The sequence below is a fragment of the Pantoea sp. Mb-10 genome (genome assembly GCF_021272205.1).
Lineage (GTDB): Bacteria > Pseudomonadota > Gammaproteobacteria > Enterobacterales > Enterobacteriaceae > Pantoea.
Window position 1 is genome coordinate 162,768 of sequence record NZ_JAJSDX010000007.1, and the last position, 115,343, is coordinate 278,110.

A 115,343-nucleotide genomic window follows, 5' to 3' on the forward strand; every position below is an offset into this window, starting at 1 on the left:
TCACCCTGCGGGCCGCGCTGACGCGCGTTGTCTCACTGCGTTCGACTCGAACCTTCGGATCGACGCTTCTCATCCTTCTCACGGAGAAACATGCAGTAATGTGCGTGGCAATACGTCTGGAGAAAATGCGATGGTGGCGGGAGAAGGATGATTCGACGCGGCGCGTCTCACCCTGCGGGCCGCGCTGACGCGCGTTGTCTCACTGCGTTCGACTCGAACCTTCGGATCGACGCTTCTCATCCTTCTCACGGAGAAACATGCAGTAATGTGCGTGGCAATACGTCTGGAGAAAATGTGATGGTGGCGGGAGAAGGATGATTCGACGCGGGGCGTCTCACCCTGCGGGGCGCGCTGACGCGCGTTGTCTCACTGCGTTCGACTCGAACCTTCGGATCGACGCTTCTCATCCTTCTCACGGAGAAGCATGTGGCAGTGTGCGTCTGAATCAGCTTGGGAAAATATGATGGTGGCGGGAGAAGGATGATTCGACGCGGCGCGTCTCACCCTGCGGGCCGCGCTGACGCGCGTTGTCTCACTGCGTTCGACTCGAACCTTCGGATCGAAGCTTCTCATCCTTCTCACGGAGAAGCATGTGGCAGTGTGCGTCTGAATAAGCTTGGGAAAATATGATGGTGGCGGGAGAAGGATTCGAACCTTCGAAGTCGATGACGGCAGATTTACAGTCTGCTCCCTTTGGCCGCTCGGGAATCCCGCCTGGGATATAAAGCTCTTGACGATTCAGGTGTGGGGCTCATTCAGATGGTGGCGGGAGAAGGATTCGAACCTTCGAAGTCGATGACGGCAGATTTACAGTCTGCTCCCTTTGGCCGCTCGGGAATCCCGCCTCTGGCCTGAATGAATATGCCTGAAAGCGGGGCGCATCATACCAAATGGGCTCTGGCTGTAAAGCACTGAAAACAGGAAAAAGGTCTGTTTGCCCACTTTTTGCCCGCGACGCTGAAGAGTTGTCCACTTCAGCGTCGCATCTGGTCAAAGAATGATCGTGCGATTACCGTAAACAAAAACCCGTTGACCCAGCACTTTATACAGCGCACGGCTCAATACATTTTTCTCGACGTCGCGGCCGGCACGCATCATCTCTTCTGCGGTATAGCTGTGATCGACGTTGATCACATCCTGCATAATAATCGGACCTTCGTCCAAATTATCATTCACGTAATGCGCAGTTGCACCGATGATTTTCACCCCACGCTCATAGGCCTGATGGTAAGGACGTGCGCCAATGAAGGCGGGCAGGAAGGAGTGGTGAATATTGATAATCTGGTTTGGGTAGCGCTGCACAAATGCCGGCGTGAGAACGCGCATATATTTCGCCAGCACCACGTAGTCCGGCTGATAGCGGTCAATCTCATCCGCCATGCGGTTGTCGTGTTCTTCTCGCGTCAAACCTTCATGACTGACCAGAACAAACGGAATGTCAAAACGTTCAACCAGTGAGCGCAGCGTGTCGTGATTACCGATAACCGCGGCGATTTCCATGTCCAGGCCACCAAAGGCGCTTTTCATCAGAAGGTCGCCCAGACAATGTGCTTCTTTGGTCACGAGGATCACGACGCGGCGGCGGCCGGCACTGTGCAGTTCACGCACTGAACCGCTGGGCAGCGCACTGTCGAGATCGGCTAACAAAGTGTTGTCATTGAAAATCCCCTCCAGCTCCGTACGCATAAAAAAGCGGCCGGTACGGTGATCGACAAACTCGTTGTTCTGCACAATATTCAGCTCGTGCTTGTAGCAAATATTCGTGATTTTGGCGATCAGACCTTTAGCATCGGGGCAAATGGTCCGTAAAACTTTTCGTTGCATGGTTTGCGCTTGCATCTCGATCAGAGTCCTGTCAAAGCGATGAATGGTAGAGCTGTTGTGGAACGGTCCCGGTTAACCACAACATTTTTTGTATTTTTTGTCGGAGCCACAAGGACAGCGATCGTTGCGCCCGAGCGCGGGCGCGGTTCCGTCGACATAGTACCAGTGATGATCCTCGCGAAGAAAGCGAGAACGCTCATACAGCGCCTCATTACGCCCCTTTTCACGAGAGCGAGCAAAAAAAGTCACAAAGGCTTCATTCTCATGGCTGCCTTCATTACAACAGGTTACAGTCAAACCAAGCCAGTCGGTGGCGGTGAAACTTTCAGACAATAGCGTCTCAAGATCGGCCACACGTTTGCTGATGTGCCACGTGGAGGTCAAATATGACGCGTTTTTTTCAACATAGGCGGTATAGCGTGAGCGCATCAATTGTTCAGCCGTAGGTGGAATTTCGCGACCAAGCAAAAACGGCTGGCAACATACGCTATACTGCTTCCCGCTGCAGCAGGGGCACTTTTCAGACACTTCATCTCCTGAGAGTGATTAACGTTATTTAAAGTGTGCGCTATGGTATCTGACTGTTTGGCGGAATGTCATGTGCCAGAGTCAACACGAGGTGCGATGAGAAAAGTGAAAATAGGTCTGGCACTGGGCTCGGGCGCAGCGAAAGGATGGGCGCACATTGGCGTTATTCGCGCGCTAGAGCGCGCGGGCATTGATATCGACGTGGTTGCCGGGTGTTCGGTTGGCGCGCTGGTCGGTGCCGCCTATGTTAACGGGCGGCTGGATGTTATGGAGAAGTGGGTGACGGCGTTTCGCTATTGGGATGTCATTCGCCTGATGGATCTGTCATGGCAGCGGGGTGGTCTGCTGCGCGGCGATCGCGTCTTTAGTCATATTCGACAACTGATTCCCGCCGAGCTTATTGAAACCTGCGATAAACCTTTTGGCGCAGTGTCCACCAATCTGAGTACCGGACGTGAGCTGTGGCACACTGAGGGCGACTTGCACCAGGCGGTACGTGCCTCGTGCAGTATGCCAGGTTTGTTGCCGCCCGTTGACTACAATGGGTACTGGCTGGTGGACGGCGCGGTGGTGAATCCGGTGCCTATCTCGCTTACCCGCGCTTTGGGTGCGGATATCGTGATTGCCGTTGATCTCCAGCACGATGCACATTTAATGCAGCAGGAGTTACTCTCCGTCACGCCCCAAAGCACCGAAGAGGCGGCAGCAGACATTAGCTGGAGCCAGAAATTGCGCCAGCGTTTGCTGGGGACGACATCGCGGCGCGCGCATCCCACGCCGGGTGCGATGGAGATTATGTCGACATCAATTCAGGTGCTGGAAAATAGACTGAAACGCAACCGCATGGCGGGGGATCCGCCGGACGTGCTGATTCAACCGTTTTGCCCACAAATATCTACGTTGGATTTTCATCGTGCAGAAGAAGCCATTGCGGCAGGCAAGGCCGCCGTTGAGAAAAAAATGGATGAACTATTACCGCTGGTCCGTGGCAGATAATCTGGTCGTTCGTACATCAGTGTTGCGACTTACGTTAATTCTCACAGGCGCAACTGCGTTTTATGAACCACTATTGAAATATTTGGCACACAGGGGGAAAGAATGGAAAATCCACTGATCGGCAAAAAGATACTCATTGTCGAAGATGAGGTCATTTTCCGTTCGTTACTGAACACGATGTTGACTGGCTTAGGCGCCACTACCTTTGAAGCGACTGACGGTGTTGAGGGATTAAGCGTATTTTCATCGCAGGCGATGGACCTGGTGGTGTGCGATCTTGAAATGCCGCGCATGGGCGGTATTGCCTTTGTGGAACGTATCCGCAGCAGTGGAAGTGACGTGCCGATACTGATTGTTTCTGCCACGCAAAACATGTCCGATATCGCCCATGTATTACGACTTGGCGTGCAGGATGTCCTGCTCAAACCGCTTAAAAATCCTGAGCGCTTTCGCGAGGCCGTGTTTGAGTGTCTTTATCCCTCAATGTTTACCTCCAAAGTTGAAGAAGACGAGCAGCTCTTTCAGGACTGGGATGCGCTGGTGCGCGATCCTTCTGCAGCGGCCAAATTGCTTAAGGAATTACAGCCGCCCGTACAGCAAACCGTGGCGCACTGCCGGGTGAATTACCGTCAGCTTACAATGGCTGAACAACCGGGTTTGGTGCTGGATATCGCTGCGCTATCGGATAAAGACTTGGCGTTTTACTGTCTTGACGTGACGCGTGCCGGGGACAATGGCGTACTCGCTGCGCTGCTGTTGCGCGCGCTATTCAATGGTTTGCTGCAGGAACAACTGTCTGGACAACATCAACGACTGCCGGAACTAAACGGGCTTTTACGCCAGGTAAACTTGCTATTACGTCAGGCAAATCTCCATGGACAGTTCCCTCTATTGGTCGGGTATTATCACCGTGAACGGCATAACTTGATTCTGGTTTCGGCCGGTCTTAATGCCACGCTGCACAGTGAGTCACAACAAATCGCGCTTCACAACGGCGTGCCCTTGGGCACGATGGGCAGCACGCATTTGAACCAGATTAACCAGCAGACTAAGGCGTGGCAGTGTCACGTTTGGGGCGCAGGTGGGCGCTTGAGGTTGATGCTGTCGGCGGAAGAATCGCCAGACAGCCTATAATTCGCAGGGGCTGAAGACAGGTCCATAAGTAAGCTTTACACTTGGGTAAAAGTCTTAATTTCCGAGGATTAACTTCATCCAGGATAATTCCGCCCAACACTAACTGATATACTCATTTCGTTTTTTAAACCGACATATCAAGTATTAACTTGAACGGCCTATTAAGAGAGGTATTTAGATGTCTGCCTATAAGTCTAAAGTAAAAAAAGCGGTAATCCCGGTTGCAGGTTTGGGGACGCGTATGCTGCCTGCGACCAAAGCTATTCCAAAAGAGATGTTACCGCTGGTTGATAAGCCGCTCATTCAGTATGTCGTAAACGAGTGTATTGCTGCGGGCATCAATGAAATTGTGCTGGTTACCCACTCCTCTAAAAATGCGATTGAAAACCATTTTGATACCAGTTTTGAGCTGGAATCGATGCTGGAAAAACGCGTAAAACGCCAGCTGCTGGATGAAATTCAGTCAATATGCCCACCGCATGTCACCATCATGCAGGTGCGTCAGGGGATTGCTAAGGGTCTGGGCCACGCTGTGATGTGTGCACATCCGCTGGTAGGCAATGAGCCTGTCGCGGTGATCCTGCCGGACGTCATCATCGACGAATACGAATCCAACCCAACCAAAGATAACCTTGCTGAGATGATGGCCCGCTTTGATGAGAGTGGCCGCAGCCAGATCATGGTTGAGCCCGTTGCCGACGTGACCGCATACGGTGTGGTTGACTGCCAGGGTGCAGAACTGAATCCTGGCGACAGCGCGCCAATGGTGGGTGTGGTTGAGAAACCAAAAGCGGCTGAAGCACCGTCAAACCTGGCCGTGGTCGGCCGCTACGTACTTTCTGCCGATATCTGGCCTCTGCTGGCGAAAACCCCTCCGGGCGCAGGCGGCGAAGTGCAGCTGACGGACTCCATCGCGATGCTGATGGAAAAAGAGACGGTCGAAGCTTATCACCTGAAGGGCGTGAGCCACGACTGTGGTAACAAACTGGGCTATATGCAGGCTTTCGTTGAGTACGGTGTGCGTCACCCAGTGCTGGGTAAAGACTTCGCAGAATGGCTTGACGGCGCAGTAGGCAACAAAAAGTAATTTTTTAACACAGGATAATTCAATGAAAGTCACTGTATTTGGTATCGGCTATGTCGGTCTGGTTCAGGCTGCGGTGTTGGCCGAAGTCGGACATGACGTTCTCTGTATTGATGTTGATGAAAAGAAAGTCGAAAACCTCAAAAAAGGACAAATTCCGATTTTCGAGCCGGGCTTAACGCCGCTGGTGATGTCGAACTATGAAGCCGGTCGCCTGAAGTTCAGCACTGATGCAGCGGAAGGCGTGAACCATGGGGTGATGCAGTTCATCGCCGTGGGTACACCGCCGGATGAAGATGGCTCTGCCGATCTGAAATATGTCACGGCGGTAGCGAAAACCATCGCGACGCACATGAAAGAACATAAAGTGGTGATCGACAAGTCTACCGTGCCGGTGGGTACTGCTGACCGTGTGCGTGCGGTCATGACTCAAACGCTGCAGGAGCGCGATGCCAACGTCAGTTTTGATGTGGTGTCAAACCCTGAATTCCTCAAGGAAGGCGCGGCCGTGAGCGATTGCATGCGTCCTGAGCGCATCGTGGTGGGTACCGACAACGATGAAGTGGTCGAACTGCTGCGCGAGCTGTATGAGCCGTTCAACCGCAACCACGACCGCATGATCTTGATGGACATCCGCAGCGCAGAGCTGACCAAGTATGCGGCCAACTGCATGCTGGCCACCAAAATCAGCTTTATGAACGAAATTTCGAATCTGGCTGAGCGTTTGGGTGCGGATATCGAAAAAGTGCGTCAGGGTATTGGTTCTGATTCCCGCATCGGCTATCACTTTATCTATCCTGGCTGCGGTTACGGCGGTTCCTGCTTCCCGAAAGACGTGCAGGCCCTGATCCGTACGGCAGAATCCATCGGCTACACGCCACGCCTGCTGAAAGCCGTGGAAGATGTTAACGATACCCAGAAGAATAAGCTGCCAAGCTTCATCAAGCGCCATTTCGGTGACGATCTACGCGGCAAAACCTTTGCGCTGTGGGGATTGGCGTTCAAGCCGAATACCGACGATATGCGTGAAGCCTCAAGCCGCGTTCTAATGGAAGCGCTTTGGGAAGCAGGCGCCAGCGTACAGGCATTTGACCCAGAAGCGATGGAAGAAGCTCAGCGCATCTATGGTCATCGTGACGATTTGAAGCTCACCGGAACCAAAGAGGCGGCGCTGCAGGGTGCTGATGGCTTGGTGATCTGCACCGAATGGCAAAATTTCCGTGCGCCGGATTTTGATGTCATTAAGGCTGCCTTAAAAGAACCCGTGATTTTTGATGGTCGTAACCTGTATGATCCAGAGCGCTTAAACAAACGCGGCTTTGTCTACTACGCCATCGGCCGCGGAGCGTCTATTCAAATCGTATAATTAAATGAGGGATGTATGAAGTTTCTGGTTACTGGCGCTGCGGGTTTTATTGGTTTTCATGTGAGTCAACGTTTGTTGGCTGCCGGTCACCAGGTGACAGGAATAGATAACCTAAACGACTATTATGCCGTGAGCCTAAAACAGGCGCGTTTAGACCAGATCGTTCAACATCCCGAATTTACGTTTGAAAAAATGGACCTGGCGGATCGCCAGGCCATTTCTGACCTATTTAGCCGCCACGCTTTTGACCGCGTTATCCATCTCGGTGCGCAAGCGGGCGTACGGTATTCGATTGAAAATCCCCATGCTTATGCGGACGCCAATTTAATCGGCCACCTTAATATTTTGGAAGGCTGCCGACACCATAAAATTGGCCATTTATTATATGCGTCATCCAGCTCCGTTTATGGTTTAAACCGCAAGATGCCTTTCTCAACCGAAGACTCGGTTGATCATCCCGTTTCATTATATGCGGCGACAAAAAAAGCCAACGAATTGATGTCGCATACCTATTCCCATCTTTACCAGCTGCCCACTACCGGTCTGCGTTTCTTTACCGTATATGGCCCGTGGGGACGTCCGGACATGGCGTTATTTAAGTTCACGCGCGCAATGCTCGCAGGCGAACAAATTGACGTCTATAACAACGGCCAGATGACCCGGGATTTCACCTATATCGATGATATCGCCGAAGCCATTGTTCGCCTGCAAGAGGTTATTCCGCAAGCCGATACACAGTGGACGGTAGAGTCGGGATCGCCAGCAACGAGTTCCGCGCCATACCGAATCTATAATATCGGTAACAGTCAGCCGACCAGCTTGATGACCTACATTGAGGCGCTTGAAAGTGCATTAGGCTTTGAAGCAAAGAAAAACATGCTGCCGATGCAGCCGGGAGACGTGCTGGGAACCAGCGCCGATACGCAACCGCTTTATGACGCGATTGATTTTCGTCCTCAGACGCACGTCGCGGAGGGGGTGCGGAAATTCGTGGAGTGGTATCGGGCGTTTTACCCACAGTGATGCCGGGATAAAAAAGGGAGCCTTGGGCTCCCTTTTTTTATGCTGTTGGTCATAACACTCAGCCCCGGTGACGGCGCGTGCTACGCATTATTAGAGAAGAAAATCGTCCAGCTGTTTGCCGTTTTCTTCAATCGCTTTTTTAATAACGGCGGGGGTGCGTCCCTGACCGGTCCAGGTGCGGTTTTCGCCATTCTCATCAACGTAAGCATATTTTGCCGGACGCGAAGCGCGTTTGGCTTTACCCGCTGATTTAGGGACAGAGAGCGACTGCAACAATTCGGTCGGATCGATGCCGTCAGCGATTAACATTTCACGGTATTGTTCGAGTTTACGGATACGTTCGGCGTTTTCTGCTTGTGCGTGTGTCTCTTCTTCACGGCGCTCAGTTACGACGACATCCAGCTTCTCAAGCATCTCTTCTAAAACTTCCAGAGAACATTCACGAGCCTGGGCGCGCAATGTGCGGATATTATTAAGAAATTTAAGTGCTTCGCTCATTGTCTAATCTCAAAATATAATAATAGGGAACTGCATTGCCGAATCATAATAGTGGCGTTAAAAAATTACTGCAATACTTCTACCAAAGCCAAACGTAAATAAAGCTTGGGTGCGAAGACAGTAAAAAAATATATCTTTTATGCGCGTATTAACGTCTGCATCATAATTTCTCTTCACGTGATTTTAAAACATGCCAGACGTTAATTAATGGCGCGTGGTTAACGGAGTGAGGAAATGCCAATTCAGCGATGGTTCAACGATGAAATTAATAAGTAACCATTGCCATTAAAGTTGAGCAAATGGTCAAAGCAATGCTTTACGCCTTCCCCTAAGGATTATGCTAGACTTCGCGCCATCAGATTTTGCCCTAATGGGATCGGTGTATGGCTCAACTCTATTTTTATTACTCAGCAATGAATGCGGGAAAATCAACCGCGCTGCTGCAATCGTCCTATAACTATCAAGAGCGCGGCATGCGTACGCTGGTCTATACCGCGGAAATTGATAATCGTTTTGGCGCGGGGCGGGTAAGCTCGCGTATTGGTCTCTCTTCACCCGCGTTTTTGTATAACGCCCGCACGCAACTGGATGCAGAGATTGCCGTCGAACACCAAAAACAGGCGGTACACTGCGTGCTGGTGGATGAATGTCAGTTTCTCACCCGTGAACAGGTTAAAGCCCTGTCTGACGTGGTCGACAATCTGGACATTCCGGTGCTGTGTTACGGTTTACGCACCGATTTTCGCGGTGAGCTGTTTGTCGGTAGCGAATATTTACTCGCTTGGGCAGATAAGCTGGTGGAGTTAAAAACCATTTGCCACTGCGGGCGCAAAGCCAGCATGGTCTTGCGTCTTGATGCGCAAGGAAAGCCTTACAGTGAAGGTGAGCAGGTTGTTATTGGTGGCAATGAGCGCTATATCTCCGTGTGCCGTAAGCATTACAAACAGGCGATTGAAGCGGGATCCTTGCGCGCTATTTACGGTTCTCAAATGCCGAACGCGGAGTGACAGTAGACAAAAAACCCGCCAAAGCGGGTTTTTTTAATAAGTAAAACTTACGCTTTACGCAGCTTTCTCTCGGCTTTAATCGGGACAGGTTCAACCGCCGTCTCTGCATTTTCGCTGTATTCACGTCCGTAAAAAGTATCCAGCATAATCCGTTTCAGCTCGGCGATAAGCGGATAGCGCGGATTAGCCCCCGTGCACTGATCGTCAAAGGCATCCTCTGCCAGCTTGTCGACTTTCACGAGGAAATCGGCTTCTTGCACGCCTGCCTCACGCAGCGAGCTGGGAATACCCAGCTGCGTTTTCATTTCACCCAGCCACGCTAACAGCTTAGTAATTTTTTGCGCGGTACGATCGCCTTGTACGGTGAGTCCAAGGTGATCCGCGATCTCACCGTAGCGACGCCGCGCCTGTGGACGGTCATACTGGCTGAATGCCGTTTGCTTAGTGGGGTTGTCAGTGGCGTTATAGCGGATGACGTTGCAAATCAGCAGGGCGTTGGCCAAGCCGTGTGGAATATGAAATTCTGAACCCAGCTTATGGGCCATCGAGTGACATACGCCCAGGAAGGCGTTGGCAAACGCAATGCCCGCAATGGTCGCCGCGTTATGGACGCGTTCGCGCGCGACCGGGTTTTTTGCCCCATCGCGGTAGCTAGCCGGCAGGTTTTCCTGCAGTAATTTCAAGGCCTGCAAGGCCTGACCATCCGAATACTCATTGGCCAACACCGACACGTAGGCTTCCAGCGCGTGCGTTACGGCATCGAGGCCGCCAAAGGCGCAAAGCGACCGTGGCATTTCCATGACCAGATTGGCATCCACAATCGCCATATCCGGTGTGAGGGCATAATCGGCGAGCGGATATTTTTGTCCTGTGGCATCGTCGGTGACCACCGCGAAAGGCGTCACCTCCGATCCTGTGCCTGAGGTGGTTGTAATCGCCACCAGTCGCGCTTTAACGCCCATTTTAGGGAATTTGTAGATACGTTTACGGATATCCATAAAGCGCAGCGCCAGCTCTTCAAAATGGGTTTCCGGATGTTCATACATCACCCACATGATCTTCGCGGCATCCATGGGGGAGCCGCCGCCCAGCGCAATGATGACATCCGGTTTGAAGCTCTGCATCTGCTCGGCGCCCTTGCGCACGACGCTGAGCGTGGGATCCGCTTCGACGTCGTAAAACACCTCGGTTTCGATGCCGTGTGCTTTCAACACCAGCGTCACCCGATCGGCGTAGCCGTTATTGAACAGGAAGCGATCGGTGACCACAAACGCGCGTTTGGCGCCCTCCGCCGCCACTTCTTCCAGCGCGATAGGCAGCGCGCCACGGCGGAAATAAATAGCGCGGGGAAGTTTGTGCCATAGCATGTTTTCTGCTCGCATCGCGACGGTTTTTTTATTGATGAGGTGCTTGGGTCCGACGTTTTCTGAAATGGAGTTGCCTCCCCACGAACCGCAGCCCAGCGTCAGTGAGGGGGCAAGCTTAAAGTTATAGAGATCGCCAATGCCGCCCTGAGAGGCTGGGGTGTTAATGAGGATACGTGCAGTTTTCATTTTGTCGCCGAAGTCGTTGATGCGTGTTTGCTGATTATCTTGGTCGGTATACAAGCAGGAGGTATGGCCAATTCCCCCCATGGCCACCAGTTTCTCCGCTTTATCGAGGGCATCGTGAAAATCTTTTGCGCGGTACATCGCGAGGGTAGGTGACAGCTTCTCATGGGCAAACGGTTCCGACGCATCGACCCGTTCGACCTCACCGATCAGAATTTTGGTGGCTCCAGGCACCTGCAGGCCCGCCATGTTCGCAATGTCTACGGCGGACTGCCCCACAATTGCCGCGTTCAGCGCCCCGTTCTTCAATATGAGATCCTGCACGGCTTTGCGTTCCGCGCCCTGCAAAATATACCCCCCGTGGCTGGCAAAGCGGGCGCGTACGGCATCGTATACGGCATCCACCACCACAACCGACTGTTCAGAGGCGCAGATTACGCCATTGTCGAAGGTTTTTGACATTAAAATAGACGCCACCGCGCGTTTAATGTCTGCTGTTTCATCAATCACCACCGGGGTGTTACCGGCACCTACGCCAATGGCCGGTTTACCGGAGCTATAAGCTGCTTTCACCATACCGGGCCCACCGGTGGCGAGAATCAGGTTGATATCCGGATGATGCATTAACTGATTAGAGAGCTCCACCGACGGTGCATCGATCCAGCCGATGATGTCTTTAGGTGCGCCCGCAGCGATGGCGGCTTGCAGCACGATATCAGCGGCTTTATTGGTGGCGTCTTTGGCGCGAGGATGCGGCGAGAAGATAATCCCATTGCGTGTTTTCAGACTAATGAGCGCTTTGAAAATCGCCGTGGAAGTGGGGTTGGTGGTGGGAACAATGCCGCAAATTAAGCCAATCGGCTCGGCGATAGTGATGGTACCAAATGTCTCATCGCGGCTTAACACACCGCAGGTTTTTTCGTCTCTGTACGCGTTGTAGATATATTCGGACGCAAAATGGTTTTTAATCACCTTGTCTTCCACCACGCCCATACCTGATTCGGCAACGGCCATTTTTGCAAGCGGGATTCGCGCATCGGCGGCGGCAAGCGCGGCGGCGCGAAAAATGGCATCGACTTGTTCCTGGCTAAATTGGGCGTAAGCGCGCTGCGCTTTTTTTACCCGCTCGACCAAGGCGTTAAGTTCCGCAATATTAGTGACGGCCATACTCTTCTCCTGAGAAATTTAAACACTTTTTCTAAGCCGCCTGCTGTTCGTTTCCCGCAGGCGAGGCGAGCGCTGCGTGCCGAGCCGATGCTTAATAAAAGGGTTTGCTAGACTATTGCTGCTGCTCAGGGTGTCAGGTGGATGTATTAAGCGTAAACCTGAGCAGGGCGGTGAGAGTTGATACAGATCAACGCCGCGCGGGACTGAGCAGGTTCAGCGAGGTTTTTTTGTTATTTACGTCACCCGTACCCTGCACCATGAAAAGTGGGATGCGAAGACATGAAAAAGGGGTTGAGATAAAGGATTGGTCTAAAACACTGCATTTTAAACCTTAAAGCAGTGAAACTTTCTGTCATGGCGTCTGTCTTTAGCGCGCCATTTACACTACATTATGCGCGATTTTCCTATCCTCTCTGGAGCCTGCTGTGAACCCTGTGCTACTCGATCTTTCCGGCTACATAAAATTTTTTGTCGGCCTGTTTGCGCTGGTAAACCCCGTGGGGATTATCCCGGTCTTTATTAGCATGACGAGCTATCAGCCCCCGGCGGAGCGCAATAAAACCAACCTGACGGCGAACCTTGCCGTAGCGATTATCCTCTGGACCTCGCTGTTTTTAGGCGATGCCATCCTGCATTTGTTTGGCATTTCCATTGATTCATTTCGTATTGCAGGGGGCATTCTGGTAGTGACTATCGCGATGTCGATGATCAGCGGAAAGTTAGGTGAGGATAAACAAAACAAGCAGGAGAAGTCGGAAACGGCAATCCGCGAAAGCATTGGTGTGGTGCCGCTTGCGCTGCCACTGATGGCGGGGCCCGGTGCCATAAGCTCAACGATTGTCTGGAGCACCCGCTATCACAGCTGGCCCAATCTGCTCGGTTTCTCACTGGCGATAGCGCTGTTTGCCTTTTGCTGTTGGCTGCTATTCCGCGCGGCACCGCTGATGGTAAGAATATTGGGACAAACCGGTATCAACGTAGTCACGCGTATTATGGGGCTGCTGCTGATGGCGCTGGGCATTGAATTTGTGGTGACCGGTATCAAGGCCATTTTCCCGGGTTTATTAAATTAACCCGTCTTATTTCACGGCGCTAAATGTTGATTGAACCAAAATGGTGCATTGCCGTGGTGCAAGCGCACTGTTTTGGTGAAATTATTCGTGCAGCTTAATAGCCGCGCATCTTTATCACATTCACTACTTAATTCACGATAATCTGTAACGCACCTCGCTAAAATGTGATAATTGTCACAGTATTAATCTCTGCTTATACAGCCATCTTTAGCGCGATTCTGTGCTTGTTTGCGCCTAATCCTTTATTTATGTCTTTCTAAATGATTTTTCATGGCATTTTTTGCATAAAGTAACGCATGTTTAATCTAAATGATGCTTTCGTGCGCAAAATTTATGTTTTTTGCTTACATATCAAACGCTTTGTCTTTATTTTTGGCAAAAAATTAACGCTTTTACCCGCCGCTTTTACATGATAAAAGAGAAATAGGTAACATTTTGCTGTTTTATTTTGGCGCAGGCTCACGGCTTCTGATAATTTTCGCCACACCGTAAATTTTTCATCTGTTAGCGACAAATGTGTATGCATTTTGCTTATTGGCTACCAGGTAAATGGATAAGGTAAATAACTCTCGATGAAACACACGGTAGCCAAAGGTTTTACGTGCACTGCACTGGCGCTTTGCGTGCTCGGCAGTTTCTCTGCTGGCTCTGCGGCAGAGGTGCCAGCGGGAACGGTTCTGGCGGCATCACAGCGTATCGTCATCAATAACGGCAGTGAAGTGTCTTCGCTTGATCCTCAGAAAGTGGAAGGCGTGCCGGAGTCGAATGTCATTCGTAATCTTCTTGAAGGCTTGGTTGAGACTGACAACAAGGGTCAGCGCGTACCCGGCGTGGCGAGTTCGTGGCAAAACACCGACGGGCGGGTGTGGACATTTACTTTACGTGACGATGCCCGTTGGAGTAATGGCGATCCGGTAACCGCCCAGGATTTCGTTTACAGCTGGCAGCGCCTGGCCGATCCCAAAACCGCCTCGCCGTATGCGAGTTATTTGCAGGCTGCGCACCTCAGCAATATTGATGCCGTTTTGGCGGGCAAAGCGGCCCCTGATGCGCTAGGCGTAAAAGCGCTGGACGACCGCCATCTGCAGATCACACTCTCTGAACCGGTGCCCTATTTTATTGATATGTTGGCCCACACCTCCTTAAAGCCGGTGTATCGTCGCGCCGTGGAAAAATGGGGCGAACAATGGACCCAGCCGCAGCATTTTGTTGGCAACGGGGCCTACACGCTGAGCGACTGGGTGGTCAACGAAAAAATCGTTCTCAAGCGCAATCCGCATTATTGGGACAATGGGCACACGGTGATCGATGAGGCCGTCATACTGGCGCTGACCTCTGAAAACAGTGACGTAAATCGCTACCGCAGCGGCGGCACCGATATGACGAACAGCGTTGTGCCGCCAGATTTGTTTAAAAAGCTCCAGCAGGATCTGTGTGACCAAGTCAAAGTCAGCCCGCTGCTTTGCACCTTCTACTACGAAATCAACAACAAAAAAGCGCCCTTCAACGATGCGCGCGTGCGTGCGGCGCTAAAAATGAGCCTCGATCGCGACGTCATCGCGAACAAAATCATGGCGCAAGGGCAGATTCCCGCCTACAGCCTGACGCCACCGTTTACCCACGGCATTGTGCCGTCAGCGCCCGACTGGGCGGAACAAACGCAGGCGCAACGCAACACCGCGGCCCGTAAACTGCTGGCGGAGGCGGGATTTGATAGCGAGCATCCGCTGCGTTTCACGCTGCTCTATAACACCTCTGAACAGAATAAGCGTCAGGCGATTGCGGCCGCCTCAATGTGGCAGAAAAATCTGGGCGCCCAAGTGTCGCTGGAAAACCAGGAGTGGAAAACGCTGCTGGAAACGCGACGTCAAGCACAGTATGACGTCGTGCGCGCTACATGGTGCTCGGACTATAACGAACCCTCGACGTTCCTGAATATGCTGCTGAGTAACTCGTCAAGCAACACCGCGTTTTACAAGAGCGAGGCGTTTGACAAGCTTATGCGTGCCACGCTGACTACCTCCGATGAGCAGGAACGTGCCCGCTTATATCAGCAAGCAGAAGCGCAGTTGGATCGCGACTCTGCGATTATTCCGGTCTATTACCGCGTCAGCGTACGCTTAGTAAAACCGTGGGTAGGGGGCTTTACGGGTAAGGATCCACAGGATCTTATCGGATTGAAATATTATTACATAAAGAAACATTGAGTCATGGTGCGTACCGGCGCTACAGTCGGGCGGGCCACGACCATGGTAAACCCTGAAGGGTGATGGGATCTTCGAACAGACAGGCGGAGATCGCCCAAACAGGGTACGCCGGGCAGTCTACTGACCCGGTGACGATAATAAAACTGGAGCGTAATAATGAACAACATCACGAAAAAAAGCCTGATTGCCGCAGGCGTATTGGCAGCAATCGGCGCGCTGGCAGGGAACGCCGCGTTTGCAGCAACGGTACCGGCTGGCGTACAACTCGACGCGAAACAAGAGCTGGTGCGCGGTAACGGCGATGAAGTACAGTCCCTTGATCCCCACAAAATTGAAGGCGTACCGGAAGATAATATTGCCCGCGACCTGTATGAAGGGTTGATCGTCAGCGATGCCAGCGGCAAGCCGGTACCGGGCGTGGCGGAAAGCTGGGAAAACAAAGACTTTAAAGTCTGGACGTTCCACCTGCGTAAAAATGCCAAATGGTCGAACGGTGAGCCGGTGACCGCTCAAGACTTTGTTTACAGCTGGGAGCGTCTTGTCGATCCAAAAACCGCCTCGCCGTACGCCAGCTACCCGCAGTATGGCCACATTGAAAACGTTGATGACATTATTGCCGGCAAAAAGCCCACGTCCGAGCTGGGCGTGAAAGCGCTGGACGATCACACTTTTCAGGTCACCCTGAGTGAACCTGTGCCTTACTTTGATAAGTTGTTGATCAACGCCGTGATGTCGCCGGTCTACAAACCGGCCATTGAGAAATTTGGCGAGCAGTGGACTCAGCCGCAGAACTGGGTCGGAAACGGCGCCTTCAAGCTGGAATCGCACGTCATTAACGAGCGCGTCACGCTGGTGCGTAACCCGGAATATTGGGATAACGAGCATACGGTGCTGAATAAGGTGACGTTCCTGCCCATAAGCTCTGAAGTGAGCGACGTAAACCGTTATTTCTCGCAGAACGGCAGCGATATCACCTACAACAACATGCCAATCGAGCTGTTTAAGAAGCTGCAGCGTGACAACGGCAAAGAGCTGATGGTGAAGCCGTATCTCTGCACTTACTACTACGAAATCAACAACCAGAAAGCGCCGTTTACCGATGTGCGCGTGCGTACGGCGCTGAAGTTGGGCCTGGATCGCGACATCATGGTGAACAAAGTACTGGCGCAAGGTCAGCTACCGGCGTATAGCTATACTCCACCTGCCACCGACGGCATGGAGCTGCTGCCGCCAGACTGGTTCAAATGGGATCAGAACAAGCGCAATGCGGAAGCGAAAAAACTGCTGGCTGAAGCCGGTTACACCGCCGACAAGCCGCTGACGTTCAACTTGCTGTACAACACCTCCGATCTGCACAAGAAGCTGGCGATCGCTGCCGCGTCGATCTGGAAGAAAAACATCGGCGTGAACATCAAGCTGGAAAACCAGGAGTGGAAAACCTTCCTCGATACGCGTCATCAGGGCAATTTTGACGTGTCGCGCGCGGCATGGTGTGCAGACTATAACGAACCGACGTCGTTCCTGAATACGATGCTGACCAACAGCAGCAGTAACACCGCGCACTATAAGAGCGCCGATTTTGATCAAGTGATCAAAGACGCAATCAAAGCGGCGGATGATAAAGCCCGTGCGGCGGACTATAACAAAGCTGAGCAGATCCTGGATAAAGACAGCGCCATCGTGCCGGTTTATTACTACGTGAACGCGCGCCTGGTGAAACCTTACGTTGGCGGTTACACCGGTAATGATCCACTGGATAAAAGCCTCGATAAAAACCTGTATATCATTAAACACTAATAGCACTCAGGCTATCGACAGTGGCGGCGCTGCGGCGCCGCCTTTTTTGACTTTGTGAAGCAACAGCCTGATAGGTACGGCAATGTTAAAATTCATTCTGCGGCGGCTCCTGGAAGCCATCCCAACGCTCTTCATTTTGATCACCATTTCCTTCTTCATGATGCGTCTCGCGCCCGGTAGCCCGTTTACCGGCGAACGTACGCTGGCCCCGGAAGTCATGGCGAACATTGAAGCCAAATACCATTTAAACGATCCGATTGGTAAGCAGTACCTGAGCTATTTGGTGCAGCTGGCGCATGGCGATTTTGGCCCCTCGTTTAAGTACAAAGATTATTCGGTTAATTATCTGGTCGGCCATGCCTTTCCGGTCTCGGCCAAGCTGGGACTGGCGGCATTCTTTTTAGCGGTGGTGCTGGGCGTCACTGCGGGCGTCATCGCTGCCCTGAAACAGAACAGCTTATGGGATTATGCAGTGATGGGGGTGGCCATGACCGGGGTGGTTATTCCCAGCTTTGTGGTGGCTCCGCTGCTGGTGTTGCTCTTCGCCATCACGCTGCGTTGGCTACCCGGTGGCGGCTGGAACGGCGGCCAGTGGAACTACATGCTGCTGCCGATGGTGGCGCTGTCGCTGGCCTACATCGCCAGCATCGCGCGTATCACGCGCGGCTCAATGATTGAAGTGATGCACTCGAACTTTATTCGCACTGCGCGCGCCAAAGGATTACCGCTGCGCCGCATTGTGCTTCGTCATGCGCTCAAGCCCGCCATGCTGCCGGTGCTGTCCTACATGGGCCCGGCTTTCGTGGGCATCATCACCGGCTCTATGGTGATTGAATCCATTTATGGGCTGCCCGGCATCGGCCAACTGTTTGTGAACGGAGCCCTGAACCGTGACTATTCACTGGTCATGAGCCTCACCATTCTGGTGGGAGTACTCACCATTTTGTTCAATGCGATTGTTGATGTGCTGTATGCCGTTATCGATCCGAAAATCCGTTACTGATTGTGGAGCTCGCCCATGATGTTAAGTAAGAAAAACAGCGACGCTCTGGAAGCCTTCAGCGAAAAACTGGAAGTCGAAGGGCGCAGCCTGTGGCAGGATGCGCGCCGTCGCTTCATTCACAACCGCGCTGCGCTTATCAGCCTGCTGGTGCTGCTGCTGATCACCCTGTTTGTGTTATTTGCGCCGATGCTGGCGCAGTTCAAGTATGACGATACCGATTGGGCAATGATGTCCGCACCGCCGGATACCACCTCAGGCCACTGGTTCGGCACCGACTCCTCGGGACGCGATCTGCTGGTACGCGTGGCGATTGGGGGGCGTATTTCACTCATGGTTGGCGTTGCATCCGCACTCATTGCGGTGCTCTTGGGCACGCTTTACGGTTCACTGGCCGGCTATCTGGGCGGAAAAGTGGACTCGGTGATGATGCGCATCCTGGAGATCCTCAACTCGTTCCCGTTCATGTTCTTTGTGATTTTGCTGGTGACGTTTTTTGGGCGCAATATTCTGCTGATTTTCGTGGCCATCGGCATGGTGTCATGGCTGGATATGGCGCGTATTGTGCGTGGGCAGACGCTGGGACTCAAACGAAAAGAGTTCATTGAAGCGGCGCAGGTTGGCGGCGTGTCGACGCGCAACATCGTGCTGCGTCACATCGTCCCTAACGTGTTAGGGGTGGTGGTGGTGTACGCCTCACTGCTCGTGCCCAGCATGATCCTGTTTGAATCCTTCCTGAGCTTCCTCGGATTAGGAACCCAAGAGCCGCTGAGTAGCTGGGGCGCGCTGTTGAGCGATGGGGCAAATTCGATGGAAGTGTCACCGTGGCTGCTGATGTTCCCGGCAGGCTTCCTGGTGGTGACGCTGTTCTGTTTCAACTTTATCGGCGATGGCCTGCGTGACGCCCTCGACCCGAAAGACCGTTAAGGAGTTTCCCGATGACGATTCACGAATTTCAGCCTCACGCGGCTGCACCTGCGGGAAACAGCAACCTGCTTTTAGATGTCAAAGATTTGCGCGTCACGTTTAGCACCCACGACGGCGATGTCACGGCGGTTAACGATCTCAACTTCTCGCTGCATACCGGTCAAACCTTGGGGATTGTGGGCGAATCCGGTTCAGGTAAATCGCAGACCGCGTTTGCGCTGATGGGGCTGCTGGCCAAAAACGGGCGTATTGGCGGCTCGGCAAAATTCAACGGACAGGAGATCCTTAATCTGCCCGAGAATAAGCTCAACAAACTGCGTGCCGAGCAGATAGCCATGATTTTCCAGGACCCGATGACGTCGCTTAATCCCTATATGCGGGTGGGCGAACAGCTGATGGAAGTGCTTAAGCTGCACAAGGGCATGAACAGCGCGCAGGCATTTGAAGAGTCGGTGCGCATGCTGGATGCGGTGAAAATGCCAGAGGCGCGTAAGCGCATGAAGATGTTTCCCCATGAATTTTCTGGCGGTATGCGCCAGCGCGTAATGATCGCGATGGCGCTGCTGTGTCGGCCCAAGCTGTTGATTGCGGACGAACCGACTACCGCGCTGGATGTGACGGTACAGGCGCAGATCATGACGCTGCTGAACGAGCTCAAGCGCGAGTTCAACACCGCGATCATCATGATTACACACGATCTGGGCGTGGTTGCCGGTATCTGTGACAAAGTCCTGGTGATGTACGCCGGGCGCACCATGGAGTATGGCGGCGCGCGCGATGTGTTTTACCAGCCTGCGCATCCGTACTCCATCGGCTTGCTGAATGCCGTGCCGCGCCTGGATGCGGAAGGCGAATCGCTGACCACCATTCCTGGCAATCCGCCCAACCTGCTGCGGCTGCCACAGGGCTGTCCGTTCCAGCCGCGCTGCGCCTATGCCATGGATATTTGTGCAAAATCACCGCCGCTGGAGCCGTTTGCGGAAGGCCGCCTGCGCGCCTGCTTTAAGCCGGTGGAGGAACTCGTATGAGCACCGTAATTGAAGAGAAAAAAGTGCTGTTAGAGATTGCCGATCTCAAAGTGCATTTTGATATCAAAGACGGCAAACAGTGGTTTTGGCAGCCACCCAAAACCTTGAAAGCCGTGGACGGCGTAAGCCTGCGTCTCTATGAGGGCGAAACGCTCGGGGTGGTAGGCGAATCCGGGTGCGGTAAATCGACGCTGGCGCGCGCCATCATTGGCTTAGTAAAAGCCACCGAAGGCCGTGTCGCCTGGCTGGGACGCGACCTGTTAGGGCAAAGCGCGGAAGAGTGGCGCAAAGCGCGCAGCGACATTCAGATGATCTTTCAAGATCCGCTGGCCTCGCTGAACCCGCGCATGACCATTGGTGACATCATTGCCGAGCCGCTGCGCACCTACTATCCCAAAATGCCGCAGGGGGACGTCAAAGAGAAGGTGAAAGCCATGATGATGAAGGTCGGCTTACTGCCCAACCTCATCAACCGCTACCCGCACGAATTCTCGGGTGGCCAGTGCCAGCGTATTGGCATCGCGCGTGCGCTGATCCTTGAACCCAAGCTGATTATCTGTGATGAACCGGTCTCCGCGCTGGATGTCTCAATCCAGGCGCAGGTGGTAAACCTGCTACAAAAACTGCAGCGTGAAATGGGGCTGTCACTGATCTTTATCGCGCACGACTTGGCGGTGGTGAAGCATATCTCCGATCGCGTGCTGGTGATGTACCTTGGGCACGCCGTGGAGTTGGGCACCTACGATGCGGTGTATAACAACCCGCAGCATCCTTATACTCGCGCGCTGATGTCGGCCGTGCCGATTCCCGATCCGGATCTGGAAAAAAACAAACAGATTCAACTGTTGGAAGGGGAGTTACCGTCGCCGATCAACCCGCCGTCGGGCTGTGTATTCCGCACGCGCTGTCCGATTGCGGGGCCAGAGTGTGCCAAAACGCGCCCTCTGCTGGAGGGCAGCTTCCGCCACGCGGTTTCCTGCCTGAAGGTGGATCCGCTCTAAGCGCAAAATGACAACGCCGGGCAGAGGCCCGGCGTTTTTTTTCGCGTAGTGGTAGTGGTTTATTCACGCCACAGAATATGGCACAGCTTGTGGTCTTTCTCACGACACAGCAGCACGCGCGCGAACACATCGGTAATCGGTTCGCCATCAGCTTCACCTAAGCCAATTACCACTTCTGCAAAAAAGTCTGGGTTGATATCAAAGTCGACGTGTTCATTCCAGTCTTCTGAAGGATCGAACAGCTCTGCACCGCCGCGCTCTTCAAACTGTAAATTGAACAGAATGATGTCCGCCGGATCGAGATTATCCCCTGCCAGCTCAAGAAAAATATCGTAAGCCTGCTCCAGCGTTTCATCTTCTGTTAGGCGATTATTTAAATCCATGACGTTTCCCGTGTGCCTTGAGGCGCTAATATTTCCGCTCGTTTTACAGTAAAGGGCTAAAGAAGTAAAACAGTCGTTCGACGATGCGCTGCCACCAGGCACGTTTAGACCAGCGCGTTCCATCCAGCAGGCGCGAACGGGCGATATAGTCATCCTGTACCGTGGCCAGGTCACTGCCAAATCCATCATCGTCAACCACCAGCGTGATTTCAAAGTTGAGCCACAGACTGCGCATATCAAGGTTTACCGTGCCCACTAAACTGAGCTGACCGTCCACCAGCACGCTTTTCGTGTGAAGCAGGCCATCCTCGAACTGATAAATTTTCACGCCGGCCTCAAGCAGTTCGGTGAAAAATGCCCGACTGGCCCAGCGCACCAGGAGCGAGTCATTGTGGCGCGGCACGATAATACTGACTTCAACGCCGCGCAGCGCGGCGGTGCAGATAGCATGCAGAAGATCATCACTGGGTACGAAGTAGGGCGTGGTCATGATGAGCTGATGCCGCGCGGAGTAAACGGCGGTGAGCAACGCCTGATGGATCATATCTTCCGGGAAACCGGGGCCCGAGGCGATCACTTGAATGGTATGACCGCTCTCTTGCTCAAACGGCATGATGTTGGCGTCTGGCGCGGGCGGTAGTATCCGTTTTCCGGTTTCAATCTCCCAGTCGCAGGCGTAAACGATCCCCATGGTGGTGGCGACCGGTCCCTCCATGCGCGCCATCAAATCGACCCATTGCCCCACGCCCGCATCTTGTTTGAAGAAACGGGGATCCACCAGGTTCATGCTGCCGGTATAGGCGATGTAATTGTCAATCAGCACCACTTTGCGGTGCTGACGCAAATCCATGCGCCGCAGGAAAACGCGCAGCAGACTCACCTGCAGCGCTTCTACCACATCGATACCGGCATTGCGCATCATCGTGGGCCACTGGCTGCGAAAGAAGGTAACGCTGCCTGCCGAGTCAAGCATCAGGCGACAGTGCACACCGCGTCGCGAAGCGGCCATGAGTGACTCGGCAACGTCGTCTGCCAGGCCGCCTGGCTGCCAGATGTAAAACACCATCTCGATATTATGGCGAGCCAGCTGAATGTCGCGGATCAGCGCGTGCATGACATCGTCGGTGCTGGTCAGGAGCTGAAGCTGATTGCCTTTGACCCCCGCGATGCCCTGACGGTGCCGACAGAGGTCGAACAGCGAGCGGGCCACGTCGCTGTGTTCTGTGGCAAAAATGTGGCGACACTGGCGGAGTTCGCTCAGCCATTTCGCGGTGGAAGGCCACATGGTGCGGGCGCGCTCAGCGCGCCGTTTGCCGAGGTGCAGCTCCCCGAAAGAGAGATACGCGATGATGCCCACCAGCGGCAGAATATAGATGATCAGCAGCCAAGCCATGGCAGAGGTCACTGCGCGCCGTTTCATCAGGATACGCAGCGTCACGCCCGCAATCAGCAACCAGTAGCCGAAGAGCAGCAACCAGCTGATAAGCGTATAAAATGTGGTCATTCAGTGGACATCCTGTTCGCGCTTAGATGTGCGAAGTTTACGTGCTGGCGCAGGGTAGGGAAACCTTTTATCCCGCATCGCGCTTCGATGACGCTTTTCGATTGGGGATTTGCTAACAGATCTTTATAATGCCAGCCGAGTTTAGCCTGTTCAGGAGAGAGTGATGAGACGAAGCCGAAATGAAGTGGCGCGCTGGAGAATGTTACGTCAGGTGCACCGCCGGCGATCGCGCTGGTTAGAGGGGCAATCTCGACGATATAAGCGTATCCATGCCATTCGTCACCAAGTCGCGCAGCATCATCGTCGCTCAATTCTCTTTATTACGCAGAACCTGTAGCGCCGGGCAATCAATGGGGGCTGCGGAGCATCAGCACGATGTTGATGGTCTGCAGCGCGGCGGCCAGCACGATGAGCATAACCACGTGCTGGCGGCGAGCGCGCCAACCTTGCTGCCGCCATAGCCAAACTGCTCGGCCAATCAGCGCCAGCGCGGCGATCAGCAAGCAGAGCGACAGCCACATATCAAAATACGCGCTTGAACGGTTTTACCGAGACTTTCTCGTACACGCCAGCGGCGATGTAAGGGTCGTCATTGGCCCACGACTGGGCGGTCTCCAGTGACGTAAATTCCGCGATAATCACCGAACCGGTAAATCCCGCCGGGCCAGGATCGTTGCTGTCAACAGCCGGCAGTGGGCCTGCAGCAATCAAACGACCTTCGTCCTGCAGCAGTTGCAGACGGGCAAGATGCGCCGGGCGCACAGAATTGCGTTTTTCCAGAGAATCTGCGGTATCTTCCGCGTAGATAACATACAGCACGATGGGGGCACTCCCGTTTGACTTGCCGAAATTGCGGAACACGTTAAGGGATCGCCAATCAGAGTGCAAACGAAAGATAAGCGCGTATGAAGAAAGCGCAACTGCGGTTAAAGCGCCGCGTTAGCGGCCATTGCATCGTCAGTTGAAACTGATTGCTATTTGCATTTAAAATCGCGGCTTCACTCAATGAAAATGACTGATATGACGACGTTGACCACGCCATTTCCTGCTCGAACGCCTGTTTCAATGCTGCTTTCCGTCGCGCTTCACGGCGCGGTGATTGCAGGCATACTGTACGCTTCGTTTCATCAGACCATTGAGGTGCCTAACGCGTCGCAGCCTATTACGGTAACGATGGTTGCACCGGAGGTTCAGCCAGCGCCTGCGCCCGTTGCGCCCGCGCCGCAGCCAGAGCCGCAACCGCAGCCCGAACCCGAACCGCAGGTCACGCCTGAACCGCCTAAAGCGGAGCCGGTTCCTATACCTAAACCGGAACCCAAGCCGAAACCTAAACCCAAGCCCAAGCCCGAAAAGAAAGCGGAGCCAAAGCCACATAAAACGGTAAAGCCGCAGCCGCAGGCTAATCCGTTTAAACAGGATACGCCTGCACCGCAGTCGCGTCCTGCGACGGCGCCGAAAGCAACCCCGTCGCCAACGCCGACCCCAGCGGTATCAGAAGGGCCAAAAGCCATCGCGGTAAGTAAACCGGCTTATCCAGCGCGGGCGATGGCGCTGCGCATTGAAGGCAAGGTGCGGGTTAAGTTTGACGTTGACAGCGAAGGGCGCGTAGACAACATCGAGGTGCTCTCTGCTACGCCGCCGAATATGTTTGAGCGTGAGGTTAAAAGTGCCATGAAAAAGTGGCGCTATCAGTCGGGGCATCCGGGCAGCGGATTGACCATGAATATTGTTTTCCGCCTGAATGGCGGGGCGAATATCGAATAAGTTGACGTTAAAAAGCGGCCGATGGCCGCTTTTTTGCGAGATCTTAATGGGAAAGGTTGGCTTTACCGGCCGGTAAGGAACGTGATTTACCGGTATGGTCCACCGCGACATACACAAATACCGCCTCGGTGGCGCAATAGGTTTGTCCGATAGGCTCAGATGACACTTTCTTGATCCACACTTGCACATTAATGGTCATTGAGCTGTTACCGGTTTTCAGGCAGTGCGCATGGCAGCTCACCACATCTCCCACTGCCACCGGTTTCAGGAACGTCATGCCATCCACGCGCACGGTTACAACGCGTCCCTCGGCGATCTCCTTCGCCATAATCGCGCCGCCCATGTCCATTTGTGACATCAACCAGCCGCCAAAAATATCACCGTTGGCATTGGTATCGGCTGGCATCGCCAGCGTGCGTAAAACCATTTCGCCTTGCGGCAGCTTGTGTTTTTCGTCCATCGCTCAATTCTTTTGCAGGTGAGAAGAAACCCGAACGCGTCGGGCCGAAGCCTTATTTTTGTTCTTGCGGCGGCATGTTCCGCCAGATGTAAACGCCGCTGACCAGCGTAAACAGCAGCGTCAGACCGGTGAGACCAAACACTTTGAAGTTAACCCAGACATCCTGCGGCATCCAAAACGCCACGTAGATGTTCGCCAGGCCACAGACGAAAAAGAAGGCTGCCCACGCCACGTTAAGGCGACGCCACACGTGAGACGGCAACTGTAACTCTTTACCGAGCATGGTCTGGATCAGCGGCTGTTTCATAAACCATTGGCTGTAGAGCAGCGCCACTGCAAACAGCGAGTAGATCACCGTGACTTTCCACTTAATGAACTCTGCATTGCGTAACGCCCAAGTGAGCGTGCCAAACACGGCAACCAGCACAAAAGTGAAAATGGTCATTTTTTCTAACTTACGATACAGCAGCCAGCTCGCGATCAGCGCCAGACCTGTCGCTACTACCAGTGCACCGGAAGCAACATAGATGTCGTAAAGCTTGTAAAAAATGAAGAAAACCACCAAGGGAAGAAAATCAAGTAACTGCTTCATAGCATTTCCAGTCGGGACAGGAGCATTCAGTAAAGGCGCCCGGTTGAGCGCCTTAGCGATTAACGTACCAGCATATAGAGCCGGTACAAATAGATAATGAGCAGCGCGGAGATCAAATTCCCTACCGCGTTCATCACGACCGAGGCGATGTTGGCTGGCAGCACCGTGATGCTTGAAATCAGGAACAACAACGCGATTTTCGCCAGCAGCCATAGCACGATTGCTGGCGCAATCAGCTTCACGTTCTTCCACGCCAGCCCCATGCTGGCGCGCATTGCGCCAATCACGCCTTTTTTCTCACTTACCAGCATCACCGGCGCCAGCGACAGCAGAATCGCGAGGATCACGCCAGGCACCATCAGCACCATAAAGCCCAGCTGGACCAACAGCGTAATGAGGAACGTTTGCAGCAGCAGTTTCGGCAGCAGCGGGGCGGAAGCACCGATAGCGCGCAGCGCGCTGACGCGTTGACCGCTGGAGACCAAGGGGATCAGGCTGAGCATTCCACCCAGCAATAGCGTGTTGCCGATGAGCGCCGCCAGCGTGCCCGCCGCCGAGGCGCGTAACAGGACGCGCTGTTGTTCCGGCGTCATGCTCTGCACCAAATCAAACAGGGACGTCGCGCTATCGTCTGTCTGGCCAAGCAGCGAGAGCTGCTCCTGACCCGGCGTTAAGGCATGACCGACAATCACCGTGATGAATGATGTCAGAAGCGCCATCAGCACAAGGGTAACGAGCTGGTGGCGGAAGAAATTTCCTGTGTCACGGTATAACGAACTTGCCGTGATAGACATGTACTCTCCTTGAAGAAACCGGGTGAATTAACCCGGCGATTGTACATGGTCTACGGGCGAGCTGGCACCTGAAAAGCCATAACTTTCTGTCATCTCAGGTAAAGAAGGCGTAAAAAGCGGCGGCAGACCGTGACGGGCGCGGGCGCGGTCACAGGCATCGTTCGGCACGCCTTGCTCACCGGACATGGCAAACTCTCGGCACGGTGATGGGCGCTGGTCATAGACTCCGCACGAGACGCAGCCGCCGATTTCGCCCTGTAGCGCGACACAGCGTGGCTGACGGTCATTGGTCCCGCGCATGTTGCGCATCAGCAGGCTAAGCGGCTCGGTGAGATCCACCGGCACGCTGCCGCCCGCATCCTCGGCTTCGGCCCAGTAAAAAGAGACGCGAAAATGGGCGCAGCAGGCGCCACAGGTCATACAAGGGTTGGTTAATTCGCTCATCTGATTGCCTGCCACTCCTGGGGCATTGAACCAAAATCACCATCGGGAAAAGAAAAATAATCACGCCGTGTGATTTGCGCAAGGGAATTTTTAACGGCGCGGAGATAAGCAAAATTGATCTGTGTCAATGCATTGTTTTTTAAGGAGTTAATTTTATATTTGCCGCGTGATCTTTGCCAGTGAATGGCGTAAAACCTTTGCCGCAAACACCCTGCCACCTGAATGTTGCCAAAGGAGTAAGAATGAAACTGGGAAAAGCGGCGCTGTTGTTGGCCCTGACCATTCCGCAAGGGGTACTGGCCCACCAAGCGGGGGATGTTTTTATGCGTGCCGGCAGCGCCACGGTGCGCCCGACCGAAGGGTCTGACAATGTGCTGGGGATGGGCGGTTTTTCCGTGAGCAACGACACGCAACTCGGCCTGACGTTGACCTGGATGGCCACGGACAATGTGGGGGTCGAGTTGCTGGCGGCCACGCCGTTTCGGCACAAAGTGGGCCTTGGTCCTACCGGGAATTTGGCCACGGTACGTCAGCTACCGCCAACGCTGATGGCGCAATACTACTTTTTTGACAGCAACAGCGCGGTGCGTCCTTATGTGGGGGTCGGCCTTAACTACACCACATTTTATGATGCAACGTTTAATCAAACCGGCAAAGACGCGGGTTTAAGCGATTTGAGCGTAAAGGATTCCTGGGGAGCGGCGGGGCAGGTTGGATTAGATTATCAAATCAACCGCGACTGGATGCTGAATGCCTCGCTCTGGTACATGGATATCGATACTGACGTGAAATTCAAGGCGGGCGGTGAGCCGCAGACGATTCATACGCGCATTGACCCATGGGTGTTCTTCTTTGGCGTGGGCTATCGTTTCTGATGGCCACGCTCGTATCGGGGGCGCTGGGCCGCCCGATACGAGGCGTAACGGAGTTATTTGATTTGCATATTGTTAACAACGGCACGTACGCCCGGCACGCTGCGCGTCACGGCCACGGCGCGGTTAGCCATCTGCGGTGAACTCACGAAGCCGCTGAGCTGGACCTTGCCTTTGAAGGTTTCGACATTGATTTCAGTCGATTTCAACGACTCATCTTTTAATAGCTGTGCTTTAACTTTTGTGGTCACGACGGTGTCATCGATATAACCGCCTGTGCCTTCTTTGGTGGCCGTTGGTGCACATGCGCTCAAGGTTAGCGCCACCATTGCAGCCATTAAAAAACTTGCAACGACTTTGAAAAACTTCATTGGTTATCTCCCTGTCATAGATGATGTTTCACCGCAACGAGACGGTGCAATTAAGTGTGGGCGGTGTCGAGGAAATCAGCAAATGCGCAGAGGAAAAAATCATGAAGCGCGTGGGAATAACGGCCTCAACCATTGATTAAGAGGAGGCCGGGTGAACGTTAGCGCGTGGCGGCTTTGAGGTTGCTGACAAACTGTTTTAATTCACTCAGCAGGGCCGGGGTATCATTTTGATGGCGCTCAATGATGCGCACGATCGCCGAGCCCGAAATCGCGCCCGCCGCACCAGCCTCAATGGCCTCTTTGACTTGGCTGGGTTCCGAAATACCAAATCCTTGCAGCGGAGGCGCCGCATGGTATTCATGCAGTTTCGCGATCAGATGATGCAGCGGCTGACTGGCGCGATTTTCCGCCCCGGTTACGCCCGCGCGTGACAGCAGGTAAGTGTACCCACGCCCGTGAGAAGCGACTTCGCGCAGCAAATCGTCGTCGGCGTTTGGCGGACAAATAAAGATCGGGGCCACGTTATGACGCATAGCGGCCTGGCGGAACGGTGCGGACTCCTCAACCGGAACATCAGCTACCAGCACCGAATCCACGCCCACGGCTGCGCACTGCGCATAGAACGTATCCACACCTCGGCTGAACACTAAATTGGCATACATCAATAAGCCAATGGGCAGCGCCGGATATTTCTGACGCACCGCGGCCAGCATCTCAAAGCATTGCGCCACGGTAGTACCCGCCGCGAACGCACGCAGCGTGGCCCCCTGAATGGTGGGGCCGTCGGCCAGCGGATCGGAGAACGGAATGCCCAGTTCCAGCGCATCGGCGCCGCCTTCAACCAGGGCATCAATAATGCGCAGCGACAGCTCAGGAGAAGGATCGCCTAGCGTGACGAACGGCACAAATGCCCCCTCGTTTTTCTCCGCCAGGCGTGCAAACATCCGGTCGTAACGTTCCATCAGATCTCTCCTTTCGCTGTCAAAATATCGTGTACCGTAAAGATGTCTTTATCACCGCGCCCTGACAGGTTGACTACCAGCAGCTGTTCTTTATCTGGGTTGTCAGCAATCATTTTTAACGCATGCGCTAACGCATGTGATGACTCCAGCGCAGGAATAATTCCCTCTGCACGGCACAGCGCTTTGAAGGCACTGAGGGCTTCATCGTCGGTCACGGAGACATAGTCCGCGCGTCCGATGCTATTAAGATGCGCGTGCTGCGGGCCAACAGACGGGAAATCAAGGCCGGCGGAGATAGAATAAGACTCCTCGATTTGCCCCTCCTCGGTCTGCATCATCGGGGCTTTCATGCCAAAGTAGATACCCACGCGACCGTGCTTGAGCGGCGCGCCGTGCTCACCGGTTTCAATGCCGTGTCCGGCAGGTTCTACGCCGATTAATTTCACGCCGGTGTCGTCAATAAAATCGGCGAACATGCCAATCGCATTCGAGCCGCCGCCTACGCAGGCGAGGATGGCATCCGGCAGTCGCCCCTCTTTTTCCAAAATCTGCGCTTTGGTCTCTTCTCCGATCATGCGCTGGAATTCACGCACAATGGTGGGGAACGGGTGCGGGCCGGCCGCGGTGCCGAGCATATAGTGCGCGGTTTCGTAGCTGCCCGACCAGTCGCGCAGCGCTTCATTACACGCATCTTTGAGCGTGGCGGAGCCGCTGTGCACGGGAATGACTTCTGCGCCCATCAATCGCATGCGGAAAACGTTAGGCGACTGACGCTCAACGTCTTTCGCGCCCATGTAGATGCGGCACTTCATGCCCAGCAGCGCGCACGCCAGCGCTGACGCAACACCATGCTGCCCTGCGCCCGTTTCGGCAATGATTTCATTTTTACCCATGCGGCGGGCGAGCAGCGCCTGACCCAGAACCTGATTGGTCTTATGCGCACCACCGTGCAGCAGATCTTCGCGTTTAAGGTAAAGCCGCGTTTTTGTGCCTTTGGTCAGATTACTGCACAGCGTCAGCGCCGTGGGGCGGCCCGCATAATTCTTCAACAGGTCGGTAAATTCGGCCTGGAAAGTGGGATCGCGCTGGGCCTCCACAAAGGCGCTCTCCAGCTGGCGCAGCGCAGGCATCAAGATTTGTGGCACATACTGGCCGCCAAATTCACCAAAATAGGGATTCAATAACGTTGTCATTTCTGTCTTCCTTATCCTGCCCGCCACAGCATGCGGGCCGGCAAAATTAGTAGGCGCGCAGCGTGCGGAATACCGCCGCGACTTTACTGGCATCTTTGATGCCCGGGGCAGATTCCACCCCTGAATTGAAGTCCAGACCTGCGCAGCCCAGCTGTGCCGCCTGAACGCAGTTGTCCGCGCTCAAGCCACCTGCCAGTAGCACATCATTCAGCGCTTCGCCCTGGAGCAGTGACCAATCAAAATGCTGGCCGCTGCCACCTTTACCGTGGTCAAACACATAGCGATCAACGTGGGGCCAATCGCGGGCGGGCAGCCGATCCGTAATACTCATGGCCTTCCAGATGCGCACGTGAGCGGGTAAGGCAGCGCGCAACTGGGCCACAAACGCCCGATCTTCGTCACCGTGGAGCTGCACTGCAGCAAGCGAGAGTGAGGCGGCTAACGTGACAATGTCACCTATAGGCTGATCGCGAAAGACGCCGACGTATTTCAACGGCGCGCCAGCGGCAACCACTTGCGCCTGTGCGTGCGAAAGCTTGCGCGGCGAGCCGTCGGCAAAAATCAGTCCGCCGTAGCATGCACCTGCGTCATAGGCGGCGCGGGCATCTTCCGGGCGCGTAAGGCCACACACTTTATTATCGCCTAATAGCACCCGGCGTACGCCGGCGTCCAGATCCGCCTCTTCCATAAGCGCAGAGCCGATGAGGAAACCGTTGGCGAAGTGGCTGAGCTCACGCACTTGGGCGTAATTATTAATGCCGGATTCACTGATGACCGTCACCCCAGAACCCAACTGAGGCGCTAACTGGCGAGTGCGGTTAAGGTCGATTGACAAATCACGCAGGTCGCGGTTATTGATGCCAACCACTTTCGCCTCAAGGGCAATCGCGCGCGCCAGTTCTTCTTCGTTGCTCACTTCAGTCAGTACGCCCATTTTTAAGCTGTGCGCGACGGCGGCAAGCTGGCGATACTGATTGTCATCCAGCACCGACAGCATCAACAGAATGGCATCGGCTTGGTAATGGCGGGCAAGGTAAATTTGATAAGGGTCGATGATGAAGTCTTTGCACAACACCGGCTGTGTAATCGCTGCGCTGACAACCGGGAGAAACGCGAAATCGCCCTGAAAGTACTTTTCATCCGTGAGCACGGATACTGCCGCAGCGTATTCCCGGTAGATACCCGCGATGGTGGCGGGATCGAAATCTTCGCGAATTAATCCTTTAGAAGGCGAGGCCTTTTTACACTCAAGGATGAATACGGTCCGCGCACCACGCAGCGCATCGTAAAAGTGACGTGCCGCAGGCTGCAGCGCGTTTTGGAAGCTTGCTAAAGGCTGCTGCGCTTGTCGCGCCTCAACCCAGATCGCTTTATCTTGTACAATTTTCTCTAAAACGGTGCCCTTGATACTCATCTCATCCTCTCGTTGCCAGAGCCACAACGCGCTCATACGCCTGGCCACTGCGAATGGCTTCCATTGCGCGCTGGGCGTTGTCACGTAAATCTTCATTTCCGAATACTTTCAGCAACATTGCGACGTTGACCGCAACGGCCTGCTCGTGCGCGGGCTGGCCCTTACCCTGGAGTAAACGCGTGAGAATGTCACGATTTTCTTCCGGCGTGCCGCCGGCGAGCGCCTCTTTATCATGATAACCAAAGCCGAAGTCTTCTGGCGTCAACGAGTAACCGGTGATTTCTCCATCACGCAGTTCGGCCACATGGGTAGGGCTGTGCAGCGCAACCTCATCCATGCCACCGCCGTGTACAACGGCCGCACGCTGGTAGCCCAGCACTTTCAGGGTTTGTGCAATCGGCATAACCAGCTCTGGACTGTACACGCCAATCACCGCCAGCGGCGGGCGAGCCGGGTTAATCAGCGGCCCAAGCACGTTGAAAATCGTGCGGGTTTTTAACTGCTGACGCACCGGCATGGCATGGCGAAATCCTTGGTGATACTGGGGTGCAAACAGAAAGCATACGTTGAGATCGTCCAGCGCGCGTCGAGCGTTATCCGCTGACATGTCTAAATTAATGCCAAAGGCGGCCAGCAGATCGGACGAACCCGACTTACTGGAGACGCTGCGGTTGCCGTGCTTGGCCACTTTTACCCCGCACGTTGCCGCCACAAAAGCGCTGGCGGTGGAGATATTAATACTGTTGCTGCCGTCGCCGCCGGTGCCGACGATATCGGCAAAGGCGTAATCAGGGCGCGGAAAAGCACGCGCATCGGCCAGCAGGGCGCTGGCTGCCCCCGCGATCTCTTCGGGCCGCTCGCCGCGCACTTTCATGGCAATAAGCGCACCCGCGAGCTGCGTCGGCTCAAGCTGGCCTTTAATAATGGCGCTAAACAGCTGGTGGCTTTCAGTCTGGCTCAGCGTTTCCGCCTGAAACACTTTTTCCAAAATGGATTGCATAATGATCTCCCTATGACTTCGCCAGCGCCCAAGCCAAAGTTTGTTCAAGTAAATGAGCACCTTGGGTGGTCAGAATCGATTCGGGGTGGAATTGGAAGCCGCAGACCCGATCTGCGTCATGACGCACTGCCATCACCATGCCGTTGTAGCTGGCGTTGACAATTAATTCCTCGGGCGTGTTGCTCCCAACCAAGGAGTGATAGCGCGCCACAGGCAGCGGATTACTGAGTCCGTTAAACATAGCCTCACCGTCGTGGTGGATAGCGGATGCCTTACCGTGCAGAATTTCGCCCGCCTGACCCACATGACCGCCATAGGCTTCAATAATTGCCTGATGGCCAAGACAGATACCGATAATCGGTAAGCGACCACGCAGCGCCTGAAGCAAAGCCGGCATACAGCCCGCGTCTTTCGGCGCACCGGGGCCAGGTGAGAGCATCAGCACCGGATTGGCGAGCTGCTGGATGCGTTCAATCAGCAGCTCAGCGGGCACGTTATTGCGGTAAATCACCACGTTATGACCAAAAGTACGCAGCTGATCCACCAGGTTGTAAGTGAAGGAATCGATGTTATCCAGCAACAAAATATCGGCCATTAGAAAATCTCCTTGCAATGGTGCGCGGTCGCAATGGCACGCAGCACCGCGCGCGCTTTGTTGCGGCTTTCATCCGCTTCAGCCTGTGGCTGCGAATCCAGTACAACGCCTGCGCCAGCCTGGACGGTGGCTACGCCATCTTGTACCCAAGCCGAGCGGATCACGATACAGGTATCCAAATCACCTTGTGCTGTGAAGTAACCTACCGCACCGCCGTAGCTGCCGCGCCGCGTGCCCTCTTTTTCGGCAATCAGCTGCATCGCGCGGACTTTTGGCGCGCCGCTCAAGGTCCCCATGTTCATACAGGCACGGTAGGCGTGCAGCACGTCGAGATCGTTACGCAGCGTTCCCACCACGCGCGACACCAAGTGCATCACAAACGAATAGCGATCGACCTTGGTGAGGTCGGCGACATAACGGCTGCCGGGCACGCAGATACGCGCCAAGTCATTACGCGCCAGGTCCACCAGCATCAAGTGCTCGGCCAGCTCTTTATGGTCAGTGCGCATTTCCAGTTCGATACGGCTATCCAGATCGCGGTCTAACGAGCCATCGGCATGGCGACCGCGCGGGCGGGTACCCGCAATCGGGTAGATCTCAATTTGGCGTGTAAGCGCGTCATATTTCAGCGAGCTTTCTGGAGAGGCGCCGAACAGCGCGAAATCCTGGTCCTGCATGTAAAACATGTAAGGGCTTGGGTTGCTGCGCTTCAGGGTGTCGTAAGCCGCCAGCGGTGAAGGGCAGGGAAGTGAAAAGCGGCGTGAAGGCACCACCTGGAAAATTTCACCGATGCGAATCGCCTCCTGCAGATCGCGTACCACCTTGCAGTAATCTTCATCACTCTGGCTGACGCTCAGGGTCATCTGTTCAACGGGTTGTACCGGCAGCGCGGGAGCTGCCTGAGCCAGCTGACCGCGAAGTTGTTCAATCCGGCTCTGCAGACGCTGAAACTCGTGGGTTGATGGAGTAAACAAGCTGGCCTGCAGACGTGCGCTGCGTGACTGGTGATCGATCACCAGTAAGGTTTCTGCTAAGTAGAAGCAGTAGTCCGGGCAGCGCTGGTCATGGCGAAGCGCAGGCAGATCTTCAAAGCCAGCCACCAGGTCATACGCGAACAAGCCGCCAATAAACATCGCCTCACGCTCTTCTGCCGGACTATTGACCAGCTGCGGGATCAGGCGCAGTGCGTCAAACACGGACAGCGCCTTGAGCCTGACGTCTTCGTCGAGCAGGCCTTGCGGCTGAGGAAAATGGAGCTCACGGCCATCTGGTCGCGCTTCGATACGCACCTCGGATGGCAGAGCCTCATCCAGCAGCGGTAGCAGGGCGCGACCATTTTCAGACAGCGCCTGCAGCGTCACCGTGTGGCCCAGCGCGCTGATCCGCAGCGCGCTGTCGACGATCAGAAGGCTTTTGAGATTCTCTTTACTGTCGATATCTGCCGATTCGAGCAGCAGGGTTGCTGGGCGCGCGCCGCAAATTTGATGAAACACTGCGGCCGGATCTTCGCGGTAAGGCGCTTCACCGGTAATCAACTTCAATGTGGGTTTCGCATTAGCCATGTCGGAGTCTCTGAATTTTGCTCATAAAAAAGCCCGCTTAGTGGCGGGCTCAGGTATCTGCACAGCATTTACGCAAGATGTGCAAGACGATATTGCCCGTTGAGGGAAACGTCGCGCCACCAAAGAGTTGAATGCGTATTGTTGAGGGCCATGATTGACAACCTGTTACGTGTGAACTTGTGTACTAGTTAACTGGTTCGCGCAAAAAAAGTCAATACCCTTTTTCAGTCAGGGGCAAAATCGCTATCATGCCTGCCGGTTTGTGCAGTTGCTGGAGCAATCTTGTCTGAAATAGCGCGTTTTCCACTCTACGATTTACACAGTCATACGCAGGCGTCAGACGGCGTATTAAGTCCCACTGCGCTCGTACAGCGTGCGGCAGCAATGCAAGTGGGTGTCTTGGCCATTACCGATCACGACACCGTGGGCGGGGTGGAGGAAGCACAGCGCGCCGCCCACGGCTTGCCGCTTCGCGTACTGGCGGGAGTGGAAGCCTCGACGTTGTGGGAAAACCATGAAATACACATCGTGGGGCTCGATCTCGACTGCCAACATCCCGCGCTGAACCACTTTCTGGCGCAGCAGCATCAGTGTCGCATGACGCGCGCGCAGGCGATTGCTGAGCGGCTTGACCGTGCGCGCATTCCCAACGCGCTGGCGGGAGCAGAGCGGCTGGCACAAGGCGGGGTGATTACCCGCGGCCATTTTGCCCGCTATCTGGTTGAGATCGGTAAAGCAGACAATATGGCGAACGTGTTTAAGCATTATCTGGCGCGTGGCAAAACAGGCTATGTGCCGCCGCAATGGTGTACAATTAAACAAGCCATTGATGCTATTCATCATTCTGGTGGCGTTGCTGTCCTCGCGCATCCGGGCCGCTATGGCCTGTCGGCAAAATGGCTCAAGCGATTGATCGCCCACTTTGCCGAAGCGGGCGGTGATGCGATTGAAGTTGCGCAGTGCCAGCAGCCGCCAAACGAGCGAACGCAACTGGCCGGCTATGCGCGCGACAATGGCCTTGCCGGTTCGCAGGGATCGGATTTTCACCAACCCTGTCCGTGGATAGAGTTAGGCCGCAAACTGTGGCTGCCGGGTGGCGTTGAGCCCGTATGGGAACGCTTTCCCCAGCTTGCGCCGCTGGCTTCCGCTTGACAGGTTACATGAGGTTTTTATGAGTCAACTTTTTCACATCCATCCAGAAAATCCCCAGCCGCGTCTGGTGAACCAAGCGGTCGAGTATTTGAATAAAGGTGGCGTCATTGTCTATCCCACCGATTCAGGCTACGCACTCGGGTGCCGGCTGGAAGAAAAAAACGCCATGGAGCGCATCTGCCGCATTCGCCAGCTGGACGGAAACCACAACTTTACGCTGATGTGCCGTGATTTATCGGAACTCTCGACCTATTCGCAGGTTGATAACAGCGCCTTCCGCCTGCTGAAAAATAATACGCCAGGTAACTACACGTTTATTCTTAAAGCGACCAAAGAAGTCCCGCGCCGTTTAATGAATGAAAAGCGTAAAACCATCGGCCTACGCGTACCTTCAAACCCGGTTGCGCTGGCACTCCTGGAGCGTTTGAATGAGCCAATGATGTCCACGTCGTTGATGCTGCCGGGCAATGACTTCACCGAGTCCGATCCCGAAGAGATTCAGCACAGCATTGGTAAGCTGGTGGATCTGATCATCGATGGCGGCACGCTGGGACAGCAGCCGACAACAGTAATCGATCTCACCAGCGATGCGCCTCAGGTTATCCGTGAAGGCGTAGGCGATACGCGTCCCTTTTTATAATCAGGATGGGTTAGACGTGCTCGCTGACGTCTGACCCAGATTCTGCTGCAGCCAGTTTTTGAAATCGCCGTAGGGAATATAAAGCGACACATCTTTTAAGATGACCTTTTTGCTCCGTACGTTTGCGATTTCATGACTGTAACCCACGATAACGCCCGCCAGCGTTTGGTCGCTATTATAAACCGCACCTCCCGACATGCCCTGTACGACCCCGGCATTAGACGCCATTGCCATACACGGTTTTTTATTCCATCGATTGGTGATAGCGGTGCGGGCTAAATTAACGCCGCTTGATTCAACAGGCATGGCGGAAATAAAACTGTAGCCATACATTTTTATTGGATCACCCACTTTTCCGGTACGGAATTTTGCCAATGTCTCTGGGCTGTTTTTGTGGTAAATAATCGCGACATCGCAATAAGGGTGATAAGCCTTAACGCGCTGTACGGAGGTTTTAGCCACGTGCGCAGCGGTTAAGCTGTACTCTGGCGTAAGAGGAATGGTGGTTCCAAGGACGCCCAATCCCAGCACGGTCGGAATGCCCGTCACGCTCATATCAACGTGTTCAAGCGCCGTCCGGCTGTATTCGGTGTGTCCCACGGAACAACCGCTTAATGCCAGCGCCGTAAGGGCAGGCCAAAGCAGGGAAGTTCTCATGATTAGGTTCTTCAATGTGGCATGTCGTTAAAATCCCTGGTGAAGACTTCGTGACATGCTAATTAACGCATTCCATACCGTATTGACGCTGCAGGTCCTGCGCGCGTCGCTTTTTTATTTTCAAGTCGACATAAAGCGACTTGATGGATTTCTTTATAAGTTAAGCAAATGTGAATTTAAGGAGAAAGCCATTATTAAATGTTGGCTTTGCTCTACAGGTTAAATTTTACACGCTAATTCCATCAGAACAATTTATATAAACGCACGAAGTCTAAATACTCGCAAAACCCGCCACTTAATGCAACCTGTTGGTTTTTTGTTCTTTCATTAAGCCAGTTAGGTAGTGAGTTAGTCTGGTTTTTTGTCTTTTGGTGGTTGCTATCTCTTTATTAAAAAAAGCTTAAGGAAGTAAAATCTGGCCTAATGCCATAAGTAAATTATTTCATTCACCGAAACCTGAATAGTTATCCAGTGATAATGGATTAAATATGCGTTCAAATGAGGAAGCAAAAAAAAGCAAAAATAAGTGATGAAAATTTCAGGGTTTTATTTTTTTCGAGGGCCGTGCTAGAAGCAAAAATAAATTAGCGTGCTAAATGCATCGCGGCTTGCGCGAGCAAAGCGTAAAACAGCGGGGCACTATTATCGGCATCTAAGGAAAAGGTATTAACTCATCCCGCAGTAGTGTAAAATCGCGGGCCGTCTATGAACCCACTGCGTCATACGGCGGCAACAGATTCTGATACGGGAATTGGTAATCCCCGTATCGTACCTCTTCTTACCACGACGCCTGGGAAGGCGACAACGAGGTTGCTCCATGAGCGAAAAATTACAGAAAGTTTTAGCGCGCGCCGGTCACGGCTCGCGCCGTGAAATCGAAACGATGATTTCAGCCGGACGCGTTAGCGTGGATGGCAAAGTGGCGACGCTGGGCGATCGCATCGAGAATGACAAATCCCTGAAAATCCGCATTGACGGTCACTTGGTTTCCATTGCCGAATCCACCACCGAGGTGTGTCGCGTGCTGGCCTACTACAAACCTGAAGGTGAGCTCTGCACACGAAATGATCCCGAAGGGCGTCCTACCGTCTTCGATCGCCTACCGCGCCTGCGCGGTTCACGCTGGATTGCCGTTGGTCGTCTGGACGTTAACACCTGCGGCTTAATGCTTTTTACCACAGACGGTGAGCTGGCAAATCGCCTTATGCATCCCAGCCGTGAAGTTGAGCGTGAATACGCTGTTCGCGTGTTTGGTGAAGTCAATGATGAAAAGGTGCGTCAGCTGAGCAAGGGCGTACAGCTCGAGGATGGTCCTGCGGCATTTAAAACCATCAAGTTTGCTGGCGGGGAAGGCATCAACCAGTGGTACAACGTCACGCTCACTGAAGGGCGTAACCGTGAGGTGCGTCGCCTTTGGGAAGCGGTAGGCGTTCAGGTGAGCCGTTTGATGCGCGTACGTTATGGTGATATTCAATTACCCAAAGGCTTGCCGCGCGGCGGTTGGATGGAGATGGAGTTGCCGGCAGTTAACTATTTGCGCAAGCTGGTGGAACTGCCGGAAGAGACAGTGACCAAAGTCGCGCTGGAAAAAGATCGCCGTCGCACCAAAGCGAACCAGATCCGCCGTGCCGTTAAGCGTCACAGTGCCGTTAGCGCATCGCCACGTCGCAGCAGTAACAAACGCGGCGCATAGGCGTCAGTCTGATGCCGGATACGGCATCAGGCATTACCAGTCAATCCCCTGTTGCGCCTGAATACCGGCATCAAACGCATGCTTTACCGGGCGCATTTCTGTCACCGTATCTGCGATGTCTACCAAACGACGATGACAGCCGCGTCCGGTGATAATCACGCTCTGATGCACGGGGCGTTGCTGCAGTGCCTGCACTAGCTCATCGAGATCCAGATAATTCATCGTCACCATATAAGTGATCTCATCCAGAATCACCAGATCCAGTGTCACATCGGCAAGCAGCCGCTTGGCTTCTTGCCAGACGCGCTGACAGGCAAGGGTATCTGTTTCACGATTCTGAGTTTCCCATGTAAAACCGGTCGCCATCACGTGAAATTCAACCCCATGCTGAGCCAGAAGATTGCGCTCACCGTTTGGCCATTCCCCTTTGATGAACTGCACGGCTGCGGCCTTGTGACCGTGGCCGCAAGCGCGCAGCGCGGTACCAAAGGCTGCCGTGGTTTTACCTTTGCCGTTGCCGGTAAACACCATCAGAATACCGCGGGTCTCATTTGCAGCAGCAATACGCGCATCGACCTGCGCTTTTAATCGCTGCTGCCGTTGCTGATGGCGATCGCTCATGCGCTGGCAGGACCGGGTTTACGACCGGGCTGCGCATCGAAGCTCATGCCGGTTTTTCTGCGGCTGTCATCGCCCATCAGATAAAGATAGAGCGGCATGAGGTCGGCCGGGGTTTTCAACAGCGCCGCATCTTCGTTGGGGAAAGCGCTGGCGCGCATCTTCGTGCGCGTGCCGCCGGGATTGATGCAATTCACGCGCAAAGGATGGTTTTTATACTCATCGGCTAACACCTGCATCATGCCTTCGGTGGCGAATTTCGAGACCGCATACGCTCCCCAGCCTGCACGACCGGTTCGGCCCACGCTTGATGTCGTAAAGACCAGCGAGCCGGAATCCGACTTCAGAAGCAGAGGAAGCAGCGCCTGTGTCAGATAAAATGTCGCATCCAGATTGATTTGCATGACGTTGCGCCAAACAGCGGGGTCAAGCTCAGCCAGCGGCACAATCTCGCCTAATATACCGGCGTTGTGAAGAACACCGTCAAGATGTGGAACCTGTGCCGCAAGCTCTTCCGCAAGTTGCTGGCAGCGCGCGGGTGTGGCCTGTGCGAGATCCAGAATCACGGAGAAGGCAGATTGTTTGTTCAGCTGATTGATGGCATGTTCGGTTTGGCGCAGCGTATCGGCGTTGCGACCCAGTAAGATAACGCGTGCGCCATAGCGCGCATAGGTCAACGCCGCTTCGCGGCCAATCCCGTCGGAAGCGCCGGTGACCAGAATGATGCGATTCTTGAGCAAATCGCTTTTGGGTTGGTAATGCACAGCAGTGTCCTGTGGCAGCTCAAACATGTTGGCTTTATGCCTTAAAATGGGGCGCTGCGCAATCGTATTGGGACGCATTCTGTGCCGCCCGCAGCCAATTAAGGCGACGAGATACCGCAAAGCGGGTAAACTTCGCTTCTATATGTAATTCACTGTTTATTAAGGCGGGAGAATGGATTTACTTTCAAACTACGGATTATTTTTGGCGAAGGCTGTCACCGTGGTGGTGGCAGTGGCAGCGATTGCTGTGATTGTGCTCAACGCCACACTTCGCAAACGCCATAGTAGTGGTCAGCTGCGCGTCACTCACCTTGATGATGACTATCGCGAGATGAAAGACAATCTGGCGCTGGCGAAAATGAAGCCCCATGTGCAGAAAATCTGGCTTAAGCAGCATAAAAAGGAAGAAAAGCAAAAAGCCAAAGATGAGAAGCGTAATGCGAAAGCTGGCGTGAGTGAAACAGCCAAGCCAACGCTTTATGTACTGGAATTTAAGGGCAGCATGGATGCCAGCGAAGTGAGTTCGCTGCGGGAAGAAATTTCTGCTGTGCTGGCAGTGGCGCAGCCGGGCGATGAGGTGCTTTTGCGTCTTGAGAGTCCGGGCGGCGTCGTTCATGGGTATGGGCTGGCGGCATCTCAGCTTCAGCGCTTGAAAGAGGCGGGCTTAACGCTTACGGCAGTGGTCGATAAAGTCGCGGCCAGTGGAGGCTATATGATGGCGTGCGTCGCTGACCGCATTGTTGCGGCGCCGTTTTCTATTATTGGTTCCATTGGCGTGGTGGCACAGATTCCTAACTTCAATCGTCTATTAAAGCGCAATGATATTGATGTCGAACTGCATACCGCAGGTCAATACAAGCGCACCTTGACGCTGTTTGGTGAAAACACCGAAGAGGGGCGTGAAAAATTCCAAGAAGATCTCAACGAGACTCACCAGCTTTTCAAAGATTTTGTGCAGCAGATGCGTCCTACATTGGATCTCAATAAGGTGGCGACCGGGGAACACTGGTATGGCCGTCAAGCTATTGAATTAGGGCTGGTGGATGAAATCGGCACCAGTGATGCGTTTATCATTAAACAGATGAATAAATTCAACGTGTTGGGCGTGCATTTCGCGCGGAAAAAGAAAATGATGGATCGCTTCACCCAGAGCGCCAGCGTGGCCCTTGAGCGCGTTATACTCAAGCTCTGGCAGCGCGGTAATAAACCGCTGCTTTAATAGTAGCCCGGCAGATGCCGGGCTTTTTTTCGCCTGAGGGGCGGCGCTTGGAAAGCCTTGTGATGAGACAAATCGCGCTTTACACCATTCACTTTTTTTTGACAGCCCCGTGACGCCTTCTATATTACGTGTCAGCCCACCGACGTTGCGCAGCCTTTAAGGTGCGTGACCTGGCGCTGAAACCAGCGAAATGCTAATTAAGTTGCGTAACAGATTTTATCAGGTAGAGTGTGGGCGATTCAGCTTTCAGGGAGATTACACCCGGATGTGTGATGCAGTCAGATGGAAAACTCGCTTCTAATCATAACGTTGCAATAGTCAATGCAATCTGACCTGAGATTGTCCCCGCTGCCTTGTAAAGTGAAATGCTGGCAGCAACAGTGAACCCACCAGGTTTGGGGCTTTCAATCCTCTCCCGTTTATCAGGATGTTTTAATTAGGTAAAGGTACATATGGGTAAAGCACTCGTCATCGTTGAGTCCCCGGCAAAGGCCAAAACAATCAATAAATACCTCGGTAATGATTACGTGGTTAAATCCAGCGTTGGTCATATCCGCGATCTGCCGACCAGCGGTTCAACAGTCCGTAAAAGTGCTGACGGGGAGAAGGCTAAACCCGGTAAAAAGGTCAAGAAAGATGAGAAAGCCGCGCTAGTGAACCGCATGGGCGTTGATCCCTGGCATGGCTGGCAGGCAGACTATCAAATTCTGCCGGGTAAAGAAAAAGTCGTCTCAGAACTCAAATCCCTTGCGGCTGACGCCGATCATATTTATCTCGCGACGGATCTCGACCGCGAAGGGGAGGCGATTGCCTGGCACCTGCGAGAAGTGATTGGCGGCGACGAGAAACGTTTTAGCCGCGTAGTGTTTAATGAAATAACGAAAAATGCGATTCGCCAGGCGTTTGAAAAGCCGGGCGAGCTAAACATTCAGCGAGTGAATGCGCAACAGGCGCGTCGCTTTATGGACCGCGTAGTGGGTTACATGGTTTCCCCACTGCTATGGAAGAAGATTGCACGCGGCTTGAGTGCCGGCCGAGTTCAATCCGTTGCGGTACGTCTGGTGGTAGAGCGTGAGCGTGAAATCAAAGCGTTTGTGCCGGAAGAGTACTGGGAAATCAATGCCGCGCTGTTAACGCCCAAGAGCGACAGTTTGGCAATGCAGGTGACGCACCAGAACGATAAACCGTTTCGACCCACAAACCGTGAACAGTCTTATGCTGCAGTAGCGGTGCTGGAGAAGGCGCGCTACCAAGTGCTGGATCGTGAAGACAAGCCGACCAGCAGTAAACCTTCCGCGCCCTTTATTACCTCAACGCTGCAACAGGCGGCCAGTACGCGTTTGGGCTTCGGCGTGAAAAAAACCATGATGATGGCGCAGCGCTTGTATGAAGCGGGGCACATCACTTATATGCGTACCGACTCGACGAATCTGAGCCAGGACGCGGTAGCGATGGCGCGCAGCTATGTTGAAAGCAGCTTTGGAAAAAAATATCTGCCTGACAGCGCCAACACCTATGCCAGTAAAGAGAACTCTCAGGAAGCACACGAAGCTATCCGCCCTTCGGATGTCAACGTTTCCGCTGACGACTTGAAAGACATGGAAGCTGATGCGCAAAAGCTGTATCAGCTTATTTGGCGTCAGTTTGTGGCATGCCAGATGGTGCCTGCGCAGTATGATTCCACCACGCTCACCGTCAGTGCCGCAGATTTCAAGCTCAAAGCAAAAGGCCGCACGCTACGCTTTGACGGCTGGACGCGAGTGATGCCGGCGCTGCGCAAGAATGACGAAGATTTAACGCTGCCGCCCGTTGATGTGGGTGACATGCTCGATCTCAAAGAACTCATGCCCAGCCAGCATTTCACTAAACCGCCTGCGCGGTTCAGTGAAGCTTCGCTGGTACGCGAGCTGGAAAAGCGCGGCATTGGTCGTCCCTCAACGTATGCATCAATCATCTCCACGATTCAGGATCGCGGCTACGTACGCGTTGAAAACCGCCGTTTCTATGCGGAGAAAATGGGCGAGATCGTCACCGATCGGCTTGAGGAGAATTTCCGCGAGTTAATGAATTACGATTTCACCGCGCATATGGAAAACAGCCTCGATCAGGTTGCCAATAATGAAGCGCAGTGGAAAGCGGTTCTGGACTCCTTTTTCAGTGATTTCAGCAATCAGCTGAGTCAGGCAGAAAAAGAGCCCGAAGAGGGCGGAATGCAGCCCAACCAGATGGTGCTTACCTCCATCGATTGCCCAACCTGTGGCCGTAAAATGGGCATTCGTACTGCCAGCACGGGCGTCTTCCTGGGATGCTCTGGCTACGCGCTGCCGCCAAAAGAACGTTGTAAGCAAACCATCAATCTGATCCCAGAAAACGAAGTGCTCAACGTGCTGGAGGGAGACGACGCGGAGACCAATGCACTCCGTGCGCGCCGTCGCTGCCAGAAGTGTGGCACGGCTATGGACAGCTATCTGATCGATAATCAGCGTAAGCTGCACGTTTGCGGTAATAATCCTGAATGTGATGGTTACGAGATCGAGCAAGGTGAATTTCGCATCAAGGGGTATGATGGCCCCATCGTGGAGTGTGAAAAATGTGGCTCAGAAATGCACCTGAAAATGGGGCGTTTTGGTAAGTACATGGCTTGCACCAACGACGAGTGTAAAAATACCCGTAAAATTCTGCGCAATGGTGAAGTCGCTCCGCCAAAAGAGGATCCTGTCCCGCTGCCAGAGTTGCCATGCGAGAAGTCTGATGCCTATTTCGTGCTGCGTGATGGCGCTGCAGGCGTGTTCCTCGCAGCCAATACGTTTCCAAAATCACGTGAAACGCGCGCGCCACTGGTGGAAGAGCTGCAGCGCTTTGCCGATCGGCTGCCTGAAAAGCTGAAATACCTTGCTGAAGCGCCAGCGTCCGATCCAGACGGCAACAAGACGCTCGTGCGCTTTAGCCGTAAAACCAAGCAGCAGTACGTCTCGTCAGAAAAAGACGGGAAAGCCACCGGCTGGTCAATGTTCTATATTGACGGTAAATGGCAGGAAGCAAAAAAGTAACCGTCCTCAAGGCCAGCATAGATTGCTGGCCTTTTTCCCATCCTTATAGCTAATCGTTCTACAATCTTCCTTTAACTGATATAGTTGTTATAGCTATTCATGTCGCTGACACGCTTTCCCCAATGAATTCCGGATATGGCCTTTAGACGCCTGCAGGGAATGCTCATCTGTTTTAACCGGGAAGATATAATTATGAAATTGCAGCAGTTGCGTTACATCGTTGAAGTGGTAAACCACAACCTCAACGTTTCTTCAACCGCAGAAGGTTTGTACACGTCTCAACCCGGCATCAGCAAACAGGTGCGTATGCTGGAAGATGAGCTTGGGGTGCAGATCTTTGCGCGAAGCGGCAAGCACCTGACCCAGGTAACGCCAGCGGGTGAGGAGATCATCCGCATTGCCCGTGAAGTCTTATCAAAAGTGGACGCTATTAAGTCGGTAGCGGGTGAGCATACCTGGCCGGATAAGGGCTCTCTCTATGTGGCAACGACACATACGCAGGCGCGTTACGCGCTGCCGGGCGTAATCAAAGGTTTCATTGAGCGCTATCCGCGCGTATCACTGCACATGCACCAAGGGTCGCCCACGCAGATTGCAGAAGCGGTGTCCAAAGGTAACGCGGATTTTGCCATTGCAACGGAAGCACTTCATCTCTACGACGACCTGATCATGCTGCCGTGCTATCACTGGAATAGGGCAATTGTGGTGACGCCAGACCATCCGCTGGCAGGCAAGACTAACGTCACTATCGAAGAGCTCGCCGACTTTCCGCTTGTTACCTATACCTTTGGCTTTACCGGACGCTCTGAGCTTGATACGGCGTTCAACCGCGCTGGCCTAACGCCACGCATCGTGTTTACCGCGACCGATGCGGACGTGATTAAAACCTACGTCAGGCTTGGTTTAGGCGTGGGAGTGATTGCGAGCATGGCGGTTGATCCGCTCTCTGACCCCGATTTAGTGCGCATTGAAGCGTCCGAAATTTTCACCAATAGCACCACAAAAATTGGCTTTAGGCGTAGCACCTTCCTTCGTAGCTATATGTATGATTTCATTCAGCGGTTCGCGCCTCATCTTACACGTGATGTGGTGGATGCCGCTGTGGCGTTGCGTTCAAATGAAGACATTGAAGCCATGTTCCGCGACATCAAATTACCCTTCAAATAACGTAACCCTCTAATTTGGAAGGCGCCTCCCTGGCGTCTTCCAATTCTTCCTCTGTTAGCGCCACGCGTTTGTAAAAGATTCCATTCTTTTTTTGTAAATGAAACATCGATCACAGGTTTTTTCATTGTTACTTCTTAAATGAGAATCAGAACACAAAATTAACCTCATGACTTTGCGGACCGCCAGGATTATTCCCATACTCCAGTTAAGAGTTGATGAAGAAGGCCTTTTTCGCTGGCCTGATAAATTAAACTCAAATTTAAAGTGGATCTAATTTGGAAATAACCCAAATTTACAAGGTTGGTTTTAATTTTACGTAGAGGCGCTAACTTAAATTTATTTGACCATTTATAGCCTCTTTGATTAATAGCATTAATCGTTGTACTCAATAAAAATAACTGGATTTTCGGCCTTAACAAGTTTAGGATTCCTCCTAAATCTTAATCGTTGTCAACAATCGTTTTATTGAGAGTGATTATCAAAAACTATGAACACTAGACTGACTGTACAACCCGATTTTCATACCAAGAGCACCAAGGTTGAGCGTCCAGCAAACATGCGTCGTAAAGCCTGGTTGACCGTATTCGCTGCCTCTGCTCTGTTCTGGATCGTGGTAGCATTAATGATTTGGCGTCTTTGGAGCTAACCCATGTGGGCAAATACACTCAGCCGTAAGCATCCTGTCTCTGCGCGTAAGCCCGGTTCCGCTTCGTGCAAAGCCAAAGAAAAGAGCAGCGCTGAAAAACCTGTTGCCATCCCGGCATCTTGGGAACTGAGTGACAGTCAGCGCAGTTTTATTGAGTCGTTGATGGAACCTGCATCAAAATAACGTTGTTCGCACTCTCATTTCGTCAAAACATATCTGTCCTTTTTTACCGGCTTATCCGGTAGGCATTTTAAAAGCCTGTCAATTAACACTCAGCAATAAAAACGATGTCATCAGTATTAAGCTGAAGACGGTAAATTTTTGCCCGATAAACGGGAGAGGAGTGATGCTATGAACACAACAACTTTTTCCTGGTTTGGCGTTTATGCCTTTTCGTTTACTTTTTGGGCGACCGCCATTTGGGCGCTTATGTAACGCTGCACCGTAAAACTTTCCTCTTGATTAATGCCCTGATCTTTATCAGGGCATTTTTGTTTCCAGCATCAGTGTGACGATTTGTGTTGTTATCAAAACGTTAACGGTCAGGTGGTCTATCTTTATGCTAAACCTTGCGCTTACTGAGGTTTAAAGAAAGTCTATCAAAGGAGGAGCTATGTCGTTTACGTTACGTGAGCACAGTCAGGAAACGTTGGACGTGGGGGCGAAAAAATACCATTACTACAGCCTACCCAAAGCGGCCCAGCAGTTAGGAGACATTGCGCGTCTCCCTAAATCCATGAAAGTTCTGTTAGAGAATCTCTTACGCTGGCAGGACGAGGACTCAGTTACTGCAGAAGATATTCAAGCGCTGGTAAGTTGGCAAAAAAATGCGCATGCTGACCGGGAGATTGCCTACCGACCCGCGCGAGTGCTCATGCAGGACTTTACCGGGGTGCCCGCCGTTGTGGATCTTGCTGCTATGCGTGAAGCGGTGAACCGGTTGGGTGGCGACGTCGCAAAAGTCAACCCGCTTTCTCCGGTTGATCTGGTTATTGACCACTCTGTTACCGTCGATCATTTCGGTGATGACGATGCGTTTGGTGAAAACGTTAAACTCGAAATGGCGCGTAACCACGAGCGTTATGTGTTTCTCCGCTGGGGGCAAAAAGCGTTTAATCGCTTCCGCGTAGTGCCGCCTGGTACCGGTATCTGCCATCAGGTTAATCTGGAATATCTCGGTAAATCCATTTGGTGCGAGGAACAGGATGGTAAGGCCGTTGCCTATCCTGACACGCTGGTGGGAACCGATTCGCATACGACGATGATCAATGCGTTAGGCGTGTTGGGTTGGGGCGTTGGCGGAATTGAAGCGGAAGCCGCGATGCTGGGGCAGCCGGTTTCCATGCTCATACCCGATGTTGTCGGCTTTAAATTAACCGGCAAGCTTCGTCCGGGGATTACGGCCACCGACTTAGTGCTTACGGTGACACAAATGCTACGCAAACACGGCGTGGTAGGTAAATTTGTCGAGTTTTACGGTGACGGTCTCGTGGATCTCCCCCTGGCCGATCGCGCGACCATCGCTAACATGGCTCCTGAGTATGGTGCCACCTGCGGCTTTTTCCCCATAGATGAAGTCACGCTGAGTTACATGGCATTAACCGGCCGGGAGCAGGCACAAATTGATTTGGTGGAGGCTTACGCCAAACAGCAAGGCATGTGGCGAAATGCAGGTGATGAACCTATCTTCACCAGTACGTTAGCGCTGGATATGGCCGACGTAGAATCAAGCCTGGCGGGCCCTAAACGCCCACAGGATCGCGTTTCTCTACCTGATGTGCCCGCGGCGTTTGCGGCAAGCAACGAATTGGAAGTAAACCATTCACGGCCTGCCAGCAAAAGCGTGAGCTATCTTGATGAGCAATCTGGCGATAGCTACGAGCTGGATGAAGGGGCAGTCGTCATCTCTGCGATTACGTCTTGCACCAATACATCAAACCCCAGCGTACTTATGGCGGCCGGTCTGTTAGCCAAAAATGCCGTTGAACGCGGATTGCAGCGTAAGCCGTGGGTCAAGGCGTCGCTCGCGCCGGGGTCGAAAGTGGTATCAGATTACCTCGCCGCAGCGCAGTTGACGTCCTACCTTGATAGCTTGGGCTTTAATTTGGTGGGATATGGCTGTACGACGTGTATCGGTAACTCAGGTCCGTTACCTGACAACATAGAAAGCGCCATCAAAGAGGGCGATTTAACCGTTGGCGCCGTACTGTCTGGCAACCGCAATTTTGAAGGTCGTATTCACCCGTTGATCAAAACCAACTGGCTGGCATCGCCGCCGCTGGTGGTGGCTTATGCTTTGGCCGGTAACATGAAAGTAAATCTGCACACCGATCCTCTTGGTCAAGACAAAGAGGGTAATGATGTTTACCTAAAAGATATATGGCCTTCACCAGAAGAAATTGCGGCATCGGTGCAGAAAGTGACCAGTGATATGTTCCATAAGGAGTACGCTGAGGTCTTTTACGGCACGCCCGAATGGCAGCAGATTAAAGTTAGCGAGGCGGCGACCTATGATTGGGATGAAGGGTCCACCTACATTCGCCTTTCTCCTTTTTTTGACGACATGGAAAAAGCGCCAAAACCGGTCGAGGATATTAAAGGGGCACGCGTCTTGGCCATCTTGGGCGATTCCGTGACAACCGACCATATTTCGCCTGCGGGCAGCATCAAAGCGGATAGCCCAGCAGGGCGGTATCTACTGGCGCACGGTGTCGATAAGAAAGACTTTAACTCCTATGGCTCTCGTCGCGGAAACCATGAAGTTATGATGCGTGGTACCTTCGCCAATATCCGGATACGCAACGAAATGGTGCCCGGCGTTGAAGGGGGGTATACCAAACATTATCCCAGCCAGGAGCAGTTGGCCATTTACGATGCCGCAATGAAATACCAGGCTGAAGGGATTCCGCTGGCGGTTATTGCAGGGAAAGAATACGGGTCAGGCTCTAGCCGCGACTGGGCAGCGAAGGGGCCTCGTCTGCAAGGGGTGCGTGTCGTTATCGCCGAGTCGTTTGAGCGTATTCATCGCTCCAATCTCATTGGCATGGGCATTTTGCCACTTGAGTTCCCTACAGGCGTTACGCGTAAGACATTGGGGCTCACAGGCGAAGAGCGTATTGATGTCACCGAGCTGACACAACTTAAACCCGGCGGTGAAGTGACAGTAACCCTTCACTATGCGGATGGCAGAGAAGTCTCGCTGGCTACACGTTGCCGTATTGATACCAGCAATGAGTTAACCTACTACCAAAACGACGGTATTTTGCACTACGTGATACGTAATATGTTGAACTAACGAAAAAAGCCGGGACAGATACGTGTCCCGGCTTTTTACATTGAACTTATGCTTTTGGCAGCAGATGCCCCATTTTTTCAGCTTTCGTATCTAGGTAGTGAGCATTTTTTGGGTTACGTCCTACCACCAACGGCACACGTTCAACGATGTTGATTCCCGCCTCGCTGAGAATTTCCACCTTGCGCGGGTTGTTCGTCAACAGACGCACTTCATCAATACTAAGTAACTTGAACATGTCGGCGCACAGCGTGAAATCTCGCTCATCAGCAGCAAAGCCCAACTGATGATTGGCTTCAACCGTGTCGTATCCCTTGTCCTGCAACGCATAGGCGCGAATTTTGTTGAGCAGCCCAATGTTTCGGCCTTCCTGACGGTGGTAAAGCAGCACGCCCCGTCCTTCTTCAGCAATAGCCGTAAGCGCTGCTTCAAGCTGGAAACCGCAGTCGCAGCGCAAGCTGAACAGGGCGTCACCGGTAAGGCATTCGGAATGGACGCGCGCCAACACCGGACTCTGATCGCTAATATCACCATAGACCAACGCAACGTGATCCTGGCCCGTTGCCAGTTCCTCAAAACCGACCATCAGGAAATCTCCCCATGGCGTGGGCAGTTTGGCTTCTGCTACCCGTTTTAGCTGCATGTGACTCTCCAGAACCTTCAGAAGATGCGCTATCATCATGATAACGCTAAGGACCCGTAGGACCTCGTTAACTTGAGATATTGTGCCACAACCGATAGCCGGGCCGCTAATCGCTCAGCGCGATTACTGTGATAAAGCACAATTATCTAAGTATCTATAGGTATGTTATTCTTTTTTCAGCTAAAGTTATGCACCTTTTGCTTTAAACGCAGCGCAAGGAAGTCGGATGTTAAAAATTATCCAGCGTACCAGTCTTGGTACGTTTTTACTGTTATTAATGCCGCTTGGCGTGTGGGTATCCGGTTGGCAGTGGCAGCCGGGCGAGAGCGACACTCTCCTGCGCGTGATGTTCTGGATGACGGAAACGGTCACCAGCCCGTGGGGAATGTTGACCAGCGCATTGCTGAGCGTGTGGGTGCTGTGGTGTTTACGCTTCCGTCTGAAACCCGCCATTTTATTGCTCATTATCATGAACGGGGCAATCCTTGCTGGTCAGTACACCAAATCGTTTATTAAGGAACAGGTCCAGGAGCCGCGTCCGTATGTGTTATGGCTTGAAAAAAGCTACGGTCTCAAAGAAGAGGCATTTTACCAACTCAAGCGTAAACATCGGGGCGAACTGGTCTCCAGCTTGCTGGAAAATGACACCCAGCTACCGGGCTGGCTAAAGCGACACTGGGCGTTTGAAACCGGTTTTGCCTTTCCTTCGGGACATACCATGTTTGCCGCCAGCTGGGCGCTATTAGCGATTGGACTGCTCTGGCCGAGGCGCCATCTTGTTACCGTAGCCGTGCTGTTTTGCTGGGCAACGGCGGTAATGGGAAGTCGCTTGTTACTGGGGATGCACTGGCCGCGCGACTTAGTGGTAGCCACATTGATTTCTTGGCTCTTGGTCACGCTCGCTACGTGGCTGGCGCAGCGGTTCTGCGGGCCGCTCTCCATACCGCGTGAGGAGCAGCAAGAGATCGCGCAGCGGGATGACGTATTGTAATTTTTTATGGCGCCCCAATATGGGTATTGGGCTAGCCTTCGTCAGGAGGGTTAACGCGTAGATCTCCAGCATCGGCGTCACTTTTTTGGCATACTTATTCTGGACAACCTCACGACAGGACGCATTGTGAAATATTTGCTGATTTTTCTGGTGGTTTTGGTCATTTTTATCATCTCCGTGACGCTCGGCGCGCACAATGATCAAATCGTCACTTTCAACTATCTCTTGGCTCAGGGCGAATTTCGCATCTCTACGCTGCTGGCAAGCCTGTTTGGCGTCGGCTTCCTGCTGGGATGGGCTATCTGCGGACTCTTTTGGTTAAAAGTGCGCGTGTCGCTTGCTAACGCCCAACGCAAACTAAAACGTATGCAGGCCCAAAATGAACAGGCGAGTACCGCTTCCACTGTGACTGTCGGTCGTCAGGACTAAGCGCTAATGCTTGAATTGTTGTTTCTGCTTCTGCCTGTTGCTGCAGCCTATGGTTGGTACATGGGGCGTCGTAGTGCGCAACAGGATAAGCAACAGGAAGCGAACAGGCTGTCACGTGAATACGTTGATGGCGTCAACTTCCTTCTTTCCAATCAGCAAGACAAAGCCGTAGAGCTCTTCCTTGATATGCTCAAGGAAGACAGCGGGACAGTAGAAGCGCACCTTACCTTGGGCAATCTTTTCCGTTCTCGCGGAGAAGTCGATCGCGCGATTCGCATCCACCAATCCCTTATGGAAAGTGCTTCCCTGAGCTATGAGCAACGGCTGCTCGCGATCCAGCAGCTTGGACGGGATTATATGGCGGCGGGCCTTTACGATCGCGCCGAGGATATGTTTGTCCAATTGATTGAAGAAACGGATTTTCGGGTGGGGGCGCTGCAACAGCTGCTGCTGATTCATCAAGCCACCAGTGAGTGGCAGAAGGCGATTGAAGTCGCTGAGAAATTAGTCAAACTTGGCAAAGACAAGCAGAAAGGGGAAATTGCGCACTTCTACTGTGAGCTCGCGCTGCAGGCATTAAGCAGTGATGCATTGGATCGTGCAATGCAGCTGCTAAAAAAAGGTGAATCAGCACAACCACAAAGTGCGCGCGTATCCATCATGATGGGACGCATTTTGATGGAGCAGGGCGAGTATGCTAAGGCCGCTGACCGCCTTAAAAAGGTGCTGGAGCAGGATAAAGAGCTCGTCAGCGAAACGCTAGCGATGCTTGAAACCTGCTATCAGCGTCTTGAACAACCGGAAGAATGGGCGCGGTTTCTTGAGCGCTGCGTAGATGAAAACACCGGTGCGGCAGCCGAACTCTATCTTGCGGATATTCTTGAGCAGCAGCAAGGGCCAGAGGCCGCTCAACTTTACATCAATCGGCAGCTGCAGCGTCATCCTACCATGCGTGTGTTCCATCGCCTGATGGATTTCCACCTGCATGAAGCCGAAGATGGCCGCGCCAAAGAGAGTCTCATGGTGTTGCGCGATATGGTCGGCGAGCAAATTCGCACCAAGCCGCGCTACCGCTGCCAAAAATGCGGGTTCACGGCGCATGCGCTTTACTGGCATTGCCCATCCTGCCGTACGTGGTCGTCGGTTAAGCCTATTCGCGGCCTGGACGGCCAATAACGCCTCGCAACGCTGAATCAGCGACGCGTTTGCGTCCTTTGTAGTTACAACATACTATAAAGCTGGAAATATCACGTAGAGTAAAGCAACTGTGCAGATAGCGCTTAACAGCAAAGCAGGCGCGCAGATTGTTGTTGAGCGGCGGTGCAGGTAGAATGCATGCCGCTTGTCCATTGCGCCTGCGGGTGCCCGCTTTGAGGAAACGTCATGCCTGTAACCACTTCGCCCATTTTAGTGGCACTCGATTACCACGATCTCAACGACGCGCTGCGCTTTGTGGAACGCATCGACCCACGCCAGTGTCGCCTGAAAGTTGGCAAAGAGTTGTTCACGCTTTTTGGACCAGCGGCCGTAAAAGCACTGCATGAGCGGGGTTTTGACGTTTTTCTCGATTTGAAATTCCACGATATCCCTAACACCTGCGCGCATGCCGTCGCGGCAGCGGCGGACTTAGGCGTCTGGATGGTGAACGTACATGCCAGCGGTGGTGCACGCATGATGCGTGCAGCAAAAGAAGCGTTGCAACCCTATGGCAACGACGCACCCTTGCTGATTGCCGTTACCGTGCTCACCAGCATGGATCAGGAAGACTTAACAGGACTGGGCATTACGCTGACGCCTGCGCAACAAGCTGAAAAGTTGGCGCGTCTCACTCAGCAGTGCGGATTAGATGGTGTTGTATGTTCTGCTCAGGAAGCCGCACATTTCAAAAGCGTGTTTGGTCAGGATTTTGCCCTTGTTACGCCAGGTATTCGCCCAACCGGCAGTGATGCCGGCGACCAGCGTCGTATCATGACGCCGGAACAGGCTCGACGTGCTGGGGTCGATTACATGGTGATTGGCCGTCCGATCACCCAATCGCCCGACCCCGCCGCTGCGCTGCAAACAATTTTGTCCAGTCTTGAGGAGGTGTGATGGGTCAGGACAATCGGTTAGTCTACTCCACCGAAAGCGGGCGGATTACGGAAAAAGAGGTACAAGCGCCCCGTCCAAAAGGGGATGGCATCGTGCGTATTCAGCGCCAAACCAGTGGACGTAAAGGGAAGGGGGTATGCCTGATAACGGGTCTCGATCTTGATGACGCCGCGCTGAACAAACTGGCAGCTGAATTGAAGAAAAAATGTGGCTGCGGCGGTGCGGTAAAAGAGGGCGTTATAGAAATTCAGGGTGATAAGCGAGATTTGCTTAAGACGCTGTTGGAAGCGCACGGTATGAAAGTCAAACTTGCCGGTGGATGAGACAGTGCGGGCCGCAAAATCTGCGGCCCGTTATTAACAATACCCTACGCTGCGTAGTCGAATCATTATTTTAATGGACCTGATGGCCGATGATGCCACCGACTGCTGCGCCACCCACGGTGCCGAGTGCGCTGCCGTTGGTCAGCACGGAGCCACCAATTGCGCCTGCGCCCGCGCCAATCGCAGTATTGCGATCCCGCTTCGACCAGTTAGAACATCCACTTAACGCCACAACCAAAGTGGTCGCTAACACTGCGGCAGTCAAACGCTTCATTGTTGTTGTCATACACTTTCTCCTTGATTGTTCTTTCAGAGGCAACGCTACAATTATAGATGCAAAGCTCTGAATTACGCCGTCGGCTCGCCAAAACGCACATATCTTTACCGTATTGCACAACGTCTGATATGCACCGGGCGTACCAAGCCAACGTTGAGCTCAGTCTAAACGCTGTCGCGGTTATCCGAAGATAGAAAACTCTGAATTCACAGCGCAATTCTCATTCATTAGCCACTTTCCGCTGCCTTTACAGCCATTCCCTCCATAACGTTTTTTACGCCTGCTCCGCACAATTTAGACTCTTACGTTCAGGAGAAAAATCATGCTGGAGCAGCTTAAGCAGCAGGTGCTGGAGGCCAATCTCGATCTGCCTCGTTATAATCTTGTGACTTTTACTTGGGGTAACGTGAGCGCTATCGATCGCGAGCGCGGGCTTCTGGTGATTAAACCCTCAGGCGTAAAATACGAGAAAATGCAACGGGATGACATGGTGGTTGTAGAGGTGGAGAGCGGCAAGGTTGTTGAAGGCGGGCTAAAACCCTCATCTGACACGGCCACGCACCGGGCGCTCTATCTCGCCTGGCCTGAGGTTGGCGGGATCGTTCATACGCACTCACGTCACGCCACTATTTGGGCGCAGGCGGCGCGAGACCTCATCGCGTTGGGGACCACCCACGCTGACGACTTTTACGGTACGATCCCCTGCACGCGCAGCATGCAGCAAGACGAAATTGAGCAACAGTACGAATGGAATACCGGGCAAGTGATTATTGAAACCTTTGCTCATCGTGGCATCCAACCTTCCGCTGTCCCTGCGGCGCTGGTGCATTCACATGGGCCTTTTGCCTGGGGTAAAGATGCTGACGCCGCTGTCCACAGTGCGGTGGTCCTCGAGGAAGTCGCGTATATGGCGCTCCATACCGCGCAGCTGCACGCGGAGCTAAAACCTATTTCCCAATCCTTGCTCGATCTTCACTACCTGCGTAAGCATGGCAAAAATGCCTGGTATGGGCAGAATTGATCCTCATTCGCTCACGAAGCGCCCGCGAGGCGCTTTTTTTATGCCACGGTTGCCGATCGTTGGGTGAGCCGCTAGCTGGCACCTTTTAAGCGCTGCCGAGAGTGCGGATGGTTGCCGAAAGGGGCCACCGTTTTACCCCATGAGCGCGACCGCCAGGGCGCTCTCTCGTTGTCACGTGGGTGCGCGTGCTCATCTCACTGCCTTGCTATTTACGACGCGTTAAGCAATCTCAAGTGGCGCTGGCACAACGCGCTGCCATTAAGTAAGCCCGCTAATCGATCCTCGACGGTCGGGTCGGGGATCTCTCTGGATTTTGCTTTATAAATCAATCTCTCATTTGGTCTGGCCTCTCTCTGGATTACGCTGGTAGGGCGTATAACGCATCACATAAACAGAGGATGAGACCATGACAGTTATTAACCAACCCACTTGCAGATTATTCACCGAAGCTGGCCAGACGACGCAGTTGGCCGCCTATTATGAAGAAGGACGCCGCACCATGTGGATGATGCTGCGCGCGCAACCCCGGCCCAGTTTCAACCATGAATTAATCGAGGAGATCATGAATCTGAGCTACGCCGCTCAGCGCTCCGGCCTGCCCATTGATTTCTGGGTCACGGGCTCGCTGGTACCGCAAATGTTCAATGCCGGCGGCGATCTGCGATTTTTCGTCGAGTGCATACGCAATAATCGGCGTGAAGCTCTGCGTGCCTATGCACGGGCGTGCGTTGACTGCATTCACGCCGCGGCACGCGGGTTTGATACCGGCGCGGTCACGCTGGCGATGATAGAGGGCAGTGCACTGGGCGGAGGCTTTGAAGCGGCGCTGGCGCACCATTTTATTTTGGCGCAGAACAGCGCGCGTATGGGATTCCCGGAAATTGCGTTCAACCTGTTTCCCGGTATGGGGGGCTACTCTCTGGTGGCGCGTCGTTCGGGCATGAAGCTGGCGGAAGAGCTGATCTGTGAAGGTGAGTCCCACAGCGCAGAGTGGTTTGAGACCCGCGGTTTGGTGGACAAGGTGTTTCAACCGGGAGAAGCCTATCGTACTACGCGGACCTTTATCGATACACTGCGTCCCAAGCTAAATGGCGTGCGCGCCATGCTTAAAGCGCGACAGCGCGTACTGCAGCTGTCGCGTGCTGAGCTCATGGATATTACGGAGGATTGGGTAGATTACGCCTTCACGCTCGAACCCAAAGACATTGCATACATGGAGCGCCTGGTCCAATTGCAAAATCGGCACAGTGCCGCGTTGCGTAAAGCCGGATAATCACGCGCGCAGTTAAACGCGGGCAGGATGCTTTAGCCAATGCCCGAGCTGTTCCGCGGGCATTGGCCTTGCGTAATAATAACCCTGACGTTCATCTACGCCGTTTGCGATCACAAAGGCTTCTTCCGCTTCGGTTTCAATACCTTCGGCGATCACCTGCAACTCCAGGGCTTTCGCCACCGCCACAATAGCCCGTACCAGCGATTGCGACACCGGTTGTTCATTAACATTGCGGATAAAACTTTGATCCAGCTTAATGGCATCCAGCGGGACGCGCGTGAGCTGTGAGAGCGAGGAGTAACCCGTGCCAAAATCATCGAGGTGCACTTGCGCACCCAACTCACGAAACTGTTTCATCAGCGTGAGCGCACCCGCTTCATTCTCAATCAGGCAGCTTTCTGTGAGTTCAACATCAATCGGACAATCGGACAGGCCCGCATCCATCAGGGCCTGCTTTAAGTCGCTGAAGATGCTCTGGTCGATGAGCTGCCTGGCGGACACATTGACTGCCACGCGCAGAAAAATGCCTTCGCTTCGCCACTGTATGATCTGCTTAAGCACGCTAAGCATTACCCAACGTCCGAGAGGCACGATCAACCCCGACTCTTCTGCATAGGCGATAAAGTCACCGGGAGGGATTAATCCGCGCTCGGGAGAGTTCCAACGCACCAGGGCCTCTGCACTGCGAACGCGGCCATCGCTATCCAGTTTTGGCTGATAGTGCACAATCAGGTGATCGAGCTCCAGCGCTTTGCGCAAATTGGTATCCAGCCATAAATACTCGAAGACCCGCTGATTCATTTCGCTGGCAAACACGCAAAATTTGCCGCGACCATTTTCCTTGGCGTGGTACATCGCCGTGTCCGCATTGCGAATCAGGCTTTCACGATCGTCGCCGTGGAGCGGGGCGATCGCGATACCCAGCGAGCAACCGCTGTAAACTTCGATCAAACCAATGCGGAAAGGCTGGCGAAGCCGCTCCAGGATGCGTGAAGCCATGGCTTCCAGCGCCGCCTGGCTAGTGTGTTCTGCCAGCACTAAAAACTCGTCGCCGCCTAAGCGGGCCAGCGTTTGATTTTTGTCGAGGCAGCTGAGAATGGCCAGTGAAACCGCCTGCAACAGCTGATCGCCAAACATGTGACCATAGGCGTCATTCACCTTCTTGAAGTTATCCAGATCCAGATAAACAATGCCGGTGTGATCGCCGTTGGCCTGTTGCAGTGCCAGACCTATCTGTTGATGAATTGCGTTACGATTAGGCAAACCGGTCACAGTATCGGTATTGGCAAGCACCCGGAGACGCTCTTGAGCGCGTCGCTCCTCGGTAATGTCGGTACCGGAACAGATGAGGAAAATTTCATTTTTCCCACTGCCGCTGTGGACAAACTTATTACGAAACAGAAACAGTCGCTGTCCCTTTTGGGTTTTAACCCAGCGCTCAACTTCATAGGCGTTACCGTCACGAAAAAAACCGGTGACGTTACGGCGCGACGCTTGCGCTTCCTGGCGCGTCATAAATAACTGAAAGACATTGCGACCGATAACTTCTTGCTCTTTTAGCCCGGTATACTCTTCACTGAGGCGATTAAAGCGCTGGATGTTGCCGCGCTGATCGAGAATCACAATGACCGAGTTGGCTTCGGAGACCACCTGTTCCGCAAACGATAATCCCAGCGTCAGATCGCGCGCCACTGAGGCGGTGTCTCCCCACGCCGACGCGGTGCCGGCCCAGGTTGCTTGATTCACCTTACGGCCGACAAAATGCATCGCCACTGGCGTGCCACGCAAGGAAAGCGTCAGGTTAATACTTGATGTAATGACGGTCATGGCGCGCAGCATACTGGCTTGTGCGGGGGTGAGGGGAACCGCGAGATTGGTATTAGCGCTTTCATCTTCGGCAAAATGCAGCGCATCGCTATCCGAGGTTAATCGCCAATGAGGGCTAGTGGTGCCAAACAGCGCATATAGCAACGTTTGCCCTTGTTCATCGGTCATCTAAATCTCCTCCGGGGAGTGCTCAACGTGCGGGATCTCATTATTTTAGCAACAGTATTCAACCTCCTGCATTAGCACAAGGTACAAAAAGAATATATTTTTGTTTTCATTAAAGAATGGCACGAAAAAGCCCCGGAAAACCGGGGCGCTAGCTGGACCTAACAAGGGCATTTACCGAGCTTGCCTGGCTGGCTCGGAAAGCGTGCCTCAAGGCAATAACGGTGATAGGCGCGTTCGTCCATCGGCGGATGTTCCGGATGCTGTTCACGCATATGCTTAAGGTAGGTTTGATAATCGCCTACACCTACCATTAAACGGAAACTCTGTTGCAGGCCCTGCCACAGTCTCCACCAGCGTGGACGCGCAGGTGCATCGATTGCTTTCCGCAGCAGGGTGCAGGCGTAGATTTGCCAGGGGCCCTGCGGGCGCGGCGTGCGAAATATTGTCTCAGACACGGCGCACCTCCTTGCGTAGCGCAATTTCCGATTCGTGCGTGGTGGGCTGTGTGCTACGCAGCGCGCGCCGGATCACGAAGAAGGCCGCGACCAGCATCGTTACCGCCACCAGCATAAAGAATGCGCACAGCGCAGCGTTGATCTGATTGCTGAACACAATGGTTTGCATGTCAGCCACAGATTTAGCCGGGGCAATGACCACGCCGTCCTCAATGCCTTTGCGGAACTTGTTGGCCTGCGCAAGGAAGCCAATCGCCGGCTTCTCGTGGAAAATTTTCTGCCAGCCGGCCGTCATCGAGGTAATAAACAGCCACGCGGTCGGTAGGATGGTCACCCAGGCATAACGCTGTTTTTTCATCTTGAACAGCACAACGGTGCCGAGGATCAGTGCCATTGACGCCAGCATTTGGTTGCCGATGCCAAACAGCGGCCAGAGCGTATTAATCCCGCCCAAGGGATCAACCACGCCCTGATAGACAAAAAAGCCCCAGCCCGCCACCGCGACGGTGGTACCGGCCATGTTGCCCAGCCAGGAACGGTTGTTAGCCAACGAAGGCACAACGGTACCGACCAAATCCTGCACCATAAAACGGCAGGCGCGGGTACCGGCGTCAACCGCCGTCAGGATAAACAGGGCCTCAAACAGAATGGCGAAGTGATACCAAAAAGCCATCATGGCGCGACTGTTAAACACGTCGGTAATGATATGTGCCATGCCCACTGCAAACGTCGGCGCGCCGCCCGCCCGCGAAAGAATGGTACTTTCACCCACTTCGCCAGCAATCCCGCTCAGCATCTCCGGCGTGACCACGAAGCCCCAACTGTTTATGGCCTGTGAGGCGCTCTCAACCGTGGTGCCAATCAGCGCGGCAGGCGCGTTCATCGCAAAATACACGCCGGGGTCGAGCACCGAGGCGCAGATCAGCGCCATGATGGCGACAAAGGATTCCATCAGCATCGCGCCATAACCAATCACGCGGATATGGCTTTCACGCTCGATCAATTTGGGCGTGGTGCCGCTGGAAACCAGCGCATGGAAGCCCGAGATCGCGCCGCAGGCAATCGTAATAAACAGGAAGGGAAACAGCGAGCCCGCAAATACCGGACCGGTGCCATCAATAAACTTGGTGACGGCCGGCATTTTCAATTCAGGCATGGCAAAGACGATGCCGATTGCCAGGCCAATAATTACGCCAATTTTGAGAAACGTTGACAGATAATCGCGCGGCGCCAGCAGCAGCCAGACCGGCAGCGACGAGGCCACAAAGCCGTAAATCACCAGCACCCCTGTGAGCTCAGTGCCTTTCAGCGTGAACAGCGGGCCCCAATAAGGATCGGCAGCCACGTTACCGCCGTAGATAATCGCGGCCATCATGAGCACAAAGCCAATAAGCGACACTTCTGCGATTTTTCCCGGACGCAAAAAGCGCATGTACACGCCCATAAAAAGCGCAATCGGAATGGTTGCCGCAATGGTGAACAGGCCCCACGGACTGTTTGCCAGCGCCTTCACCACCACCAAGGCCAACGCCGACAGGATGATGATCATTACGCCGAGCGCGCCCAGCATGGTCACAACGCCCGCGAACGATCCCAGCTCCTGCCGCGCCATCTCACCGAGTGAGCGTCCATCACGGCGGGTTGAGATAAAGAGCACTAAGAAATCCTGCACCGCACCCGCCAGCATTACGCCAATCAGAATCCACAGCGTGCCGGGCAGAAAGCCCATCTGCGCGGCGAGAATCGGCCCGACCAGCGGGCCCGCCCCGGCGATGGCGGCAAAGTGATGGCCAAACAGCACCCATTTATTGGTGGGCACATAATCCAGCCCATCATTGAGACGCTCCGCCGGGGTAAGCCGGCGATCGTCAAGTTCAAAAATACGGTGAGCAATAAAGAAGCTGTAAAAGCGATAGGCGATGCTGTAGCAAGCCACGGACGCAATCACCAGCCACACCGCATTGACGTGCTCGCCGCGGTTGAGGGCCAGCATGGCAAACGCACCCGCACCAATTAACGCCACCGCTAACCAGATCATCCTGGTTTTGACGTTGTTCATGAGATAACTCCTTGTAGGGACCGGAAAAAGGCGATCGAATACAACAAGTTAAAAGTAATGTAATGAATTGTTAACAACAGCGAATCGGGTCAGAAGTGTGAAGCAGAAAGCAAATTTAATGACGCGGGGAAAGAAGGGAGAAGAAAAGGGCAAGATAACCGCAGTTACCTTGCCTTTTTTACGCTTAGGCAGCGGGACGGGCGACCACGCTGCGGGTTTCCATGCGCACTTCGGCAATGGTGACGTTTATTGTATCCGTGACGCGATACACCACGTCACCTTTGATCTGCACGGTGCCGCTTTCCTGCGAGCACACCAACTCGTCACGCACCGCATGGATAAACGGCGCCGGAATAAACGCCACCGCACCGTTTTCCAGCAGGCGCACGCGCATGCCGCCGCGCGAAACGTCAATGATCTCCGCGCTGAAGGTGCGATCGGTGCCAGCAAACGGTGCGAGGAAGCGGGCATAGAGCCAGTCACCCACATCGCGTTCAGCCATGCGGTTGAGGCGACGACGCTCACTCATAATGGTGGTCAGTTCGTCAGCCGGGCGCGCAATGGTGTCGCCGCGTACAATGGCCTTCAGCAGGCGATGGTTAATCATGTCGCCAAACTTACGGATCGGTGAGGTCCAGGTCGCATAGGCTTCCAGACCAAGACCAAAGTGTGGGCCAGGTTCGGTGCCGACTTCGGCGAAACTTTGGAAGCGACGAATACGGCTGTCGAGATATTGCGTAGGCTGCGCGTCTAGCGCACGGCGCAGTTGACGGAACCCTTCCAGCGTCGTGATCGCCTGCGCATCCACGGTAATCCCGTGTCCTGCCAGCACCCCTGCGGCCTGTTCAGCGTTGGCTAAATCAAAGCCGCTGTGCAGGTTGTAAATGCCAAAGCCCAGCTTCTCCTGCAGCACGGTTGCCGCACAGACGTTTGCCAGAATCATGGCTTCTTCGACGATGCGGTTAGCGATACGGCGGGGCTCAGCAAGGATATCCAGCACTTCGCCTTTTTCACCCAGGACAAAGCGATAGTCGGGGCGATCTTTGAACACCAGCGCATGCGTCTGACGCCATTCGCTGCGCGCCAGGCACAGACGATGCAGCAGGCGAATCTGCTCGGCGATAGCCGGACTCTGCGGTTCCCAGCTGCCGCTGTTTTCCAGCCAGTCTGAGACCTCGTCGTACACCAATTTGGCCTTGGATTCGATCCAGGCGGCAAAGAAATGCACGTCGTCAGCGACACTGCCGTCGGGCAGGACCGTGACGCGACACACCAGCGCAGGGCGTCGCACCAGCGGGCGCAGCGAACAGACGTCGTCAGACAGTTCACGTGGCAGCATTGGAATATTGAAACCGGGCAGATAGTTGGTGAAGGCGCGTTTGGCCGCCACCTTATCCAGCTCGCTGCCTGCGGCCACGTAGGCAGTAGGATCGGCGATAGCGATAGTCAGCAGCAGATTGCCTTCGGCGGTCGGTTCAACATAGAGCGCATCGTCCATGTCTTCCGTGCTGGCACTGTCGATGGTCACAAAATTCAGCGCCGTCAGGTCTTCACGCTGCAGATTTTCATCCAGCATGTCAGTGAAGGCGACGTTCGGTGCTTCACGCTCCAGATTATGGCGGGACAGCGTGACCCACCAGGGTGCCAAAGGGTCGTCTGCAGTGACGATGAATTCGGTGAGTTCGGCATAAAAACCACGGTCACCCTTGAGCGGATGACGGCGCATCTCTGCCACTGCCCAATCTCCGTTCTGGAAATCGTGCGTGACGCCACGCGCCGCGCGGCAGGGAATGGCGTCTTTCAGCAGAGGGTGATCGGGAACGATTGACAGACGGTCATCTTTTTTCTGTACGCGGCCAACAAAACGGGCAAGGAACGGCTCAATCAGGGCTTCCGGCTCGGCACTTTCGCGATCTTTATCGGTATGGATCACCGCGGTGATGCGATCGCCGTGCATGACTTTTTTCATCTGCGGCGGAGGAATGAAATAACTCTTCTGTGCATCCACTTCAAGGAAGCCAAACCCTTTTTCGGTGCCTTTCACTACGCCTTCCGCGCGCGGCGTCTGCGCGTGAAGTTTCTCTTTAAGCTGCGCGAGCAGCGGATTATCCTGGAACATAATAAATTTCGTTTCGTGGCCTAAGAGCGGTGGACAGTTTTACGCGAATCGGCCGCGCGCGGCAAGGCCAAAACGGGGTAAAAGGCCGCTTTAAACGGCTTTTTACCCCGGGTTAACAGCTGGGCTTAGGCGATGCGTTGCGCAGGCGCAGCGGCAGAAAGCGCCAGTTTCACCGGCACCGATTTGGAGGTCGGTGTGCCGCTGACATCACCGTAGCTTGACAGGGGAACCAGCGGATTCGTCTCAGGATAATAGGCGGCAAGGTTGCCGCGCGGGATATCATACGGCACAAGCTTAAAGCCGCTGACGCGACGCGTTAGCCCGTCGTTCCACAGCGTTTCGATGTCAACCAGCTGGCCTTCACTAAAGCCGAGTGCCGCCATATCCTCGGGATGAATAAACACCACTTCACGCTGGCCATACACGCCGCGGTAGCGATCGTCGAGACCATAAATGGTGGTGTTGTACTGATCGTGAGAGCGCAGCGTTTGCAACGTGAACGGCACGTCAACATCTTGACCCAATTGAGGGAACAGCGAATCCGGCAGGGCGGCGGCACTGAACTCGGCGCGCTGAGAAGGCGTATTGAACCGCAGCTCAGCGGCGGCATTTCCCAAATAGAATCCGCCGGGAATATCACATTTGACGTTGAAATCGGCAAAGCCGGGAAGGGTCGCAGCGATGTGATCGCGGATGACGTTATAGTCCGCCGCCATGCCAAGCCAATCAATGCTATCGCTACCCAGCGTGGCATGCGCAATGCCCGCCACAATTGCCGTTTCAGAGCGCTGGGTGTCGGCCAGGGGAATGCCAACGCCTTCTGAAGCGTGCACCATGCTGAAGGAGTCCTCGACCGTGACAAACTGGTTGCCGCTCGCCTGACGATCGCGCTCGGTACGCCCGAGCGTAGGTAAAATCAGGCCTTCGTGACCCGGAACCAAATGGCTACGGTTCAGCTTGGTGCTGATGTGCACGGTCAAGCCGCAATGCTGAAGCGCCGCTTCGGTAATGGGGGAATCCGGCGCCGCCGCGGCGAGGTTGCCGCCCAGCGCAATCAACACTTTCACTTCGTCACGCAGCATGGCGCCCAGCGCCTCAACGGTGTTATGACCCACGTTACGTGGCGGTTCGAAGTTGAAGCGGGCGCCCAGCGCATCCAGGAAAGGCTTGCTCGGCTTCTCATCGATGCCCATGGTGCGGTTGCCCTGCACGTTACTGTGACCGCGTACCGGGCACAGGCCCGCGCCTTTTTTACCCAGCTGACCAAACAGCAGTTGCAGGTTAACAATCTCGCGAACGGTATCTACCGAGTGCTTGTGCTGGGTAATGCCCATCGCCCACGTCACAATCACGCGCTCCGAATGTTGATAAATTGTGGCTGCTTCGCGGATCTGCGCTTCGCTTAATCCGGATTGCTGTACAATGTGTGCCCACGAGGTGTTGTCCACCGCCGTCAGGTAGGCTTCGACGCCTTGCGTATTGGCGTCAATAAAGGCTTGATCAAAAATGCCCGCTTCTCCCGCAGCGAGGCGCGCACGCTGGATCTCCAGCAACGCTTTGACCATGCCGCGCACCGCCGCCATATCCCCCCCTAAGTTGGGTTGGTAATAGGCAGAGCTGATGGTGCCCGCTTTGGACGTCACTACTTCCAGCGGTTTCTGCGGATCGGCAAAGCGCTCCAGGCCACGTTCGCGCAGCGTGTTAAACGTGACGATTTTGGCACCGTGATCGGCGGCGTGGCGCAGGCTGTGCAGCATGCGCGGATGGTTGGTGCCGGGATTCTGCCCCAGCACGAAGATGGCATCTGCGTGGTCAAAATCATCCAGGCGAATGGTGCCCTTCCCAACGCCAATACTGCGTTTTAGGCCAGCGCCGCTCGCTTCATGGCACATATTTGAACAGTCAGGGAAATTGTTGGTGCCCATGACGCGACCAAACAGCTGATAAAGCCATGAGGCTTCGTTGCTGGCGCGGCCAGAGGTGTAAAGCTCCAGCTGATCCGGGTGGGTCATGGCGTTCAGGTGTTGAGCAATCAGCGCAAACGCATCATCCCAGCTTATCGGCTCGTAGTGATCAGTTTCGCTGTTGTAGCGCATCGGATGCGTTAAACGGCCCTGATATTCGAGGAAGTAATCGCTCTGCTGATACAGCGTACTCACACTGTGTTTAGCAAAAAATTCGGGCTCCACCACGCGGCGAGTGGCTTCCCATGTCACCGCTTTGGCGCCGTTTTCGCAAAAGCTGAATGTGCTTTTGTTGTCATCGCCCCAGGCACAACCCGGGCAATCGAACCCGCGCGCTTTGTTCATACGCATCAGGTTACGCATATTTTTCAGGGCGGCTTTGCTGTCAAACACGAAACGGGTGGTCGCTTCCAGCGAGCCCCAACCGCCGGCGGCGGCGCGATAAGGTTGGATCTTACGTTTAAATTTCATAGTGAGTGCAGGCTTATTGTTTATGAATTGTTATCAGAGTATGACGCTAATGGGTAAGGAGTGTGCGACTGCGTGCAAACGTTGTCTAATTGATTGACTTAATGGTGCGATAGCTGGCGTTTATCGCTCGCCGCCGCTAAAGCGTGACCCACCTCTTAGTTTTCGGCACATTGCAGCGCACCTTGATATGCTGCGGCGATAACTGGCTAATAATTGCTCTTTCAGACCTTGAGAGGAGCGCCGCATGAAGCACCTTGCCAGCCAAGTCCACGCCTTCGGTAAAGCGTTAATGATGCCCATTTCTGTTATTGCCGCTGCCGGTATTTTTCTCGGTCTTGCCGCCGCGATGCAAAACCCCGCCGTCACCGGTGATGCTTTTGCCAACATGCAGGTGCCGCAGCTGATCATTGGGTTTATTCGCAAGGTGGCGGGTGCGCTGTTTGCCAACTTACCGCTGTTTTTCGCCGTGGCCAGCGCTATCGGGCTGGCGAAGGCGGAAAAGCCTACCGCGGCCTTTGCCGCCGTGATTGGCTATCTCGCCATGAACGTCGGGATCAGCGCAACGCTGGCGGCCAAAGGCTTAACCGCAGCCACCACCACACCGGCCGCGCTACAGCAGGCCGGCATGGACCAAACCACCGCGATGATGACGTCAGCGGAGTACATCAATATGCTCGGCGTCTTTACTTACAACATGAGCGTGCTCGGTGGGGTCATTGCCGGTCTGATCACCGTGGCATTGCATAATCGGTTCTATACCCAGCAGCTGCCCGCGGCAATCGGCTTTTTTGGCGGGCGCCGCTTTGTGCCCATCGTCACCGTGGTCGTGCTGCCGCTGGTGGGCGTGCTATTAGCGCTGATCTGGCCCACGGTGGGGGCTGGCATTGCGTGGGTCGGGCAAATGATCGGCAAAAGCGGCCAGTATGGTGCGTTCTTACTCGGCAGCGGCGAACGCCTGCTGATCCCCACCGGACTGCACCATATTCTCAATGAGACCGTGCGTTTCACGCCTATTGGCGGCATGGCGACGGTAGACGGGCAAACCATCGTGGGCGCACTCAATATTTTCAACACGTCGCTGACGCACCCCGGCGCCATACCCGATGGCACGGTGCGTAATGCCACGCAGTTTCTGGCGCAGGGGAAAATTCCGGTGATGATGTTTGGCTTGCCCGCCGCTGCGCTGGCCATCTACCACACCGCGCGGCCGGAGCATAAGGCGCGCGTTAAGGCTTTAGTGCTGGCCGGTGCCTTGACCTCATTTACCACGGGGATCACAGAGCCCCTGGAGTTTTGTTTTATCTTTGTTTCACCGCTGCTGTATCTGCTGCACGCGCTGCTGACCGGGCTGTCGTTTATGCTGATGTCGATGCTGCATCTGATGATTGGCAATGTGCAGGGCGGCGCTATCGATCTGGTGGTGTTTGGCATCCTGGGCGGCAGTAAAACGCACTGGTGGTGGACGATTGCGCTGGGTGTGGTTTACGCCCCCATTTACTACTTTGCCTTTCGCTTCATCATCACGCGCATGCAAGTGGAAACACCGGGACGCGAATCCGAAGAGCCCACCCAAGCCGCAGTGGTTTCTGCCGATGAGCGCACGCAGGTGATTATCAGCGGGCTAGGCGGCGCAAATAATATCGAAGACGTTGATTGCTGTTTTACCCGCCTGCGGGTGCGGGTGAAAGTGATGAAAGAGGTCGTGGATCAAACCTTACTTAGCACGGGCGCACAGGGGGTTAATCGCGTCAGCGACCACGATGTGCAGGTGATTTACGGCCCGCAGGTCGAAAAGATCGCCAGCGAGGTAAAACAGACGCTGGGCGTGGCTTGATGACATGGCGCACACTTTTTTAAGGTGAATTTAAGATCCGGTGCAGCTCGGCCGATTATCTAAAGTGCCCCTTCAAGAGCTAAGCCATTGCGAGTGCCGGAGATAAGCGCCGGGTGGGGCGATATCTTATTGATGGCCGCGCGATTCCGCCTTAATCGCGCCAGCCAAAGCCCTTAAAAAGGTCCACGAAGGCGCGTGCTGTTTGTTAACATGGCGCGTTCCTCACGTCACGGTGGATGCAAAAATCGATATCAAGCAGCTTATTTACCTCTGCAATTTGGAGCGCGAACGCCACTTTGGCCGCGCGGCAGAGGCCAGTTTTGTCAGCCAGCCAACCCTCTCCATGCGCCTTAAAAACCTGGAGCGTGAGCTGGGCCTTTCGCTGATCAACCGCAGCAACAACTTTGACGGTTTTACGCCTGAAGGCGAACGCGTACTGACGTGGGCGCGCGAAATTGTTTCGGTGTACCAGGGGCTAAAGCTGGAAGTCGAGTCGCTGAAGCATGGCGTCAACGGGACGTTACGATTAGGCGTCATGCCGCAGTGCAGCGTTGCGCTGCCTGTGCTGCTAAAAGCCGTGGAAGGGCGCTATCCGCAACTTGATTATCGCATCACCGCCATGAGCGCCGATCGGTTACTCGAGGCGTTAAACAGCCATACGGTGGATGGGGGGATCGGTTTCTTTGAACTCACCTCACTGCGGGAGCTGCACTTCCAGACCGCGCTGCTCAACGATCGCGGCGTTGAGGCCATCTTTCATCCTGACGTTTTCCCGGCGCTCGCTGCACAGTCCACTCTGACGCTCAGCGCACTGGCAGCGCATCCGCTCTGCCTCGCGGAGCAGACGCGCTATTTTCGCCGCTATCTTGATAGCCAGCTGCGCGAAACGGGCACGACACCGCGAATTATCGTAGAGAGTGCCTCGATTACCCAGCTACTGCAAAGTGCGCACGTGGGGCTGGGCGTTATGGTTTCACCCTGCGGCCATCTTCTGCCGGAAATGCTACAGCACCTGGTGCGCCGCCCCATTGAGATGGCGCCCATGGGACGACAGGCCGCGTTGGTGATTGCCGAGCCGGGCCGCGCGTCTCCGCTGGCGCAGCATTTCTTTGATGAGGCGCGCGCGCACCTGCCTGACTAAGGCGTTTCCGTCAGCGCCATCAAAAGACGATCTTGCCAGTTCGCCAGCGCGATCGCGTGCAATAACCCAAAGAGACGTTCATTCTCCCAGCCTGCGTTGTGCAGCGGCTGGAGATGCGCGGCGCTAAATCGCTCAGGCAGTCGCGTGAGCTGCGCGCTTACCGCAATGACCGGCTGCGTCTGCGCCGCCAGGTCGACGTCTTCCAGCAACGCTTCACGCCAGTCACCGGCTCGGCGGGTAAAGTTACCGTGGCAGCCCAATATGCGCGCGCTCACGGCCTGCGCCAGGATAGCGTCGTCTCCTTGAGGGGCCTGCTCCATGAGCGCGACCCATGTGCTCAACACCGCGGCGTCGTGCAACAAGATCCCCAGCGCAGGCGCCACATCGGCATGGTTGAGGCACCGCGTTGCAGCGGCGTGCTGTGCGCTGCTGGCATAGCGCGGTTCTACCGCCTGGATAACGGCTTGCCCGAAATGGTCCGGTGTAAACCGCGCAGGCTGGGCATCCGGTGCGGGCGTAACGCCAGGGATCCAGCGCACCGGTAGCGCGATCATCGCCTGCAGCGCGGCAACGACTCGCGCCTGATAGCTGACAAACCCCACCACGTGATTAAGGGTAACAATGTCCGGTTCGGTTAACCCGACGGCATCCAGCGCCGCGACGCTGTGTCCAGTGATCAATGCCGGCTGCATCGCAAGCTGACGGGCATACTGCGTAATTTGCGTCAGGCGATTGTTGCTCTCGCGCGAAGAGTCCGGGCCGGGTAAGGGATTGAGGCGCGCCGAATAGTGGTTGCACAAGCGCTGCACCCCTGCCACCTGCGCAACCGTCAGCGCGGTACTTAAGCGATCGTAAAGCGTTAGCGTGTGCGTCAATGAAGCGTTGAGCGTATCGGGAAACAGAAGCTGACTGAGCGTGCGGGCAGCGTGCAGGGCCGGTTCAAACGATACAAAAAGTGAGGCGAGGGTGCAGGCTTCCTGCTGTAAACCTAATAAAAAACGATCGTCGATATGTGCGGCTTCAGGCACCAATGGCGCACAGGCGAGGGTGTCGGGGCGAGTCTGGCTTTCATAAAACCAGTGATCGTGGCCGGCAGAACGGCGTGGTTCCATGGTCATTCCTTGCACAATAAACGGACCTGGCAAGCGGCGGTTAACGCTGAAAAGAGACATTACCAGGCGTGGGCTGGCTTATCGTCGCTGAACCACGGGCTGTGGCAAAAGAATGAAGGGGAATAATTAATAGCGTGGGGATATAAGACGGCAAAAGAAAAAGGCGAGCGCGCGGCTCGCCTTCATCACTTATTTCAGTTCCAGCTCGTTCATCGCGGCGATGCTAAAGCCGCCATCAACGTGAACCACTTCACCGGTGATGCCACCCGCCAGGTCGGAACACAGGAAGGCCGCTGAGTTGCCTACGTCTTCGATGGTCACGGTGCGACGAATGGGGGTGACCGCTTCGCAATGCGCCAGCATTTTACGGAAGTCTTTAATGCCTGATGCAGCCAGAGTACGAATTGGACCGGCAGACACGGCGTTAACGCGTACGCCTTCCGGGCCCATTGCATTCGCCATATAGCGCACGTTGGCTTCCAGTGATGCTTTCGCCAGACCCATAACGTTGTAGTTCGGGATCGCACGTTCTGCACCCAGATAAGAGAGGGTCAGCAGCGCGGCGTTAGGGTTCAGCATCGCCCGGCACTCTTTGGCCATCGCGACGAAGCTGTATGCGCTGATGTCATGGGCAATTTTAAAGCCTTCACGGGTCACCGCGTTCACATAATCCCCGTCCAGCTGATCGCCAGGCGCGAAACCGATAGAGTGAACGAAACCGTCAAATTTTGGCCAGGTTTTTGCCAGCTCGGTGAACAGCGCAGTAATGCTCTCGTCTTCCGCAACGTCGCACGGCAGAACAATGTCTGAACCCAATTCTTTAGCAAACTCTTCCACACGACCTTTCAATTTGTCGTTTTGGTAGGTGAAAGCCAGCTCTGCGCCCTGTTTGTGCATTGCCTGTGCAATACCGTAGGCAATGGAGAGTTTACTGGCAACGCCAGTAATCAGAATGCGCTTACCGGAAAGAAAACCCATAGCTGTAATCCTTATGGTCATTGTTGTTGGCGGTCGCGATGATTAAAAAGTAGGCGACCGACGTTAATCGACGTGCGGATTCTAGCACGTCTAAGACAAATACGGTAAACCGCCGCGTTAAAGCGACTTTCGCCAGGCTTCTGCCGTCAGGGCTTCACCGAAATGGCTGGCGATCAGGCGGCGGGTGAGGTCGTGCAGCGGCGACGCCAGCACATCGGCAGTGCCGCCGCGCTCAACCACTTCGCCCTGATGCATCACCAGCACTTGATCGCTGATGTGCTTCATGATGCCAAGATGCTGCGTGACATAAATATAGGCAATGCCGTGCTTCTCCTGCAGCTCCAGCATCAAGTTAACCAGCTGCGATCGCATGGTCATATCCAGGGACGCCAGCGCTTCATCGGCGACAATCACTTTCGGTTGCAGGATCAGCGCGCGCGCCAGCGCAAGGCGCTGCTTTTGTCCCGGTGCCAGCATATGCGGATAGTAGCCGGCGTGATCGCGCAGCAGGCCGACCTGCCGCAGCGTCGCAATAATGCGTTTTTCCCGCGCCTCGTCATCTAGGTCGGTATTCAGGCGCAGCGGGAAATCCAGGATCTGACTGACGCGCTGGCGCGGATTAAGCGAGGTGGAAGGATCCTGAAAAATCATGCGAATGCGCTGGCTGCGATAGCCATAATCCCCGTAGGCGAGAGGATGGTCATCGATGACGATCTCGCCCTCGCTCGGCGCGACCATGCCGCTAAGCATTTTGGCCAGCGTGGATTTGCCAGAGCCGTTTTCGCCAATAATCGCCAGCGTTTGCCGCTCGCGCAGGGTAAAGCTGACGTGCTTGACCGCTTCCACGTGCTGGCGACGGAACAGGCCGGTGCGGTAGCGATACGTTTTACTCAAATTGCGCACTTCGAGCAGCGTTTCCACGGTTACTGCTCCTCCATATTAAGCGGGAAATGGCAGGCGAACAGATGCGATTTACTGCCGCTGAGGCGGGGCGTTTCCACGCATTTACGCTGCGCGTAAGGACAGCGCGGGCCGAGTCGACAGCCAATCGGCAGGTGCTCAAGCGTGGGAATGGCGCCGGAAAGCGTGTTCAAACGACTTTTATGCGGCAGCGCGCTGCCAAAATCGGGCATCGCCCGAATAAGCGCCTGCGTGTAAGGGTGGTGCGGCTGCTCCATCAACACCTCGCTGTTAGCGCTCTCCACAGTTTGTCCGCAGTACATCACGTTAATCCGGTTCGCCCAGCGGCTCATGGTGCGCAGATCGTGACTGATCAACAAAATCGTCGTGTTGTTGTTTTGATTCAGGCGGCTGAGCAAGCGGAAGATTTGCGCCTGGGTGGTCGGTTCCATCGCGTTCGTGGGTTCATCGGCGATCAACAGCCGCGGCTGATTGGCAAGCGCAATGGCAATCATCACTTTTTGACACTCGCCCTCGGTTAACTCGTAGGGAAAGCTGCGCATGATATCTTTGTGGTCCTTGATTCCCACCCGGTGCAGCAGCTCTATCGCCCGCGCTTTGCGCCAGAACCAAAAACGTTGATACCAGCGCCCTTTAAATGTCCAACCCGGGATCGCCTGCATCAGTTGACGCCCCACGCGCTCGGAGGGATCCAGGCAGGATTGCGGCTCCTGAAAGATCATTGAGACATTGTGGCCGATGATGCGACGGCGCTCGCGCGGCGAGAGGCGTAGCAAATCAATATCGTCAAATACCATGCGGTCAGCGGTGATGCGCCAGTTGTCTTTAGTCACCCCACAAATGGCTTTGGCCACCAGGCTTTTACCCGAACCGGATTCGCCCACCAAACCGCGCACTTCGCCTTCGCTCAGCGTCAGGTTGATGCGATCAACGGCCTTGACCGGCCCGTCGCTGGTCATGAACTCAATGGTCAAATTACGAATATCAAGCAGCGGCATTATTCAATCCCCGCTTCAACTGCGCGACGGACACCGTCGCCGAGTAAATTGACCACCAGCACGCTGATCATCAGGGCGGCGCCTGGCAGCATCACCGTCCAGGGCGCAACATAAATCAGCTCCAGCGCATCTCCCAGCATTGCGCCCCATTCCGGCGAGGGGAGCTGCGCGCCCAGGTCGAGAAAACCCAGCGCAGCAATATCCAGAATCGCCATAGAGAGCGAGCGCGTGAGCTCACTGACCAGCAGCGGCAGCACGTTGGGCAGCACCGCGTTCCACAGAATATTGAAGTTACGCGCGCCATCAAGGCGCAGCGCAACCACGTACTCTTTTTCCATTTCGTCATGCACGGCGGTGTAAATCTCACGCACCAGGCGCGGGATGAGGGCCAAAAATACCGCTAACATGGCATGCTCCAGACGCGGCCCCAGAAATGCCACCACGATAATGGCCAGCAGCAGAGAAGGCAGCGAAAGCAGGGTATCAAGAATGTGGTTCATCACCGCTGAGCGTATCCCTTGCGTAATGCCGGCTAGCACGCCCAGGATCAGGGCGCACAGCGCGGCAAGCAGCGTCACCAGCAGCGCCGACCCCACGGTTGGCGCCACGCCGTTGAGCAGGCGGCTCAATACATCGCGCCCCAAATCGTCCGTGCCCAGGAAGAACGACACGTCGCCATAGCGTGACCAGGAAGGGGGGAGCAGCTGGTAGCCAAGAAACTGCTGATCGATACCGTAGGGCGCCAGCAGGCCGCCAAACAGGCACAAAAACAGCAGCAGGCCAAAGCTGTACAGGCCAATCATTCCGCTGGTATCGCGATAAAACCGCTGCCAAAACAGGCGAAAAGGCGAGGGCAGTTTTTTTTCTGCGTAGACAGTATCAAAAGGCATAGTCAATCGCTTGTCGTGGGGTTAAGGGCGCGCGGGCGGCGTTCATACCGTTTGTCATTGTTGAGATAGCGCTCATACTTTTTATGCTGGCACTTTTGCAAGGCGCAGCGCATTAGAGGGGATTATCCGTCTATCTTCCGCTTTCAGGCAAGCCAGCACGGCGGGCAATTTCAGCAAAGCAGAACAAATGGTCAGCGAACGTACAGCGTAGGTTTTTCCTATCTCAGTGAGAAATAAGATCAACTGGCTCGCGCGCCAAGGCTGCGTCACTATCGTGCCATGACTATATATCGCGTAAGAATTGGGTTTCATAACCCAACCGGCCTGACCTTCAGGCAACTAGACGAGCTGCTGGAGCCGCAACGATTCTGGCGTAAATCCACCGGTGACGGTAAGTTTCGTTATTACACGGAGTATGAATATGAGTCAGAGGTAAGGGATCTGTGTGAAGTCTGCCATCTTGCTTATTCACAAGCGTGCAAGGTGCGAAAATGTCCGTTGATTTTGGTTGAACAGAAACAACGTCCCGGAGCCGAGTAGCGACGCATGTCTTACGCGCTGTGCCCGCAGGCGATTGCTCTCGCGGGCACCAAAGATAAATCGCGTTAATGTTTGCATTCTGCATTTAAGTGTGCGTAAATAGCTTTCCGGTCTGATAAGCAGACAGTCTCATAGTTGGTTCCTATTTTATCCCTCATCCGTTTAAGTGCCGTTCTCAAGCCTTTTCCTTTGAGTGTTATCTCCAGTTCTGATGTGTCTCTGCGTTCAGCCCATCAATGCCATATGGCTCAAAGTTAAGGTAAAATTATGTCTAATAAAATTCTCGGCACCGTAAAATGGTTCAACTCTGAAAAGGGCTTCGGCTTCATTTCTCCTGAAAACGGCAGCAAAGATGTGTTCGTTCACTACTCTGCGATTCAGGGCGATGCGTTCCGCACCCTCGAAGAAGGCCAGAAAGTAGAATTCTCCGTGCAGGACGGCCCTAAAGGCCCGTCAGCTGCCAACGTAACGGGTGTATAACGATTAACACCATTACGAGTATGCGCTGCCCCGCGTGTCAGGGCTCGCAATATCGTCAATCGATTTTTGACATCAGCAGCAAAAATCCGATGGGCGCAAAATGCATTTTTTGTAAAGCGGCAATGATGCGCCATACGGCAATGCCCCTGGCGGCGTAAGTCAGCGCTTTCCAAGCCTGATAATGCCGAATGCGTTGTTGGGCGGTAAAAAAAGCATCAAAAAAGGCCACCTTTGGGTGGCCTTTTTATTGCGAATAATCAGCGTGCAGTAAACGCGGGATTAACGCAGGGCATACCACTCTTTATGTTTGAGTGGATTCAACGCGGCACCGACAATATCAGACAGCACGCTCACCACCATCACCAACCCGCCAATCACCATCACGCCCGCTGAAATCGCGGCATAATCCTGTTGGCGAATCGCGTTAATCAGCCATCGTCCTATCCCCGGCCAGTTAAAGACCACTTCGGTGATCATCGCCAGCGTGAGCATGGTGGAGAACTGCAGCCCCAGGCGGGGAATGACCGGCGGTAGCGCATTGTGCAATACGTGACGGCGAATCACGGTAAAACGCGATAAACCGCGCGTCGCCGCGGCCTTCACATAGTTTTTCTCCATCACTTCACGGGTACTGCTGCGTAACAGACGAATCACTTCGGTGGTGGGTGCCACGGCCAACACGATCACCGGCAGAATCATGTGGGTGAGCGCGCTGATCAGCATTTCATGACGCCAACGTGACGGACTCAGCCAGGCGTCTATCAAGGCAAAGCCGGTGATCTTTTGTACCGGATAGAGCAGGTCAAAACGGCCCGACACCGGTAGCCAGCCCAGCGTTAGTGAGAAGAACAGCGTAAACAGCAGCGCCAGCCAGAACACCGGCAGCGAAAAGCCCAGCAGTGCCAACGCGCTAATCAGCTTGTCCTGCCACTTCTTGCGCATCACGCCCGCGCAAATGCCCAGTGGGATCCCCGTCAGCAGTGCCAGCAAAAACGCCAGCACGCACAGCTCCAGCGTGGCGGGAAATACCTCACGCAATTGGAGGCCAATTAACTGACCGTTGGTGCTGGACACGCCAAAATCAAACTGCAGCAGCCCCTGAAACCAGAACCACCAGGCATCCAACAATGAGGCACCCTCGAGCGGCGCGTTGGGCGTGAAATAACTCAGGCTGAAGCTCACCAACGAGAGCAAAAACAGCGTAATCAGCAGCAGCAGCAAACGGCGTATGAGATAGATGATCATGCTTATTCTTCCTGGCTACTGTCGCGGTAAACCCCAGCAAACGAGGCGTTGCCAAAGGGGCTGAGCACCAGGCCTTTGATGTCGTGTCGATAGGCCTGCAGTCGCAGCGACGAGGCCAGCGGCAGCACCGGCAGGGATTGTGCCAGGAGCTGCTGTGCGTGACTGTAGTTGTCGATGCGCGCCGAAAGTTGCTGAGAGAGCAGGGCGCGCTGCAGCAACGCGTCAAACTCGGGCGAACACCAGTGTGCATAATTGGTTTGCGAACGAATGGCGGCGCAGCTCAGGAGTGGCCGAAAAAAGCTGTCAGGATCGTTGCTGTCAGTTGACCAACCGGTAAGCGTGAGGTCGTGATTCATGGCCATCAGCTGGGCTTCCTGAAACCGCCCTTCAACCGGGGCAATGGTCACTTCAACGCCCACCTGCGCTAAATCGGCCTGCAGCAGCTCGGCCGTTTTGAGCGGGCTGGGATTCCAGGACTGCGAGGTGGTTGGTACCACAAGACGAAGATGCAAATTTTCAATACCGAGCGCGCGCAGCGCCTCACGCGCTTTGTCCGGATTGTATTCCGTTACGCGCGCGCTGTTGTCATACGCCCAGGATGCACGCGGCAAAATCGACGCCGCCGTTTCTGCCGTGCCGTAGTAAATCGACTCCATGAGCCGCTCGTTGTTGATCGCCAGCGCCAGTGCATGTCGCACTTCGGGCCGATCCAACGGCGGTTTGCGGGTATTGAAGGCTAAGTAAGCGATGTTCATCCCCGGGCGTAACGTCATGCGCAGCCGGGGATCGTCGCGTAAAATCGAGAGCTGGCTGGCGGCGGGATACGCAAGGACGTCACATTCGCCGGTGAGTAATTTAGAAAGACGTCCGGTGCCGCCTACGCCCAAATCGATCACCACCTGCTGTAATCGCGGTACGCCGCGCCAATAGTGCGGGTTGCGCGCCAGGCGTAAATATTGTCCGGTACGGTACTCGCTAAGCTGATACGGGCCGGTACCCACGGGCTCGCGATCCAAACGCTCTTGCTGGCCTTTAGCGGTAAGCTGAGTGGCATACTCTTGTGACAGGATCGGCGCGTAATGGGTCGCGATGTGCCAGAGAAATGAGGCATCCGGGCTGTTCAGGCGAATTTCGACGGTGCTGTTGTCCAGTTTCTTGACGCTTTGCACCGAGTCGGCGAACTGCAGGCTGTCAAAATAGGGATAGCTGCCGCCGTTAACGTTGTGCCAGGGATGCTGTCTGTCAAACATGCGCGCAAAGCTAAATACCACATCGTCGGCATTCATGTTGCGCGAGGGGGTAAACTGATTAGTGTGCTGAAACTGAACATTTTTGCGCAGATGGAAGCGGTAGGTGGCGCCGTTATCGCGTACTTCCCAGCTTTGCGCCAGATCGGGCATCAATCGGTATGTGTAGGGATCGACATCGACCAGGCGATCGTAAAGCTGCGCCGCCAGCGTATCCACAACCAGACCGCTGCTCACCATTTGCGGATTAAAGGTGTTTACGGTGCCGTTTACGCAGTAGACAAAGCCGCTATTACGGATCGATTCCACAGGGGCGGCAAGCGCAGGCAGCATAAAGGCGCTGAGGCTAAGCAGCAGCATAAGGCGTAGTTTTGACATAGAGCTCAACGAATTTCAGGCAGTGGCGTGAGTGTAACGTAAAGCGGGGAACATCCCAAATGCTCGACGCCTGCTGCGAAGGGGCGTCACGTTATCAGACGCGCAAGGATGGAGCGAAAAAATCGCATCCATTGCTTTACAGATGATAATGGGAATGATTATTATTAGCGTGCACTTCAGCGGTGTCTCTACCGATAAAGTGCACGACATTGCTCACATTGCTTCCAGTATGACGTTGCCCGCCTTATGTGCGGGCTTTTTTTTGTCGGTAACCCCCATGCAGGGCATCAGCGCGGTGGCGGAGCGGCACCCGGTGCAGGCGGTGGCGGTGGAACGGCGCCCGGTGCAGGCGGTGGCGGCGGAACGGCACCCGGTGCAGGCGGTGGCGGTGGAACGGCACCCGGTGCAGGCGGTGGTGGCGGAACCGCACCCGGCGCAGGGGGCGGCGGCGGCACGGCAGCTGGCCCGGAGGATGCCGGAACCACAACCACTAACGGCTGAGGCGGAGCAGTGTTTACTGAGGATCGCACCATAAAGGCGGCACCCAAAACGATGAGCCCGGTGATCACTGCCAAAATGATGCCAAACACGATAAGGGTGCTGAAGAGACCCGCGTGAAGACCGGCAAAAGATCGGCCGCCTTCTGCTGACTGAGGGGCAACGTTTTCCTGCCACATAGCACGCTGGCGGTCCCGCTGTTGCTGTGCCGCTTCCAGGGCCTGCAATTTTTCCTCAAGGCCACGCGTCAGTGTATCTAGCGTCGCAATGCGCTGTGCCAGCTGGGCGTTATGTTCTGCGTGCTGTTCGCGTAACGTCTGCTCTGCGTCAGCAAATTTTTGGCCTATTTCCGCACGTATTTCTGCCAGGCTGGCATCAAACTCTTCACGCGTCATTGTCATGCGCATTCCTTATTTTTTAGGTGGGCGTTATCCAATGGAATAATGAATATAGCGCAGCGGGATGACGATATTTATATTTGTAGAAAAAGTATGAGAGCTTGAAATGAATGATTTAAAACAGGTTTAAAATACGCTTACATTTTACCTCAGCCGGTCGCCCGGCGGCCCTCAGCCTTGCGTGCGGGGGATCCGCACGTACACATGCTTATGAAAACCTTTGCTCAGTGCAGCAGAATTAATCAATAAACGAAGGCGCTACCCAAATATATCTGACGCGTCGTTAATAAAAGCGGCAATCAGGTAAATTTAATTTGGCAATAAGCCTATTGCGCGCGAGTCACCTGTCACCGCTTTATTTACTTGTCATTTATTGCAGCCGATGAGGGGGCATCAATTTTAACGTCGTGTTTTTTCATCATCGCGCGCAGCTGGTGGTATGTGACCTGCAGTAACGCGGCCGCGCGGCGTTGGTTGTATCGCGCCTGCTGCAAACTGGCTTCCACCAGCGCCCGTTCCTGCTGGTTTTGCCATTCCCGTAAATCCAGCGGCAGGGCGGGCAAACTCGCCCGCTCGGCTTCAGGTTGCACAGGGAGGTCGTAATCGGGCGGCGCGAAAGGATTGATAATGATGTTATCCAGCGGTCGGTCGCTGCTGTGATGGCGGTAAACTGAACGCTCCACCACATTTTTCAGTTCGCGCACATTTCCTGGCCAGCCGTGGTTCAGCAGTACCTGCTGGGCCTGCTCCGTGAAGCCAGGAAACAGCGGCATGCCCAGTTCACGGCACATTTGGATAGCAAAATGCTCCGCCATCACCAGAATGTCACTGCGTCGCGCGCGCAGCGGCGGCAGTTGCACCACATCAAACGCGAGGCGGTCCAGTAAATCTGCGCGGAATTTTCCTGCGGCGGCCAGCGCGGGTAAATCTTCATTGGTGGCACACACCAAACGCACGTTGACCTGCAGCGCATGATTACCGCCCACGCGCTCCAGTTGCCCATACTCAATGACCCGCAGAAGCTTCTCTTGCACCAGCATCGGTGCAGTAGCCAGTTCATCGAGAAAAAGCGTGCCGCCGTCGGCACGTTCAAAGCGCCCCAAATGGCGTTTTTGCGCACCGGTAAAGGCGCCAGCCTCATGGCCAAACAGTTCAGAATCCAGCAGGTTTTCGTTGAGTGCCGCGCAGTTGAGTGAGATAAACGGCCCTTGCCAGCGTTCAGAAAGATAGTGCAGACGGCTGGCGATCAGCTCTTTACCCGTACCCCGTTCGCCCACCACCAGCACCGGTTTTTCCAGCGGCGCAAGACGAGAAACGTGCTCCAGCACCTCTAAAAAGTTGTTTGATTCACCGAGCAGGGTCTCTTTGCTAGTCATCATAATGAATTTCGCCACAGCTTGATTAATTTCACTAACGCCAAGCATGGCTGCGCGGCACAAAAAAAGCAAAAACATTTACAATCAATGCGTTATGAAATTGGCACGCAATTTGTATTAAGCAGACAGGACAACCGATTACCGTACACATTGAGGAATACAACTATGGGTATCTTTTCTCGCTTTGCCGATATCGTCAACGCCAACATTAATTCGCTGCTTGAGCGCGCAGAGGATCCACAGAAGTTGGTGCGTCTCATGATTCAAGAAATGGAAGATACGCTGGTGGAAGTGCGCTCGACCTCGGCTCGTGCCCTGGCGGAGAAAAAGCAGCTGCAGCGTCGTATCGACCAAGCGGAAACGCAGCAGGCGGAATGGCAGCAGAAAGCCGAGCTGGCCATCAGTAGAGAAAAAGAAGATTTGGCACGTGCGGCCCTGATCGAAAAGCAGAAACTGACCGATCTGATTGCCGCGTTGCAGCAGGAGGCGGAGCAGGTTGAAGAGACGCTTGCACGCATGAAAGGCGAAATCGCCGAGCTGGAGAAAAAACTCAGCGAAACGCGCGCCCGTCAGCAAGCTCTGACGCTGCGCCACCAAGCTGCTTCATCGTCACGTGATGTGCGTCGCCAGCTGGACAGCGGCAAAATTGATGAAGCGATGGCACGCTTTGAGTCATTTGAGCGCCGCATTGACCACATGGAAGCTGAGGCGGAAAGTCAGCGCTTCGGAAAAGCCAAAACGCTGGATCAGGAATTTGCTGACCTTAAAGCAGACGATGAAATCAGTCAGCAGCTGGCGGCGCTGAAAGCCAAAATGAGCCAGCGTAGCGAGTGAAGGCGCGTGTCCAGCAAACGGACATGACGTGACCGTTTAATGATTAAGGAGAGTCAATGAGCGCATTATTTCTGGCCATACCGCTGACGATTTTCGTGCTGTTCGTCGCCCCGATCTGGCTATGGCTGCATTACAGTAATAAGCGCGGCGGCGGCGCGGAGCTCTCTTCCAGCGAGATGCAGCGTTTACAGCAGCTGACGCTGGAGGCCCGCCGCATGCGGGAGCGCGTTGAGGCGCTGGAGGCGATTTTAGATGCCGAGCACCCTAACTGGAGGCAGCCATGATGAAGGGCCGCAAACTGTGGCGCATCCCGCAGCAGGGCAAAATCCGCGGCGTTTGCGCGGGATTGGCGGAGTACCTCGATATTCCGGTGCGCCTGCTGCGCATTATCGTGGTGTTATCGCTGTTTTTTGGCCTGTTTATGTTCACGATCGTGGCGTACTTTATTCTCGGCTTTGTGTTAGACGAGAAGCCTGAAGACGCCCCTGAACAACGTACACCCAGCGCCCGCGATCTGCTTAATGAGCTGGAAAGCGCCTTGAGCAGCGATGAACGTAACGTGCGAGAAATTGAACGTTACGTCACCTCGGAAACGTTCAGCGTTCGCAGTCGTTTCCGCCAGCTCTAATCACTATTTGCGGGCCCGACAGCGGGTCCGCGTTCTATGCCGTTGAGAGGTGGTCATGCATTCACAACGTTTTACTGCGTTACGTCGCCGCGCCACGCCTGCATTGAAGTCGGCAGGAAAATTTATCATTATCAACGCCGTAACCTATGCGCCCGGCGGGCTGGCTGGCTGGGCAGTAAAATCGGTGGCGCGCCGCCCGCTTCGCCTGTTGCTGGCGGCAGCCCTGGAGCCGGTGCTTAGCAAGACGCTCAAGCGCCTTGCGGCACGCTTCATCAGGGATAACGATGAAAAGACTGCAAAATGAATTGGCGGCGTGGGTTAATCGCGGCGTTGACCGCCACCTGCGCCTCGCCGTTACCGGCTTGAGCCGCAGCGGCAAAACCGCGTTTATCACCTCGCTGGTTAATCAACTGTTGAATGTTCACAGCGGCGCACGTTTGCCGCTGTTTTCTGCGGTACGCGAAGCGCGGCTGCTTGGCGTCAAGCGTGTGCCACAGCGCGAACTCGGTACGCCTCGCTTTACTTACGATGAGGGATTGGCGCAGCTTTACAGCACGCCGCCCGTTTGGCCAACGCCCACGCGTGGCGTCAGTGAGATGTGCCTCGCGCTGCGCTATCGGCCGGATCGCTCGCTGCTGCGCCACGTCAAAGATACCGCCACGCTCTATCTCGAAATTGTGGATTATCCCGGCGAGTGGCTGCTTGATTTGCCGATGCTGGGGCAAGATTACCTGAGCTGGTCGCGGCAAATGCGCGGCTTACTCAGCGGCCCGCGTCAGCAGTGGGCGGCGACATGGCAGCAACGCTGTGCGGATCTCGATCCCTTCGCTCCGGCGGATGAGAATCGTCTGGCTGAGATCGCCGCCGCCTGGACCGCTTATTTACATCAGTGTAAAGATCAGGGATTGCACTTTATTCAACCGGGTCGCTTTGTGCTGCCGGGCGAGATGGCGGGGGCACCGGCGCTGCAATTTTTTCCATGGCCGCAGGATGATGAAACGCGCGCCAGCGCGCTGTTGCAGGCGCCGGCGGGCAGTAACTTCGCTGTGCTGCAGCAACGCTTCGCCTATTACTGTCAGCACATCGTGAAAGGGTTCTATAAAAATCACTTTCTACGCTTTGACCGCCAGATTGTCTTGGTGGATTGCCTTCAGCCGCTCAACAGTGGTCCGCAGGCGTTTAATGATATGCGCCTTGCGTTAACCCAGCTAATGCAGAGCTTCCACTATGGTCAGCGTACGCTATTTCGCCGTCTGTTCTCGCCGGTGATTGATAAACTCCTGTTCGCGGCCACTAAAGCCGATCACATCACCGCCGATCAGCACGCCAACATGGTGTCGCTGCTGCAGCAGCTGGTGCAGGACGCCTGGCAAAACGCCGCCTTTGAAGGCATCAGCATGGACTGCATGGGACTGGCTTCGGTGCAGGCGACAGAGAGCGGCCTGGTTGATCACCGCGGTGAGAAAATTCCGGCGTTACGCGGTCACCGACTCAGTGACAATGAAGCCCTTACCGTGTATCCCGGTGAAGTGCCGCCGCGCCTGCCGGGAAACAACTTTTGGCAGCAGCAAGGTTTTCAATTTGAACAGTTCCGCCCCCGGCAGCTGGACGTCGATCGTCCACTGCCGCACATTCGTATGGATGCGGCGCTGGAATTTTTACTGGGAGATAAATTGCGATGAGCGACGATACGCCGTTAAAACCGCGCATCGATTTTGCGCGTCCGCTGGAGAAGGATCCGGTGACGCCGCTGCGCGCGGCTCAGACCTTTTCACCGCAGGCTGAAGAAGCGTTTATGCCCAGCACTGAAGCCGAACCGCTGGAAGAGAGCGCGGGCGAAAAAGTCGTTGAAGCGGCGCTGCAGCCCAAGCGCAGCGTCTGGCGCAGGATGGTGGGCGCAGGCCTGGCGGTGTTTGCCTTGAGCGTCGTGGCGCAGGGCGTTGAGTGGCTGCATGATGCCTGGCTGACGCGCGACGGGTTCGCGCTGGGCAGCGGTGTGGCCGGTGGCCTGATTGTGGCAGCGGGCACAGGGGCGCTGGTGAGCGAGTGGCGCCGGCTGTACAAGCTGCGCGCCCGCGCTGAAACGCGTGACACCGCGCGCACCTTGCTGAACAGTCACGGTGTGGGTAAAGGACGCGACTTTTGCGAACGTCTGGCGCGTCAGGCGCAGCTTGATCACGGTCATCCGGCACTGCAGCGCTGGCACGCCGCGCTGCACGACACGCAAAACGACCGGGAGATCGTGACGCTGTATGCCCAATTTGTACAGCCGGTGCTTGATCGTCAGGCGCGTCGTGAAATCAGCCGCCACGCGGCCGAATCCACGCTCATGATTGCCGTGAGTCCACTGGCGCTGGTCGACATGGCTTTCATGGCCTGGCGCAATCTGCGTCTGGTAAACCGCATCGCGGCCATTTACGGTATTGAGCTGGGCTACTTCAGCCGCCTGCGTCTGTTTCGCCTTGTGCTGCTAAATATGGCGTTTGCCGGGGCGTCGGAGCTGGTGCGTGAAGTTGGCATGGACTGGGTTTCCCAGGACGTTGCGGCGCGTCTTTCCGCCAGAGCGGCGCAAGGTATTGGCGCAGGGCTGCTCACCGCCCGCTTGGGCATTAAAGCGATGGAGCTGTGTCGTCCTCTGCCGTGGCTCGAAACGGATAAACCGCGCTTAGGCGACTTTCGGCGTGAATTAGTGTCCCAGCTGAAAGCGGCTTTGGCGAAAAGCAGTAATAAAGCAGACACCACCAAATAATGCACGTTTGCTCGCCTTTCCTTCTGAACGGGAACGGAAGGGCGGCACGAACCTCCAATTGTCTCCCCCTCGACTACGCGTTCCTGCGCCGAAGATGACGCGCAGTGCGGCGTTGCTCGCAAACTGTCAACTTTTCATGACAACACTCTTCTGAGGCGCTGCAAGTTAGCGTATTATCTGTAAAATCTCAGACAAAATAAGGCTCATCGCAATGCGTTTGGAAGTTTTTTGCCAGGATCGCATCGGACTGGCGCGCGAGCTACTCGACCTGCTGGTGGCGCGCAATATCGATCTGCGCGGCATCGAAATTGCGCCGCTCGGCCGCATTTATCTCAACTTTTCGGCGCTGGCCTTTGAGCCCTTCAGCAGCCTGATGGCGGAAATTCGCCGTACACCGGGCGTGACTGACGTGCGCACCGTGGCCTATATGCCTTCAGAGCGTGAGCATCGCGCGCTGAGTGCGCTGCTGGTGGCGATGCCGGAGCCGGTATTTTCCATTGATTTAAAAGGCAAAGTGGAATTGTCTAACCCGGCGGCGCAAAATCTGTTCCAGCTCGACGAGCTGAAGCTGCGTAATCAAAATGCCGGTGCGCTGATTACCGGGTTCAATTTTCAGCGTTGGCTGGAGCACGAACGTGTCGATGCGCAGGCGCAGCAGGTGGTGATTCACGGGCGGGATTTCCTGATGGAAGCGCGGCCCATTTATCTGGCCGGCGAAGAGAGCCAGGACGATCAGCCGGTGGGCGCGATGGTGACGCTGAAATCCACCGCGCGAATGGGGCGCCAGCTGCAAAACCTCCAGGTGACGGACGAGTCCGAGTTTGAGCACATCGTGGCCGTGACGCCAAAGATGCGTCAAGTTGTCGATCAGGCCCGCAAGCTGGCAATGCATAGCGCGCCGCTGCTGATTGTGGGCGACACCGGCACCGGCAAAGACATGCTGGCCCGCGCCTGCCACCTGCGCAGCGCGCGCGGCAAAAAACCGTTTTTGGCGCTCAATTGCGCTTCACTGCCCGACGACGTGGCTGAAAGTGAACTTTTTGGTCATGCGCCTGGGGCGTACCCCAATGCGTTAGAGGGGAAAAAAGGATTTTTTGAGCAGGCAAACGGCGGGTCCGTGCTGCTGGATGAAATTGGTGAAATGTCGCCACGGATGCAAACCAAACTGCTGCGTTTTCTCAACGATGGCACCTTCCGTCGCGTTGGTGAGGAGCATGAGGTGCACGTTGATGTGCGCGTGATTTGCGCTACGCAAAAAAATCTCTTTGAACTGGTGCAGCGCGGCGAATTTCGAGAGGATCTGTTCTACCGTCTCAATGTGCTCACCTTAAATTTGCCGCCGCTGCGCGATCGCCCGCAGGATATTCTGCCGCTGAGCGAGATGTTTGTGGCGCGCTTTGCCGACGAGCAGGGGCTACCGCGGCCGCGTCTCTCGCCTCAGCTCGCGCCGTTTCTTATGCGCTACAGCTGGCCGGGTAATGTGCGGCAGCTCAAAAACGCCCTGTACCGTGCGCTGACGCAGCTGGAAGGGTACGAGCTGCGCCCGCAGGATATTGTGCTGCCGGAACAGGCGCTTAACGTCTCGCTGGGGGACGAAGCGATGGAAGGATCGCTGGATGACATTACGAGCCGGTTTGAACGCTCGGTACTGACGCGGCTCTACATCTCCTACCCGAGTACGCGTAAATTAGCCAAGCGGCTGGGCGTATCGCACACGGCGATTGCGAATAAACTGCGTGAATATGGTTTGGGCCAAAAGCGCGGAGAAGGCGAGTAATCACCGGTAAGGGATGCCTGTAGCGACGCCCGCTACAGGCAGAAGCGTTATTTCAACGCAGCAAGAGCCGCATCGTAGTCTGGCTCGTGGGTGATTTCATCGACCAACTCGCTGTAAATCACCGTGTCATTTTCGTCCAGTACTACCACGGCACGCGCGGTTAACCCTTTCAACGGGCCATCCGCAATGGCAACGCCGTAATCTTCTTTAAATTCCGATCCGCGCATCGCCGACAGCGTGACAACGTTATTGACGCCCTCAGCGCCGCAAAAGCGTGATTGCGCAAACGGCAGGTCAGCAGAGATACACAGCACGACCGTGTTGTCGGCATCACCAGAGCGCTCGTTGAACTTACGCACCGAGGCCGCACAGACGCCGGTATCAATGCTCGGGAAAATGTTCAGCACTTTGCGTTTGCCTGCGAAGGTTGCCAGCGAAACATCATTCAGATCTTTGGCAACCAGCGTGAAAGGCTTCGCCTTTTCACCGGCCTGAGGGAAGTGTCCCGCTACGGGGACGTCATTGCCCTGAAAATGCACTTTCTGCGACATAGGATTTCCTTATTAACAATAAAAACCAGACAACTTTGCCATCTGGACAGGTATAGCGCCTGTTTATGACATAAATTTTAAGGGTTTTCGAGTGTAAACCATGCCGTTGTGTGAATCACCGCAACCTTAAGGAGAAATAATGAGAACAGTGAAAAGTTACCCGGAAGCCTGGCCGCTGCATTCGCCGTTTGTTATTTCGCGCGGCAGCCGCACCGAAGCGCACGTGGTGGTGGTGGAGATCGAACAGGACGGCTACAAAGGCGTCGGCGAAGCCACGCCGTATGCGCGCTATGGTGAAAGCGAAGCGTCGGTGCTACAGCAAATCGCCGATCAGCTGGCGGCCATTCAGCACGGCATGACGCGCGCCGAGCTGCAGCAGGCGATGCCCGCAGGCGCGGCGCGCAACGCCATCGACTGCGCGCTGTGGGATTTGGCCTGTCAACAACAGGGGCAATCCCTGGCGTCACTGAGCAACCTGCAGACGCCGGACGCGATCGTGACGGCGCACACGGTGAGCATTGATACGCCCGATGCCATGGCGAGCAGCGCCTCAGCGCTCTGGCAGCATGGGGCACGCCTACTTAAAATCAAAATGGATAATCATCTGATCAGTGAACGGCTGGTGGCCATTCGCAGCGCCGTACCGGAGGCCACGCTGATTGTTGATGCCAACGAATCCTGGCCCGCAGAAGGTTTGGCGGCGCGCTGCCAGCTGCTGGCGGATTTGCAGGTTGCCATGCTGGAGCAGCCGCTGCCCGCCGGAGAGGACGCGGCGCTGGAGAATTTTATTCATCCGCTGCCTATCTGCGCCGACGAGAGCTGTCACACGCGGGAAAACCTGCCGCCGCTGCAAGGGCGCTACGACATGATCAACATCAAGCTCGATAAAACCGGCGGATTCACCGAGGCGCTGGCACTGGCTAGCGCGGCAGAGGCGCAGGGGTTTAAGATCATGCTCGGTTGTATGCTGTGCACATCGCGTGCGATACGCGCTGCGCTGCCGCTTACCGCCGTAGCCACTTTTGCCGATCTGGATGGCCCAACGTGGCTGGCAGTAGACGTTGAGCCCGCGCTGCACTTCGCGCACGGTGTCCTTAATCTGCGGGCTGCCAGCGCAGCAGGTTGATCATGGCGTCCAGATACACCTCCGTCGCTTCATCGACCGAAATAGGCGGCATTTCGGCGGTAATGCACAGCAGGCCGAGATCATCGCACCAACTGCCAAATGAGCCCGGCGTAGCGTAACCGACGCTGCTCACCAGCGGTAAGTCGGTTTGCGCTGCCAGCCATTGCCCAAGCGCGCTGTGGTGCGGATCGTCAATACACGCTAAGGGCTCATGCCACGACACGACCCAGTGCGGTTTTATCCGATGAATCAGCTGGCACAGCGCCTGCGTTTCAGGTTCCGAGGAAGGCGCATTGCCGGTGGACAGCACCACATCGCGCGCGTCTGCCGCGCTATTCCAGCGGTATACCGTGTCGCCGTGCTGCCAGTTTGCTGCGGGAAAATTGCGGTTGAGATCCACGCCATTTGCATTGGCACGTAAACCAAGCTGACAGCCGTCAGGGTTGACCGCCAGAATCACATGGTGGCGGCGCAGCGTGTCCGGCAGGGTGCGCATCGCGCCAGACAAGGTCGCAACGGCCGCATTTTCGTCACCGTGGGTGCCCGCAATAATCAGGCCAGTTTCGGCATCCGCCGCAGGCGCGGGAAACCATAAAAGCGGGGCGCCCAGCGCGGAGCTGCCGTATTGCTGCCGAACCGCACTGAGTCTGCCGCGCAGCGGCCGGGGATGATGTGCAGACATAACGTTCCTCTTTGGGCGTCTCAAGGCGGGCGAACGCCGACGCGGTGAGCAAAAGTGTGACGGGAAGTTCAGGCTCAACATAGCGGTAAACCGCGCCTCGGGAAATAGCTATTTATTGATTAGCAATATGCGATAAAGTGCCAAGCGTCTCTGGCGGCGCAGCGCTTCTGTCGCCGTCATTATTGCGGGAAAGGAGGGATGATGAAGGTAACGTGGCGTAAAACATGGGCGGCGGCATGGATTGCCAGTGCGTTGGCACCGGCATGGGCGGCGGAGGTGCCGGCTGGCGCACAGTTGGCGGCCAAACAGGAAATTGTTCGTCACATCAAAGATGAGCCCGCTTCGTTAGACCCACTAAAAGCGGTCGGGTTGCCTGAAATTCAGGTAATGCGCGATCTCTTTGAAGGGCTAACCAATCAGGATGCACACGGGCAGATCGTGCCGGGCGTGGCGTCTGAATGGAGTACCCATGACAACAAAACCTGGCTGTTTACGCTGCGTAATGACGCCCGCTGGTCAAACGGCGAGCCGGTGACCGCGCAAGATTTTGTCTACAGCTGGCAGCGCCTGGTCGATCCCAAAAGCAGTTCGCCCTTCGCGTGGTTCGCCGCCCTAAGCGGCATTACCCACGCTGAAGCCATAACCCAAGGTAAAATGTCGCCCGACACCTTAGGCGTGGTCGCCACTGACGCACAGCACCTTAAGGTGACGTTGTCACGACCTGTGCCGTGGTTCCCCGCAATGGTAGCCAATGTTGCGCTTTTCCCCGTACCGAAAAGCGTGATTGCACAGTACGGCAACGACTGGACTGCGCCGGGCAAGCTGGTTGGCAACGGCGCCTATCAGCTGACGTCGCGCGTGGTGAATGAAAAAATCGTCCTGGCGCGTAATCCGCATTACTGGGACAACGCGCACTCCGTGCTGAATAAAGTGACATTTGTGCCGATCAACGAAGAGTCGAGCGCCACCAAACGCTACCGCGCCGGCGACATCGATATCACCGAATCTTTTCCTAAAAACCTGTATGCCATGCTAAAGAAAACGTTGCCGGGCGAGGTGTATACGCCCGATCAACTCGGCACCTACTACTATGCGTTTAACACGCAAAAAGGGCCAACCGCAGACGCACGGGTTCGCAGAGCGCTGTCATGGAGCATCGATCGCCGTATCATCGCGGAAAAAGTGTTGGGCACCGGGGAAAAACCGGCCTGGCACTTCACGCCAGACGTGACCGCCGGCTTTACCCCGCAGCAAAGTATTTTACAGCAGCACAGTCAGCAGGAACTCAATGCTCAGGCAAAAGCGCTGTTAAGCGCTGCAGGCTATGGGCCGGGTAAGCCGCTGCATCTTACCCTGCTGTATAACACGTCGGAGAGCCATCAGAAGATCGCGATTGCGGTCGCCTCCATGTGGAAAAAAAATCTGGGCGTGGACGTGACGCTGCAGAATCAGGAGTGGAAAAGCTATATCGATAGCCGCAACAGCGGCAATTTCGATGTGATTCGCGCCTCTTGGGTCGGCGACTACAATGAGCCTTCAACGTTCCTGAGCCTGTTGACCTCGGGTAACAGCAGCAATATTCCGCGCTTCCACAGTGCGGAATATGACGCCGTGCTGGCGAAAGCGAGCACTGATACCAATGCGGCGGCGCGCAATGCGGATTACAACAAAGCGGAACAGATCATCGCCGAACAGGCGCCCATCGCGCCGATTTATCAATACACGAACGGTCGATTGATCAAGCCGTACGTCAAGGGCTATCCCATTACCAACCCCGAAGATGTGGCCTACAGCCGTGAGCTGTGGATCGCGCAGCATTAATCCTCGCAGAACGGGGCGACGGAACGCCCGTTCTTGCTCACGTTTGTTCACAGCCCGGTGATTGCAACTCATCGTCGCCACGCTAGACTGTAGCGCATTGAAAGCGGAGTGAGGCGAGGATGTGAACGTCATTGAAGGAAGCGCGCTAAAAGTATCTGATGCGATCATTGCCTGTCAGCTGGACGGACAGGGCGGCATGATCGCGATTGAAGACAAAGATGTGATCCACTGCGAGCGTCCGTGCTGGCTGCATCTCAATTACACCCACCGGCAGAGCGCCGACTGGCTACAAAAAACGCCGCTTATTCCCGATTCGGTGCGTGACGCGCTGGCCGGTGACAGTATGCGTCCGCGCGTAACGCGCCTTGGCGACGGCTTTATGATCGTGCTGCGCAGCGTGAATCACAACGCCGACGCGCGTCCGGATCAGCTGGTGGCGATGCGGGTGTTCATCAACGATAAGCTCATCGTCTCTACCCGGCGGCGTAAGGTCAACGCCATTGATGACGTACTGAACGAGCTGCAAGCGGGCAATGGCCCGATTGACGGCGGCAGCTGGCTGGTGGAGGTGTGTGATGCGCTGACCGATCACGCCAGCGAGTTTATCGAAGAGATGCACGACAAAATAATCGAGTTGGAAGATGCACTGATGGACCAGCAAGTGCCCGCCCGCGGTGAGCTGGCGCTGTTACGTAAACAATTGATTGTGATGCGACGCTACATGGCACCGCAGCGCGATGTGTATGCGCGCCTCGCCAGTGAAAAACTCACCTGGATGAACGATGACGATCGCCGCCGCATGCAGGACGTTGCCGACCGGCTGGGGCGAGGGTTGGACGACCTTAACGCGGGCGTGGCGCGAACCGGCATTCTCGCTGACGAAGTGGCCTCGCTGTTGGCGGAGTCCATGAACCGTCGCACCTACACTATGTCGCTGATGGCGATGATTTTCCTGCCAGCGACCTTTTTAACCGGGCTGTTTGGCGTCAATCTTGGCGGCATTCCCGGCGGGAGTTGGCCGATGGGTTTTACGGCGTTTTGCGTTCTGCTGTTGCTGATGGTGGGCGGCGTGGCGCTGTGGCTTAAGCGGCGCAAGTGGCTATGACGTTCTGATCAACATGGCGTTGCGTGGGATGCGCGCTTACGCTGAGGCGAAAAAACGCATAAACCTGATCGAAATCAAAACGCTTCTGGGCGCAGCGCGGCACACTCTCTCTTGCAGGTGAATGCAACGTCAAGCGATGGGCGTTGTGCTCCACATTGTCTTACTTCTTGATTTCGCACGAATGTTTAACCGCATTAATGCGCACACGCCGGCATCACTGCCGGCTTTTTTTTGCCCGCCTGGCCTGAGTGCATTTCTTTTCCTACGCTTACAAGACATCCAGCGAAAAGGAGAAGGGCATGCAACCATTCACTGCCAGTGAACCCATTCCAACCGATCCGCCACCGATTCCCGAACCGATACCGCAGCCTCAGCCGATACCGGAGCCGGATCCGCCGCACGATCCGGCTTATCCGCCCATCTCGGACCCGCCGCCACACGGGTAATAAAAAAGGCGCGTTGTGATCAACGCGCCTTTTTTGTCTGCACCGTTACTTGATTTCGAGTACGTCGAGCCGAATCTGTTTTTCAGCGAGGTCGTCGTCTTCTTCAGGCTGCCAGCCCGCGGGCTTGAGCGGCAGCGTTTCACGATCAAAGCCGATGTCGCCGCCGTCGACCACTGCGTCGCCGTGACGCAGCCCTTTAAAATCAAACAGCGCAGTATCGGCCATGTGTGAGGGCACAATATCCTGCATCGCGCTGAACATGGTTTCCAAACGTCCCGGATAACGCTTGTCCCAGTCACGCAGCATATCGCCCACCACCTGACGTTGAAGATTCGGCTGTGAACCGCACAGGTTGCAGGGAATAATGGGGAACTGACGCGCTTCGGCAAAGCGGATAATATCCTTTTCGCGGCAGTAAGCCAGCGGGCGGATGACGATATGTTTGCCGTCATCGCTCATCAGCTTGGGCGGCATGCCTTTCATCTTGCCGCCATAGAACATGTTCAGGAACAGCGTCTGTAAAATATCGTCGCGATGATGACCGAGCGCAATCTTGGTGCAGCCTAATTCGCTCGCGGTGCGGTAGAGAATGCCGCGACGCAAGCGGGAGCACAGTGAGCAGGTCGTTTTGCCTTCCGGGATTTTTTCTTTAACGATTGAGTAGGTGTCTTCGGTGACAATTTTGTACTCAATGCCAAGTTCTTCCAGCCATGCGGGTAGAATATGCGCCGGGAAGCCGGGCTGTTTCTGGTCGAGGTTCACTGCCACCAGCGAAAAGTTCACCGGTGCGCTCTTTTGTAAGCTGCGCAGTATTTCCAGCATGGTGTAGCTGTCTTTGCCTCCGGACAGGCACACCATGATGCGATCGCCTTCTTCAATCATGTTGAAGTCGGCAATGGCTTCGCCGACATTGCGGCGCAGACGCTTTTGCAGCTTATTCAGGTTGTACTGTTCTTTTTTACTTACTTCTTGATTTTCTGACATTATTTTCACGCTTAACAGTGAAGACCAGGATCGTTAGCGGCAGAGAGGAACCTACGCGGCGCTCAACCCTCTTTAACATGAGTGCGTATGGTACGGATTGCTGCCGCGAATGCCAGCGTCAGCTACACTCTTTTCATGCTTTTCATGAATGAGGCGTTTTTACCGCGCCGATCACATCATCTCCAGGGAATGCACCCCTTTGACTTCCATCACCTTGTCATAGATGGCGTGCAGCGGGGCGCTGCGTGACAATGTCACTTCTACGCTTAGCTCACACAGGCCACTCTCTTCATCGCGGTTCACCACGGCGATGCGGCCGTAGCGCAAATGCTCCCGTTGTAAGACCAGAAGCACCAATGGCACGCTTTTCGGCTTCAGCTGCACCAGCAGCGTATGGTGGCGCCCAATCAACCAGTGGCTAATGCGCCGAAACGTTTCCAGCACCACCAGCGCCAGCACGGTGCCGTAAATACCAATTTCGTACATGCCGCTACCAATCACCAACCCAATTGCCGCGGTAACCCACAGCCCAGCGGCGGTGGTGAGGCCTTTGACAATCTGCTTTTGAATGATAATGGTGCCCGCGCCGAGAAAGCCCATGCCGCTGACCACCTGTGCCGCGATTCGGCTGGGATCCAGCGCCACATGGTCATTAGTCAGCATGTCGGCAAAGCCATACTTTGATACCAGCATAAACATCGCGCTGCCGATGCCGACGAGAATATGGGTGCGCAGTCCCGCCTCTTTGGCGCGCATTTGTCGCTCCAGGCCAATCAGGCCGCCCAAAATACCGGCAAGGGCAATGCGAATGAGCATGTCAGTTAACATTTTTCCTCCTGTCAGTGGAATAAGCGGGGTAATACCGCTGCCGCGACTGCAAACAGGATAATTCTGCTTGCAATGCTTATTCTTAAATTTTGTAAAAAGCTGTGTCGCCCCTCGACCCCGCGCAGCTGCTGACATATGCTGAGTCCTCTTTTGTACCCGACACCCCCGGAGCCCGACTGATGAAAGCCGCTACATTATTGCTGGCTGGCGCAGCGCTGTTACTTGCTGGCTGCAGCAGCAACAGCGACGAACCGCCGCAACAGGCCACCGCCGCCCACGTTTCACCGCATGTGGTGATGTCATCCTTGGCGGAAGTCAATTGCAGCAACGCCGGGGGAACGCTGGCGTTTTCGCGTCAGCTTGATGGATCGCGCATTGGCATGTGTCAGCTAGGCAATGGCCGCCGCTGCGATGAGCAGGCGCTGATGGGCGGACGCTGCGCCCGCTAACGCAGGCGCAACTTTGCTATGCAGTGACCTCATTTTCACTCTGTTCGCCGCGTTCGATACGCTGAAGATTGTCGAGCGTGGTTTCTGAGATAGCGGTCAGGGCTTCGGCCGTCAGAAACGCCTGATGCCCAGTAAAGAGCACGTTATGGCAGGCAGACAGGCGGCGGAAAACGTCATCCTGAATCACATCGTTAGATTTATCTTCAAAAAAGAGATCGCGCTCATTCTCATAAACATCCATACCGAGTGAGCCAATTTTCTGCTGTTTCAGCGCGTCAATCGCCGCTTGTGAGTCAATTAAGCCGCCGCGGCTGGTGTTGATGATCATCACGCCATCTTTCATCTGGCTAAACGCTTCTGCATTGAGCAGATGGTGGTTTTCCGGCGTCATCGGGCAGTGCAGCGTGATCACGTCAGATTGCGCGAACAGGGTGTGCAAATCGACGTATTCCGCACACAATGCGCGGGCGGCTTCCGCCGGATAAGGATCGTACGCCAGCAGGCGCATGCCAAATCCCTTGAGAATGCGCAGGGCGGCCAACCCGATTTTCCCCGTGCCAATAATGCCCGCCGTTTTGTTGTACATGTTGAAGCCGGTCAGGCCATCCAGCGAAAAGTTGGCGTCGCGCGTGCGCTGGTAGGCGCGATGGATGCGGCGGTTCAACGCCATCATCAAGCCCACCGCATGCTCGGCCACCGCTTCGGGCGAGTAAGCGGGCACGCGCACCACTTTGAGGTTAAGCGCGGCGGCGGCCTGCAGATCGACGTTGTTGAAACCCGCGCAGCGCAGCGCGATGTATTTCACGCCCACGGCGGCGAGCTCTTCCAATACCGCTTTGCTGGCGTCATCGTTAACAAAAATGCACACCGCATCGCACCCTGCGGCATTTTTTGCAGTGGTTTCACTCAGTAGAAAATCAAAATAGGTGAGATCAAAGCCAAAGCGCGCATTGACCTGATCGAGGTACTTTTGGTCATAGTGTTTGGTGCTGTAAACCGCAACTTTCATTGTTTCACTCCTGAAAAATGCCACGACGTTATCGTTACAGAATAACGTCTTCCATCCGGTTTTGCTGCGCTTAAGGCAGACTAAGGCGTAACGCCTTCATAAAACGCAGATAACATGCCATCATCTTGGGCAGGATCATATCAACAGGAACGTTAGCTGCCATGAGGCGTGGCCTTCGTCGAACTCTTGCTGCTCTACTGGCGCTGACCGTGCTGATAGTGGGATTGCTGCTGACCGTCACGCAGTGGCTGCCGCGCGTTGTCGGGCTGTGGTTGCCCGAAGATACCCGCATTGCACTTGACGGCGCGCCGGGTTGGCACGCAGGCAACCTGCGCTTTCCTGCGGTACGCTATTACGCGGGAGAATGCGCGCTGGCGCAGGTGCAGGCGGCACAGCTTGGCTGGCATCAGCACCGTTGGCACCTGCAGGCGGGCCGCGTTCAGCTGGATACTGATTGTCTGGCATCGCTACCGCACAGCAGCAGCGCGGCACCGCGCTCGTTGGCTGAGTGGCAGCAGCGTCTGCCGGGCGCGGACGTGCGGATTGATCGTCTGACGCTTCTCCCCTGGCCGCAGTATGCTGGGCGCCTCGATTTGACACTGGATAAACGCGACCAGCGCGTGCGCTTTCAGGGCGAGAATCTGCAACTGAATGCTCAGTTGAAAGGGCAGCAGCTGCATCTTACGCGCCTTGAGCTGGCGTATCCCGCGCTAACGTCACCGCTGACGCTCTCGGGTGATTTCACCTTATCCACGCTGGCGCAAGGGGTACCGGTGGCGGGCGAACTGCACGGCGGCCTCCATCTCGCGCAGTGGCCACAGCCGCTTGCCGTGACGCTAAACTGGCAGCACCAGCAGGGTGAATTACAGGTGACGCAGCAGGGCATCGATCGACCGCTGCTGCGTCTGCCGTGGCAGGCGGATAGCCAGCAAATTCGTATCCACGACGGTGAGTGGCGCTGGCCTCAGGCCGATCAGCCTCTTTCGGGCGGCGTAGCGCTAACGCTGCAAAACTGGCAGCAAGGGCTCGCGCAGACCGAAATTCGCGGCCGCGCCAACCTTTTAACGCGCGGCCGCGGCGGCAAAGGTAACCTGGTGCTCAGCGTTGGGCCGGGCGCGTTGCGCTTCACCGATAGCGCGTTACCTTTCCAGCTGACCGGCGAGAGCAAACTCGCCGATCTGCAACTCTTTGGCAGCCTGCCTGGCCTCCTGCACGGCAGCATTCTCTCCCCCCAACTCACGCTGAAACCCGGTGCGCTGCTGCGCTTGCGCGGTCGCCTGCTTTCAACGCTGGACGTTGATGAGGCGCGCTGGCCGCTGGCGGGAGTGACGCTGGGCGCCGGCGGCATTGATGGCCGCCTGCAGGCGATTCTTCGCGCGCACGACAGCGGACTCGGGCGCTTTACACTGCATCTGGATGGTCACGCCAATCACTTCTGGCCAGACAGCGGGCGCTGGAACTGGCGCTATTGGGGCAAGGGCGAAATGGTGCCGCTGCAGGCGCGCTGGGATGTGAAAGGCACCGGCAGCTGGCAGGGAACGCAAATCACGCTGGATACCCTCGATACCGGGTTCGACCAACTCGCCTATGGCGGCGTGACCGTGGCCAAGCCGCGCCTGCGCCTGACCGCGCCGGTGCGCTGGGCGCGCGATCCGGCACGCGCCTCATTCGCCGGCGGCTTTACGCTGCGCGCCGGACAAACGCAGTTTGACTACGGTGGCAGGCTGCCGCCGTCGCAGCTGGATTTCCAGGCGGTGGGGAATGATCCCGGCCATTTCCAGTGGCGTGGCCAGTTAACCGCCGCCGAGATCGGCCCCCTGCGCGTGCACGGCCGCTGGGACGGAACGCGACTGCGCGGACAGGCGTGGTGGCCTTCACAGTCGCTGGCGGTGTTTCAACCGCTGCTGAGCAGCGACATGAAAATGCGGATTCAGTCGGGTCAGCTCCGCGCGCAAGTGGCCTTTTCCGCCGCGCCAGCGCAAGGGTTTGAGGCAGGCGGTTTCTGGGCCGTGAAGCAGGGCAGCGTCTGGATGCCGGACAGTGAAATCAATGGCATTGACTTTACGTTGCCGTTCCGCCTGAAAGCACACCAGTGGCAGCTCGGCCGCCGCGGCCCGGTGTCACTGCGCATTGCCGAAGTCAAAAACCAGTTTGCGCTGCAAAACATCACAGCCGATCTGCAAGGCCACTATCCGTGGCAGCCGCGTCAGCCACTCACGCTGAGCAATGTGAATTTTGACCTGCTGGGTGGACACGTTAGCATGCCGTGGCTGTCGCTGCCTCAGCGGCAGCCGGCGCGCATTACGCTGAGCAGCATCAATCTGAGCCGGCTGGTGACCGCGCTGAAGCCTAAGCAATTTGCGATGTCGGGCGAGGTCAACGGCGAGTTACCGCTGTGGGTAAATAACCCGCGCTGGCTAATCGAAAAAGGGTGGATTGCCAACAGCGGGCCGCTAACGTTCCGCCTTGATAAAGACATGGCGGATGCCATCGTCAAAAACAACGTGGCGGCCGGAGCAGCACTGGACTGGCTGCGTTACATGGAAATGTCGCGTGCGTGGGCCACGCTGGATCTGGACAATGTTGGTAACCTGTCTCTGCAAGCGGAAGTTAAAGGCACCAGCCAGTTCAGCAATCGCCGTCAACAGGTCAACTTGAACTACCGTCATCAGGAAAATCTTTTTCAGCTGTGGCGCAGCCTGCGCTTTGGCGATAACTTGCAATCTTGGGTAGAGCAACACGCTACCCTGCCATCCAGAAAGGATCCCCAACCATGAGCCTGAGGGCATTCGCGTTGCTGGCAGCCGTCCTGCCGCTGCTGGGCTGCGTGCCGCGCATTGAAGTGGCGGCGCCAAAAGAGCCCATTACCATTAACATGAACGTAAAAATCGAACACGAGATCCACATTAAGGTGGATAAAGATGTCGAAGCGCTGTTAAAAGAGCAGAGCGGCCTGTTTTGAGGAGCGGAACGATGAAACGCAGCGTAATGGCGCTGGTTGTTGCCCTGTTGCTCGCCCCTTCGGCTTGGGCGCTAACGCTTGACGAGGCGCGTCAGCAGGGACGCGTAGGGGAAACCCTTAGCGGCTATATTGCCGCCCGTCAGCAGGATAAGGAAACGCTGGCCCTGGTGGCACGCATCAATGCGGGCCGTGCCGAACAGTATCAGCGTGTGGCGCAGCAAAATCGCCTGACGACGCAAGAGGTTGGACGTATTGCCGGTGAAAAACTGGTTGCGCGCGCATCGGCGGGGGAATATGTGCGGGGTATCAACGGGCAGTGGCTGCAAAAGTAATTTGTGCGCCATAAAAAAGCCGGGCGCTCAGGCCCGGCAATGACGGCATTCTGCCCTTTTATCGCAGGGCAGTTATTCAATGCAACATTTATGCGGCGACAATCTGCTTGATGGCGTCTTTCGCGTCGCTGGTGGCTTTGGTTGCCACTTCTGGACCATAGGCAATGCCTTCGGCCAGCACGAACTCGACATCGGTGATGCCGATAAAGCCCAGGAACAGTTTCACGTAAGGAGTCAGCAGATCGCTTGGCGTATCTTTATGAATACCGCCGCGGCTCGACAGGATCACCGCACGCTTACCTTTCACCAACCCTTCTGGACCCGCTTCGGTGTAACGGAACGTCACGCCTGCGCGCGCAATCAGGTCGAAGTAGTTTTTCAGCTGCGTCGGGATGTTGAAGTTGTACATCGGCGCGGCGATCACCACGGTGTCGTGGGCCTGCAGTTCCGCGATCAACGCATTCGACAGATCCAGCGCTTCTTGCTGACGCGGAGAGAGAGGGGCATCGGAAGGACGCAGTGCGCCGACCAGTTCGCCATCAAGCACCGGCACCGGCTGCGCCGCCAGGTCGCGCACGGTTACACTGTCGCCCTTGGCGCGTGCTTCATCGGCGTAAAAATCGGCGAGTTGGCTGGACTGTGAGTAATCGGCCAGAATGCTTGATTTCAGAACTAAGACTTTGCTCATGTTATCTTCCTGTGCGTTACGCGGTGTTTACCGCTGAATGGGTCTCACTCTACGGCGTTAACCGCGCCGCGAAAAGCGCAATATTTCGAGAGCTATGTTCGAATTTATTGAATAAGCACAGCCACCTGCGCGCGAAGCCTGGGAGAGAATGTGCTATCATGCCCGATAGTTATTTTTCCGCCAGACTCTGTCAGCCGGGCTGCGAACGCATGCCGGGCTTGCCGCGACAACAGGTAATTCGTCACTATGTCATCATCTGCTTCTTCGCCTTTTGCCCCGCTTTGGGCGCGGCTTGATCACCTTACGCTGCGCGATCGCCAGCGTTTGCAGCGTCGCTTGCAGGGCGCCACGAAAGTGAAAAATCCAGACGCGCAGCGAGGCATTGTTGCTGAGCTTGAATCCGAGTTTAGCGCCGCCGAGCAGCGCATCGCGCTGCGCACGGCCGCAACGCCGCGCATCACGTTTCCCGATAACCTGCCGGTCAGCCAAAAACAGCAGAGCATCGCCGATGCCATTCGCGATAACCAAGTGGTGATCGTGGCGGGCGAAACGGGTTCGGGAAAAACCACGCAGCTGCCCAAAATTTGTCTGGCGCTGGGACGCGGTGTAAAAGGGCTGATCGGTCATACGCAACCGCGCCGTTTGGCGGCACGCACCGTCGCCAACCGCATTGCTGATGAGTTGGAGACCTCACTTGGCGGCACGGTCGGCTACAAGGTGCGCTTCAACGATCAGGTCAGCGATACCACGCAGGTGAAGTTGATGACAGACGGCATTCTGCTGGCGGAAATTCAGCAGGATCGCCAGCTACTGCAATATGACACGTTGATCATTGATGAGGCGCACGAACGCAGCCTCAATATTGACTTCCTGCTGGGCTATTTGCGCGAGCTGCTGCCACGCCGGCCGGATTTAAAAGTGATCATCACCTCGGCGACCATCGATCCGCAGCGTTTTTCCCGCCACTTTAATCATGCGCCGGTGATCGAGGTGTCTGGACGTACCTATCCCGTGGAAGTGCGCTATCGCCCCGTGGTAGAGAACGCGGAAGATACGGACCGCGACCAGCTGCAGGCGATTTTTGACGCGGTGGATGAGCTCGGCCGCGAGAGCCGCGGCGATATACTGATTTTTATGAGCGGTGAGCGAGAAATTCGCGATACCGCCGATGCACTTAACCGCCGCGATCTGCCGCACACGGAAATTCTGCCGCTGTATGCCCGTTTGTCGAACGCCGAGCAGAATCGCGTGTTTCAGTCGCACAGCGGTCGCCGAATTGTGCTGGCAACCAACGTGGCCGAAACCTCGCTCACCGTGCCGGGCATTAAGTATGTGATCGATCCCGGCACGGCGCGTATCAGCCGCTATAGCTATCGCACCAAGGTGCAGCGCTTGCCGATCGAGCCGATTTCTCAGGCGTCTGCGAATCAGCGTAAAGGCCGCTGCGGCCGCGTGTCGGAAGGCATCTGTATTCGCCTCTACTCTGAAGAGGATTTCCTGAGCCGGCCGGCGTTTACCGATCCGGAGATTTTGCGTACCAACCTCGCGTCGGTGATCTTGCAGATGACGGCACTGGGATTGGGCGACATCGGCGCATTTCCCTTTGTTGAGGCGCCCGACAAGCGCAACATTCAGGATGGCGTACGCCTGCTGGAGGAGCTAGGCGCGATTACGCTCAGCGACAGCGGTAAATATGCGCTGACGCCTTCGGGACGCCAGCTGGCACAGCTACCGGTGGATCCGCGCCTTGCCCGAATGGTGCTGGAAGCACAGCGATTTGGCTGCGTGCGTGAGGCAATGATCATTACCGCCGCGCTCTCCATTCAGGATCCGCGTGAGCGTCCGGTTGAAAAGCAGCAAGCCTCGGATGAGAAGCACCGGCGCTTTGCCGACAAAGACTCGGATTTCCTTGCCTTTGTGAACCTTTGGCACTACCTGCAGGAGCAGCAAAAAGCGCTATCGGGCAACCAGTTCCGCCGCCAGTGTAAAACCGACTATCTCAACTATTTGCGCGTGCGCGAGTGGCAGGATATTTATACCCAGCTGCGTCAGGTCGTCCGCGAACTGGGCATGCCGGTCAACAGCGAGCCGGCGCCTTATCGCGAAGTGCACTGTGCGCTGCTCACCGGCCTGCTGTCGCACATTGGTCAGAAAGATGCTGAAAAGCAGGAGTACACCGGCGCCCGCAACACGCGCTTCGCCATTTTCCCAGGGTCGGGGCTGTTTAAAAAACCGCCCAAGTGGACCATGGTGGCGGAGCTGGTCGAAACCAGTCGCCTGTGGGGTCGCGTGGCCGCGCGCATCGAACCAGAGTGGATTGAGCCGCTGGCGCAGCACCTGATAAAACGCAGCTACAGCGAACCGCACTGGGAAAAAGCGCAGGGCGCGGTGATGGCCAGTGAGAAGGTGACGCTTTACGGCTTACCGATTGTTCAGGCGCGCAAGGTTAACTACGGCAAAATCGATCCCACACTGAGCCGCGAACTGTTTATCCGGCATGCGCTGGTGGAAGGCGACTGGCAGACGCGTCACGCTTTCTTCCGCAATAACCTTAAGTTACGCAGCGAAGTCGAAGACTTAGAGCACAAATCCCGTCGTCGCGACATCCTGGTGGACGATGAAACGCTGTTCGCCTTCTACGATCGGCGTATTGGCAGTGAGGTGGTGTCGGCCCCGCATTTCGATAGCTGGTGGAAGCAGGCCAGTAAGGCCAATCCCGACCTGCTGAGCTTTGATAAGCAAATGCTGATCAAACACGGCGCGCAGCAGGTCAGCCAGCTGGATTACCCTAACTTTTGGCATCAGGGAAATCTCAAGCTCAAGCTGAGCTATCAGTTTGAGCCCGGCACGGATGCCGACGGCGTCACGGTACATATTCCGCTGCCGTTGCTTAATCAGGTGGAGGAACAGGGCTTTGAGTGGCAAATCCCCGGCGTGCGGCGTGAGCTGGTGATTGCACTCATCAAATCGCTGCCAAAACCCCTTCGCCGCAATCTGGTGCCGGCCCCCAATTACGCCGAGGCGTTTCTTGGCCGCGTGGAGGCCATGGCGCTGCCGCTGCTTGATGCGCTGGAGCGTGAATTTCGTCGCATGACCGGCGTCACCATTGACCGCGACGCCTGGCAGTGGGATCAGGTGCCCGATCACCTAAAAATCACGTTCCGCATTGTGGATGAACACAACCGGAAGCTGGAAGAAGGCAAAGATCTTCATCTGCTCAAGCAGCGTCTAAAAGGCAAAGTGCAAGAAACCTTGTCGCAAGTGGCAGACGATGGGCTTGAGCAGAGCGGCCTGCATATCTGGAGCTTCGGCGCACTGCCGCAAAGCTACGAACAGAAACGCGGCAGCTATCGGGTAAAAGCCTGGCCTGCGCTGGTGGATGAAAAAGACAGCGTGGCGATCCGCCTGTTTGACAGTGAGCAGGAGCAGCAAAAAATGATGTGGCGCGGCCAGCGTCGCCTGCTGCTGCTGAACATTCCGTCACCGATTAAATATCTGCATGAAAAGCTGCCAAACAAAGCCAAGCTCGGCTTGTACTTTAACCCTTACGGAAAAGTGCTGGAGCTGATCGATGACTGCATCGCCTGCGGCATTGATAAATTGATGGCGGAAGCGGGCGGTCCAGCTTGGGAGCAAGAAGGGTTTGAGCAGCTGCGCGACAAGGTACGCGCCGAGTTGAATGATACCGTTGTGACCATTGCTAAGCAGGTTGAGCAGATCCTGACCAGCGTGTTTAACATCAATAAGTTTTTGAAAGGGCGCGTCGACATGAGCCTGGCGCTGGCGCTGGCGGATATCAAAGCGCAACTGTCCGGGCTGGTATACCGGGGATTTGTCACCGGCAATGGCTATCAGCGGCTGGGCGATACGCTGCGTTATCTGCAGGGTATTGAGCGCCGCCTGGAGAAGCTGCCGGTGGACCCGCACAGCGATCGCGCCCGTATGTTAAAAGTGCAGGCGGTTGAACAGGCGTGGCAGACGTGGCGCAACAAATTGCCGCCGCAGCGACGCGACGATGCTGACGTGCAGGCGATTCGCTGGATGTTAGAAGAGTTACGCATCAGCTACTTTGCACAGCAGCTGGGCACGCCGTATCCCATTTCCGACAAGCGTATTTTGCAGGCGATGGAGCAACTTAACTAGGGCAACGGTGGGAAGGCGGCTTCCCACCCGATTATTTCGCCAACTCTTCCAGTCGGTCTTTAAAAGACGTCACGGCAATCGCGCGGTTATCAGCGCGATAGCGATCGGCGGGCGCAGGGGCCGAACTCTGTACGGCAATTAATTGCCAACCGGTGTCGGTTTTCAGCAGCAGCGGTGAACCACTGTCGCCGGGCAGCGTGTCGCACTGGTGTGACAGCACGGCACGTTGTGCCCAGCCGGTTACCACGCAGTCACTGTGCGAATAGAGCGTATCCAGATGGTCTGCGGGATAACCCGCCTGCGTCACCTGACGATTGGTGGTTTTGAGGGCAGCAGTCAGATCGCTGCGCGAGCCGTCAAACAGTGGAATCGGCACGATGCCGGAAGGGGGATTATGCAGAATAATCAGCCCATAATCGTAGGGCGCGGCACCGGGCGGCACAATCCAGCCCTCGCCATCCGCCTGCAGCTTGCGCGCCAGCGATGGTTCAACGCGTGCATCGATATCATGAATTTCATAACGCCAGCCTTTGTCCGCCGCCATAAAGCGGAGCGCCACCGGCTTATCAAATTTTCCTGGCGGTGCCAGCAGGCAGTGACCGGCGGTGAGTGCCAAATGGGCGGAAATCAGCGTGGCGGTACAGAGATTCCCGCTTTCGGTTTCCAGTTGACCAATGGCATCCCAAGGGGCCGCGCTAACATCCGTGATGGCAACGCGATGATCTTTCCCAAAAAACAGCGTCTTAATGTCTTGCGGGCTAAGCCCGTCTTCGTCATCGGCATGAGCTGTGAGGGTAACGCTAAAAATACCAACGAAAAACAGAATAGCCAGGCGCATAGTTCTCTCAATGGCGAGAATAAGTAGAGGGTATTGTCATCACGCAAGAGCGATAACTATAGTCGGTGAGCGGTAAAAAAGGGAGAAATAATGGAGTAATCAGCGCGCTACAACGACTACAGGAAAAAGCTTGCAGCAATGACACCACACAGGATCATCACAACCAGGATGATTTCGAAGCGATAGCGATGCACCATTTTTCGCTACTCCAGTAAATAAACACCCGGCATAACCGGGTGTTTTAATTATGAATGCCTGGTGGGCGCAGAAGGGCGACCTTATTTAGCGGCTTTTTTCACTTTGTGGTGCTTTTTAGCAGCCTGCGCTTTCTGAGCGGCAGGTTTGGTCACTTTTTTGTGGTGCTTTTTAGCAGCCTGCGCTTTCTGTGCAGCAGGTTTGGTGGCTTTTTTGTGGTGCTTTTTAGCAGCCTGCGCTTTCTGAGCAGCAGGTTTGGTTACTTTCTTGTGGTGTTTTTTAGCAGCCTGCGCTTTCTGAGCAGCAGGTTTGGTGGCTTTCTTGTGATGCTTTTTAGCTGCCTGCGCTTTCTGCGCGGCTGCTTTTTTCTCTACTTTCTTGTGCTTCTTAGCCGCCTGCGCTTTCTGTGCAGCTTTCTTATGGTGAACCATTTTGTGTTTAGCAGGTGCAGCTGTTTTGGCTGTAGCAGGCGCAGCAGCGGTTGGTGCGGCAGCAGCAGGAGCAGCAGTTGTTGTCTCAGCTGCGAAAGCAACAGAAGACAGACCCATAGCAGCGGCGATTACCAGTGCAAATAATTTTTTCATTGCAAAACCCTCGAACTATTTTTTCATGAGTAGCCCACTGCGGGGCCGGTGAAAGAACTATATGGCAAACAGTTGGCGCTTTCCGTGAGGGATTGGTATCGGCGTGTAACGGATTGTACAAAGGGCGAAAAGTGGGGAAAAGGCGGCCTGAGATGGCCGCCGCGCAGTTTACTCGGAGAGATAACGCTGTTCAAGATGCTGGCGGAAGTAGGCGGGATTTAACGTCTCGCCCGTGGCATTAATCAGCAGCTGCGCCGTTGAGAAGCGGCTGCCGTGCTGCCAGATATTCTGTTTGAGCCAGTCAAACAGCGGCTGTAAATCGCCATGCTGAATGAGGTCGTCGACCTGTGGAATCGCTTGCTTCACCGCATGGAACAGCTGTGCGGCGTACATCGCGCCGAGCGTATAGGTAGGGAAGTAGCCGAATGCGCCATCGGTCCAGTGAATATCCTGCATGCAGCCGTCACGGTAGTTACCGCGCGTATCTAATCCTAAACTTTGCTGCATCTTCTCATCCCACAGCGCCGGAATATCGTCGACGTCGATCTCACCTTCAATCAGCGCACGCTCAATCTCATAGCGCAGGATCACGTGTGCGGGATAACTCAGTTCGTCGGCATCAACGCGGATAAAGCCCGGCTGCACGCGCTGGGTGAGATGGATAAAGTTCTGCACGTCTAGCGCCGGCTGCTCGCCCATCAATGCCACCACCTGCGGATGGATGCGCTGCAAAAAGGCCGTGCTGCGGCCAAGCTGCATCTCCATGAACAAGCTTTGCGATTCATGTATCGCCGTGGAGCGCGCCTGAGCCACCGGCAGACCGCGCCACTGCTGCGGCAGGTTCTGTTCGTAACGCGCATGCCCGGTTTCGTGGATAACGCCCATCATCGCGCTAAGAAAATCGTTTTCGCTGTAGCGCGTCGTGATGCGCACATCTTCCGGCACGCCGCCGCAGAAAGGGTGTGCGCTGACATCTAAACGCCCGTGGTTGAAATCAAACCCCAGCGTTTCCATCAGGCGCAGTCCGAGCTGCTTTTGCCCTTCCGTGGCAAAAGGCCCTACCGGCGGCAGGATTGTGCGGCTCTGCTGTTTGGTGACGGCCTGTCGCAGCAGATCGGGCAGCCAGCTTTTCAAATCGCCAAAGGTGCGGTCCAGCTGCGCGCTGGTCATGCCTGGCTCATAAAGATCCAACAGCGCATCGTAGCGGGAGACGCCCAGCGCGTCGGCGCGCAGCTGGGCTTCCTCTCGGCTGAGTTTGACCACTTCTTTGAGGTTGGCTGCAAACCCTTGCCAATCATTGGCCGGACGCTGCTGGCGCCAGGCGTGTTCGCAGCGTGAGCCTGCCAGTGATTTAGCCTCAACCAGTGAGGCTGGCAGCAGACTGGCTTGCTGCCAGGCGCGCTGCATCTCATACAAATTGGCCTGCTCGACGTCATTCAGCGAATCCTGTTGGGCCGCGTCAAACAGGGCGCCCAGTCGTGGATCGGTCAGCACTTCATGCATGAATACGCTGAGTTCGGCCAGCGCTTCGCCGCGTCCCTGGCTGCCGCCCGGCGGCATGGTGGTTTGCATGTCAACACCGACAATCGCCCCTAAATGACCAAAGCGCGAGAGGCGTTGAAAGGTGCGGCACAATTCCTGATAAGCGGATGTCACGTAAAAAGCTCCTTATGACGGAAGACGAGGCGTCATGTCACGCAAGGGGAGATCAACCGGCCAGCAAAAACGAATACTGGCGCCGCCAAGCGGACTGCTCTCAATGCTGACGCTGCCCTGCAGCGCCAGCGCGATAGAATGCACAATGGCTAAACCGAGCCCGCAACCGCCGGTCGCGCGATCGCGGCTTGGGTCAAGGCGCACAAACGGCTCAAACACGCGCTCGCGCTCAGCGGGGGGAATACCGGGGCCGTCATCCTCAACTTGCAAAAAGCCGGTGCCGCTGTCGAACCACAGACTGATGCGCAAACGCTGTTGCGCATAGCGCAGTGCGTTATTGACCAGGTTATCCAGCACCCGCTCCATCAAGCGCGTATCGGCAGAGCCGACATTCTCACGCTGCGGAATATCCAGCGCGATGTGCGTCTGCGGGTTCATCGCCTGCACGTCTTCAATGTGTAAGCGCAGCCACTGAGCGAGATCAAACGTTTGCAGGTTGAGGTCGACGCGCGGACGGTCAAGGCGCGCATAGGTGAGCAGCTCCTCGATCAGGCTCTCCAGCTGTCCAATGTCACGGTTTAACGCAGCAGATTCCGTCGCGGTGAGATTTTCACTCATTTCAAGGCGGTAGCGCAGGCGTACCAGCGGCGTACGCAATTCGTGAGCAATGCCGTCAATCAGCTGTTTTTTGCTGGCCACCAGCGTATTGATATTCTCTGCCATTTGGTTAAACGCTACGCCCAGGCTGTAAAGGCTGGAGGTATTCTCGAAATGGGTGCGCACATCAAGCTCACCGCGTCCAAAACGCTGGGCGGCTTTTTCCAGCCGCTGCATCTCTTGCCAATGCGGGCGCAGCCAGATAAATACCGGCAGCGCGAGGGAGATAGCGATAAACGCCATCAGCGCAATGTCCAGCAGGCGCATCTGGTGCAGATAAAACAGATAGGGAATGGGACCAACCGAAAGGACATAGTGGCTGCGCGGAATGTGCTGGAGAAAGGTGTACTGGTCATCAAGCGCCACAATTTCACCGGCGCGCAGCCGTTTCATATCCGCATCACCCAGCTGGTATTTGCTCATGGGCTCGATGTTGAGCGCAAACGACAGGTCAAGATCGAGGCTGCGGATGGTTTTACTCCAGTCGCGCGGCGGAATTTCGCGCAGTTCGCTGCGCATCAAAAACAGCGAGCTGGCCATGAGATCGTTCATGGACTGACGACCCGCGCGTTCAGCGGTGAATTTATAGACCAGACCGACCAGCAGCGTCATCACCAGAAAGCAGACAAACAGCAGCAGATAGAATTGGATAAACAGCTTTCTCATGCGGAAGGGGTATCCCAAGCCTGTGGCGCAAACAGATAGCCTTTGTTGCGAATGGTTTTGATGCGGAACGGTTCCGTCGCGCTGTCGTAAAGTTTCTTACGCAGACGCGAAATGGCCACATCAATGCTGCGGTCCATGCCGTCGTAGCTCACGCCGCGCAGTGTCTTCAACAGCGCGTCGCGATTGAGGATTTGTCCGGCATGGCTGGCCAACTCCCAAAGTAGATCGAAGTCCGCCGTGGAGAGCAGAATATTTTCGTCAAACAGCGTCACCTGACGATTAAGGGAGTCAATGGTCAGCGAGCCAAAGCGCAACACGCGCTGCGAGCTTTGCTGCGCCGGCGTGATCTCGGGTTGAACACCTTGCGCCTGGCGCAGATGCAGACGCAAGCGCGCCAGCAGCACGGCAGGTGGCGTAGTTTTGAGAATGTAGTCGTTGGCGCCCATCTCCAGCGACAGAATGTGGTTCATATCACTGTCGAGCGAGGTAAGTAACACGATGGGGCCTTGCCAGTGCGCACGGAGATCGCGGCACAGCGTCATGCCATCTTTACCCGGCAACATGATATCCAGCAGTACCAGGTCAGGATCGTTGTTAAGAATGGTGGCTTCTGCGCGATCGCCGCGCGTTTCTACAATCACTTCGATATCGTGGCGGCCAAGATAGGCGGCGATCAGTTCGCCAACCTCTGGCTCATCTTCCACATAGACAATTTTGCTCATAGTTTGTCGCTGCGTGTGGGGAAGGGAGCAGCATAGCTTTTCCCGGTCCTAAGCTCTATGCTATCGCACGAAATATCCGTGCCTGACTGGTATGTCCCATAATAAATGTGCCATTATTAGCGGCGCGCTATCGCGCAAGGTTCGGAACCGTAACGAAAAACAGGAGGAGTGCGAGGGTGTCTGATAAAGAGCTGGCTTCAGCCGGATACAGTGATCGCATCTGCTTCAATTACAGTGATTTTCTCTCTGCCTCATGCAAAAAACGCTGGAGCTTCGTTGACGCCATCTATGGGGTCATGCCCATTTTCGGCATGGTGACGCGTAAGTCAACGCACAACTTACCCGCCAGCGACGATCACTTAAAAGATTTAGCGTTGCAAATCATTTCAACGCAGGTCAGCGATGAAATCAACATTGCGCGTTTGATTACGCTGGCGGAGCAGCAGCATATCAGCCGCTTCGATATTCAGCTGCCTTATCCTCTTTCTCCCGAACAGCTTGACGCTATTCATCAGGAATACCGTAAGCCGCTGAATTTAACACAGCAGGAAGACCTGCTGTGCGTGTCCATTCCGGTCAAACCCCATTAATCACTGTGTCAGCTGCCACAGCGCGGGCAGCGACGCGGCAATCAGCAGCACAATCGCTATGCGTTCCAGCGGGTTTAGCGCGCGGTCAGCACGATTGCCGCGCCGCGCATAAAGGAACAGCAGCAGGCCCGGCGCGTACAAGACCACCGACAGCAGCAGATGCAGCGGCCCAGAGGCATACAGCAGCCAGATGCCATAAACGCTGGCCCCCACGCCAGTAAACAGTGCCACGGGTTGCTGCTGCTCACGCGCCACTTTGACCAGATACAATCCCACCAGTAAATAGGGCACCAGGATCATCTCGGATGCGATGGTCAGCAGGGTGTTGTAATCCGCGCCGGTCACGGCGATGAGAATCAGGCAGATCTGGACGCTGCCGTTGGTCAGCCACAGCGATGCCGCAGGAGAATTATGCCGATTTTGCCGTGCGATGCTGCGCGGAAACGCGCCCTGCTGTGCAGCCAGAAACGGCACTTCTGCGGCCATGATCGTCCAGCTCAGGTAAGCGCCGCACACCGAAACGATCAGGCCGCCGGCGATCACCGCGTCACCCCAATTTCCCAACAGCAAGGTCATCAGGCCGGCCATCGAGGGATTGCGCATCTGCGCCAGCTCGGCGCGCGGCACCACGCCCAACGAGAGCAGCGTGACCAGTAAATACACCAGCAGCGCGGCCAGCACCGCCAGCAGCGTGGCACGACCCACGTCGCGTTTATTGCGCGCGCGGGCAGAGACCACCACGGCACCCTCTACGCCAATAAACACCCAGAGGGTGATCAGCATGGTTTCTTTAATCTGCTGCCACAGCGGACGGCCGAGTTGCAGGCCGTTGAAATCGAAATGGAAGCGATCGTAGTTAAAGGCAAGTGCCGCCAGCACCACAAACAGCAGCAGCGGCACCAGTTTGCCCAAGGTGGCGAGAATATTGATACTTGCCGCCGTTTGTACACCGCGCAGCACCAGCCAGTGCACCAGCCACAGCAGCACCGAGGCACCCACCATCGCCTGCCAGGTGTTGCCATCGCCGAATACGACGTGACCGGGTTTATCGGTGAAAAAACTCAGGGCGGAGAACACGATCACCAGATAAGAGACGTTGGCGATCACCGCGCACAGCCAGTAGCCCCAGGCGGAGCAAAAGCCCATTAGCTCGCCAAAACCCGCGCGGGCGTAAGTGAAAATGCCGCCGTCCAGGTCTGGTTTTAAGCGTGACAGCAGCAGCATCGCCAGCGAGAGAAAAAGGATGCCAACGCCAGTGATCAGCCAGCCAATCAGCAGCGCGGCCGGACCGGCGACCGCGGCCATATTTTGCGGCAGACTGAACACGCCCGCGCCCAGCATAGAGCTGAGAACCAGCGCAGTCAGCGCGCCGAGGCCTAATTTTTTATCCAAAAAAACCTTCCCGAACAGCGAATTGTGCTGGAATTAACCATACCGTTAGCGTGTCGCGTGGTGAATTCAACAAACGGAAACGGAATGCCCTATAAACAGGCGGCAGATTTTACGGAGTGACAACAGGGATAGCAATGCAAGAATATGCAAAATTGCGCAGCGATTATGCAGGCGGAAAAGCAGGGTGGCTAAGGCCACCCTGAAGTGACGTTACTTGAACAGATCGGCGGTCACGGTAAGGTTGCCACCGCTTTGGTTCTGCCACTGGCGCGTAATATGGTAGAACTTAGCGCCTTTGTCTGCGGCGCGTTTGGCCGTGGCTTCAGACACTTCGGTCGGGGTGCCAAAGTGATCCGAGAAGGTGATGGTATCAAACGGCTGCATCTGCGCGGCGGTGACGGCGTTCACTTCCTGCACGCTGCGACCATCGGCCATGGTAACGGTATAGCGCTGTCCGGTTGAGCTTTGCGTTTCAAAGAAACGGCCCACGCTGCGGCTTGGGGAGTCTGAGGACGCCACGCCTGGAATGGCCACTTTTTTCGCTTCAGCGCCGCCCGCCGCCAGCGCCGCTTTACCGGCTTCGGAATCTGCTGGCAGGGTGTCAGAAACGTCCTGCACCTTACGCTGTGGCGCATCGGCTTTGTATACATACGCCGTGATGTATTGGTTGCCGCCATTATTGGCATCCACCTGACGCACAATAAAGAACGCCGCCGCGCCTTTGCCTTGCGCTTGCTTCGCAATGGCGTCATTGACGTCTGGCTGGCTGGCGAAGTGGCCGCTGACGGTAACGGTATCAAACGGCTCTAAACGGTAAGCCTCTGATTTAGGCAGCTCTTTGACGCCACGGAACAAGCGATACTGGGTTTCATCGCTGGCTTTTGGCGCATTGGCTTTATAGAGATCGGCAGTAACGCGCCAGTTGCCGCCGTTGCCGTTGGTGTCGTTGATGCCCTGGACATAAAACGCATCGGCGCCTTTGGCGTCTGCGGCTTTAGAGATGGCATCGGTGGCATCACCGATAGCGTTAAAACGGCCGCTGATATTAATACGTTCGAATGGTTTCAACGCAGCCGCTTGTTCTGGCGTCAGCTCCCGTGCAGCAAAGGCATTGGCCGCCAGCAGGGATAAGAGGGTTGACGCCAGAATGGTGTTCTTCAGCTTCATAAAAATGATCCTTCGCCTTGCGCAAAATGAGTACGAAAACGTGCTGGACTCTTGATGTAAAACAGATTAGCGGCTGATTATTGCATGTAATAATCCAGCTGTCTCAGCCTATTTATGTGCCTTGCGTTGACTTTCAACGTGCTGAATGTGTATGCGGGGGCGAGAGGGATTTGCCGGCTGGCTCAAGCCCCGCGACGCGAGCGTCAAGCGCAATAAACGTTAACATATTGTTAAAGCATGGTTTTGCTGCGCATTGAGGTCAGCATCGTTTTGGGCGCGGCAGACGGGATCGCGTGGCATAGCCGCCTGTGTTAAGCAAACGGTGAATACCGGCTGTAGAGAGTTGGGCTTAGCGTTTAAAGGGAGCGAAGCGGAAGGCGTGAGCGCACGGGCATGAAGGGAGAAGGGCGACCATCGCGTCGCCCCTGGCGCCTTAGTCGTCGTCATCCTCTTCGTCGTCAAGCACGATGGGCGACTTGAAATCATCGGGCTTGATGGCGAGCAGATCGCAACGCAGGTGATCAATCACCTGCTCGGCGGTATTGCCTAAAAATGCGGCAGAGAGCCCGGTGCGCCCAATGGTTCCTAGCACAACGATACCCGCGTCTAATTGGGCCGCGATGTCAGGGATCACTTCCTCGGGCAAGCCTTTTGCCACGTGCGTGAACTCTTCGCCAATGGAAAACTTCTGCCGCAGCGCTTTCATTGCCACCAGGTGTTGGCCGCGAATAGCATCGTTATAGACGCTGGGGTCGAAATCAGGCAGCTCAATGGCGATGTTGATGGGCGTCACCGGGTAGGCGCCCACTAAATGCACCTCGGTATGGTTAACCATCTCCGCCAGCTGCGTGGTTTCGCGGATAAGCTTCTGGTTCAGTTCATCATGGTGCGGCTCTTCGCTGGCCAGGTTAACGGCCACCACGGCTCTCCCGCCTTCCGGCCACGGCTGGTCTTTCACCATCCATACCGGGCAAGGGCACTTGCGCAGCAAATGCCAATCGGTCGGGGTGAAAATCACGGCTTCCAGGCGATCGTGCTGATGCGCCATTTTTAGCACCAGGTCGTGCTGATGGGTCATCACTTCCTGAATAATTGCCTCGTAGGGGCGATTATGCCAAACCACTTTAATCTCGATCTCGACGCCGGCCTCCAGATAGGCGTGCGCTTGTTCGCGGATCCATTCGGTGCGCTGACTGATGACGCCCTTGCGCATATTGGCGCGCTCATCGGGGGAAAGCAGCGTGGTCATCTCATAGGAGAAGTCATAGATGGGCAGGAACGCTTTGATTTTTCCGCCGATACGCTGATTTAAATACACGGCGCGGCGTAGCGCGGGCTGATCGTCCTGCTGGGCATCAATAGCCACAAGGATATTTTGGTACCTGGACATAGGGCACTCTCCTCAAACCGAAGGCGGTGAGAGTAAAGATAGCCTAAGTTATCGCAGCGCAGAAGGGGGAAAACTATTGCCGGATCAACAAACTCATTCTTGACGATCCGGCAGAGGATTACGCGGCTTGTTCGCTTTGCCCGGCCAGCTCAGCCAGCAGCGCGTGGTTTTCAATGGTAATGTATTTTCCTTTAACCGCGAGCATGCCGCTTTTCTGGAACCGGCCCAGCAGGCGGCTGATGGTTTCAACGGTCAGGCCGAGATAATTACCGATATCACCGCGGGTCATGGTGAGGCGAAATTCGCGTTGGGAAAAACCGCGCTGACCAAAACGCCGCGAAAGATTCCAAATAAAGGCGGCCAGCCGCTCTTCGGCATTTTTCTTCGACAGCAGTAGAATCATATCCTGATCGCCTTTGATTTCACCGCTCATCAGCCGCATCATCTGCTGGCGCAGCGCGGGCATTTTCCCGGAGAGATCGTCCAGCGTCTCAAAAGGGATCTCGCAAACCATGGCCGTTTCCAGCGCTTGGGCAAAGCTGGGGTGATGTGCGCTCATAATCGCGTCAAATCCCACCAAATCGCCCGCGAGATGAAATCCGGTGATCTGCTCGTCGCCCTGTTCGGTGATGGTGTAGCTTTTGAGCGTACCCGCACGGATGGCGTACAGCGATTTCAATTCGTCGCCCGCCTTGAACAGCGTTTGTCCTTTCTGAATCGGCTTTTTACGTTCAATAATGTTATCTAATTGATCTAACTCGTGCTCGTTCAGAGTGAAGGGGATGCAGAGCTGGCTGATACTGCAATCTTGGCAGTGGATAGCACAACCACCCGATTGGATGCGGCGAATGCTGCGTTTTTCCGGGATCATAGAGGTTCCCTCATGAAAGATTAACTGCCGCTAATTTTATCATTTTTTGTCCTTTAAGGTAGTGTTACGCGGCAGAAATCCCACAAAAACCCCACAAATGGCAGGTATTAAAACGTTCATCGCCGTTAATCAATGCGGTTTTATTGATCGACAACAATTTCATGCTGCTTTTTTCATACAGCAAGGCTGGTTGAATACCAGCATGTGATCGCGCCTATCCTTTGCTACTATTTTGCTTTTAAGCGTGAAGCCGCCCTCGCTTCACGCCCCTGGCGTGAGAGAACACCATGAACCTTGATGATGACGATCTTTTCCGGGAGGCCATGGGCGACGTGACGCCACTCAAAGATTGCGCCAATACCCAATGGTTACGCTCACCCTCTACCAAGCCACCGCGTGCACAGCCACATGCCGACCTGCCCGAGAATTTTCTCACCCGTGGCTTTCTTGAGGTGATTCCCCTAACAACGCCGCTGGAATTTAAAGCGGAGGGCATTCAGCAGGGCGTGCTGGATAAACTGCGTTTAGGGAAGTATCCGCTAGACGCCAGTTTGAATCTGCTGCGTCAGCCAGTAGAGACCTGCCGTCAATCGCTGTTTAACTTTATGCTCGAAGCGCGTAAGCAGGGATTACGCAATGTGCTGATTATCCACGGAAAGGGCCGTACTGATGATGCACACGCTAACATCGTACGCAGCTATTTGGCGCGCTGGCTGCAACAATTTGACGAGGTGCAAACCTTTTGCAGTGCGCAACCGCAGCACGGGGGTGCGGGGGCGCTCTATGTCGGCTTACGGAAAACGGAGCAGGCGCGCAGCGATAACCGTGAGCGCCATGCGAAACGCAGCCGCTAAGTGTGAAATTTACGGATAGTGGCGATCAGCACTTCTGCACTCAGGCTCAACGCATGACCGCTGCGGGTAATGATACCCACTGGCTCGCCCGGGCCCGGGGAATGAATGGGCAGGGCGATCACGGCGTTATGGCTCAAATCTTCCTTAATTGCACCTGAAGGCACAAACCATACATAGTCATAACGCAGCGCCAGCTGGCGTGCCAGCGAGGTGGATGAGGTTTCCACGCAGTTGGCGGGCAGCGCGCAGCCTTGTTCATCCAGCATATGCTGCGCCAGTCGGCGCGGCGCGGTGCCCTCGGGCGAAATCACCACAGGCCACTGCATGGCGCGTGACAATGTCACATTGTCACACAGGAGCGGGTGCTCAGGCCGCACCACCAACTTCAACGATTCCAAAAACAGCAGCTCGTAGGTGAGGCCCGCCATCATCTCGCTGCCCGCCATGCGCCCAATACCGATGTCAAACTCACCGGCGCGCAA

The 115,343-nt window shown here is 55.2% G+C and carries 106 protein-coding genes, 2 tRNA genes, 3 other RNA genes and 1 pseudogene (1 of these 112 only partly in view); 55 read left to right on the forward strand and 57 right to left on the reverse strand.

The features are described from left to right. Window positions 1-131: 131 nt before the first annotated feature. The 7 genes from LU196_RS15685 to LU196_RS15715 all read right to left on the reverse strand — a co-directional run bounded on the left by LU196_RS15685 (window position 132) and on the right by LU196_RS15715 (window position 2,352). Window positions 132-261: non-coding RNA, RtT sRNA (locus LU196_RS15685), on the reverse strand. Window positions 262-298: 37 nt separating this feature from the next. Then, a non-coding RNA gene (locus LU196_RS15690) (RtT sRNA) lies at window positions 299-428 on the reverse strand. A gap of 36 nt (window positions 429-464) precedes the next feature. Continuing rightward, window positions 465-594, reverse strand: a non-coding RNA gene (locus tag LU196_RS15695) — RtT sRNA. 36 nt (window positions 595-630) lie between these two features. Continuing rightward, a tRNA-Tyr gene (locus tag LU196_RS15700) sits at window positions 631-715 on the reverse strand. Between the two features lie 45 nt (window positions 716-760). Then, window positions 761-845: transfer RNA gene (locus tag LU196_RS15705), tRNA-Tyr, on the reverse strand. 145 nt (window positions 846-990) lie between these two features. Then, entirely contained in the window at window positions 991-1,839 is an 849-nt protein-coding gene (gene purU, locus LU196_RS15710; protein WP_232759907.1) for a formyltetrahydrofolate deformylase, read from the reverse strand. 57 nt (window positions 1,840-1,896) lie between these two features. After that, window positions 1,897-2,352, reverse strand: a complete 456-nt coding sequence (locus LU196_RS15715) for a YchJ family protein (RefSeq protein ID WP_232759908.1) — start codon at window positions 2,350-2,352, stop codon at window positions 1,897-1,899. Window positions 2,353-2,448: 96 nt separating this feature from the next. Between LU196_RS15715 and rssA the strand changes: the two genes are divergently transcribed. From rssA to LU196_RS15740, 5 genes are all read left to right on the forward strand, one after another. Next, window positions 2,449-3,348, forward strand: a complete 900-nt coding sequence (gene rssA, locus LU196_RS15720; protein ID WP_232759909.1) for a patatin-like phospholipase RssA — start codon at window positions 2,449-2,451, stop codon at window positions 3,346-3,348. Window positions 3,349-3,450: 102 nt separating this feature from the next. Beyond that, entirely contained in the window at window positions 3,451-4,482 is a 1,032-nt protein-coding gene (gene rssB, locus LU196_RS15725; RefSeq protein ID WP_232759910.1) for a two-component system response regulator RssB, read from the forward strand. Between the two features lie 178 nt (window positions 4,483-4,660). Continuing rightward, entirely contained in the window at window positions 4,661-5,569 is a 909-nt protein-coding gene (galU, locus tag LU196_RS15730) for a UTP--glucose-1-phosphate uridylyltransferase GalU (protein ID WP_232759911.1), read from the forward strand. A gap of 22 nt (window positions 5,570-5,591) precedes the next feature. Beyond that, window positions 5,592-6,932 (forward strand): UDP-glucose/GDP-mannose dehydrogenase family protein, encoded by a 1,341-nt coding sequence (locus LU196_RS15735; RefSeq protein WP_232759912.1) that lies wholly within the window; start codon window positions 5,592-5,594, stop codon window positions 6,930-6,932. A gap of 15 nt (window positions 6,933-6,947) precedes the next feature. Next, window positions 6,948-7,955, forward strand: a complete 1,008-nt coding sequence (locus tag LU196_RS15740; RefSeq protein ID WP_232759913.1) for an NAD-dependent epimerase — start codon at window positions 6,948-6,950, stop codon at window positions 7,953-7,955. A 90-nt stretch (window positions 7,956-8,045) separates the two neighbouring features. On the opposite strand, the gene hns is transcribed toward LU196_RS15740, so the two are convergent. Continuing rightward, on the reverse strand, window positions 8,046-8,453 hold the full coding sequence (gene hns, locus LU196_RS15745; protein ID WP_232759914.1) for a histone-like nucleoid-structuring protein H-NS: 408 nt from the start codon (window positions 8,451-8,453) through the stop codon (window positions 8,046-8,048). A 383-nt stretch (window positions 8,454-8,836) separates the two neighbouring features. Here hns and tdk point away from each other — a divergent pair, with 383 nt between their 5' ends. Continuing rightward, window positions 8,837-9,460 carry a thymidine kinase gene (gene tdk, locus LU196_RS15750; protein WP_232759915.1) on the forward strand — a complete coding sequence of 208 codons (624 nt, stop codon included), beginning with the start codon at window positions 8,837-8,839 and terminating at the stop codon, window positions 9,458-9,460. A gap of 47 nt (window positions 9,461-9,507) precedes the next feature. Here the strand turns inward: tdk and adhE are convergent, their stop codons facing one another. Further along, window positions 9,508-12,177, reverse strand: a complete 2,670-nt coding sequence (gene adhE, locus LU196_RS15755; RefSeq protein ID WP_232759916.1) for a bifunctional acetaldehyde-CoA/alcohol dehydrogenase — start codon at window positions 12,175-12,177, stop codon at window positions 9,508-9,510. 425 nt (window positions 12,178-12,602) lie between these two features. Here adhE and LU196_RS15760 point away from each other — a divergent pair, with 425 nt between their 5' ends. The 7 genes from LU196_RS15760 to oppF all read left to right on the forward strand — a co-directional run bounded on the left by LU196_RS15760 (window position 12,603) and on the right by oppF (window position 21,210). Beyond that, window positions 12,603-13,250, forward strand: coding sequence for a YchE family NAAT transporter (locus tag LU196_RS15760; protein WP_232759917.1), 648 nt, complete (start codon window positions 12,603-12,605; stop codon window positions 13,248-13,250). 572 nt (window positions 13,251-13,822) lie between these two features. Next, window positions 13,823-15,457, forward strand: coding sequence for an ABC transporter substrate-binding protein (locus LU196_RS15765; protein ID WP_232759918.1), 1,635 nt, complete (start codon window positions 13,823-13,825; stop codon window positions 15,455-15,457). Between the two features lie 156 nt (window positions 15,458-15,613). After that, entirely contained in the window at window positions 15,614-17,254 is a 1,641-nt protein-coding gene (oppA, locus tag LU196_RS15770; RefSeq protein WP_232759919.1) for an oligopeptide ABC transporter substrate-binding protein OppA, read from the forward strand. Between the two features lie 82 nt (window positions 17,255-17,336). Continuing rightward, complete coding sequence (oppB, locus tag LU196_RS15775; RefSeq protein WP_232759920.1) at window positions 17,337-18,257, forward strand: oligopeptide ABC transporter permease OppB; 921 nt, start codon at window positions 17,337-17,339, stop codon at window positions 18,255-18,257. A gap of 15 nt (window positions 18,258-18,272) precedes the next feature. Beyond that, on the forward strand, window positions 18,273-19,181 hold the full coding sequence (gene oppC, locus LU196_RS15780; RefSeq protein ID WP_232759921.1) for an oligopeptide ABC transporter permease OppC: 909 nt from the start codon (window positions 18,273-18,275) through the stop codon (window positions 19,179-19,181). A gap of 11 nt (window positions 19,182-19,192) precedes the next feature. After that, window positions 19,193-20,209 carry an ABC transporter ATP-binding protein gene (locus LU196_RS15785; RefSeq protein ID WP_232759922.1) on the forward strand — a complete coding sequence of 339 codons (1,017 nt, stop codon included), beginning with the start codon at window positions 19,193-19,195 and terminating at the stop codon, window positions 20,207-20,209. Next, on the forward strand, window positions 20,206-21,210 hold the full coding sequence (gene oppF / locus LU196_RS15790; protein ID WP_232759923.1) for a murein tripeptide/oligopeptide ABC transporter ATP binding protein OppF: 1,005 nt from the start codon (window positions 20,206-20,208) through the stop codon (window positions 21,208-21,210). Before LU196_RS15785 ends, oppF begins: the two co-directional genes overlap by 4 nt. A gap of 59 nt (window positions 21,211-21,269) precedes the next feature. Here oppF and LU196_RS15795 read toward each other — a convergent pair whose 3' ends face one another. Together LU196_RS15795 and cls are read right to left on the reverse strand one after the other, a co-directional pair. Next, window positions 21,270-21,593 (reverse strand): HI1450 family dsDNA-mimic protein, encoded by a 324-nt coding sequence (locus tag LU196_RS15795; protein ID WP_232759924.1) that lies wholly within the window; start codon window positions 21,591-21,593, stop codon window positions 21,270-21,272. A gap of 43 nt (window positions 21,594-21,636) precedes the next feature. Next, window positions 21,637-23,097, reverse strand: a complete 1,461-nt coding sequence (gene cls / locus LU196_RS15800) for a cardiolipin synthase (RefSeq protein ID WP_232759925.1) — start codon at window positions 23,095-23,097, stop codon at window positions 21,637-21,639. Window positions 23,098-23,260: 163 nt separating this feature from the next. On the opposite strand from cls, the gene LU196_RS15805 reads away from it, so the two are divergent. After that, window positions 23,261-23,434, forward strand: coding sequence for a YciY family protein (locus LU196_RS15805; RefSeq protein ID WP_232759926.1), 174 nt, complete (start codon window positions 23,261-23,263; stop codon window positions 23,432-23,434). 10 nt (window positions 23,435-23,444) lie between these two features. Here the strand turns inward: LU196_RS15805 and LU196_RS15810 are convergent, their stop codons facing one another. Then, on the reverse strand, window positions 23,445-23,618 hold the full coding sequence (locus LU196_RS15810; protein ID WP_232759927.1) for a hypothetical protein: 174 nt from the start codon (window positions 23,616-23,618) through the stop codon (window positions 23,445-23,447). A 1-nt stretch (window position 23,619) separates the two neighbouring features. Continuing rightward, window positions 23,620-23,916 (reverse strand): YciI family protein, encoded by a 297-nt coding sequence (locus LU196_RS15815; RefSeq protein ID WP_232759928.1) that lies wholly within the window; start codon window positions 23,914-23,916, stop codon window positions 23,620-23,622. A 201-nt stretch (window positions 23,917-24,117) separates the two neighbouring features. Between LU196_RS15815 and tonB the strand changes: the two genes are divergently transcribed. Beyond that, complete coding sequence (tonB, locus tag LU196_RS15820) at window positions 24,118-24,861, forward strand: TonB system transport protein TonB (RefSeq protein WP_232760092.1); 744 nt, start codon at window positions 24,118-24,120, stop codon at window positions 24,859-24,861. A gap of 43 nt (window positions 24,862-24,904) precedes the next feature. Here the strand turns inward: tonB and yciA are convergent, their stop codons facing one another. The 4 genes from yciA to LU196_RS15840 are packed head-to-tail and all read right to left on the reverse strand — an operon-like array spanning window position 24,905 to window position 27,151. Next, window positions 24,905-25,321, reverse strand: coding sequence for an acyl-CoA thioester hydrolase YciA (gene yciA / locus LU196_RS15825; RefSeq protein ID WP_232759929.1), 417 nt, complete (start codon window positions 25,319-25,321; stop codon window positions 24,905-24,907). A gap of 52 nt (window positions 25,322-25,373) precedes the next feature. After that, the gene (locus tag LU196_RS15830) at window positions 25,374-25,913 is read right to left on the reverse strand and encodes a septation protein A (protein ID WP_232759930.1); all 540 of its coding nucleotides are present in this window, start codon (window positions 25,911-25,913) and stop codon (window positions 25,374-25,376) included. A 59-nt stretch (window positions 25,914-25,972) separates the two neighbouring features. Then, window positions 25,973-26,707: a YciC family protein gene (locus LU196_RS15835; RefSeq protein WP_232759931.1), complete on the reverse strand. Its 735-nt coding sequence runs from the start codon at window positions 26,705-26,707 to the stop codon at window positions 25,973-25,975. A gap of 27 nt (window positions 26,708-26,734) precedes the next feature. After that, window positions 26,735-27,151: a YkgJ family cysteine cluster protein gene (locus tag LU196_RS15840; protein ID WP_232759932.1), complete on the reverse strand. Its 417-nt coding sequence runs from the start codon at window positions 27,149-27,151 to the stop codon at window positions 26,735-26,737. A gap of 242 nt (window positions 27,152-27,393) precedes the next feature. Here LU196_RS15840 and ompW point away from each other — a divergent pair, with 242 nt between their 5' ends. Continuing rightward, the gene (gene ompW, locus LU196_RS15845; protein ID WP_232759933.1) at window positions 27,394-28,026 is read left to right on the forward strand and encodes an outer membrane protein OmpW; all 633 of its coding nucleotides are present in this window, start codon (window positions 27,394-27,396) and stop codon (window positions 28,024-28,026) included. Window positions 28,027-28,079: 53 nt separating this feature from the next. Here the strand turns inward: ompW and LU196_RS15850 are convergent, their stop codons facing one another. The 6 genes and pseudogenes from LU196_RS15850 to LU196_RS15875 all read right to left on the reverse strand — a co-directional run bounded on the left by LU196_RS15850 (window position 28,080) and on the right by LU196_RS15875 (window position 35,120). After that, the gene (locus tag LU196_RS15850) at window positions 28,080-28,394 is read right to left on the reverse strand and encodes a BON domain-containing protein (RefSeq protein WP_232759934.1); all 315 of its coding nucleotides are present in this window, start codon (window positions 28,392-28,394) and stop codon (window positions 28,080-28,082) included. Between the two features lie 158 nt (window positions 28,395-28,552). Further along, on the reverse strand, window positions 28,553-29,356 hold the full coding sequence (gene trpA / locus LU196_RS15855; RefSeq protein ID WP_232759935.1) for a tryptophan synthase subunit alpha: 804 nt from the start codon (window positions 29,354-29,356) through the stop codon (window positions 28,553-28,555). Then, window positions 29,356-30,549, reverse strand: coding sequence for a tryptophan synthase subunit beta (trpB, locus tag LU196_RS15860; RefSeq protein WP_232759936.1), 1,194 nt, complete (start codon window positions 30,547-30,549; stop codon window positions 29,356-29,358). The genes trpA and trpB overlap by 1 nt, the downstream gene beginning before the upstream one ends. Before the next feature lie 46 nt (window positions 30,550-30,595). Continuing rightward, on the reverse strand, window positions 30,596-31,963 hold the full coding sequence (gene trpCF, locus LU196_RS15865) for a bifunctional indole-3-glycerol-phosphate synthase TrpC/phosphoribosylanthranilate isomerase TrpF (RefSeq protein ID WP_232759937.1): 1,368 nt from the start codon (window positions 31,961-31,963) through the stop codon (window positions 30,596-30,598). Window position 31,964: 1 nt separating this feature from the next. Then, a pseudogene (trpD, locus tag LU196_RS15870) lies at window positions 31,965-33,558 on the reverse strand (bifunctional anthranilate synthase glutamate amidotransferase component TrpG/anthranilate phosphoribosyltransferase TrpD). After that, window positions 33,558-35,120 carry an anthranilate synthase component 1 gene (locus LU196_RS15875; RefSeq protein WP_232759938.1) on the reverse strand — a complete coding sequence of 521 codons (1,563 nt, stop codon included), beginning with the start codon at window positions 35,118-35,120 and terminating at the stop codon, window positions 33,558-33,560. Before LU196_RS15875 ends, trpD begins: the two are co-directional and overlap by 1 nt. A gap of 282 nt (window positions 35,121-35,402) precedes the next feature. On the opposite strand from LU196_RS15875, the gene rnm reads away from it, so the two are divergent. After that, window positions 35,403-36,272 carry an RNase RNM gene (gene rnm / locus LU196_RS15880; protein WP_232759939.1) on the forward strand — a complete coding sequence of 290 codons (870 nt, stop codon included), beginning with the start codon at window positions 35,403-35,405 and terminating at the stop codon, window positions 36,270-36,272. 19 nt (window positions 36,273-36,291) lie between these two features. After that, window positions 36,292-36,912 carry an L-threonylcarbamoyladenylate synthase gene (locus tag LU196_RS15885; protein ID WP_232759940.1) on the forward strand — a complete coding sequence of 207 codons (621 nt, stop codon included), beginning with the start codon at window positions 36,292-36,294 and terminating at the stop codon, window positions 36,910-36,912. Here the strand turns inward: LU196_RS15885 and LU196_RS15890 are convergent, their stop codons facing one another. Beyond that, a complete protein-coding gene (locus LU196_RS15890; RefSeq protein WP_232759941.1) occupies window positions 36,913-37,569 on the reverse strand; it encodes a serine protease in 657 nt (218 codons plus the stop codon). A gap of 817 nt (window positions 37,570-38,386) precedes the next feature. Between LU196_RS15890 and rluB the strand changes: the two genes are divergently transcribed. After that, window positions 38,387-39,262, forward strand: a complete 876-nt coding sequence (rluB, locus tag LU196_RS15895; protein WP_232759942.1) for a 23S rRNA pseudouridine(2605) synthase RluB — start codon at window positions 38,387-38,389, stop codon at window positions 39,260-39,262. Between the two features lie 33 nt (window positions 39,263-39,295). Here rluB and cobO read toward each other — a convergent pair whose 3' ends face one another. Then, window positions 39,296-39,883, reverse strand: a complete 588-nt coding sequence (cobO, locus tag LU196_RS15900; RefSeq protein WP_232759943.1) for a cob(I)yrinic acid a,c-diamide adenosyltransferase — start codon at window positions 39,881-39,883, stop codon at window positions 39,296-39,298. After that, a complete protein-coding gene (locus tag LU196_RS15905; protein WP_232759944.1) occupies window positions 39,880-40,644 on the reverse strand; it encodes a YciK family oxidoreductase in 765 nt (254 codons plus the stop codon). Before LU196_RS15905 ends, cobO begins: the two co-directional genes overlap by 4 nt. 172 nt (window positions 40,645-40,816) lie before the next feature. Here LU196_RS15905 and sohB point away from each other — a divergent pair, with 172 nt between their 5' ends. The 5 genes from sohB to acnA all read left to right on the forward strand — a co-directional run bounded on the left by sohB (window position 40,817) and on the right by acnA (window position 50,021). Further along, window positions 40,817-41,863: a protease SohB gene (gene sohB / locus LU196_RS15910; RefSeq protein WP_232759945.1), complete on the forward strand. Its 1,047-nt coding sequence runs from the start codon at window positions 40,817-40,819 to the stop codon at window positions 41,861-41,863. A gap of 452 nt (window positions 41,864-42,315) precedes the next feature. After that, a complete protein-coding gene (gene topA, locus LU196_RS15915; protein WP_232759946.1) occupies window positions 42,316-44,913 on the forward strand; it encodes a type I DNA topoisomerase in 2,598 nt (865 codons plus the stop codon). A gap of 192 nt (window positions 44,914-45,105) precedes the next feature. After that, the gene (gene cysB, locus LU196_RS15920; protein WP_232759947.1) at window positions 45,106-46,080 is read left to right on the forward strand and encodes an HTH-type transcriptional regulator CysB; all 975 of its coding nucleotides are present in this window, start codon (window positions 45,106-45,108) and stop codon (window positions 46,078-46,080) included. 487 nt (window positions 46,081-46,567) lie between these two features. Beyond that, window positions 46,568-46,726 (forward strand): YmiA family putative membrane protein, encoded by a 159-nt coding sequence (locus LU196_RS15925; protein ID WP_232759948.1) that lies wholly within the window; start codon window positions 46,568-46,570, stop codon window positions 46,724-46,726. 613 nt (window positions 46,727-47,339) lie between these two features. Next, window positions 47,340-50,021 carry an aconitate hydratase AcnA gene (acnA, locus tag LU196_RS15930; RefSeq protein ID WP_232759949.1) on the forward strand — a complete coding sequence of 894 codons (2,682 nt, stop codon included), beginning with the start codon at window positions 47,340-47,342 and terminating at the stop codon, window positions 50,019-50,021. Window positions 50,022-50,067: 46 nt separating this feature from the next. On the opposite strand, the gene ribA is transcribed toward acnA, so the two are convergent. Next, a complete protein-coding gene (ribA, locus tag LU196_RS15935) occupies window positions 50,068-50,661 on the reverse strand; it encodes a GTP cyclohydrolase II (protein WP_232759950.1) in 594 nt (197 codons plus the stop codon). A 226-nt stretch (window positions 50,662-50,887) separates the two neighbouring features. Between ribA and pgpB the strand changes: the two genes are divergently transcribed. The 5 genes from pgpB (at window position 50,888) to yciH (ending at window position 54,495) form a co-directional block, all read left to right on the forward strand. Beyond that, on the forward strand, window positions 50,888-51,652 hold the full coding sequence (pgpB, locus tag LU196_RS15940; RefSeq protein WP_232759951.1) for a phosphatidylglycerophosphatase B: 765 nt from the start codon (window positions 50,888-50,890) through the stop codon (window positions 51,650-51,652). Between the two features lie 126 nt (window positions 51,653-51,778). Next, a complete protein-coding gene (locus tag LU196_RS15945) occupies window positions 51,779-52,081 on the forward strand; it encodes a LapA family protein (RefSeq protein WP_232759952.1) in 303 nt (100 codons plus the stop codon). A 6-nt stretch (window positions 52,082-52,087) separates the two neighbouring features. Continuing rightward, window positions 52,088-53,257, forward strand: a complete 1,170-nt coding sequence (gene lapB / locus LU196_RS15950; protein ID WP_232759953.1) for a lipopolysaccharide assembly protein LapB — start codon at window positions 52,088-52,090, stop codon at window positions 53,255-53,257. A 207-nt stretch (window positions 53,258-53,464) separates the two neighbouring features. Further along, window positions 53,465-54,172, forward strand: a complete 708-nt coding sequence (pyrF, locus tag LU196_RS15955) for an orotidine-5'-phosphate decarboxylase (RefSeq protein ID WP_232759954.1) — start codon at window positions 53,465-53,467, stop codon at window positions 54,170-54,172. After that, a complete protein-coding gene (yciH, locus tag LU196_RS15960) occupies window positions 54,172-54,495 on the forward strand; it encodes a stress response translation initiation inhibitor YciH (RefSeq protein ID WP_232759955.1) in 324 nt (107 codons plus the stop codon). Before pyrF ends, yciH begins: the two co-directional genes overlap by 1 nt. A gap of 70 nt (window positions 54,496-54,565) precedes the next feature. Here yciH and osmB read toward each other — a convergent pair whose 3' ends face one another. Then, on the reverse strand, window positions 54,566-54,781 hold the full coding sequence (gene osmB / locus LU196_RS15965; RefSeq protein ID WP_232759956.1) for an osmotically-inducible lipoprotein OsmB: 216 nt from the start codon (window positions 54,779-54,781) through the stop codon (window positions 54,566-54,568). Window positions 54,782-55,094: 313 nt separating this feature from the next. Between osmB and araD the strand changes: the two genes are divergently transcribed. Then, on the forward strand, window positions 55,095-55,793 hold the full coding sequence (araD, locus tag LU196_RS15970; RefSeq protein ID WP_232759957.1) for an L-ribulose-5-phosphate 4-epimerase: 699 nt from the start codon (window positions 55,095-55,097) through the stop codon (window positions 55,791-55,793). A 406-nt stretch (window positions 55,794-56,199) separates the two neighbouring features. Further along, window positions 56,200-57,066, forward strand: coding sequence for a crotonase/enoyl-CoA hydratase family protein (locus tag LU196_RS15975; RefSeq protein ID WP_232759958.1), 867 nt, complete (start codon window positions 56,200-56,202; stop codon window positions 57,064-57,066). Between the two features lie 12 nt (window positions 57,067-57,078). Here the strand turns inward: LU196_RS15975 and pdeR are convergent, their stop codons facing one another. The 5 genes from pdeR to LU196_RS16000 form a co-directional block, all read right to left on the reverse strand. After that, window positions 57,079-59,061, reverse strand: a complete 1,983-nt coding sequence (gene pdeR / locus LU196_RS15980; protein WP_232759959.1) for a cyclic di-GMP phosphodiesterase — start codon at window positions 59,059-59,061, stop codon at window positions 57,079-57,081. Window positions 59,062-59,219: 158 nt separating this feature from the next. Further along, window positions 59,220-59,516, reverse strand: coding sequence for a YbdD/YjiX family protein (locus tag LU196_RS15985; RefSeq protein WP_232759960.1), 297 nt, complete (start codon window positions 59,514-59,516; stop codon window positions 59,220-59,222). After that, a complete protein-coding gene (locus tag LU196_RS15990; RefSeq protein WP_232759961.1) occupies window positions 59,509-61,575 on the reverse strand; it encodes a carbon starvation CstA family protein in 2,067 nt (688 codons plus the stop codon). The genes LU196_RS15985 and LU196_RS15990 overlap by 8 nt, the downstream gene beginning before the upstream one ends. Window positions 61,576-61,759: 184 nt before the next feature. After that, window positions 61,760-63,694, reverse strand: a complete 1,935-nt coding sequence (locus LU196_RS15995; RefSeq protein ID WP_232759962.1) for an exoribonuclease II — start codon at window positions 63,692-63,694, stop codon at window positions 61,760-61,762. 125 nt (window positions 63,695-63,819) lie between these two features. After that, window positions 63,820-66,129, reverse strand: a complete 2,310-nt coding sequence (locus tag LU196_RS16000; RefSeq protein ID WP_232759963.1) for an FdhF/YdeP family oxidoreductase — start codon at window positions 66,127-66,129, stop codon at window positions 63,820-63,822. Between the two features lie 244 nt (window positions 66,130-66,373). On the opposite strand from LU196_RS16000, the gene LU196_RS16005 reads away from it, so the two are divergent. Next, window positions 66,374-67,963, forward strand: a complete 1,590-nt coding sequence (locus LU196_RS16005; protein WP_232759964.1) for a PTS transporter subunit EIIC — start codon at window positions 66,374-66,376, stop codon at window positions 67,961-67,963. 244 nt (window positions 67,964-68,207) lie between these two features. Further along, window positions 68,208-69,104, forward strand: a complete 897-nt coding sequence (locus LU196_RS16010; RefSeq protein ID WP_232760093.1) for a LysR family transcriptional regulator — start codon at window positions 68,208-68,210, stop codon at window positions 69,102-69,104. On the opposite strand, the gene LU196_RS16015 is transcribed toward LU196_RS16010, so the two are convergent. From LU196_RS16015 to sapC, 5 genes are all read right to left on the reverse strand, one after another. Continuing rightward, window positions 69,101-70,216, reverse strand: coding sequence for an oxidoreductase (locus LU196_RS16015; RefSeq protein ID WP_232759965.1), 1,116 nt, complete (start codon window positions 70,214-70,216; stop codon window positions 69,101-69,103). The genes LU196_RS16010 and LU196_RS16015 overlap by 4 nt on opposite strands. Window positions 70,217-70,405: 189 nt before the next feature. Continuing rightward, on the reverse strand, window positions 70,406-71,194 hold the full coding sequence (fabI, locus tag LU196_RS16020) for an enoyl-ACP reductase FabI (RefSeq protein ID WP_021505963.1): 789 nt from the start codon (window positions 71,192-71,194) through the stop codon (window positions 70,406-70,408). Between the two features lie 117 nt (window positions 71,195-71,311). After that, window positions 71,312-72,115 carry a putrescine export ABC transporter ATP-binding protein SapF gene (gene sapF, locus LU196_RS16025; RefSeq protein WP_232759966.1) on the reverse strand — a complete coding sequence of 268 codons (804 nt, stop codon included), beginning with the start codon at window positions 72,113-72,115 and terminating at the stop codon, window positions 71,312-71,314. Window positions 72,116-72,117: 2 nt separating this feature from the next. Next, a complete protein-coding gene (gene sapD / locus LU196_RS16030) occupies window positions 72,118-73,113 on the reverse strand; it encodes a putrescine export ABC transporter ATP-binding protein SapD (protein ID WP_232759967.1) in 996 nt (331 codons plus the stop codon). Then, the gene (gene sapC, locus LU196_RS16035; RefSeq protein ID WP_232759968.1) at window positions 73,113-74,003 is read right to left on the reverse strand and encodes a putrescine export ABC transporter permease SapC; all 891 of its coding nucleotides are present in this window, start codon (window positions 74,001-74,003) and stop codon (window positions 73,113-73,115) included. The genes sapD and sapC overlap by 1 nt, the downstream gene beginning before the upstream one ends. 279 nt (window positions 74,004-74,282) lie before the next feature. On the opposite strand from sapC, the gene LU196_RS16040 reads away from it, so the two are divergent. From LU196_RS16040 to LU196_RS16050, 3 genes are all read left to right on the forward strand, one after another. After that, the gene (locus LU196_RS16040) at window positions 74,283-74,543 is read left to right on the forward strand and encodes a hypothetical protein (RefSeq protein ID WP_232759969.1); all 261 of its coding nucleotides are present in this window, start codon (window positions 74,283-74,285) and stop codon (window positions 74,541-74,543) included. Window positions 74,544-74,810: 267 nt separating this feature from the next. Beyond that, window positions 74,811-75,023 (forward strand): cold shock domain-containing protein, encoded by a 213-nt coding sequence (locus tag LU196_RS16045; protein ID WP_232759970.1) that lies wholly within the window; start codon window positions 74,811-74,813, stop codon window positions 75,021-75,023. Window positions 75,024-75,043: 20 nt separating this feature from the next. Beyond that, complete coding sequence (locus LU196_RS16050) at window positions 75,044-75,181, forward strand: hypothetical protein (protein ID WP_232759971.1); 138 nt, start codon at window positions 75,044-75,046, stop codon at window positions 75,179-75,181. A gap of 121 nt (window positions 75,182-75,302) precedes the next feature. Here the strand turns inward: LU196_RS16050 and sapB are convergent, their stop codons facing one another. Both sapB and sapA read right to left on the reverse strand, forming a co-directional pair. Next, window positions 75,303-76,268, reverse strand: coding sequence for a putrescine export ABC transporter permease SapB (sapB, locus tag LU196_RS16055; protein ID WP_232759972.1), 966 nt, complete (start codon window positions 76,266-76,268; stop codon window positions 75,303-75,305). Window positions 76,269-76,270: 2 nt separating this feature from the next. Then, complete coding sequence (gene sapA, locus LU196_RS16060; protein ID WP_304622741.1) at window positions 76,271-77,893, reverse strand: ABC transporter substrate-binding protein SapA; 1,623 nt, start codon at window positions 77,891-77,893, stop codon at window positions 76,271-76,273. A 154-nt stretch (window positions 77,894-78,047) separates the two neighbouring features. On the opposite strand from sapA, the gene LU196_RS16065 reads away from it, so the two are divergent. Then, complete coding sequence (locus LU196_RS16065) at window positions 78,048-78,428, forward strand: hypothetical protein (RefSeq protein ID WP_232759973.1); 381 nt, start codon at window positions 78,048-78,050, stop codon at window positions 78,426-78,428. 720 nt (window positions 78,429-79,148) lie between these two features. Here LU196_RS16065 and pspF read toward each other — a convergent pair. Further along, window positions 79,149-80,168, reverse strand: a complete 1,020-nt coding sequence (pspF, locus tag LU196_RS16070; RefSeq protein WP_232759974.1) for a phage shock protein operon transcriptional activator — start codon at window positions 80,166-80,168, stop codon at window positions 79,149-79,151. Between the two features lie 162 nt (window positions 80,169-80,330). Between pspF and pspA the strand changes: the two genes are divergently transcribed. From pspA to tyrR, 7 genes are all read left to right on the forward strand, one after another. After that, window positions 80,331-80,999 (forward strand): phage shock protein PspA, encoded by a 669-nt coding sequence (gene pspA, locus LU196_RS16075; RefSeq protein ID WP_232759975.1) that lies wholly within the window; start codon window positions 80,331-80,333, stop codon window positions 80,997-80,999. 56 nt (window positions 81,000-81,055) lie between these two features. Continuing rightward, entirely contained in the window at window positions 81,056-81,283 is a 228-nt protein-coding gene (gene pspB, locus LU196_RS16080) for an envelope stress response membrane protein PspB (RefSeq protein ID WP_232759976.1), read from the forward strand. Next, window positions 81,280-81,627: an envelope stress response membrane protein PspC gene (gene pspC, locus LU196_RS16085; protein WP_232759977.1), complete on the forward strand. Its 348-nt coding sequence runs from the start codon at window positions 81,280-81,282 to the stop codon at window positions 81,625-81,627. Before pspB ends, pspC begins: the two co-directional genes overlap by 4 nt. 55 nt (window positions 81,628-81,682) lie before the next feature. Then, a complete protein-coding gene (gene pspD / locus LU196_RS16090) occupies window positions 81,683-81,931 on the forward strand; it encodes a phage shock protein PspD (RefSeq protein ID WP_232759978.1) in 249 nt (82 codons plus the stop codon). After that, window positions 81,912-83,309: a YcjX family protein gene (locus tag LU196_RS16095; protein WP_232759979.1), complete on the forward strand. Its 1,398-nt coding sequence runs from the start codon at window positions 81,912-81,914 to the stop codon at window positions 83,307-83,309. The genes pspD and LU196_RS16095 overlap by 20 nt, the downstream gene beginning before the upstream one ends. Next, window positions 83,306-84,376 (forward strand): TIGR01620 family protein, encoded by a 1,071-nt coding sequence (locus LU196_RS16100; RefSeq protein WP_232759980.1) that lies wholly within the window; start codon window positions 83,306-83,308, stop codon window positions 84,374-84,376. Before LU196_RS16095 ends, LU196_RS16100 begins: the two co-directional genes overlap by 4 nt. A gap of 211 nt (window positions 84,377-84,587) precedes the next feature. Continuing rightward, on the forward strand, window positions 84,588-86,153 hold the full coding sequence (tyrR, locus tag LU196_RS16105) for a transcriptional regulator TyrR (protein WP_232759981.1): 1,566 nt from the start codon (window positions 84,588-84,590) through the stop codon (window positions 86,151-86,153). Between the two features lie 47 nt (window positions 86,154-86,200). Here the strand turns inward: tyrR and tpx are convergent, their stop codons facing one another. After that, on the reverse strand, window positions 86,201-86,704 hold the full coding sequence (gene tpx / locus LU196_RS16110; RefSeq protein ID WP_232759982.1) for a thiol peroxidase: 504 nt from the start codon (window positions 86,702-86,704) through the stop codon (window positions 86,201-86,203). Window positions 86,705-86,843: 139 nt separating this feature from the next. Between tpx and ycjG the strand changes: the two genes are divergently transcribed. Then, the gene (gene ycjG, locus LU196_RS16115) at window positions 86,844-87,830 is read left to right on the forward strand and encodes an L-Ala-D/L-Glu epimerase (RefSeq protein WP_232759983.1); all 987 of its coding nucleotides are present in this window, start codon (window positions 86,844-86,846) and stop codon (window positions 87,828-87,830) included. On the opposite strand, the gene mpaA is transcribed toward ycjG, so the two are convergent. Beyond that, complete coding sequence (mpaA, locus tag LU196_RS16120; RefSeq protein WP_232759984.1) at window positions 87,799-88,512, reverse strand: murein tripeptide amidase MpaA; 714 nt, start codon at window positions 88,510-88,512, stop codon at window positions 87,799-87,801. The two genes, ycjG and mpaA, sit on opposite strands and share 32 nt — an antisense overlap. Before the next feature lie 201 nt (window positions 88,513-88,713). Here mpaA and LU196_RS16125 point away from each other — a divergent pair, with 201 nt between their 5' ends. From LU196_RS16125 to LU196_RS16135, 3 genes are all read left to right on the forward strand, one after another. Continuing rightward, on the forward strand, window positions 88,714-90,333 hold the full coding sequence (locus tag LU196_RS16125) for an ABC transporter substrate-binding protein (RefSeq protein ID WP_232760095.1): 1,620 nt from the start codon (window positions 88,714-88,716) through the stop codon (window positions 90,331-90,333). Between the two features lie 121 nt (window positions 90,334-90,454). Continuing rightward, the gene (gene zntB, locus LU196_RS16130) at window positions 90,455-91,438 is read left to right on the forward strand and encodes a zinc transporter ZntB (protein WP_232759985.1); all 984 of its coding nucleotides are present in this window, start codon (window positions 90,455-90,457) and stop codon (window positions 91,436-91,438) included. Window positions 91,439-91,737: 299 nt separating this feature from the next. Next, window positions 91,738-91,884 (forward strand): hypothetical protein, encoded by a 147-nt coding sequence (locus LU196_RS16135; RefSeq protein WP_232759986.1) that lies wholly within the window; start codon window positions 91,738-91,740, stop codon window positions 91,882-91,884. A gap of 45 nt (window positions 91,885-91,929) precedes the next feature. On the opposite strand, the gene ttcA is transcribed toward LU196_RS16135, so the two are convergent. Both ttcA and LU196_RS16145 read right to left on the reverse strand, forming a co-directional pair. Further along, window positions 91,930-92,868 carry a tRNA 2-thiocytidine(32) synthetase TtcA gene (gene ttcA, locus LU196_RS16140; protein WP_232759987.1) on the reverse strand — a complete coding sequence of 313 codons (939 nt, stop codon included), beginning with the start codon at window positions 92,866-92,868 and terminating at the stop codon, window positions 91,930-91,932. Between the two features lie 171 nt (window positions 92,869-93,039). Continuing rightward, complete coding sequence (locus LU196_RS16145; protein WP_232759988.1) at window positions 93,040-93,696, reverse strand: MgtC/SapB family protein; 657 nt, start codon at window positions 93,694-93,696, stop codon at window positions 93,040-93,042. A gap of 179 nt (window positions 93,697-93,875) precedes the next feature. Here LU196_RS16145 and LU196_RS16150 point away from each other — a divergent pair, with 179 nt between their 5' ends. Beyond that, entirely contained in the window at window positions 93,876-94,145 is a 270-nt protein-coding gene (locus LU196_RS16150) for a DUF333 domain-containing protein (protein WP_232759989.1), read from the forward strand. A 16-nt stretch (window positions 94,146-94,161) separates the two neighbouring features. Here LU196_RS16150 and LU196_RS16155 read toward each other — a convergent pair whose 3' ends face one another. Continuing rightward, window positions 94,162-95,154 (reverse strand): 2-hydroxyacid dehydrogenase, encoded by a 993-nt coding sequence (locus LU196_RS16155; protein WP_232759990.1) that lies wholly within the window; start codon window positions 95,152-95,154, stop codon window positions 94,162-94,164. A 161-nt stretch (window positions 95,155-95,315) separates the two neighbouring features. On the opposite strand from LU196_RS16155, the gene LU196_RS16160 reads away from it, so the two are divergent. The 3 genes from LU196_RS16160 to LU196_RS16170 are packed head-to-tail and all read left to right on the forward strand — an operon-like array spanning window position 95,316 to window position 98,448. Beyond that, entirely contained in the window at window positions 95,316-97,931 is a 2,616-nt protein-coding gene (locus LU196_RS16160) for a YdbH family protein (RefSeq protein WP_232759991.1), read from the forward strand. Then, window positions 97,928-98,116, forward strand: coding sequence for a YnbE family lipoprotein (locus tag LU196_RS16165; protein ID WP_232759992.1), 189 nt, complete (start codon window positions 97,928-97,930; stop codon window positions 98,114-98,116). Before LU196_RS16160 ends, LU196_RS16165 begins: the two co-directional genes overlap by 4 nt. 11 nt (window positions 98,117-98,127) lie before the next feature. Continuing rightward, entirely contained in the window at window positions 98,128-98,448 is a 321-nt protein-coding gene (locus tag LU196_RS16170; protein ID WP_232759993.1) for a YdbL family protein, read from the forward strand. 88 nt (window positions 98,449-98,536) lie between these two features. On the opposite strand, the gene LU196_RS16175 is transcribed toward LU196_RS16170, so the two are convergent. Next, on the reverse strand, window positions 98,537-99,136 hold the full coding sequence (locus tag LU196_RS16175; RefSeq protein WP_232759994.1) for an FMN-dependent NADH-azoreductase: 600 nt from the start codon (window positions 99,134-99,136) through the stop codon (window positions 98,537-98,539). Window positions 99,137-99,382: 246 nt separating this feature from the next. Between LU196_RS16175 and hrpA the strand changes: the two genes are divergently transcribed. Then, window positions 99,383-103,279 (forward strand): ATP-dependent RNA helicase HrpA, encoded by a 3,897-nt coding sequence (gene hrpA / locus LU196_RS16180; protein WP_232759995.1) that lies wholly within the window; start codon window positions 99,383-99,385, stop codon window positions 103,277-103,279. Between the two features lie 31 nt (window positions 103,280-103,310). Here hrpA and LU196_RS16185 read toward each other — a convergent pair whose 3' ends face one another. The 5 genes from LU196_RS16185 to rstA all read right to left on the reverse strand — a co-directional run bounded on the left by LU196_RS16185 (window position 103,311) and on the right by rstA (window position 108,597). After that, window positions 103,311-104,117, reverse strand: a complete 807-nt coding sequence (locus tag LU196_RS16185) for a serine protease (RefSeq protein WP_232759996.1) — start codon at window positions 104,115-104,117, stop codon at window positions 103,311-103,313. A gap of 278 nt (window positions 104,118-104,395) precedes the next feature. Continuing rightward, window positions 104,396-104,896 carry an acid resistance repetitive basic protein Asr gene (asr, locus tag LU196_RS16190; RefSeq protein WP_232759997.1) on the reverse strand — a complete coding sequence of 167 codons (501 nt, stop codon included), beginning with the start codon at window positions 104,894-104,896 and terminating at the stop codon, window positions 104,396-104,398. Window positions 104,897-105,064: 168 nt separating this feature from the next. Then, window positions 105,065-106,552, reverse strand: a complete 1,488-nt coding sequence (locus LU196_RS16195; RefSeq protein ID WP_232759998.1) for a carboxypeptidase M32 — start codon at window positions 106,550-106,552, stop codon at window positions 105,065-105,067. A 12-nt stretch (window positions 106,553-106,564) separates the two neighbouring features. Continuing rightward, entirely contained in the window at window positions 106,565-107,875 is a 1,311-nt protein-coding gene (gene rstB, locus LU196_RS16200) for a two-component system sensor histidine kinase RstB (protein ID WP_232759999.1), read from the reverse strand. Continuing rightward, window positions 107,872-108,597, reverse strand: coding sequence for a two-component system response regulator RstA (gene rstA / locus LU196_RS16205; protein ID WP_232760000.1), 726 nt, complete (start codon window positions 108,595-108,597; stop codon window positions 107,872-107,874). The genes rstB and rstA overlap by 4 nt, the downstream gene beginning before the upstream one ends. A 176-nt stretch (window positions 108,598-108,773) precedes the next feature. Here rstA and LU196_RS16210 point away from each other — a divergent pair, with 176 nt between their 5' ends. Continuing rightward, the gene (locus tag LU196_RS16210) at window positions 108,774-109,187 is read left to right on the forward strand and encodes a hypothetical protein (protein ID WP_232760001.1); all 414 of its coding nucleotides are present in this window, start codon (window positions 108,774-108,776) and stop codon (window positions 109,185-109,187) included. Here LU196_RS16210 and LU196_RS16215 read toward each other — a convergent pair whose 3' ends face one another. From LU196_RS16215 to LU196_RS16230, 4 genes are all read right to left on the reverse strand, one after another. Then, entirely contained in the window at window positions 109,188-110,579 is a 1,392-nt protein-coding gene (locus tag LU196_RS16215) for a basic amino acid/polyamine antiporter (protein WP_232760002.1), read from the reverse strand. Window positions 110,580-110,789: 210 nt separating this feature from the next. After that, on the reverse strand, window positions 110,790-111,746 hold the full coding sequence (gene ydgH, locus LU196_RS16220; RefSeq protein WP_232760003.1) for a DUF1471 family protein YdgH: 957 nt from the start codon (window positions 111,744-111,746) through the stop codon (window positions 110,790-110,792). A gap of 433 nt (window positions 111,747-112,179) precedes the next feature. Further along, complete coding sequence (gene uspE, locus LU196_RS16225; protein WP_232760004.1) at window positions 112,180-113,136, reverse strand: universal stress protein UspE; 957 nt, start codon at window positions 113,134-113,136, stop codon at window positions 112,180-112,182. A gap of 118 nt (window positions 113,137-113,254) precedes the next feature. Beyond that, the gene (locus LU196_RS16230; RefSeq protein WP_232760005.1) at window positions 113,255-114,007 is read right to left on the reverse strand and encodes an FNR family transcription factor; all 753 of its coding nucleotides are present in this window, start codon (window positions 114,005-114,007) and stop codon (window positions 113,255-113,257) included. Between the two features lie 287 nt (window positions 114,008-114,294). Here LU196_RS16230 and smrA point away from each other — a divergent pair, with 287 nt between their 5' ends. Next, a complete protein-coding gene (gene smrA / locus LU196_RS16235) occupies window positions 114,295-114,861 on the forward strand; it encodes a DNA endonuclease SmrA (RefSeq protein WP_232760006.1) in 567 nt (188 codons plus the stop codon). On the opposite strand, the gene LU196_RS16240 is transcribed toward smrA, so the two are convergent. Further along, window positions 114,858-115,343: the 3' portion of a LysR substrate-binding domain-containing protein gene (locus LU196_RS16240; protein ID WP_232760007.1), read on the reverse strand. The gene runs 435 nt beyond the window's last position; 486 of the gene's 921 nt are visible here — the last part of the coding sequence; the start codon falls outside the window, past its right edge — the gene reads right to left on this strand; the stop codon is at window positions 114,858-114,860. The genes smrA and LU196_RS16240 overlap by 4 nt on opposite strands.

Bases quoted from the DNA above. Each gene is read 5' to 3' on its own strand.
- oppA (WP_232759919.1), top strand. From the start codon at position 15,614: ATGAACAACATCACGAAAAAAAGCCTGATTGCCGCAGGCGTATTGGCA.
- yciH (WP_232759955.1), top strand. From the start codon at position 54,172: ATGGGTCAGGACAATCGGTTAGTCTACTCCACCGAAAGCGGGCGGATT.
- uspE (WP_232760004.1), bottom strand. From the start codon at position 113,136: ATGTCCAGGTACCAAAATATCCTTGTGGCTATTGATGCCCAGCAGGAC.
- LU196_RS15990 (WP_232759961.1), bottom strand. From the start codon at position 61,575: ATGAACAACGTCAAAACCAGGATGATCTGGTTAGCGGTGGCGTTAATT.
- lapB (WP_232759953.1), top strand. From the start codon at position 52,088: ATGCTTGAATTGTTGTTTCTGCTTCTGCCTGTTGCTGCAGCCTATGGT.
- ycjG (WP_232759983.1), top strand. From the start codon at position 86,844: ATGAGAACAGTGAAAAGTTACCCGGAAGCCTGGCCGCTGCATTCGCCG.
- LU196_RS16150 (WP_232759989.1), top strand. From the start codon at position 93,876: ATGAAAGCCGCTACATTATTGCTGGCTGGCGCAGCGCTGTTACTTGCT.
- pspD (WP_232759978.1), top strand. From the start codon at position 81,683: ATGCATTCACAACGTTTTACTGCGTTACGTCGCCGCGCCACGCCTGCA.
- LU196_RS15805 (WP_232759926.1), top strand. From the start codon at position 23,261: ATGAGACGAAGCCGAAATGAAGTGGCGCGCTGGAGAATGTTACGTCAG.
- LU196_RS15830 (WP_232759930.1), bottom strand. From the start codon at position 25,913: ATGAAGCAGTTACTTGATTTTCTTCCCTTGGTGGTTTTCTTCATTTTT.
- oppC (WP_232759921.1), top strand. From the start codon at position 18,273: ATGATGTTAAGTAAGAAAAACAGCGACGCTCTGGAAGCCTTCAGCGAA.
- LU196_RS15835 (WP_232759931.1), bottom strand. From the start codon at position 26,707: ATGTCTATCACGGCAAGTTCGTTATACCGTGACACAGGAAATTTCTTC.
- pgpB (WP_232759951.1), top strand. From the start codon at position 50,888: ATGTTAAAAATTATCCAGCGTACCAGTCTTGGTACGTTTTTACTGTTA.
- sapC (WP_232759968.1), bottom strand. From the start codon at position 74,003: ATGCCTTTTGATACTGTCTACGCAGAAAAAAAACTGCCCTCGCCTTTT.
- adhE (WP_232759916.1), bottom strand. From the start codon at position 12,177: ATGGCCGTCACTAATATTGCGGAACTTAACGCCTTGGTCGAGCGGGTA.
- acnA (WP_232759949.1), top strand. From the start codon at position 47,340: ATGTCGTTTACGTTACGTGAGCACAGTCAGGAAACGTTGGACGTGGGG.
- pyrF (WP_232759954.1), top strand. From the start codon at position 53,465: ATGCCTGTAACCACTTCGCCCATTTTAGTGGCACTCGATTACCACGAT.
- LU196_RS16100 (WP_232759980.1), top strand. From the start codon at position 83,306: ATGAGCGACGATACGCCGTTAAAACCGCGCATCGATTTTGCGCGTCCG.
- LU196_RS16145 (WP_232759988.1), bottom strand. From the start codon at position 93,696: ATGTTAACTGACATGCTCATTCGCATTGCCCTTGCCGGTATTTTGGGC.
- LU196_RS16160 (WP_232759991.1), top strand. From the start codon at position 95,316: ATGAGGCGTGGCCTTCGTCGAACTCTTGCTGCTCTACTGGCGCTGACC.
- osmB (WP_232759956.1), bottom strand. From the start codon at position 54,781: ATGACAACAACAATGAAGCGTTTGACTGCCGCAGTGTTAGCGACCACT.
- rssB (WP_232759910.1), top strand. From the start codon at position 3,451: ATGGAAAATCCACTGATCGGCAAAAAGATACTCATTGTCGAAGATGAG.
- LU196_RS16065 (WP_232759973.1), top strand. From the start codon at position 78,048: ATGATTATTATTAGCGTGCACTTCAGCGGTGTCTCTACCGATAAAGTG.
- LU196_RS15765 (WP_232759918.1), top strand. From the start codon at position 13,823: ATGAAACACACGGTAGCCAAAGGTTTTACGTGCACTGCACTGGCGCTT.
- sapB (WP_232759972.1), bottom strand. From the start codon at position 76,268: ATGATCATCTATCTCATACGCCGTTTGCTGCTGCTGCTGATTACGCTG.
- LU196_RS16170 (WP_232759993.1), top strand. From the start codon at position 98,128: ATGAAACGCAGCGTAATGGCGCTGGTTGTTGCCCTGTTGCTCGCCCCT.
- mpaA (WP_232759984.1), bottom strand. From the start codon at position 88,512: ATGTCTGCACATCATCCCCGGCCGCTGCGCGGCAGACTCAGTGCGGTT.
- asr (WP_232759997.1), bottom strand. From the start codon at position 104,896: ATGAAAAAATTATTTGCACTGGTAATCGCCGCTGCTATGGGTCTGTCT.
- pspB (WP_232759976.1), top strand. From the start codon at position 81,056: ATGAGCGCATTATTTCTGGCCATACCGCTGACGATTTTCGTGCTGTTC.
- topA (WP_232759946.1), top strand. From the start codon at position 42,316: ATGGGTAAAGCACTCGTCATCGTTGAGTCCCCGGCAAAGGCCAAAACA.
- ribA (WP_232759950.1), bottom strand. From the start codon at position 50,661: ATGCAGCTAAAACGGGTAGCAGAAGCCAAACTGCCCACGCCATGGGGA.
- yciA (WP_232759929.1), bottom strand. From the start codon at position 25,321: ATGGACGAAAAACACAAGCTGCCGCAAGGCGAAATGGTTTTACGCACG.
- LU196_RS15995 (WP_232759962.1), bottom strand. From the start codon at position 63,694: ATGTTCCAGGATAATCCGCTGCTCGCGCAGCTTAAAGAGAAACTTCAC.
- LU196_RS16185 (WP_232759996.1), bottom strand. From the start codon at position 104,117: ATGCGCCTGGCTATTCTGTTTTTCGTTGGTATTTTTAGCGTTACCCTC.
- LU196_RS15810 (WP_232759927.1), bottom strand. From the start codon at position 23,618: ATGTGGCTGTCGCTCTGCTTGCTGATCGCCGCGCTGGCGCTGATTGGC.
- sapA (WP_304622741.1), bottom strand. From the start codon at position 77,893: ATGTCAAAACTACGCCTTATGCTGCTGCTTAGCCTCAGCGCCTTTATG.
- sapD (WP_232759967.1), bottom strand. From the start codon at position 73,113: ATGCCGCTGCTTGATATTCGTAATTTGACCATTGAGTTCATGACCAGC.
- LU196_RS16040 (WP_232759969.1), top strand. From the start codon at position 74,283: ATGACTATATATCGCGTAAGAATTGGGTTTCATAACCCAACCGGCCTG.
- LU196_RS15850 (WP_232759934.1), bottom strand. From the start codon at position 28,394: ATGAAGTTTTTCAAAGTCGTTGCAAGTTTTTTAATGGCTGCAATGGTG.
- oppB (WP_232759920.1), top strand. From the start codon at position 17,337: ATGTTAAAATTCATTCTGCGGCGGCTCCTGGAAGCCATCCCAACGCTC.
- tyrR (WP_232759981.1), top strand. From the start codon at position 84,588: ATGCGTTTGGAAGTTTTTTGCCAGGATCGCATCGGACTGGCGCGCGAG.
- smrA (WP_232760006.1), top strand. From the start codon at position 114,295: ATGAACCTTGATGATGACGATCTTTTCCGGGAGGCCATGGGCGACGTG.
- galU (WP_232759911.1), top strand. From the start codon at position 4,661: ATGTCTGCCTATAAGTCTAAAGTAAAAAAAGCGGTAATCCCGGTTGCA.
- LU196_RS15740 (WP_232759913.1), top strand. From the start codon at position 6,948: ATGAAGTTTCTGGTTACTGGCGCTGCGGGTTTTATTGGTTTTCATGTG.
- araD (WP_232759957.1), top strand. From the start codon at position 55,095: ATGCTGGAGCAGCTTAAGCAGCAGGTGCTGGAGGCCAATCTCGATCTG.
- ompW (WP_232759933.1), top strand. From the start codon at position 27,394: ATGAAACTGGGAAAAGCGGCGCTGTTGTTGGCCCTGACCATTCCGCAA.
- tpx (WP_232759982.1), bottom strand. From the start codon at position 86,704: ATGTCGCAGAAAGTGCATTTTCAGGGCAATGACGTCCCCGTAGCGGGA.
- LU196_RS16005 (WP_232759964.1), top strand. From the start codon at position 66,374: ATGAAGCACCTTGCCAGCCAAGTCCACGCCTTCGGTAAAGCGTTAATG.
- LU196_RS15925 (WP_232759948.1), top strand. From the start codon at position 46,568: ATGAACACTAGACTGACTGTACAACCCGATTTTCATACCAAGAGCACC.
- LU196_RS15885 (WP_232759940.1), top strand. From the start codon at position 36,292: ATGAGTCAACTTTTTCACATCCATCCAGAAAATCCCCAGCCGCGTCTG.
- trpB (WP_232759936.1), bottom strand. From the start codon at position 30,549: ATGACAACGTTATTGAATCCCTATTTTGGTGAATTTGGCGGCCAGTAT.
- tdk (WP_232759915.1), top strand. From the start codon at position 8,837: ATGGCTCAACTCTATTTTTATTACTCAGCAATGAATGCGGGAAAATCA.
- LU196_RS16045 (WP_232759970.1), top strand. From the start codon at position 74,811: ATGTCTAATAAAATTCTCGGCACCGTAAAATGGTTCAACTCTGAAAAG.
- LU196_RS16000 (WP_232759963.1), bottom strand. From the start codon at position 66,129: ATGAAATTTAAACGTAAGATCCAACCTTATCGCGCCGCCGCCGGCGGT.
- rssA (WP_232759909.1), top strand. From the start codon at position 2,449: ATGAGAAAAGTGAAAATAGGTCTGGCACTGGGCTCGGGCGCAGCGAAA.
- LU196_RS15840 (WP_232759932.1), bottom strand. From the start codon at position 27,151: ATGAGCGAATTAACCAACCCTTGTATGACCTGTGGCGCCTGCTGCGCC.
- cls (WP_232759925.1), bottom strand. From the start codon at position 23,097: ATGACCACATTTTATACGCTTATCAGCTGGTTGCTGCTCTTCGGCTAC.
- rluB (WP_232759942.1), top strand. From the start codon at position 38,387: ATGAGCGAAAAATTACAGAAAGTTTTAGCGCGCGCCGGTCACGGCTCG.
- rstB (WP_232759999.1), bottom strand. From the start codon at position 107,875: ATGAGAAAGCTGTTTATCCAATTCTATCTGCTGCTGTTTGTCTGCTTT.
- LU196_RS16015 (WP_232759965.1), bottom strand. From the start codon at position 70,216: ATGGAACCACGCCGTTCTGCCGGCCACGATCACTGGTTTTATGAAAGC.
- pdeR (WP_232759959.1), bottom strand. From the start codon at position 59,061: ATGACCGATGAACAAGGGCAAACGTTGCTATATGCGCTGTTTGGCACC.
- oppF (WP_232759923.1), top strand. From the start codon at position 20,206: ATGAGCACCGTAATTGAAGAGAAAAAAGTGCTGTTAGAGATTGCCGAT.
- LU196_RS15735 (WP_232759912.1), top strand. From the start codon at position 5,592: ATGAAAGTCACTGTATTTGGTATCGGCTATGTCGGTCTGGTTCAGGCT.
- pspC (WP_232759977.1), top strand. From the start codon at position 81,280: ATGATGAAGGGCCGCAAACTGTGGCGCATCCCGCAGCAGGGCAAAATC.
- LU196_RS15875 (WP_232759938.1), bottom strand. From the start codon at position 35,120: ATGGCTAATGCGAAACCCACATTGAAGTTGATTACCGGTGAAGCGCCT.
- LU196_RS16165 (WP_232759992.1), top strand. From the start codon at position 97,928: ATGAGCCTGAGGGCATTCGCGTTGCTGGCAGCCGTCCTGCCGCTGCTG.
- LU196_RS16050 (WP_232759971.1), top strand. From the start codon at position 75,044: ATGCGCTGCCCCGCGTGTCAGGGCTCGCAATATCGTCAATCGATTTTT.
- cobO (WP_232759943.1), bottom strand. From the start codon at position 39,883: ATGAGCGATCGCCATCAGCAACGGCAGCAGCGATTAAAAGCGCAGGTC.
- LU196_RS16095 (WP_232759979.1), top strand. From the start codon at position 81,912: ATGAAAAGACTGCAAAATGAATTGGCGGCGTGGGTTAATCGCGGCGTT.
- pspA (WP_232759975.1), top strand. From the start codon at position 80,331: ATGGGTATCTTTTCTCGCTTTGCCGATATCGTCAACGCCAACATTAAT.
- ttcA (WP_232759987.1), bottom strand. From the start codon at position 92,868: ATGTCAGAAAATCAAGAAGTAAGTAAAAAAGAACAGTACAACCTGAAT.
- hns (WP_232759914.1), bottom strand. From the start codon at position 8,453: ATGAGCGAAGCACTTAAATTTCTTAATAATATCCGCACATTGCGCGCC.
- pspF (WP_232759974.1), bottom strand. From the start codon at position 80,168: ATGATGACTAGCAAAGAGACCCTGCTCGGTGAATCAAACAACTTTTTA.
- LU196_RS16230 (WP_232760005.1), bottom strand. From the start codon at position 114,007: ATGATCCCGGAAAAACGCAGCATTCGCCGCATCCAATCGGGTGGTTGT.
- trpCF (WP_232759937.1), bottom strand. From the start codon at position 31,963: ATGAGTATCAAGGGCACCGTTTTAGAGAAAATTGTACAAGATAAAGCG.
- ydgH (WP_232760003.1), bottom strand. From the start codon at position 111,746: ATGAAGCTGAAGAACACCATTCTGGCGTCAACCCTCTTATCCCTGCTG.
- rstA (WP_232760000.1), bottom strand. From the start codon at position 108,597: ATGAGCAAAATTGTCTATGTGGAAGATGAGCCAGAGGTTGGCGAACTG.
- hrpA (WP_232759995.1), top strand. From the start codon at position 99,383: ATGTCATCATCTGCTTCTTCGCCTTTTGCCCCGCTTTGGGCGCGGCTT.
- LU196_RS15975 (WP_232759958.1), top strand. From the start codon at position 56,200: ATGACAGTTATTAACCAACCCACTTGCAGATTATTCACCGAAGCTGGC.
- purU (WP_232759907.1), bottom strand. From the start codon at position 1,839: ATGCAAGCGCAAACCATGCAACGAAAAGTTTTACGGACCATTTGCCCC.
- LU196_RS16125 (WP_232760095.1), top strand. From the start codon at position 88,714: ATGAAGGTAACGTGGCGTAAAACATGGGCGGCGGCATGGATTGCCAGT.
- tonB (WP_232760092.1), top strand. From the start codon at position 24,118: ATGACGACGTTGACCACGCCATTTCCTGCTCGAACGCCTGTTTCAATG.
- LU196_RS15890 (WP_232759941.1), bottom strand. From the start codon at position 37,569: ATGAGAACTTCCCTGCTTTGGCCTGCCCTTACGGCGCTGGCATTAAGC.
- LU196_RS16135 (WP_232759986.1), top strand. From the start codon at position 91,738: ATGCAACCATTCACTGCCAGTGAACCCATTCCAACCGATCCGCCACCG.
- sohB (WP_232759945.1), top strand. From the start codon at position 40,817: ATGGATTTACTTTCAAACTACGGATTATTTTTGGCGAAGGCTGTCACC.
- LU196_RS16155 (WP_232759990.1), bottom strand. From the start codon at position 95,154: ATGAAAGTTGCGGTTTACAGCACCAAACACTATGACCAAAAGTACCTC.
- fabI (WP_021505963.1), bottom strand. From the start codon at position 71,194: ATGGGTTTTCTTTCCGGTAAGCGCATTCTGATTACTGGCGTTGCCAGT.
- LU196_RS15795 (WP_232759924.1), bottom strand. From the start codon at position 21,593: ATGGATTTAAATAATCGCCTAACAGAAGATGAAACGCTGGAGCAGGCT.
- LU196_RS16175 (WP_232759994.1), bottom strand. From the start codon at position 99,136: ATGAGCAAAGTCTTAGTTCTGAAATCAAGCATTCTGGCCGATTACTCA.
- LU196_RS15785 (WP_232759922.1), top strand. From the start codon at position 19,193: ATGACGATTCACGAATTTCAGCCTCACGCGGCTGCACCTGCGGGAAAC.
- cysB (WP_232759947.1), top strand. From the start codon at position 45,106: ATGAAATTGCAGCAGTTGCGTTACATCGTTGAAGTGGTAAACCACAAC.
- trpA (WP_232759935.1), bottom strand. From the start codon at position 29,356: ATGGAACGTTACGACCGGATGTTTGCACGCCTGGCGGAGAAAAACGAG.